The sequence below is a fragment of the Sphingobium sp. WTD-1 genome (assembly GCF_030128825.1).
Lineage (GTDB): Bacteria > Pseudomonadota > Alphaproteobacteria > Sphingomonadales > Sphingomonadaceae > Sphingobium.
The window spans coordinates 449,188-560,950 of the sequence record NZ_CP119127.1; the positions used below are offsets into that span (position 1 = coordinate 449,188).

At 61.5% G+C, this 111,763-nt stretch carries 111 protein-coding genes and 7 pseudogenes (2 of these 118 running past the window's edge); 57 read left to right on the plus strand and 61 right to left on the minus strand.

The annotated features are described in order from the left end of the window. The 5 genes from N6H05_RS02360 to N6H05_RS02380 form a co-directional block, all read right to left on the minus strand. On the minus strand, window positions 1–673 hold the start of the coding sequence (locus N6H05_RS02360; protein ID WP_284112556.1) for a VRR-NUC domain-containing protein. It extends 986 nt beyond the left edge of the window; only the first 673 of its 1,659 coding nucleotides appear in the window; the start codon lies at window positions 671–673; its stop codon lies beyond the left edge, outside the window. 151 nt (window positions 674–824) lie between these two features. Beyond that, complete coding sequence (locus N6H05_RS02365; protein WP_284112557.1) at window positions 825–1,295, minus strand: hypothetical protein; 471 nt, start codon at window positions 1,293–1,295, stop codon at window positions 825–827. Window positions 1,296–1,338: 43 nt separating this feature from the next. Then, window positions 1,339–2,265: a CBASS cGAMP-activated phospholipase gene (locus N6H05_RS02370; RefSeq protein ID WP_284112558.1), complete on the minus strand. Its 927-nt coding sequence runs from the start codon at window positions 2,263–2,265 to the stop codon at window positions 1,339–1,341. A gap of 94 nt (window positions 2,266–2,359) precedes the next feature. Next, window positions 2,360–2,848, minus strand: a complete 489-nt coding sequence (locus N6H05_RS02375) for a type II CBASS E2 protein (RefSeq protein ID WP_284112559.1) — start codon at window positions 2,846–2,848, stop codon at window positions 2,360–2,362. Then, window positions 2,845–4,098: a nucleotidyltransferase domain-containing protein gene (locus tag N6H05_RS02380; RefSeq protein WP_284112561.1), complete on the minus strand. Its 1,254-nt coding sequence runs from the start codon at window positions 4,096–4,098 to the stop codon at window positions 2,845–2,847. Before N6H05_RS02380 ends, N6H05_RS02375 begins: the two co-directional genes overlap by 4 nt. Window positions 4,099–4,265: 167 nt before the next feature. Here N6H05_RS02380 and N6H05_RS02385 point away from each other — a divergent pair, with 167 nt between their 5' ends. The 10 genes from N6H05_RS02385 (at window position 4,266) to N6H05_RS02430 (ending at window position 14,819) form a co-directional block, all read left to right on the plus strand. Beyond that, complete coding sequence (locus tag N6H05_RS02385) at window positions 4,266–4,589, plus strand: helix-turn-helix domain-containing protein (RefSeq protein WP_284112562.1); 324 nt, start codon at window positions 4,266–4,268, stop codon at window positions 4,587–4,589. Window positions 4,590–4,606: 17 nt separating this feature from the next. Further along, window positions 4,607–5,491, plus strand: a complete 885-nt coding sequence (locus tag N6H05_RS02390; protein ID WP_284112563.1) for an ImmA/IrrE family metallo-endopeptidase — start codon at window positions 4,607–4,609, stop codon at window positions 5,489–5,491. 290 nt (window positions 5,492–5,781) lie between these two features. Further along, entirely contained in the window at window positions 5,782–6,537 is a 756-nt protein-coding gene (locus tag N6H05_RS02395; RefSeq protein ID WP_284112564.1) for a hypothetical protein, read from the plus strand. Between the two features lie 26 nt (window positions 6,538–6,563). Next, window positions 6,564–7,739, plus strand: coding sequence for a M48 family metallopeptidase (locus tag N6H05_RS02400; RefSeq protein WP_284112565.1), 1,176 nt, complete (start codon window positions 6,564–6,566; stop codon window positions 7,737–7,739). Then, window positions 7,736–8,335: a hypothetical protein gene (locus N6H05_RS02405; protein ID WP_284112566.1), complete on the plus strand. Its 600-nt coding sequence runs from the start codon at window positions 7,736–7,738 to the stop codon at window positions 8,333–8,335. The genes N6H05_RS02400 and N6H05_RS02405 overlap by 4 nt, the downstream gene beginning before the upstream one ends. 214 nt (window positions 8,336–8,549) lie before the next feature. After that, window positions 8,550–9,398, plus strand: coding sequence for a peptide chain release factor H (prfH, locus tag N6H05_RS02410; protein WP_284112567.1), 849 nt, complete (start codon window positions 8,550–8,552; stop codon window positions 9,396–9,398). Window positions 9,399–9,554: 156 nt separating this feature from the next. Then, window positions 9,555–10,187 carry a tyrosine-type recombinase/integrase gene (locus N6H05_RS02415; RefSeq protein WP_037516637.1) on the plus strand — a complete coding sequence of 211 codons (633 nt, stop codon included), beginning with the start codon at window positions 9,555–9,557 and terminating at the stop codon, window positions 10,185–10,187. Between the two features lie 303 nt (window positions 10,188–10,490). Then, on the plus strand, window positions 10,491–12,110 hold the full coding sequence (locus tag N6H05_RS02420; RefSeq protein WP_048938936.1) for a glycoside hydrolase family 43 protein: 1,620 nt from the start codon (window positions 10,491–10,493) through the stop codon (window positions 12,108–12,110). Window positions 12,111–12,132: 22 nt separating this feature from the next. Continuing rightward, window positions 12,133–13,701 (plus strand): MGH1-like glycoside hydrolase domain-containing protein, encoded by a 1,569-nt coding sequence (locus N6H05_RS02425; RefSeq protein WP_048938937.1) that lies wholly within the window; start codon window positions 12,133–12,135, stop codon window positions 13,699–13,701. After that, complete coding sequence (locus tag N6H05_RS02430) at window positions 13,698–14,819, plus strand: endo-1,4-beta-xylanase (protein WP_284112569.1); 1,122 nt, start codon at window positions 13,698–13,700, stop codon at window positions 14,817–14,819. Before N6H05_RS02425 ends, N6H05_RS02430 begins: the two co-directional genes overlap by 4 nt. On the opposite strand, the gene N6H05_RS02435 is transcribed toward N6H05_RS02430, so the two are convergent. Both N6H05_RS02435 and N6H05_RS02440 read right to left on the minus strand, forming a co-directional pair. After that, a complete protein-coding gene (locus tag N6H05_RS02435; RefSeq protein WP_048938971.1) occupies window positions 14,816–16,405 on the minus strand; it encodes a rhamnogalacturonidase in 1,590 nt (529 codons plus the stop codon). The genes N6H05_RS02430 and N6H05_RS02435 overlap by 4 nt on opposite strands. A gap of 65 nt (window positions 16,406–16,470) precedes the next feature. Continuing rightward, window positions 16,471–19,569 (minus strand): TonB-dependent receptor domain-containing protein, encoded by a 3,099-nt coding sequence (locus N6H05_RS02440; RefSeq protein WP_284112570.1) that lies wholly within the window; start codon window positions 19,567–19,569, stop codon window positions 16,471–16,473. A 193-nt stretch (window positions 19,570–19,762) separates the two neighbouring features. On the opposite strand from N6H05_RS02440, the gene N6H05_RS02445 reads away from it, so the two are divergent. Continuing rightward, window positions 19,763–20,827 (plus strand): LacI family DNA-binding transcriptional regulator, encoded by a 1,065-nt coding sequence (locus N6H05_RS02445; RefSeq protein ID WP_048938940.1) that lies wholly within the window; start codon window positions 19,763–19,765, stop codon window positions 20,825–20,827. Further along, window positions 20,758–21,084 (plus strand): SEC-C metal-binding domain-containing protein, encoded by a 327-nt coding sequence (locus N6H05_RS28230; protein ID WP_502958970.1) that lies wholly within the window; start codon window positions 20,758–20,760, stop codon window positions 21,082–21,084. Before N6H05_RS02445 ends, N6H05_RS28230 begins: the two co-directional genes overlap by 70 nt. Here N6H05_RS28230 and N6H05_RS02450 read toward each other — a convergent pair. From N6H05_RS02450 to N6H05_RS02465, 4 genes are all read right to left on the minus strand, one after another. Further along, window positions 20,982–21,341, minus strand: coding sequence for a hypothetical protein (locus N6H05_RS02450; RefSeq protein WP_048938934.1), 360 nt, complete (start codon window positions 21,339–21,341; stop codon window positions 20,982–20,984). The genes N6H05_RS28230 and N6H05_RS02450 overlap by 103 nt on opposite strands. Beyond that, entirely contained in the window at window positions 21,338–21,895 is a 558-nt protein-coding gene (locus N6H05_RS02455) for a hypothetical protein (protein WP_048938935.1), read from the minus strand. Before N6H05_RS02455 ends, N6H05_RS02450 begins: the two co-directional genes overlap by 4 nt. 362 nt (window positions 21,896–22,257) lie before the next feature. Then, window positions 22,258–24,144 (minus strand): molecular chaperone HtpG, encoded by a 1,887-nt coding sequence (htpG, locus tag N6H05_RS02460; RefSeq protein ID WP_284112571.1) that lies wholly within the window; start codon window positions 24,142–24,144, stop codon window positions 22,258–22,260. Window positions 24,145–24,584: 440 nt separating this feature from the next. Next, complete coding sequence (locus N6H05_RS02465; RefSeq protein WP_284112572.1) at window positions 24,585–25,553, minus strand: sensor histidine kinase; 969 nt, start codon at window positions 25,551–25,553, stop codon at window positions 24,585–24,587. Between the two features lie 287 nt (window positions 25,554–25,840). On the opposite strand from N6H05_RS02465, the gene N6H05_RS02470 reads away from it, so the two are divergent. Beyond that, complete coding sequence (locus tag N6H05_RS02470) at window positions 25,841–26,314, plus strand: class I SAM-dependent methyltransferase (protein ID WP_284112573.1); 474 nt, start codon at window positions 25,841–25,843, stop codon at window positions 26,312–26,314. Between the two features lie 34 nt (window positions 26,315–26,348). Here N6H05_RS02470 and N6H05_RS02475 read toward each other — a convergent pair whose 3' ends face one another. The 8 genes from N6H05_RS02475 to N6H05_RS02510 all read right to left on the minus strand — a co-directional run bounded on the left by N6H05_RS02475 (window position 26,349) and on the right by N6H05_RS02510 (window position 33,240). Further along, complete coding sequence (locus tag N6H05_RS02475; RefSeq protein WP_284112574.1) at window positions 26,349–26,546, minus strand: hypothetical protein; 198 nt, start codon at window positions 26,544–26,546, stop codon at window positions 26,349–26,351. Next, entirely contained in the window at window positions 26,546–26,989 is a 444-nt protein-coding gene (locus N6H05_RS02480) for a pyridoxamine 5'-phosphate oxidase family protein (protein WP_284112575.1), read from the minus strand. The genes N6H05_RS02475 and N6H05_RS02480 overlap by 1 nt, the downstream gene beginning before the upstream one ends. 62 nt (window positions 26,990–27,051) lie before the next feature. Further along, window positions 27,052–27,849, minus strand: coding sequence for an alpha/beta hydrolase family protein (locus N6H05_RS02485; protein ID WP_284112577.1), 798 nt, complete (start codon window positions 27,847–27,849; stop codon window positions 27,052–27,054). Next, a complete protein-coding gene (locus N6H05_RS02490; RefSeq protein ID WP_284112578.1) occupies window positions 27,846–28,964 on the minus strand; it encodes a DUF3182 family protein in 1,119 nt (372 codons plus the stop codon). Before N6H05_RS02490 ends, N6H05_RS02485 begins: the two co-directional genes overlap by 4 nt. 272 nt (window positions 28,965–29,236) lie before the next feature. Continuing rightward, window positions 29,237–30,217 carry a TIGR03557 family F420-dependent LLM class oxidoreductase gene (locus N6H05_RS02495; protein ID WP_284112579.1) on the minus strand — a complete coding sequence of 327 codons (981 nt, stop codon included), beginning with the start codon at window positions 30,215–30,217 and terminating at the stop codon, window positions 29,237–29,239. A gap of 106 nt (window positions 30,218–30,323) precedes the next feature. Beyond that, window positions 30,324–30,836, minus strand: coding sequence for a hemerythrin domain-containing protein (locus tag N6H05_RS02500; RefSeq protein ID WP_284112580.1), 513 nt, complete (start codon window positions 30,834–30,836; stop codon window positions 30,324–30,326). Between the two features lie 723 nt (window positions 30,837–31,559). After that, window positions 31,560–31,712, minus strand: coding sequence for a hypothetical protein (locus N6H05_RS02505; RefSeq protein ID WP_284112581.1), 153 nt, complete (start codon window positions 31,710–31,712; stop codon window positions 31,560–31,562). Window positions 31,713–32,361: 649 nt separating this feature from the next. After that, window positions 32,362–33,240, minus strand: a complete 879-nt coding sequence (locus N6H05_RS02510; RefSeq protein WP_031297874.1) for a LysR family transcriptional regulator — start codon at window positions 33,238–33,240, stop codon at window positions 32,362–32,364. Window positions 33,241–33,449: 209 nt separating this feature from the next. Between N6H05_RS02510 and N6H05_RS02515 the strand changes: the two genes are divergently transcribed. The 9 genes from N6H05_RS02515 (at window position 33,450) to N6H05_RS02555 (ending at window position 40,667) form a co-directional block, all read left to right on the plus strand. Then, window positions 33,450–34,145 carry a type 1 glutamine amidotransferase domain-containing protein gene (locus N6H05_RS02515; RefSeq protein WP_009823877.1) on the plus strand — a complete coding sequence of 232 codons (696 nt, stop codon included), beginning with the start codon at window positions 33,450–33,452 and terminating at the stop codon, window positions 34,143–34,145. Further along, on the plus strand, window positions 34,145–34,603 hold the full coding sequence (locus N6H05_RS02520) for a VOC family protein (protein ID WP_037543870.1): 459 nt from the start codon (window positions 34,145–34,147) through the stop codon (window positions 34,601–34,603). The genes N6H05_RS02515 and N6H05_RS02520 overlap by 1 nt, the downstream gene beginning before the upstream one ends. After that, window positions 34,603–35,709: an NADH:flavin oxidoreductase/NADH oxidase gene (locus N6H05_RS02525; RefSeq protein WP_152528027.1), complete on the plus strand. Its 1,107-nt coding sequence runs from the start codon at window positions 34,603–34,605 to the stop codon at window positions 35,707–35,709. The genes N6H05_RS02520 and N6H05_RS02525 overlap by 1 nt, the downstream gene beginning before the upstream one ends. After that, complete coding sequence (locus N6H05_RS02530) at window positions 35,706–36,857, plus strand: L-dopachrome tautomerase-related protein (RefSeq protein WP_284112582.1); 1,152 nt, start codon at window positions 35,706–35,708, stop codon at window positions 36,855–36,857. The genes N6H05_RS02525 and N6H05_RS02530 overlap by 4 nt, the downstream gene beginning before the upstream one ends. Before the next feature lie 76 nt (window positions 36,858–36,933). Further along, window positions 36,934–37,674: an SDR family oxidoreductase gene (locus N6H05_RS02535; RefSeq protein WP_009823881.1), complete on the plus strand. Its 741-nt coding sequence runs from the start codon at window positions 36,934–36,936 to the stop codon at window positions 37,672–37,674. Between the two features lie 111 nt (window positions 37,675–37,785). Further along, window positions 37,786–38,079 carry a putative quinol monooxygenase gene (locus tag N6H05_RS02540; protein WP_009823882.1) on the plus strand — a complete coding sequence of 98 codons (294 nt, stop codon included), beginning with the start codon at window positions 37,786–37,788 and terminating at the stop codon, window positions 38,077–38,079. A gap of 107 nt (window positions 38,080–38,186) precedes the next feature. Next, window positions 38,187–38,606: a GlcG/HbpS family heme-binding protein gene (locus N6H05_RS02545; protein ID WP_284112583.1), complete on the plus strand. Its 420-nt coding sequence runs from the start codon at window positions 38,187–38,189 to the stop codon at window positions 38,604–38,606. Window positions 38,607–38,926: 320 nt separating this feature from the next. After that, window positions 38,927–40,066 (plus strand): glutathione-independent formaldehyde dehydrogenase, encoded by a 1,140-nt coding sequence (locus N6H05_RS02550; RefSeq protein ID WP_284112584.1) that lies wholly within the window; start codon window positions 38,927–38,929, stop codon window positions 40,064–40,066. 31 nt (window positions 40,067–40,097) lie between these two features. After that, a complete protein-coding gene (locus N6H05_RS02555; protein ID WP_136187714.1) occupies window positions 40,098–40,667 on the plus strand; it encodes a type 1 glutamine amidotransferase domain-containing protein in 570 nt (189 codons plus the stop codon). A gap of 255 nt (window positions 40,668–40,922) precedes the next feature. Here N6H05_RS02555 and N6H05_RS02560 read toward each other — a convergent pair whose 3' ends face one another. The 3 genes from N6H05_RS02560 to N6H05_RS02570 form a co-directional block, all read right to left on the minus strand. After that, window positions 40,923–43,316 (minus strand): excinuclease ABC subunit UvrA, encoded by a 2,394-nt coding sequence (locus tag N6H05_RS02560; RefSeq protein WP_284112585.1) that lies wholly within the window; start codon window positions 43,314–43,316, stop codon window positions 40,923–40,925. Between the two features lie 659 nt (window positions 43,317–43,975). Further along, window positions 43,976–45,085 (minus strand): S-(hydroxymethyl)glutathione dehydrogenase/class III alcohol dehydrogenase, encoded by a 1,110-nt coding sequence (locus tag N6H05_RS02565; RefSeq protein ID WP_284112586.1) that lies wholly within the window; start codon window positions 45,083–45,085, stop codon window positions 43,976–43,978. Between the two features lie 100 nt (window positions 45,086–45,185). Continuing rightward, on the minus strand, window positions 45,186–46,175 hold the full coding sequence (locus N6H05_RS02570) for a zinc-dependent alcohol dehydrogenase family protein (RefSeq protein WP_009823890.1): 990 nt from the start codon (window positions 46,173–46,175) through the stop codon (window positions 45,186–45,188). A gap of 138 nt (window positions 46,176–46,313) precedes the next feature. Between N6H05_RS02570 and N6H05_RS02575 the strand changes: the two genes are divergently transcribed. Continuing rightward, window positions 46,314–46,892 carry a TetR/AcrR family transcriptional regulator gene (locus tag N6H05_RS02575; RefSeq protein ID WP_198382195.1) on the plus strand — a complete coding sequence of 193 codons (579 nt, stop codon included), beginning with the start codon at window positions 46,314–46,316 and terminating at the stop codon, window positions 46,890–46,892. 73 nt (window positions 46,893–46,965) lie between these two features. Then, window positions 46,966–47,796, plus strand: coding sequence for an aldo/keto reductase (locus N6H05_RS02580; RefSeq protein ID WP_031297415.1), 831 nt, complete (start codon window positions 46,966–46,968; stop codon window positions 47,794–47,796). 705 nt (window positions 47,797–48,501) lie between these two features. On the opposite strand, the gene N6H05_RS02585 is transcribed toward N6H05_RS02580, so the two are convergent. Beyond that, window positions 48,502–48,822, minus strand: a complete 321-nt coding sequence (locus tag N6H05_RS02585) for a hypothetical protein (protein ID WP_284112587.1) — start codon at window positions 48,820–48,822, stop codon at window positions 48,502–48,504. Between N6H05_RS02585 and N6H05_RS02590 the strand changes: the two genes are divergently transcribed. Further along, window positions 48,805–48,972: a DUF6771 family protein gene (locus N6H05_RS02590; RefSeq protein WP_284112588.1), complete on the plus strand. Its 168-nt coding sequence runs from the start codon at window positions 48,805–48,807 to the stop codon at window positions 48,970–48,972. The two genes, N6H05_RS02585 and N6H05_RS02590, sit on opposite strands and share 18 nt — an antisense overlap. Here N6H05_RS02590 and N6H05_RS02595 read toward each other — a convergent pair whose 3' ends face one another. The 9 genes from N6H05_RS02595 to N6H05_RS02635 form a co-directional block, all read right to left on the minus strand. Beyond that, on the minus strand, window positions 48,973–49,902 hold the full coding sequence (locus tag N6H05_RS02595) for a nucleotidyltransferase and HEPN domain-containing protein (protein WP_284112589.1): 930 nt from the start codon (window positions 49,900–49,902) through the stop codon (window positions 48,973–48,975). Between the two features lie 54 nt (window positions 49,903–49,956). Further along, entirely contained in the window at window positions 49,957–50,442 is a 486-nt protein-coding gene (locus N6H05_RS02600; RefSeq protein WP_284112590.1) for a winged helix DNA-binding protein, read from the minus strand. 136 nt (window positions 50,443–50,578) lie between these two features. Next, window positions 50,579–51,037 (minus strand): hypothetical protein, encoded by a 459-nt coding sequence (locus N6H05_RS02605; protein WP_284112591.1) that lies wholly within the window; start codon window positions 51,035–51,037, stop codon window positions 50,579–50,581. 49 nt (window positions 51,038–51,086) lie between these two features. Beyond that, complete coding sequence (locus N6H05_RS02610) at window positions 51,087–51,449, minus strand: hypothetical protein (RefSeq protein WP_284112592.1); 363 nt, start codon at window positions 51,447–51,449, stop codon at window positions 51,087–51,089. 60 nt (window positions 51,450–51,509) lie between these two features. Beyond that, window positions 51,510–52,091: a helix-turn-helix domain-containing protein gene (locus tag N6H05_RS02615; RefSeq protein ID WP_284112593.1), complete on the minus strand. Its 582-nt coding sequence runs from the start codon at window positions 52,089–52,091 to the stop codon at window positions 51,510–51,512. A 167-nt stretch (window positions 52,092–52,258) separates the two neighbouring features. Then, window positions 52,259–52,858, minus strand: a complete 600-nt coding sequence (locus N6H05_RS02620; protein ID WP_284112594.1) for a GntR family transcriptional regulator — start codon at window positions 52,856–52,858, stop codon at window positions 52,259–52,261. After that, complete coding sequence (locus N6H05_RS02625) at window positions 52,855–53,727, minus strand: phytanoyl-CoA dioxygenase family protein (protein ID WP_284112595.1); 873 nt, start codon at window positions 53,725–53,727, stop codon at window positions 52,855–52,857. The genes N6H05_RS02620 and N6H05_RS02625 overlap by 4 nt, the downstream gene beginning before the upstream one ends. After that, window positions 53,724–54,350 carry an acyl-homoserine-lactone synthase gene (locus N6H05_RS02630; protein WP_284112596.1) on the minus strand — a complete coding sequence of 209 codons (627 nt, stop codon included), beginning with the start codon at window positions 54,348–54,350 and terminating at the stop codon, window positions 53,724–53,726. Before N6H05_RS02630 ends, N6H05_RS02625 begins: the two co-directional genes overlap by 4 nt. A 113-nt stretch (window positions 54,351–54,463) precedes the next feature. Further along, window positions 54,464–55,216, minus strand: a complete 753-nt coding sequence (locus tag N6H05_RS02635) for a helix-turn-helix transcriptional regulator (RefSeq protein ID WP_284112597.1) — start codon at window positions 55,214–55,216, stop codon at window positions 54,464–54,466. A 588-nt stretch (window positions 55,217–55,804) separates the two neighbouring features. Between N6H05_RS02635 and N6H05_RS02640 the strand changes: the two are divergent. The 7 genes and pseudogenes from N6H05_RS02640 to N6H05_RS02670 form a co-directional block, all read left to right on the plus strand. Then, window positions 55,805–56,464 (plus strand): annotated as a pseudogene (locus tag N6H05_RS02640) (ArdC family protein); the annotation flags it as partial. 116 nt (window positions 56,465–56,580) lie between these two features. Beyond that, window positions 56,581–57,792, plus strand: a complete 1,212-nt coding sequence (locus N6H05_RS02645) for a tyrosine-type recombinase/integrase (RefSeq protein ID WP_284112598.1) — start codon at window positions 56,581–56,583, stop codon at window positions 57,790–57,792. Beyond that, on the plus strand, window positions 57,789–58,730 hold the full coding sequence (locus tag N6H05_RS02650) for a tyrosine-type recombinase/integrase (RefSeq protein WP_007711087.1): 942 nt from the start codon (window positions 57,789–57,791) through the stop codon (window positions 58,728–58,730). The genes N6H05_RS02645 and N6H05_RS02650 overlap by 4 nt, the downstream gene beginning before the upstream one ends. After that, on the plus strand, window positions 58,727–59,719 hold the full coding sequence (locus tag N6H05_RS02655; protein WP_284112599.1) for a tyrosine-type recombinase/integrase: 993 nt from the start codon (window positions 58,727–58,729) through the stop codon (window positions 59,717–59,719). Before N6H05_RS02650 ends, N6H05_RS02655 begins: the two co-directional genes overlap by 4 nt. Before the next feature lie 110 nt (window positions 59,720–59,829). After that, window positions 59,830–60,141: pseudogene (locus N6H05_RS02660) on the plus strand (zincin-like metallopeptidase domain-containing protein); the annotation flags it as partial. Continuing rightward, a complete protein-coding gene (locus tag N6H05_RS02665) occupies window positions 60,138–60,518 on the plus strand; it encodes a DUF2958 domain-containing protein (RefSeq protein ID WP_284112600.1) in 381 nt (126 codons plus the stop codon). The pseudogene N6H05_RS02660 and the gene N6H05_RS02665, both read left to right, overlap by 4 nt. A gap of 137 nt (window positions 60,519–60,655) precedes the next feature. Next, window positions 60,656–62,446 carry a ParB/RepB/Spo0J family partition protein gene (locus N6H05_RS02670; protein ID WP_284112602.1) on the plus strand — a complete coding sequence of 597 codons (1,791 nt, stop codon included), beginning with the start codon at window positions 60,656–60,658 and terminating at the stop codon, window positions 62,444–62,446. Between the two features lie 116 nt (window positions 62,447–62,562). Here the strand turns inward: N6H05_RS02670 and N6H05_RS02675 are convergent, their stop codons facing one another. From N6H05_RS02675 to N6H05_RS02690, 4 genes are all read right to left on the minus strand, one after another. Beyond that, window positions 62,563–62,700: a hypothetical protein gene (locus N6H05_RS02675; protein WP_284112603.1), complete on the minus strand. Its 138-nt coding sequence runs from the start codon at window positions 62,698–62,700 to the stop codon at window positions 62,563–62,565. 419 nt (window positions 62,701–63,119) lie between these two features. Next, a complete protein-coding gene (locus N6H05_RS02680) occupies window positions 63,120–63,395 on the minus strand; it encodes an HU family DNA-binding protein (RefSeq protein ID WP_037509638.1) in 276 nt (91 codons plus the stop codon). A gap of 100 nt (window positions 63,396–63,495) precedes the next feature. After that, window positions 63,496–63,693, minus strand: a complete 198-nt coding sequence (locus tag N6H05_RS02685) for a hypothetical protein (RefSeq protein ID WP_230588572.1) — start codon at window positions 63,691–63,693, stop codon at window positions 63,496–63,498. Between the two features lie 255 nt (window positions 63,694–63,948). Further along, window positions 63,949–64,383, minus strand: a complete 435-nt coding sequence (locus N6H05_RS02690; RefSeq protein ID WP_284112604.1) for a DUF488 domain-containing protein — start codon at window positions 64,381–64,383, stop codon at window positions 63,949–63,951. A gap of 430 nt (window positions 64,384–64,813) precedes the next feature. On the opposite strand from N6H05_RS02690, the gene N6H05_RS02695 reads away from it, so the two are divergent. Beyond that, on the plus strand, window positions 64,814–65,422 hold the full coding sequence (locus N6H05_RS02695) for a DUF4142 domain-containing protein (RefSeq protein WP_284112605.1): 609 nt from the start codon (window positions 64,814–64,816) through the stop codon (window positions 65,420–65,422). Window positions 65,423–65,592: 170 nt separating this feature from the next. On the opposite strand, the gene trxC is transcribed toward N6H05_RS02695, so the two are convergent. Continuing rightward, window positions 65,593–66,048, minus strand: coding sequence for a thioredoxin TrxC (gene trxC, locus N6H05_RS02700; RefSeq protein ID WP_284112606.1), 456 nt, complete (start codon window positions 66,046–66,048; stop codon window positions 65,593–65,595). 2 nt (window positions 66,049–66,050) lie between these two features. Beyond that, the gene (locus N6H05_RS02705; protein WP_284114149.1) at window positions 66,051–66,233 is read right to left on the minus strand and encodes a DUF3008 family protein; all 183 of its coding nucleotides are present in this window, start codon (window positions 66,231–66,233) and stop codon (window positions 66,051–66,053) included. Window positions 66,234–66,590: 357 nt separating this feature from the next. Here N6H05_RS02705 and N6H05_RS02710 point away from each other — a divergent pair, with 357 nt between their 5' ends. The 14 genes from N6H05_RS02710 to mobF all read left to right on the plus strand — a co-directional run bounded on the left by N6H05_RS02710 (window position 66,591) and on the right by mobF (window position 77,964). Continuing rightward, complete coding sequence (locus N6H05_RS02710; RefSeq protein WP_037509555.1) at window positions 66,591–66,911, plus strand: DUF736 domain-containing protein; 321 nt, start codon at window positions 66,591–66,593, stop codon at window positions 66,909–66,911. Window positions 66,912–67,074: 163 nt separating this feature from the next. After that, complete coding sequence (locus tag N6H05_RS02715) at window positions 67,075–67,467, plus strand: hypothetical protein (protein ID WP_284112607.1); 393 nt, start codon at window positions 67,075–67,077, stop codon at window positions 67,465–67,467. 397 nt (window positions 67,468–67,864) lie between these two features. Further along, a complete protein-coding gene (locus N6H05_RS02720; protein ID WP_185706341.1) occupies window positions 67,865–68,182 on the plus strand; it encodes a DUF736 domain-containing protein in 318 nt (105 codons plus the stop codon). 111 nt (window positions 68,183–68,293) lie between these two features. Further along, window positions 68,294–68,494: a transcriptional regulator domain-containing protein gene (locus N6H05_RS02725; protein ID WP_185706343.1), complete on the plus strand. Its 201-nt coding sequence runs from the start codon at window positions 68,294–68,296 to the stop codon at window positions 68,492–68,494. 49 nt (window positions 68,495–68,543) lie between these two features. Continuing rightward, window positions 68,544–69,080, plus strand: a complete 537-nt coding sequence (locus N6H05_RS02730) for a DUF2285 domain-containing protein (RefSeq protein ID WP_279606689.1) — start codon at window positions 68,544–68,546, stop codon at window positions 69,078–69,080. 136 nt (window positions 69,081–69,216) lie between these two features. Continuing rightward, window positions 69,217–69,480, plus strand: coding sequence for a helix-turn-helix transcriptional regulator (locus N6H05_RS02735; protein WP_284112608.1), 264 nt, complete (start codon window positions 69,217–69,219; stop codon window positions 69,478–69,480). Between the two features lie 4 nt (window positions 69,481–69,484). After that, window positions 69,485–70,357: a replication initiator protein A gene (locus N6H05_RS02740; protein ID WP_284112609.1), complete on the plus strand. Its 873-nt coding sequence runs from the start codon at window positions 69,485–69,487 to the stop codon at window positions 70,355–70,357. A 220-nt stretch (window positions 70,358–70,577) separates the two neighbouring features. Then, window positions 70,578–71,090 (plus strand): DUF2840 domain-containing protein, encoded by a 513-nt coding sequence (locus N6H05_RS02745; protein WP_284112610.1) that lies wholly within the window; start codon window positions 70,578–70,580, stop codon window positions 71,088–71,090. Continuing rightward, complete coding sequence (locus tag N6H05_RS02750; RefSeq protein ID WP_284112611.1) at window positions 71,087–71,677, plus strand: S26 family signal peptidase; 591 nt, start codon at window positions 71,087–71,089, stop codon at window positions 71,675–71,677. Before N6H05_RS02745 ends, N6H05_RS02750 begins: the two co-directional genes overlap by 4 nt. Then, window positions 71,664–71,999: a DUF736 domain-containing protein gene (locus tag N6H05_RS02755; protein ID WP_185706350.1), complete on the plus strand. Its 336-nt coding sequence runs from the start codon at window positions 71,664–71,666 to the stop codon at window positions 71,997–71,999. The genes N6H05_RS02750 and N6H05_RS02755 overlap by 14 nt, the downstream gene beginning before the upstream one ends. 2 nt (window positions 72,000–72,001) lie before the next feature. Beyond that, window positions 72,002–72,685 carry a lytic transglycosylase domain-containing protein gene (locus tag N6H05_RS02760; protein WP_063141859.1) on the plus strand — a complete coding sequence of 228 codons (684 nt, stop codon included), beginning with the start codon at window positions 72,002–72,004 and terminating at the stop codon, window positions 72,683–72,685. 286 nt (window positions 72,686–72,971) lie between these two features. Next, entirely contained in the window at window positions 72,972–73,343 is a 372-nt protein-coding gene (locus N6H05_RS02765) for a hypothetical protein (protein WP_284112612.1), read from the plus strand. Further along, on the plus strand, window positions 73,340–75,202 hold the full coding sequence (locus N6H05_RS02770; RefSeq protein ID WP_284112613.1) for a type IV secretion system DNA-binding domain-containing protein: 1,863 nt from the start codon (window positions 73,340–73,342) through the stop codon (window positions 75,200–75,202). The genes N6H05_RS02765 and N6H05_RS02770 overlap by 4 nt, the downstream gene beginning before the upstream one ends. Continuing rightward, window positions 75,202–77,964, plus strand: a complete 2,763-nt coding sequence (gene mobF / locus N6H05_RS02775) for a MobF family relaxase (protein WP_284112614.1) — start codon at window positions 75,202–75,204, stop codon at window positions 77,962–77,964. Before N6H05_RS02770 ends, mobF begins: the two co-directional genes overlap by 1 nt. A gap of 699 nt (window positions 77,965–78,663) precedes the next feature. On the opposite strand, the gene N6H05_RS02780 is transcribed toward mobF, so the two are convergent. Next, on the minus strand, window positions 78,664–79,557 hold the full coding sequence (locus tag N6H05_RS02780; protein ID WP_284114151.1) for an SDR family oxidoreductase: 894 nt from the start codon (window positions 79,555–79,557) through the stop codon (window positions 78,664–78,666). 391 nt (window positions 79,558–79,948) lie between these two features. Here N6H05_RS02780 and N6H05_RS02785 point away from each other — a divergent pair, with 391 nt between their 5' ends. Then, entirely contained in the window at window positions 79,949–81,640 is a 1,692-nt protein-coding gene (locus tag N6H05_RS02785) for an FAD/NAD(P)-binding protein (protein ID WP_284112616.1), read from the plus strand. Then, a complete protein-coding gene (locus N6H05_RS02790; protein ID WP_284112617.1) occupies window positions 81,571–82,137 on the plus strand; it encodes a DUF1543 domain-containing protein in 567 nt (188 codons plus the stop codon). The genes N6H05_RS02785 and N6H05_RS02790 overlap by 70 nt, the downstream gene beginning before the upstream one ends. A 60-nt stretch (window positions 82,138–82,197) precedes the next feature. On the opposite strand, the gene N6H05_RS02795 is transcribed toward N6H05_RS02790, so the two are convergent. The 3 genes from N6H05_RS02795 to N6H05_RS02805 form a co-directional block, all read right to left on the minus strand. Continuing rightward, window positions 82,198–82,374 carry a hypothetical protein gene (locus N6H05_RS02795; protein WP_284112618.1) on the minus strand — a complete coding sequence of 59 codons (177 nt, stop codon included), beginning with the start codon at window positions 82,372–82,374 and terminating at the stop codon, window positions 82,198–82,200. A 169-nt stretch (window positions 82,375–82,543) separates the two neighbouring features. Continuing rightward, entirely contained in the window at window positions 82,544–83,740 is a 1,197-nt protein-coding gene (locus N6H05_RS02800) for a DUF2252 family protein (RefSeq protein WP_284114152.1), read from the minus strand. A 205-nt stretch (window positions 83,741–83,945) separates the two neighbouring features. Further along, window positions 83,946–84,200, minus strand: coding sequence for a hypothetical protein (locus tag N6H05_RS02805; RefSeq protein ID WP_284112619.1), 255 nt, complete (start codon window positions 84,198–84,200; stop codon window positions 83,946–83,948). Between the two features lie 200 nt (window positions 84,201–84,400). Here N6H05_RS02805 and N6H05_RS02810 point away from each other — a divergent pair, with 200 nt between their 5' ends. The 3 genes and pseudogenes from N6H05_RS02810 to N6H05_RS02820 all read left to right on the plus strand — a co-directional run. Continuing rightward, window positions 84,401–84,676, plus strand: a complete 276-nt coding sequence (locus tag N6H05_RS02810; protein WP_199909682.1) for a PadR family transcriptional regulator — start codon at window positions 84,401–84,403, stop codon at window positions 84,674–84,676. A gap of 20 nt (window positions 84,677–84,696) precedes the next feature. Then, complete coding sequence (locus tag N6H05_RS02815; RefSeq protein WP_284112620.1) at window positions 84,697–85,851, plus strand: hypothetical protein; 1,155 nt, start codon at window positions 84,697–84,699, stop codon at window positions 85,849–85,851. A 177-nt stretch (window positions 85,852–86,028) separates the two neighbouring features. Beyond that, a pseudogene (locus tag N6H05_RS02820) lies at window positions 86,029–87,045 on the plus strand (thiamine pyrophosphate-binding protein); the annotation flags it as partial. A 152-nt stretch (window positions 87,046–87,197) separates the two neighbouring features. Here N6H05_RS02820 and N6H05_RS02825 read toward each other — a convergent pair. After that, a complete protein-coding gene (locus N6H05_RS02825; RefSeq protein ID WP_502958942.1) occupies window positions 87,198–88,547 on the minus strand; it encodes an IS1380 family transposase in 1,350 nt (449 codons plus the stop codon). 128 nt (window positions 88,548–88,675) lie between these two features. On the opposite strand from N6H05_RS02825, the pseudogene N6H05_RS02830 reads away from it, so the two are divergent. Then, window positions 88,676–89,389, plus strand: a pseudogene (locus N6H05_RS02830) (thiamine pyrophosphate-dependent enzyme); the annotation flags it as partial. Further along, window positions 89,386–91,026: an FMN-binding glutamate synthase family protein gene (locus tag N6H05_RS02835; protein ID WP_284112621.1), complete on the plus strand. Its 1,641-nt coding sequence runs from the start codon at window positions 89,386–89,388 to the stop codon at window positions 91,024–91,026. The pseudogene N6H05_RS02830 and the gene N6H05_RS02835, both read left to right, overlap by 4 nt. Window positions 91,027–91,896: 870 nt before the next feature. Here the strand turns inward: N6H05_RS02835 and N6H05_RS02840 are convergent. The 11 genes and pseudogenes from N6H05_RS02840 to N6H05_RS02895 all read right to left on the minus strand — a co-directional run bounded on the left by N6H05_RS02840 (window position 91,897) and on the right by N6H05_RS02895 (window position 101,283). After that, window positions 91,897–92,049, minus strand: coding sequence for a lmo0937 family membrane protein (locus tag N6H05_RS02840; RefSeq protein WP_284112622.1), 153 nt, complete (start codon window positions 92,047–92,049; stop codon window positions 91,897–91,899). Beyond that, window positions 92,022–92,812: pseudogene (locus tag N6H05_RS28235) on the minus strand (IS5 family transposase). Before N6H05_RS28235 ends, N6H05_RS02840 begins: the two are co-directional and overlap by 28 nt. A 481-nt stretch (window positions 92,813–93,293) precedes the next feature. Then, the gene (locus N6H05_RS02855; RefSeq protein WP_284112623.1) at window positions 93,294–93,779 is read right to left on the minus strand and encodes a cupin; all 486 of its coding nucleotides are present in this window, start codon (window positions 93,777–93,779) and stop codon (window positions 93,294–93,296) included. 274 nt (window positions 93,780–94,053) lie between these two features. Beyond that, window positions 94,054–94,242: a hypothetical protein gene (locus tag N6H05_RS02860; protein ID WP_284112624.1), complete on the minus strand. Its 189-nt coding sequence runs from the start codon at window positions 94,240–94,242 to the stop codon at window positions 94,054–94,056. A gap of 114 nt (window positions 94,243–94,356) precedes the next feature. After that, window positions 94,357–95,421, minus strand: a complete 1,065-nt coding sequence (locus tag N6H05_RS02865; protein ID WP_284112626.1) for an AI-2E family transporter — start codon at window positions 95,419–95,421, stop codon at window positions 94,357–94,359. A gap of 115 nt (window positions 95,422–95,536) precedes the next feature. Beyond that, window positions 95,537–97,756, minus strand: coding sequence for an amylo-alpha-1,6-glucosidase (locus tag N6H05_RS02870; RefSeq protein WP_284112627.1), 2,220 nt, complete (start codon window positions 97,754–97,756; stop codon window positions 95,537–95,539). A gap of 8 nt (window positions 97,757–97,764) precedes the next feature. After that, a complete protein-coding gene (locus N6H05_RS02875; RefSeq protein WP_284112628.1) occupies window positions 97,765–98,859 on the minus strand; it encodes a glycosyltransferase family 4 protein in 1,095 nt (364 codons plus the stop codon). A gap of 161 nt (window positions 98,860–99,020) precedes the next feature. Continuing rightward, the gene (locus tag N6H05_RS02880) at window positions 99,021–99,221 is read right to left on the minus strand and encodes a hypothetical protein (RefSeq protein ID WP_284112629.1); all 201 of its coding nucleotides are present in this window, start codon (window positions 99,219–99,221) and stop codon (window positions 99,021–99,023) included. 57 nt (window positions 99,222–99,278) lie between these two features. Next, the gene (locus N6H05_RS02885; RefSeq protein ID WP_284114153.1) at window positions 99,279–99,995 is read right to left on the minus strand and encodes a Crp/Fnr family transcriptional regulator; all 717 of its coding nucleotides are present in this window, start codon (window positions 99,993–99,995) and stop codon (window positions 99,279–99,281) included. 387 nt (window positions 99,996–100,382) lie between these two features. Then, a complete protein-coding gene (locus N6H05_RS02890) occupies window positions 100,383–100,673 on the minus strand; it encodes a hypothetical protein (RefSeq protein WP_284112630.1) in 291 nt (96 codons plus the stop codon). A 58-nt stretch (window positions 100,674–100,731) separates the two neighbouring features. Then, window positions 100,732–101,283, minus strand: coding sequence for a type 1 glutamine amidotransferase domain-containing protein (locus tag N6H05_RS02895; protein WP_284112631.1), 552 nt, complete (start codon window positions 101,281–101,283; stop codon window positions 100,732–100,734). Window positions 101,284–101,515: 232 nt separating this feature from the next. Here N6H05_RS02895 and N6H05_RS02900 point away from each other — a divergent pair. Beyond that, a pseudogene (locus N6H05_RS02900) lies at window positions 101,516–101,737 on the plus strand (sigma factor); the annotation flags it as partial. Between the two features lie 14 nt (window positions 101,738–101,751). Here N6H05_RS02900 and tnpC read toward each other — a convergent pair. The 3 genes from tnpC to tnpA are packed head-to-tail and all read right to left on the minus strand — an operon-like array spanning window position 101,752 to window position 104,110. After that, on the minus strand, window positions 101,752–103,275 hold the full coding sequence (gene tnpC / locus N6H05_RS02905) for an IS66 family transposase (RefSeq protein ID WP_004209593.1): 1,524 nt from the start codon (window positions 103,273–103,275) through the stop codon (window positions 101,752–101,754). Window positions 103,276–103,307: 32 nt separating this feature from the next. After that, window positions 103,308–103,634 (minus strand): IS66 family insertion sequence element accessory protein TnpB, encoded by a 327-nt coding sequence (gene tnpB / locus N6H05_RS02910; protein ID WP_206434212.1) that lies wholly within the window; start codon window positions 103,632–103,634, stop codon window positions 103,308–103,310. Between the two features lie 26 nt (window positions 103,635–103,660). Further along, on the minus strand, window positions 103,661–104,110 hold the full coding sequence (gene tnpA / locus N6H05_RS02915) for an IS66-like element accessory protein TnpA (RefSeq protein ID WP_284110925.1): 450 nt from the start codon (window positions 104,108–104,110) through the stop codon (window positions 103,661–103,663). Between the two features lie 90 nt (window positions 104,111–104,200). On the opposite strand from tnpA, the pseudogene N6H05_RS02920 reads away from it, so the two are divergent. Beyond that, window positions 104,201–104,632: pseudogene (locus tag N6H05_RS02920) on the plus strand (sigma factor-like helix-turn-helix DNA-binding protein); the annotation flags it as partial. Window positions 104,633–105,049: 417 nt separating this feature from the next. Here the strand turns inward: N6H05_RS02920 and N6H05_RS02925 are convergent. Next, window positions 105,050–106,399 carry an IS1380 family transposase gene (locus tag N6H05_RS02925; protein ID WP_502958942.1) on the minus strand — a complete coding sequence of 450 codons (1,350 nt, stop codon included), beginning with the start codon at window positions 106,397–106,399 and terminating at the stop codon, window positions 105,050–105,052. 100 nt (window positions 106,400–106,499) lie between these two features. Continuing rightward, the gene (gene amyA / locus N6H05_RS02930) at window positions 106,500–107,966 is read right to left on the minus strand and encodes an alpha-amylase (protein ID WP_284112632.1); all 1,467 of its coding nucleotides are present in this window, start codon (window positions 107,964–107,966) and stop codon (window positions 106,500–106,502) included. Between the two features lie 242 nt (window positions 107,967–108,208). Between amyA and N6H05_RS02935 the strand changes: the two genes are divergently transcribed. Beyond that, window positions 108,209–108,478 (plus strand): hypothetical protein, encoded by a 270-nt coding sequence (locus tag N6H05_RS02935; protein ID WP_284112633.1) that lies wholly within the window; start codon window positions 108,209–108,211, stop codon window positions 108,476–108,478. 94 nt (window positions 108,479–108,572) lie between these two features. On the opposite strand, the gene N6H05_RS02940 is transcribed toward N6H05_RS02935, so the two are convergent. Both N6H05_RS02940 and N6H05_RS02945 read right to left on the minus strand, forming a co-directional pair. Next, complete coding sequence (locus N6H05_RS02940) at window positions 108,573–108,926, minus strand: response regulator (RefSeq protein WP_284112634.1); 354 nt, start codon at window positions 108,924–108,926, stop codon at window positions 108,573–108,575. Next, window positions 108,919–111,763, minus strand: partial view of a chemotaxis protein CheB gene (locus N6H05_RS02945; RefSeq protein WP_284112635.1) — the 3' portion only. It continues 581 nt past the right edge of the window; 2,845 of the gene's 3,426 nt are visible here — the last part of the coding sequence; its start codon lies off the right edge, out of view — the gene reads right to left on this strand; the stop codon is at window positions 108,919–108,921. Before N6H05_RS02945 ends, N6H05_RS02940 begins: the two co-directional genes overlap by 8 nt.

Here is a 111,763-nt window from a genome sequence, read left to right on the forward strand (position 1 = left end):
CCCGATCAATCATGGTACCGTCGAAGCGATAACCGATTCGCTCGGCATAGCGTCGGATCAGAAACAGCTGCCGCGCGGCCGTGTCGAACTCATAGCCATCGGCCCAGCCGGTCTCCGGCTCCCACCGGGCGATTTCGGCCGCGGTCGTTAGGTCGAACAGCATGTAGAGGCAGCTATCCGGGCTGCCGGGTGCGTTCGCAGTTTGGCAGATGGCGAACGTGCCGTCGTTCGATAGGCCGTTGCTGATCAGGTTGGCGGCGATGTTGAGCGCCATGATCGCGGTACCGTCGCGGCGGAAGGCGACGAACCGCCCCTTGAGCCCTTCGCCAAACATCCAGTCGTTGAGGATGAGGGTGCCGTCGTTGGCGACCTTTCCGCCCTGCGGACGCTCAAGCCGGCCTTCGCAGATGAGGCGGTCCTGTTCGAGCAGAGCCCAGCGTCCATGGCCCTCCGCGCGATTGCCACCGATAGTTCCTTCCGGATTGCAATCCGACCAGATCAGCCGAAACTGGCCGTTCGGTGACTTGGCGAACTGCCCGACGAAGTCGAGCGCATCGATCGTGATCAGCCGTTCGGAGAATTCGCGAACTTGAAGTTGCGCTGACGGCTCCACGGCCGATAAGGCAACTTCAGCCTTGTTCGTGCCGAACAGCCGATCGAGAAGGCCCTTCATGAATCAACTCCACCGCTTCAATTCCGATACTCTAGCACAGCGCCATACGGCAGCATCGCACTGATCTTATCGGCGGGCGCCCCCTTACCGCTATGCAGCCACAATGCTGGTGATCGAAGCGCCAGTTTCTCAGCACCGAACGAACACTCCATCAACGTTTCGTTCGGCGCTGCACGATGGTCTGCGCGAGGATACGGCGATTGATCTTGCGCTTCCAATCTAGTTGCGCCTGCGAGAGGACGCGCTTCCGGGCAGTCTGCAACAAGAAGCGATACTCTTTTTCGCTATAAAGATAGCCCATGCGATAGGCATGCTCGATCAGATCATGATTGGCATTGGCCGTATCATCTTGGGCAATGCGCTTCAGGCCGTCGAACAGATTCCCAGTGCTGATCTGTATGAAGCGGTTGATGCAGATATTACCAACATAAGTGCTTATGCCATTATGGCGATTGCGTATGTAGCAATGCTCCTTAATGTCCTGACCACAAGGGCAATTATCCCATTCGTCGCTAATTTCTACCGCGACGAGATCCCACTCCTGACGCGCTTCTTCAAAGCTTGATGCGACTGAAAGAGGAAGAATATGCGCCTTGAGTTGCTCGAGATTTTGAGATGCCATCGTTGCGTTGTCCTCCTCAAACAAGCGGATTATCGATCATCCATCACAGCCACGCGCGCGGGCCATGATAGGCGCGGTAAGGATCAGCAAGCCGGCCGAGAAACAGTTGGGCGACCTGAGCGTCATAACGGTCTGCGAGCGTTCGCGCCAAGGGCGGCAATTCGGCGATCGACCGGCTCACATCATCCAGTTGGATGGGCTTATCGAGTGTCGGCGCATCGATCCTGACCAAATTCTCGCGTCCGATAAGCAGGCCGGCCTGACCCAAAGCATTCTGACTGGCCAGATGCATCGCCGAAGAGATGATCGCACGCCAGTGAAGCATGCCTCCGAAACGGATCTGCGCGTTGGAAATCCTCATCTCCTGCTCGCCACAGCCAAGCGAGAGAATATCGACGAACGCCGCGTCTACGTCGTTGCAGGTGAGCGCATCTACCAGACCCAGCATGATAGGATTATTCGCCCACACGCCGCCATCCGCGAATTGCCGGTTCCCGTTCCGATAGACAGAAAAGAAGGTCGGAGCGGCAGATGTGGCCAGGGCGACCGTCTTGATTTCTTCTTTCCAGTCGAGCCGGAAATCCGGGTGGTGAGGGGTCTTGAAAATCGTGACTTCGTTGAAACCGTCAAATGCGGGGATGCACAGCCTTACGTTCGCCTGCCCGAACAGTCGCCCATCGAAAATTTTGTGGAGCTGCGCTTCAAGCGGAGCGCGATCATAGCGGTAGAGGTGGAGAGATCGAACGAAATCCCAAGCTTTACCCAGACCGAGCAGTTTATGTCGTTGCGGAAAAATCGCCGCTCCATGGCGCATGTAGATCTCGAGCACTTCGGACGCGCGCATGCCGTTCGCAAGAGCCAGGGCAATGATGCCGCCGGTAGAGGTCCCAGCAATCAAGTCAAAATGTGCGCCGATGCTTTGACCGCCGAGATGACGCTGCTCGAACTCAGCAAGGATCGCAGCTGGCAATATGCCTCGTATCCCGCCACCATCGATCGATAGAATGCGAAAGCGTTGCGCCGCCGGCCACGGGAGACGCTCCCGCCTGCGCTGGAGTGTCCCTTCAGACCGCCGCGATGGATTTGCTGCTGCCGTCAAGCAGACGTTCCTCCCGGGTTGCGTGTCGTCCGCCGCCTTTCCATTTCTTGGTGAGGAGCCAGCCCTCGTAGAAGTAGAGGTAGCGAGCTGTCCAGGGCACGGTTGTGTCGGCGAGCAAATCCTCTGGCGTCCATTCCTTGTTGTAGGGGTCGAAGAGACAGAGATTTGGGAGATGAGGGTCGTCTTTGTTCACGTAGACATGCGGTATCGGCCCCTCCTCATAACTTGGGTGTCTCTCGAGAACAGGGTCCAAGATCTGCACGCGGGGCTGCACGGAGATAACGCGGAACGCTTCAGGTGCGCGCGGCACGCGGTAGATTATACGTACCGTATACCAGGTCTTTTGAGGCTGAAGGGAACCAACCCAGACTGCGCCGCGATCGGACCGTTCCTGAACCCGAAAGTCCGGCCAACGCATCGCCATGGTCGCGATCTGGGTGTCGATATCGATCAATCCGGGATGCATCCGCCCCCCATCTGCGTACTGGCACGAGCAGGCGTGCTGATCGCCGAAACCACCGTGGGCGCGGCCGCGGTAACGATCCGCCCGGTTGATCCGAACCGGAGAGCACCCTTTTCGGCTTCGGCCTGGCTCCGCGTGAGCAACTCATCGAGCGCGAAGCTTGCGGCGGTCTCTCCGAACAGGTCGTCTAGGATCAGCTTCATTTCCGTGAGGGAGATGTCCGCCTCCTGCAAGCGACGAAGCTGGCGTGAGAGATGGGCCAGATCCTGAACGTAAAGACTCTGCTCGTCGATCTTAGCCGGCCAACGGTCGGTAAAGACATCCGGGACATAAGATGGGTTGGTCACCGTGAGCAGGCGGCCCGATCGGCCCTCATCGCGCAACCGAGTCGAGATGTAAGACGCGATTGAGATCACCTCGTCCGCAAGCCCGCCCCCGGTCGGAGCCACTTCGAGCGCCAGCGCCGCGAGGACGACGGACGGAGGTTTACGCCCCTGCCGATGCCGATACCGCACGTCGCGGTTCCGCTTGATGAGTTGGAGCGCGACGACCCGCGCGGACTTCTCCGAGAGCGGAACTTGCTCGGGCAAGGGCTCCGTATCGGCTTTAGCAAAAGCCCCATCCATCGTGAGGCCACGCGCGTCGAACATGGCCGCGAAGACGGGATCAAATGCCGTCTCGCGATTGAACAAATCTGCAAAGCCCCAGGGATTAACCGGCTTATGATAGGATTCGGCATTCTCCTCACGCCAGTGGAACAAGTGGCCGGCGCGTTCAGGGTGACCAGTCAACCGGGCGATCGGCATGAGATCAACGCGAACGCCATCGTCATAGGTGACCGTCACGCAGCGGCTGTTGCGCGTCACCATCCCACGGTAGCGCGTTCCCTCTTCACCATTAATGGCCTTGAAGAGCTGGTCGAGAATTGTCGCGGGATCGCTGGATGGCGAGATATCCAGCTCGATCGTCACATCAACATCGTGCTGATCCTTTTTCACCCGCGAAGCGATCGCAGTGCCTGTCGCAAAGCTACCGCCAGGGTAGCAGGTGACCACCTTGCCCTCGAGCGGGCTGCCCGACCGGTCGACCCAATTGCAAAGCGCATGATAGTGCTTTTCTGCCTCCCCATGCTTGGTGGGGGAGAGCTGTACGCGCCGCGCGACATCCATCAGCAGCGCGTCCGCCGGTGCAGGCAACGGAAGCCGGTGCAACCATCGACCGGGGCGTTGTTCGTAGGTCATCTCGATTTCTCCATTGCCCCGGCAGCGGGACTGGCGAACATGACTGTAAGGATATATCAGACGGACGTTTGATGCAACTGGTCAGACGAAAATGTTCGATTGACCTTTACGGAACGGATTTATAAGCGGCCGTCGACATGTTAGATTGAGACTGAGGAGACCAAGCTTTGTCGATCGCGATGAGATTGCAGAAGCTGCGGACGGCCAAGCGCGAGTCGCTTCAGGACGTGGCCGATGCAATCGGCGCTTCGAAAGGCCATGTGTGGGAGCTGGAAAAGGGCACCGCCAAAAACCCTTCGGTAGATTTGCTGCGCAAGCTGGCCGAACATTTCGGTGTGACGATCGCCACTTTGATCGGCGAGAACCCGAGCGATGAGCACGATGAACAGTTGCTCGTTATGTTTCGCGACCTGCAATCACTGTCGGATGCCGACCGTGCTGTCCTCGACGACATCATCAAAGGTATGAAAAGGCGGCATAGCGAGAGCTGAGTATGCAGATTGATCGGATGGACCTCGACGCATGCAGGACGCCAGCAACGATCGTTGCTGAAATTCTCCGTCAAGTACCCGACCTGCCGGTCCCCGTCCCAATCGAGGAATTGGCCGCCGCCGTGGACATTACCGACATTCGTCGATTGGAAACTCCGAACTTCGAGGGAGGTCTCATAACGCAACCTGAGCGTCGTGATGGTATGATCCTCGTCAATTCGACCGGCTCGGCCCAGCGGCAGAGATATACGATCGGGCACGAGCTCGGACATTACCTCATGGTGTCGCATCAACCCGCCACTGCGGGCGGCGCGTTTATGTGCTCGAGTTCTGACATGACGGTTCGAAAAGCTGATCGGGATAACAGAGCTGCTCGCATGGAGGCCGAAGCAAACCGGTTCAGTGCCAATATGCTCATGCCGCTGGCGCGCTTTCGTCCCGATATGGAAGCGTTGGGCTCGCCAGACCTCGACAGCATCTTCGCCCTTGCGATCCGCTACGACATGAGCCGGGAAGCGACCTCCATTCACTACACCAGTCATCACGACGAGGCATGCGCGATTGTACTGTCTAAAGATGGCATTGTTCGTCGAATCTACCGGCCGTCGCGCTTCCCGTTCATAGACGCGCCGATCAACAGACCCTTGCCGACACCATCCTGTGCGGCACGGTTCAACCCCTCGAAATCGGGTTGGGGTGAACTCGATGGCGGCGTCTGGCTTGGAAGACAGCTCGGTGCTGCGATAGGCCTTAGAGAGCAGGTTCATCGCGCGAGCGGAGGTTGGACTTACTCGCTTCTGGTACTCGAGGAGGCGAGCCACGATAGCTCCGAAGATGCGGAGGAGAGCGACCTGGAAGACGTGTTTGATCGCTTTTCCAGGCGGGGCGGTAGCGACCGCTGAACGAACGGCAATTTATCTATTTTGCTTGCCCAGAGCGGACAGTTGGGAACGTCCAACTTTCCTGACTGTAGGTGATCCGAGCGCCTGCAACAAAGTACGTCCGCTTTCGGGAAGCGAGAAATCGGCTCTGAGCGTCCGCTAAGGGTCGTGAAACGAATAGAGACAGCTAATCCCGAGCTTAAAAAAACAACCGTAATGAACTAAAATGCGGCTAATTCGGTATCTTGCCAGAGCTTGTTGTCAACATTAGCACTACCCCTCTGCTTCGGGGAATCAGCAGGGGGGGCTATATGAATTTTTTAAGTCGCGCAGCCGCGGCTTTGCTGGTCGCAGCGTGTATAGTTGCGCCTGCATCAGGCCAGGAACGTACCGCGATCAAAGGCGGTTTCAGTCTCGCACCACAAAGCGGCAAGACCATCCTGGTGTTTCGTCCAACGGTGCGCGTGGGCGCCCAATCCACAGGCGGCATGTTCGAGCCCAACGCTGACTGGACGGACCAGGCACGTAAAAATATCGATGACGCTTTGGCAAAACGTCAGCAGACCTTGGGCAACAAGGTGATTGCTGCACCGGTTTCCTATGGTGGGGATGCCCAACTGGTCGAGGAATATTCGGCCTTGTTTGCGGCGGTTTCACAATCGGTGATCCAGTATCAGTTTTTCGTGGGCAATCGCCTTCCCACGAAAAAGCGCGACAATAAGGCTGACATATTCGAATGGTCGCTCGGCAGTGGCGTAGGCGCGCTGCCCGGCGCCAAGGACGCCGACTATGCCTTGTTCATCTATAACAAAGATGCCTATGGCTCTACCGGCCGGAAGATGTTGCAATTTGCAGCAGCGCTAGGGGGCGTAGGCGTTAAATCGGGTGAACATGCCGGCTATGCAGGCCTTGTTGATCTCAAGACCGGCAATCTTTTATGGCTTAATGCCGACGGTGCGATGGGCGGGGATGTCCGGGAAGTAGACGGCGCCGAAAAGCGGGTTGGTCAGTTGTTGGAGGAGTTTCCAGGAAGCGCACAGCCTAAGCTGGCGACTGCGCAACAATGATGCAAAGGGCGTCCGGGTTGGTTGCGATGGCTGTGGCGTTCATGGCGCCTGCGGCGATCGGGCAGAGCAAGATTGCGCCACCCCCTCCCCCTTATACTGGCGCCTATCAGCCGCAGGGGGTAGATGAGATCGGGCTCTGGCGCGAAGGAGATGAGGACGAACGCATCCTCGCAAATTCTCCGATCGTGCTTCGGGACGAAGCGCTCAACGCCTATGTCAAGGGCGTCCTATGCGCGACCGTTGGGGACGATCGATGCCGATCCGTCCGTCTCTATATATTGCGGGTTCCGCTGTTCAACGCGTCGATGGCGCCGAATGGCACGATGCGGGTGTATAGCGGCCTACTGCTTCGCGTCCGCAACGAGGCCGAGCTCGCCACTGTGTTAGGCCATGAGTTTGGTCACTTCGAACAACGGCACACATTGGCCGATTGGAAAGCAAGAAGATCCAGCAGCGATTTGCTGAGCTGGGCGGCCGTCCTGGCGCTGCTGGGCAACACATATCAGTCATATTCCAATTTCGATAGTTTGCAGCTGTCGGTTTATGGCCGCCTTTCTCATTTCAACCGCGATCAGGAGCGTGAGGCTGATGCTTTGGGGCTGGGTTATCTCAATCACAGCGCCTTGCGTCCTCAGTCTGCATCTGTGGTCTGGCAAAATCTGATGGCAGAACAGGAAGCCTCGGCGCTGGTACGGGGCGTCAGGAAGCCTGACTTCAATAAAGTTGCCTTCTTTGCATCCCATCCTCCTAGTGGCGAACGCGCCGCTACCCTGGCAGCGTTTGCCGATCCGGCGGGCGCTGAACGGGACGATGGAATTGCACGCTACGCAGCAGCTTTGGCGCCCTGGCTACCCACCTTTCTGGACGATCAGATCAAGCTGAATGATTTTGGCGCAAGCGACTATATCATATCGTCGCTTGCGCAAAATGGTTGGACCGCACCGCTCCTGGTGGCTCGCGGCGATCTTTACCGGGCGCGCGGCAACCCGCGTGATCTGGCGCAAGCTGCAGAATTTTACGGCAAAGCGGTCGAGATGGATGCCGGATTGCCCGAAGCGCAGCGCGGACTAGGCTTATCTCTCTTCAAGACTGGCCGTCGCACGGAAGGGCAGACCGCCTTACGCCGCTATCTCGAACTCAAACCAAATGCATCGGATGCCGCCATGATCAACATGCTGGCACCCGCCGCCGGGGGGCAATGATGAAAAAAACTATGTGGACACGTGCGGCTATCGTTGGCGTCGCCGGCATGCTGTCAGTGTCTATGGCCTGCGCCAACGGCTATCGCGAGAAGAATATGCAGGTCGAAGTCGCGAAATCGGCCATGAAGGTCACGCCCGTTCGTGATTGGAACAGTCTGTCGATCCGTCCGGGCAAAAAGGCCGAGACCTGGACGCTGGACGGAGAACAGCTCAACGACGTCACCTTTTACGGTGGTATAGCGCCGGGCGAACCGTTGATCCGCGAAACGAGCAAGAAGCATAAGCCCTTGCCCAAATTCAGCAGCGAAACGTTGCTGGTTGAGATCCCTGAACTGCTTGAAGGCACCTACCGGACGGAAAAGGGGATCGGATCATTTTCCGTTACAAACTCGAAACCGGACCGGTTTTTGGGACAGGATGGCATCCGCTTTACATATGAATATGTCGATGCGGACAATCTTCCAAGGAAGGGAGAGGCACGGGCTGCCTTGATCAAGGGGCAACTTTACATGGCAACCTTCGATGCACCTCGGCTGCATTATTTCGAAGCAACGCTGGATGATTTCCATGCCCTCACAGACAGCGCAGCGTTGTGACCGAAGGTATGGAACCCGATGCGACTGGAAGGACTGAAGAGCGGTCACGAACCACCGCCGGCAATCGAATCCCGAGCGACAATGGGGCACAATGCGATCAAGTGACGAGCGTCGAAGCGTTCAATACTCTCCTGGCCTCCGTCGCCACTTATAACGGCGTCGAGCATGCAAGAATGGCGGCTCACCGGCAGGCGATATGGGATCTGCTGCTCCAATGATCCGCTTCCCACTCCGCGCTCGCGCACGGTCGTCGCAATGTCTGACGTTCGTCGGAGACGGGGGGCATTTCTTTTCGGCGCCGCCAGCATTTCTTGAACGCTTGCAGAGCGATACGCTTACCGACGTTGACATGCGATTTTTGGCTCAGGAAGGCCATGCCACCTCTGATCGGGGCGATCTGGGATGGATGACACATGCCTATGGGATAGCGCAGCGCTTGAGCGAAATCATCCTGCATCTGACTTCCGGCAGTGGGCCGGAGGAGTGCCGCTGGGTCGTTGCCCAGTTGGCCATGGCTTTCGCGCGGGAAGCGAAAGAGGCTGGCGTTGCCTGCGAACTGGTCGAAAGCCATGAAGGCCTGCCGTCTTCGCTCCTGCTTCAAATATCGGGTGAGGGCGCGGCGACCTTTGTATCCGGGCGTGTGGGCACGATCTTGTGGAAGGGCGAAAGCCGATTCCGGCCTCATCACAAGCGTCGCAACTGGTTCGTCGGCGTAAGCATCGCACCAGAAGCCGATGCGATTACCGATTTGCGAGAAGAGGATATCGACTATCAAGCAATGCGGGCCAGTGGCCCGGGCGGTCAGCATGTGAACAAGACCGACAGCGCTGTGCGTGCAACACATCGCCCCTCGGGCCTCGTCGCCACCGCCCAGGAACAACGATCCCAGCACGCCAACCGGAAACTGGCGAAGCTGAAGCTGGCGATGTTGATCGAGGATCAGCGGGCCCATGTGCAAGCCAAAGGGCGACAGGCAGAATGGGCTGTTCACAAACAATTGGAGCGCGGTAATCCCGTGCGGATCTATTCTGGTCCGCACTTCATCTTCAAACGCACATCATAGGCGATCGGAGAGGCTGGTGTCGCAGGAGCGACATCAGTCTTCTTCCGATTCTAAAATCAGATTTCGAGGGAAAACGTTGACCCCATACAGGGTACGAAGGGTTGGCCGATTTTGAAGCGTTATCCCTGCGGCCATCATGGCCCTAGGAGACGTGTCATGGGATTATCAGAATTTGATCCCGCCGCCCGGGAGCGGGTATCTTGGAACGCCGGACGCAAGGTTGGCGCAAAGCGGGCGCTGAAACCCCGCCAGATTTGGGCAATCCGCTTCTTTCTCGACCAGCATGGACGCATTCGCGATCGAGCCCTCTTCGATCTAGCCATCGACAGCAAATTGCGCGGCTGCGATCTGGTGAAAATCAGGATCAGCGATATCGTTTGCGATCGGAAAATTCGAACGCGTGCGACAGTCGTTCAGCAAAAGACCGGAAGGCCAGTCCAGTTTGAGCTGATGGACGATGCTCGCGCAAGCCTGCTGAAATGGCTCGAGTTGCGCTGTGGGTCCTTGGAGGACTTTGCATTCCCCAGCCGCACCGATCACGCAACCCACATCAGCACAAGGCAATATGCGCGTCTGGTCGATGAATGGGTCACTGGAATTGGCTTGCCCAGCGAGGATTATGGGACCCACTCTCTGCGTCGGACCAAGGCATCGATCATCTATAAGGCGACCGGGAATCTCCGTGCGGTCCAGATTTTACTTGGGCACACGAAAATCGAAAGCACGGTCCGATACCTCGGAGTTGATGTGGAGGACGCTTTAACTCTCGCAGAGGGCACAGAAATCTAAGCTCGCCTGGCTCCTTGCCACTGCGAGGAGCCAGGACCGGGGCTGTGGTGGTCACGCACCAATCATGAAAATCGCAAAAGCGGAAGGTCTGCTGCCGGGGATGAAAATTTGGCTACTAAATGGCCGATTTGGGTCGAAACTGGCAGCATATCTAGATCGAACAAATGGTCGTTGTGAAAACGCACCTAGACAATGGTAGCGCTATCTAAAATTTGTTGCATTACAGCACTCTTCCACGCACAATCAGTCGATCAACGAGCAAAGCGCGCCTTTATAAAGCTTTGCCGATAGGAGGGATATGTGATGCCGCTTCAAAGCGGAATGCTGACAAGCCTGTTGTGTGCTGCCTCTCTGATCTGCGGGTCTGGCGCCGCGGCGAAGACGATTTCGTCCGCATCGACTTACGCCAACCCCATTCTCTACGCCGATTATTCCGACCCCGACGTCATCCGCGTCGGACAAGATTATTATATGGTGGCGTCGAGCTTTCATTTCTCGCCCGGCATCCCGATCCTCCATTCCCGCGACCTGGTCCACTGGTCGATCCTTCGCCATGTCTTGCCGCGCCTGCCGTTCGCGCCCGAATATGACATGCCCGGCCCCCACAGCCTGACCGACGCGATTTCCAAGCCGATCGGCGGCACCCGCTATGCCGGCGGCGTCTGGGCGCCTTCGATCCGCCATCATGCCGGCCTGTTCTACGTCTATTGGGCGACGCCGGACGAGGGCATCTTCATGGCCACCGCCAGCAAGGCGGAAGGCCCCTGGAGCGCGCCGGTCAAGGTGATCGACCAGCCGATGCTGGAAGACCCCTGCCCCTTCTGGGACGATGATGGCCAGGCCTGGCTGGTCCATTCCCGCCATGGCGCCGGGCCATTGATCCTCCATCGTATGAGCGCGGACGGCAAGAGCGTGCTCGATGGGGGAACGGTGATCGTCGAGGACAAGCAGAAGCTGCCGATCCTCGAAGGCCCCAAATTCTACAAACGCAACGGCTATTATTATATCTTCGCGCCCTATGGCGGCGTGGAGAAGGGCGCGCAGGTCGCCCTGCGCGCGCGCGATATTCGTGGCCCCTATGAAGCGAAAACCGTGCTGGCGCAGGGCAGCAGCGCGCTGCAGGGGCCGCATCAGGGCGGCTGGGTCGAAACGCCGTCGGGCCAGGGCTGGTTCATCCACTTCAACAGCAGCGGCGCCTTTGGCCGCATCACCTATCTGGAACCGCTCAAATGGGTCGATGACTGGCCGGTGATCGGCGACCTGCGCCCTGGCAGTGATGTCGGCCAGCCGGTCGAGCACCATGCCATGCCGGACACGGGATCGCCCGCACGCACGGATCGGCTCCAGGACACGGACGCATTCGGCAGCGCGCAACTGGGGCCACAATGGGAATGGAACCATAACCCGGACGACCGTGCCTGGAGCCTCACGGCACGCCCCGGTTTCCTCCGTCTCCACGCCCTGCCCGCCGACCATCTGGTAACCGCCCGCAACACGCTGACCCAGATATTGCAGGGGCCGAGCAGCCGGATCACGACCCGGATCGAGATCGGCCGGATGACCGATGGCCAGCGGGCGGGGCTTACTCTGTTCGGCGTGAAGCCTAGCTGGATCGGCATCGTCCGGCAGAGTGGAAGGATGCACCTGACCCTGGCGTCGGCCGGGGAGGAAACCACCGGCCCTGCCCTCACCGGCTCCTCCGTCGAATTGCGGGCGGAGGTCGGCGCAGACCAGACGGTCCGCTACAGTTACAGTCTCGACGGCCGCGCCTTCCTGCCGTTCGGCGATGCCATTGGCCTTGCCCGTTTCTCCTGGTGGAAAGGCTCACGACCGGGCCTGTTCACCTTCAACCGCAGCGGCGCGGATGGATCGATCGACGTGGACTGGGTCCGGGTCGATCATCCCGCGCCGGTCGCGCCTTAAAGCCAGCTCTCAGGGGATATAAATGGATCGACGTTCCTTCCTGCTCACCGCCGCGAGCGGCCTTGCCAGCGCTGGCGCAAGTCGAATGGCCTATGCCGAACCGGCTGCCGATGCGCCGCGCTTCAACACCGCCAACCGGCTTTGGCAGGCGGCCTATGACAAGGCGCTGGCGGTATTGGCCGCCAATGTTCAGGTCATGCCCTATGTCAGCAAGCCGGTGCTGATCGAAGGCGCCGTCTATCAGGGCATCTGGCAGGAATGCGGGCCGCACGAGGCGTTGGTCTATCGCAAATTCCGGCCGGACGTGGCCCGTAACAGCCATATGACCTTTTTCGAATTGCAGCGGGCGGACGGCCAGTTGCCCGCCAACAACAAGATCGTCGAAACCGGCTTTGGCCAGATCCAGATGGTGGTGCCGATCGCTGCCACCGCCTGGGAACTGGCGCGAGCGACCGGCGACAGCGCGCTGCTGGAGGCCAGCTACCGCGCCTGTACGGCCTGGGATGGCTGGCTGATGCGCTATCGCAATACGCGCGGCACCGGACTGGTCGAAGGATTTTGCACCTATGATACCGGCCATGACAACAGCCCGCGCTGGGCCGGCATGCCCAACCAGTGTCCGAACAAGGACGCCCGCACCCATCACCCCATCGCTACCCTGCCCCGCCTGTGCCCGGACCTGTCCGCAACCGTTTATGGCGGGCGCAGGGCCTTGGTCGAAATGGCATCGGCTCTTGGCAAGACCAGCGAGGCCGACCGCTGGGCCGCGCAGGCCGATCATATTCGCGGCCTGATCCTCTCCAAACTCTATGTGCCGGAAGATGCGGCCTTCTACGATCTCGACGCGAAGGGCGATTTCGTGCGCGTTCGTTCCGATATTCTTTCGCGCGTCTGCGGCGAACATGTGCCCGATCAGGCGCTGTTCGACACGCTCTGGACCCGGCAACTGCATAATCCGGCCGCCTTCTGGGCGCCCTATCCGCTGACGTCGGTGGCGATGGATGACCCTGCCTTTGTCGGATCGATACCGGCCAATAGCTGGGGCGGCGCCACCCAGGCGCTGACGGCGCTGCGCGCAGGCCGCTGGTTCGACCATTATGGCCGCACCGCCGAGTTCAGCCAGATGATGACACCCTGGTGCGCAGCGCTGATCCGCGACATGACCTTCCGCCAGCAGATGGACCCGCGCACCGGTGCCTTCACCCATGCCGAGGCCGCCGGCTATTCCCCCGCCGCGCTGGTGATGGTCGATTATAGCTGGCGGCTCGTCGGCGTCTGCGAGGAAGCTGATGACCTGCACTGGAATGTCCGCCCTGGCCATGAGGCTGCGCAGGCCACCCATCTGTCGATGCCGACCGATGCGGGACGCAGCGCCACCATGGTCTATCTCGCCGGGGGCGCCGACCTCAGCCTTGCGGGCGCACCAATCGGCCGGATCGAGGGTGGGGCCGCGCGCCTCGTCACCGACAAGCAGGGCAAGCCACGCCATCTGATCGGTATCGAGCCGCAGGCCCAGACGGTCCGCCTGCGCCTGACGGGACAGCCCGTCCGCCAACTGACCCTGCACGCCAATGAACGGGTGACGCTGTGAACCGGGTGATCGACCGCCGCAGCCTGATCGCGGGCGCCGCGACCCTGGCCCTGCCGGTTCCTGCCTGGGCAAGATCAGTAAACTCCCTCGCCACGCTGGGCTCCGCCAAGGGCATCCGCTTCGGCAGCACGGTCGGCAAGGATAATTTCGCCGATCCCCGCTATCGCGCGCTCAATGCCGCACAATGCGCACTGGTCGTGCCGGAAAATGAAATGAAATGGTCGATCACGCGTCCCGATCCGCAGCACTTCGACTTTCGCGCGGCCGACCGGATCGTGGATTGGGCAGGAGCCAACGGCCTTGGCGTGCGCGGTCACACCTTGTTGTGGCACAGCGAGCGATGGATGCCGCAATGGGTGGCGGAGCATGATTATGGGCCCAATCCCAGGGCGGAGGCGGAACGGCTGCTGACCGATCATGTCGCCACGGTCGCCGGCCGCTATGCCGACCGGATCGACAGTTTCGATGTCGTCAACGAAGCGATCGATTCCGAAACCGGGGCGCTGCGCGACACCGCTTTGTCCCGGCATATCGGGGCGTTCGAGACAATCGACATCGCCTTTCGCACCGCGCGCGCGGCAGCGCCAAAGGCCCAGTTGGTCTATAATGACTATATGGGCTGGCGCGCCGACGAGGGCGTGCATCGGGATGCGGTGCTGCGCCTGCTGGAACAGATGCGCAAGCGTGGCACGCCCATCGATGCCCTTGGCATACAGAGTCACCTCGGCAGCAAGTTCAGCGATACGCCGACAGGGCTGGGATCGTTGGATGAACCCGCCTTCCGCCGCTTCCTGGATCAGGTCACCGGCATGGGCCTTGACCTGCTGGTCACGGAAATGGACGTGCATGACAATCCGCTACCCGGCGCCATCGGTCCGCGCGACGCGCAGGTCGCCGCCCATGCCAAGGCCTATCTCGACCTGATGCTATCCTATCCCCAAACGAAGACGGTGATGTGCTGGGGCCTGTCCGACCGCTATAGCTGGCTCAGCGGCATGCGGCTGCGGCCTGACGGCATGGCCAAGCGGCCCTGCCCCTTCGATGCCGATTTTCGCCCCAAACCCTTTCGCGATGCGATCGCGGCGGCCTTCGCCGCCGCACCAGACCGCAGGGGCTAAAAGTCACCGGACAGCGGGCCGTCGCTCCGGCGGTCCGCGATCCAGCGCGCCCCACTGCTGCGAAAGCCGGTGACCCGGTCAAGCGACCAGGTCGTGCCGCGTGGCGCGCGCAGGCCGACAAAGTCGGCGTCCTGCACATCCTCCAGCCGGAAGGCTGCACGCGGATCGGGCGCGGCCACCGCCACCTCGACATTGCTGAAGCGGATATTGCGCGCGTGGCGGACGAAGAAACCGGTGGCGGGCAGATCGCCAAACATCGTCGCCTCGGGATAAGCCAGTTCGGCCTCGGGCGGACGCACCTTGGCCATCGCCGTCGGCGCACCACCGACATGCTGGAAATGACAGTCGGCAATGGAGACATCCTCGATCGGATGATCGACCAGCCCCGCAATCACCGATGGCAGCATATTGGCGCCCGAACTCACCACATTCTGGATCAGGATGCGCTTCATCGTGCCGATCGGTACGCCCGCAGGCCCGCGCATCCGCTTGCCCAGCCGCAGGAACAGCGGCGCGTCGATAATGCCCCGCATGGTGATATTGCTGACCGTCACATCCTCGACCACTGCGCCATCGACCGTCTCGAACGCCAGCCCCCGGCTATCCTCGAAGATGCAGTTGCTGATGGTGATGTTGCGGAAGCCACCATTGGATTCGGTGCCGAACTTGATGCGTCCGTGGATCTTGGGCGCAAAGGACGGCGGCATCTTGCGCCAGCTACCATCCAGCACCGACCCGACTTCATAATTGCCGGTGACGAAACAGTCGGAAATAGTGAGATTTTCGGTGATGCGAGGATGGCCCAGCGCATAGCTGCTCTTGGGGCAGATGCCGTCGTCCCAGGGCGAATTGACGGTGCAATTGCTGATCCGCACATTGCGGCAGCAGTCAATGTCGAAGCCGTCGCGGTTGGTGTCCACCAGCACATTGTCGATGGTAAGATTATCGACCCCGGTGGCGAGCAGTGCGAACCAGCCGCCCTCCAATATCCTGATGTCGCGCAACAGGACGTTGCGGCAATTTTTGAGCGCGATCGCCTTGTTGCCGGTGCCGGGACCGGTCGGATCCTTGAGCCAATTATCCTTGCCGTCGCCCCGGCCCAGCCCCTTGCCCCAGATCAGCCCCGGACCAAGGATGGCGATGTCGTTCAGCCCCTCGCCCCAGATCAGGCTGTTGCGCCAATGGCTATGCCCGAAATCTTGATAAGCACCCCACTCCCCGATCGGTTCGGCATGGTCATAGCCATGCGCGCCGGTTGGCGCGGCGGCCAGCAGGACAGCGCCATCCGCCAGGAACAGCGTGACCCGGCTCTTCATCCGGATCGTGTAGCTGGCATAGGAACCGGCCGGGAAATAGACGGTGCCGCCGCCCAGCCCGGCGACATGATCGATCGCCTTGTTGATCGCGCCGCTATCGATCGCCGTGCCGTCGCCCTTGGCGCCGAACCGGCGGACATCGACGATCCCGCCAACGGCCCCGGCAGCCGATCCCAGGCTCGCACCGGAGGCCGCAAAAGCCGGTTGCGCGATCCCGGCCATGCCTGCCCATGCACCGCCTTGCAGGAAGCTTCGCCGGTCAAAACCCATCATCCATCCCCTTGTCATGATGAAGGCGGGAACAGCCTAGCTGCCCCCGCCCTCCTGTCTCGTCCTCAGAATTTCAGCGATGCGCCGATGAAGAACTCGGTCCCCAGCACGTCATAGGTCGCCGAGAAGGTGTTGGCATTCGGCCCCTGGGTGGTGACCGGTGGCTTGTTGTTGAACATGTTGTTCGCACCGCCGAAAATCTCCATCCCCTCGCGCAGCTTGTAGTTGAACGACAGGTCGAAATAATTCTGATCGTTCAGCACCGGATAGGCGAAGCTGTCGAGGCTGGGCGCGTTCGCCGCCCCCTGACGATGCGGCACGACATAGCGGTCGGTCGTGACCTTGCCGATATAGCGATGACGCAGGCTGAGGCTCAGATCCTCGACATTCCAGGTGATGCGCGACGTCGCCCGCCAGCGCGGCAGCGGCTGGCCGCAGGTCGGGCCATAGGCTCCGGCACATTCATTCTTGATGTCGGGCAACGCCGCGACCGGCGTGGACGTGAATTCGTCCAGATAGGTCAGGTTGCTGCTGATATCGAACGAGCTGGTGCTGCCCAGCCCTGGGAAGCCGAAACCGACGTCGAAGGAATAGCGCATCGCAAAGTCGATGCCCGAGGTCTTGAGCTTGCCGGTATTGGCGTTGCGGATCTGCGCCACATAGGGATCGTTGATCTCACCCGTATTGGGATTGCGCACGATCGCCCGGCAGAACTCGCTATTGGCGTCCTGAATGACGGTATAGCAGAGATTGAGCGTGTTCTGCAGGCCACCGCCCAGCGACGAGATCGCGCCGTCCAGCGAGATGTTGAAATAATCGACGCTGAAATAGAGCTTGGGCGCGAAGCTGGGCGTGAACACGGCGCCGACGGTGAACGTGTCGGACTTTTCCGCACCCAGATTGACGTTGCCGCCAAAGTCCGCCGGCATGATGTTGTTGGGCTGGACCGCATCGGTGAAGACCGCGCCGGCTGGAACGCCCGTCGCGATGCAGACCGCGCGGACGGCATCGGTCCGCTGCGCCGCCGAAGCGCGCGAGGAGCAAGGATCGGTCGCGACACCGACGACACGGGTCACACCGCCGTAAAGCTCGTTCACATTGGGTGCGCGAATCGCCCGCTGATACTGTCCACGGAAGGCAAGATCGCGGTTCACCCGCCAGTCGAGCCCGCCCAGATAGGTCCACTGGCCGCCAATGCCGGACAGGCTATAGTCGGAATAGCGGAAGCCGCCATTGGCAACCAGGCTCTCCATGAACGGTGTGTCGTGGATCAACGGCACGCGCAATTCGCCGAAAATCTCGTTGACCGAAACGTCGCCCTTGGTCGGCAGGCCGGGATTGAAACCGGCGACGTCGCCCGAGGCCAGGAAGGAGTCCGGCGTGAAGGTTGCGCTGGTCTTGCGCCACTCATAGCCGCTGGAGAAACCCACCGGACCGGCAGGCAGCTGGAACAGGGTGCCGGTGACGCTCGCCTGTGCGACCTGCTGGGTGGCGATGGTCGAGTTGGTGGCGTTGATGCGGATCGCGCTGGCGCAGGCTTCGGAGATATTCTGGCCAAAGATGTTGCAGACCGGTGCCGCGCCATTGACCGACAACAAGGCCGCCTGCAGCCGGCTACGCGAAATCGCGTTCTGCAGCAGCAACGTGTCTTCACTGCGGGCATAGGTGTAATAGGCGTCGAACTTGAGATCGGTCAGGACATTGTCCGACACGCTGCCCAGATTGCCTTTGAAGCCCCAGGCGCCACGGAAGACATTACGCCGTTCGCTGGCCAATCGCGGCCCCACTTCCCGATAGCGGCGTCCCGCGGTCAGAACCGCCAGCCCGTCCCCTGCGGTCGTCGTCCGCGTCGCGGTACCGCTGGTGACGGTGGTCGTCCCGGTTTCGGCCAGATCAAGCTGGCGGAGCACTTCCTGCAACTGCGGCGTCAGATAGGGATTATTGACATCGAACAAGGTGGGCGACCCGACATTGGTCGGCGCCAGTCGGGCATTCACCACATTGCTGCTATAGTGAAGCTCCATATAGCCGGTGATGTCATCGGTGAAATCATAATGGCCAAAGCTGTTGATCATCCAGCGCTTCTGCGGCTGGATCAGATAATTGTCGGGGCCCAGATTAAAATCATCCTGCGGCGTGATCTGTGGCCGGGCAACCGTGCCTTCATCGTTGAAGGTGAAGCCGCGCGACGTCATCGCCGACAGGCCGGCATTGGCATAGGCGGCATTGAGCGCCGCGTTGGAGCCGCCCGCCGCCGGAATACCGGAAAAGCGTCCATTGGGAATGTCACCGCTGCCACCGGCAACGAAGCCAAGCTCACCGCCACCCGCGACGCAGCCCAGGCCAGAGGCCGGCGTGAAGGGCGTGCCGGCCCGGTCATGGCCGCCGCTGCCCGGCACGATGCATCCGTCGTTGAGCGAGTCATAGGCAAAGCTGCCGCGCTGCCCGCGCGTGATCGAGTTGCGCTTGAGATAATTGCCCGACACGACCAGATTGCCACGACCGTCGGCAAAATTACCGCCCATCGTCAGGTCGACGGTATAGACGGGCGTCCCGGTGGGACGATCCATATTGAGCTGGGCGCGCGCTTCCACGCCTTCGAAATCGTCGCGCATGATGAAGTTGACGACGCCGGTGATGGCATCGGACCCGTAGACGGCCGACGAACCACCCGTCACGATTTCCGTGCGCGCAATCAGGCTCGACGGAATCGTGTTGAGATCGGTAACCTGCTCCGGACCATAAATGGCATAGCGCCGCCCATTGACCAGCACCAGGTTGCGGGTCGAACCAAAGCCGCGCAGGTTGACGTCGGCAAAGCCGCCGGGAACAGTATTCGAGGTCGCGCTACCCAATTGTGAACCGACCACCTGCGGCAGCTGCGCCAGCGTCTTTTCGACGTTCACATTGCCCGAGAGCTTGATGTCCTCGGAGCCGACCACGCTGACCGGGGTCGAGGCGTCGAAGCCATTGCGCGCGATGCGCGATCCGGTGACGACGATGTCTGCGGTTGCGCTATCCGAGCCGCCCTGCGCCTGCTCGGCAGCAGTGACAGCTGGCGTTTCGGTGGAAGTTTGGGCCTGTGCCAGCGCTGGCACGACCGGACAAAAAATAAGCGCGGCTCCCGTCAGGAAATGCACGCGCAACGATTGCATCTGCTTCATTCGATCCTCCCCTTCTTTCTTGCAATGACCAGTTGGAGCCTTGACCTGCTCCGCCGTAAATTGCTCGACACGCCTTAGTTAGCGCTATCATTGATGGCCGTGAATTATGCTTCTCCAACCCGCGCGTCAAGTCAAATAGATAGGCATGATGGTAGCGCGTGACAGAAGCGATCTGGCAGCATAGCGTCCGACCATGAATAGCAATGCTTCGTTCAACAATGGCCATGAGCCGACCATTTCTGACGTGGCGGATCGCGCCGGCGTTTCGATCCGCACGGTTTCGCGCGTCCTCAACAATTCGCCGCGCGTCAGCGACGACACCCGCGAGCGCATCGAGCAGGCTATTTCCGCCTTGAATTTCAGGCCAAGCCTGCGCGCAAGGGCGTTGGCCAAGGGTCGATCCTTCCTGATCGGCATCGTCCATAATGATCGCAACGCTCTGGTTCTCGACACCGTGCAACGGGGCGTTGGACGAGAAGCGACACGGCGCGGCTATGAGGTCATCTGCCATTCGACGCCACTGGAAGAAGAAGGCGCGATCGAGGATGTGCTTGCCTTTGCCCGCAGGTCTCGCATCGATGGCCTGATCGTGCTGCCCCCCGTGTCCGGGATCATCGGCTTGCCTCAGGCCCTGCAAGCCGAACAGGTTGCCGCCGTGGCGCTCTCGGCCGTGCCGATCGATGGCTATGGCAGCGTCATATTGTCCCGCGAAGCCGATGCGGCCGGTGCGGTCGCGGATTATCTGGTTGCACTCGGCCACCAGCGAATCGCGATGGTCACCGGCCCCCAGTCGATGATATCCGCCATCGAACGACGTCGTGGTTTTATCGAAGCGCTCGACCGGAACAGAGTTGCCTTGCTTCATGAAATCGAGGGGAATTACAGCCTCGCCTCCGGCGTCGCAGCCGCCGAGCAGCTTCTATCCCTTTCGCCGCTGCCCACAGCCATTTTTGCCGCCAACGACATCATGGCAGCGGGCGTGCTGAAGGTCGCTTCGGAACTTCGCATCGCCGTACCAAGCCCGCTTTCCGTCGTCGGGTTTGACGGCAGTCTGGTTGCCGAATTGCTAACCCCCGCGCTGACCACCGTAGCGCGACCATTTGGCGAAATGGCCGAGATCGCAACCCACCAACTGATCGATCTTGTCGAAGGTCTACCTTTGCCGCAGGTAGCACCGCCCCCACTCCGATTAGTGATCGCTCAGTCAACTACTGCCGCTCTAATAGGAGACCGTCAGCAGTTCGGAATGACAAATTAGAAGCAGAGCGTCCACAAAGGGTCGACAACGGAGGAAGGGCCCCATGCGGATCAGGCCGGAAGTACAAGCGCTGCTGCGTCGACTCAGCGATTACCGTCAAGGCCAGGTTCCGTCGAGGCTTACGTTGTTACGTCGAATGCCGGGGTTTGGGGCGCTACCCCGCCAAAGTCATTCCGCCGCCGCCCCGGCCCTTAGAAACCTCGGGCGGACTGAACTCGACCCGCACATTTAGACCATCACGGCCACGAAACTCGTAGACGCGGCTCTCTAGGATCTCTTGATCGTCGAACGATAAAGGCGCGCTTAATGATCGCCACTCATCCTTGACGACGCCAAGCAGCCAGTTCTTGGCCTCGAGCGTGAGCTGTCCGTTTCGCCAGAGGGTCACCCCCGGGTCGGGGCTGTGACAGGATGCAGTAATCTCTCCGCCCTTGATACGGATGACGGCGGACTGACCGTCCTCACATACGAGCTTTCCACCGGGTGGCTTCGGGAAATTCTTTTCGACGGTCACGGCGCCCTCCTGATTTCGATCGTCGTCTCGTGCTCAATCACATGATAGTCCGGAAACGGAACCTGCCCGACGACGAGTCCCCCAAGCGCGCCGGCAGCAATCAGGCTGCTGCGTGCCTCAAGTTCTTGCTTGCGCACCAACCGCGCTAATTCTTCAGGCGAGAAGTCCGGGAAGGATACCACTTTCTTTTCATGGGCCAACACGGTCCGCATGGCCATCTCGAACGTCTGTCCGTCGGCAATCCAGATACCGAAATGGTCCTCCAAGATCGGCGGGTCGTCTTGCTTCACGAATAGCCAAATGCCGAGCCCGATCAGAACTACGCCCAACAAGGGGGCGGCGATGGCTAGCGCAGTCGCTATTGCTTCTGGCGGCCGAGGAAATGCCACATCCGTAAACAGCGTCGCCAAGGCCAGCACGAGCGGTGGACCCGCTGCGAGAGTCGTGCCGCTGCGAACTAACAGTGATGCGAAACGAAGCTTGGGATTCCCGCGGAGAAGCTTCCAAAACGCTTCGAACAATCGATAGCCGGTCGGCAAAGGCGGGTCAGTCATCGGATTGCACCAATTCAGTAGAGCTTGCCCGACCATAAGCCAGTGTACCCCGTGTCGTAAGCGCAAACACTAAGTCGATTGGAATTAAACAAGCGGCAGGTTTCGGTCAGTCTCGGCATCTAGAATGGGAAAGCTGCCGGTCCGCACCTGGGAGCGTGAAATTGGATGCTGAGCGACTGATATGGGTCGTCACAGGAAGGCATCTTCAAGGGCCGGGCCTGGCATTTGACGCGACCATGACTGACAGCGCCGACCGTTCCTTTCACGGGCCAAACGATCGGCACCCTTATTCCCGCTGGCGGCCTAGCTTTTCAGGGCCTGGCCTTGGACAAGTGCGAACTTCGCTGTCGGGGCATGATGGGTCAGTTCAGCGATTTCGCCATCAACCGCTCCAGCCGTTCCGCAAAAGCGCGAGGATCGGCGGGTGGCTGACCTTCGGCTATGCGGGCTTTGTCGAGGAGCAGGAAAGCGAGGTCGCTCCGCTCTTCGTCGCTGGCCCCGGTCTGGCCGAGCTTCGCGATCAGCCTATGGCCGGCATTGACTTCCAGCACCGGCTTCGGCCGCTCGGGCGCCTGCCCGGCTGCGGCCAGCATCCGTTCGAGCTGCAGGTCCATCGCGCTTTCCGACGCGACGATGCAGACCGCGCTGGTCGTCAACCGGTCGGAAACGCGGACATCGGACACATGTTCGGCCAGGGCGTCCTTAGCAAAGCTGATGAAGCTGCCCACCTCCTCGCTCGGCGCGTCCGTCGCAGCGCTGCCTTCAGCCAGCGGGATCAGGCTGAGGTCGGTCGCGCCCTGGGTCACCGACTTGAAAGGCTTGCCGTCATAATCCGCGCCAACGGTCGTCCAGAAGCTGTCGACCTGGTCGGGGAGTAACAGAACCTCGATCCCGCGCGCCTTGAAGCCTTCGAGCTGGGGAGATTGGGCGATGCGATCGAGATCGGTCCCGGTCGCATAATAGATCGCGGTCTGGTTTTCCTTGAGGGAGGCCGCATATTCCTTGAGCGAGCGCCACTCGCCGTTCGAGGTGCTGGTCTTGAACCGGGCCAGGTCCAGCAACTGCGCTCGCCGCTCGAAATCCTCATAAAGGCCCTCCTTGAGCACAGCCCCGAAATTCTCCCAGATCGCACCATAGCGGTCGGCATCGCTGCTTGCGATCTTGTCCAGTTCCGACAGGATGCGGTTGCTCACCCCCTTTTGAATCGCGGACAACACCGGGCTGTCCTGGATCATTTCGCGCGACATGTTGAGCGGCAGGTCGGCGGAGTCCACAAGGCCCCGCACGAAGCGCAGGTAGCGAGGCAGGATTTCCGCCTCATCCGTGATGAAGACGCGGCGGACATAGAGCTTGATCCGACCCTTGCGGTCGGGATCGAACAGGTCGAATGGCTTGGTTTCGGGAATGAAAGTCAGCACAGAATATTCGTGCCGCCCCTCCGCGCGATAGTGGAGCGTAAGCGCGGGGTTATCGAACTGGCCCGCGACGCTGCGGTAGAAGTCGGCATAATCCTCTTCGCTGATATCCGACTTCGCCTTGGTCCAAAGTGCCGCCCCGTCAGCGACCTGTCGCTCTTCCTCCTCGCTTCCCAGCTCCTTGATGAAGATGGGCACGGGGACATGGCCCGACTGCGCCTTTACGATCCGCTCGACCGTGTAACGCTCGGCAAAGGTCTTGGCATCATCCAGCAGATGCAGTGTCACCCGCGTACCGCGCGCTGGCGCCTCCGCCTTGTCGACTGGCGCAATCGTGTATGTTCCGAGGCCGTCCGACGACCAACTGGCGGCCTCATCCGTTCCTGCACGCCGCGACACGACATCAACATTCCCCGCCACCATGAAAGCGGAATAGAAGCCGACGCCGAACTGGCCGATCAACTGCTGGCCTTCACCATTCTTGTCAGCGGTCAGCTTGTCCATAAAGGCCTTGGTCCCCGAGCGCGCGATCGTGCCCAAAGTCTCCCCCATGTCAGCGGCGCTCATGCCGATACCGTTGTCCTCGACTACGATTGTCCCGGCTTCCTTATCGAGCGCCAGCGTGATGCGCGGCTGCGGATCATCGCCGAACAGGGCGGGATCGGAAATTGCCTCATAGCGCAGCTTCTCGCACGCGTCGGCGGCGTTGGAGATCAACTCGCGCAGGAATACGTCCTTGTCGGAATAGACCGAGTGCACCATCATGTGCAGCAACTTGGAAACATCCGCCTCGAAGGCATGCGTTTCAGGGGCGCTCATGGTGTCGGTCGTCATGGGTCTTCGCTCTCTCACATCTCAGATGGTGCGACGGTCAGATGGATCGAATGCAATTTCCATTCAAGAGGTGAGCTTGAAAGCACGGCCCTTCCGGGCCCGGCCTGTTAGAAGGGGAGGCCTGCGAGCATTTTCTTGCCACCTTTGGTTCACAGCAACTCTGCGCAGTGATTTTTCAATCTCACTTCCACAGCAGGCATCGCCATTTTCCAGGCCATGCCTATTTTGCAATCGAGGCGACAGCCAGAAATATCTCGATCTCGTTTGTTCCAGTCTCGTCCGGGGGTTTATGCACCACCCCTTCACGCCATTACCGACGCCGTGAAGAATGTAGCGAGGCAGCACTTTCAACTCGTACAAGTGACGAAGTGGATTGAGTGGAATCGGGAACGAGAAATCAGGTCATGAATGTCTCACAAGGGCCGCCCACCGTTCGTTAGTCAGTGAGCGAGCTGCTCGCGCGCGAGGCAGATCGTCACGACCCGTTCCCCGGAGCGCCACGCCTGTTCGATCGTACCGCCGAGCCCACGCAGGGCCGCGCGCATCAGTTCTGTTCCGAACCCGTGATCGCCATTGTCCTCGCTTCCACCTCGTTCGCGCCATGCGATGGTGATCGCCGCGTCCGCTGCGGCGATATCGACCATGAGTCGGCCGTCAGGATTGGAGAGCGCGCCATATTTTACGGCGTTCGTGGCGAGCTCGTGCAGAAGCAGCGCGAGTGACGTCGAAGCGCGCGCGCCCACCGGTGCGTCGCATTGCGCAATGTTGACCTGACCGTCGTCGCGATAGGGCTCCAGCACCGCGCCGATAACCTCGCTCAGCATCGCACCGCGCTGCTCTTCGCCCGGAAGCGCGAGGACGAGTTGCTGCGCGGCGCCAAGCGCCGTGATCCGGCTGCTCAGGTCGTCGGCGAAGTCATCGACATCGTCGGCCCGTCGCCGGCCGACGCTGACGAGGCCCTGCACGATCGACAGCAGGTTCTTAATGCGGTGATGCATCTCGCGGACCAGCAGCCGCTGGTCCCCGGCATGCCGCAGCCGCTCGCCTATATCGCGCGCGATCTTCGACGCACCGATGATCTCGCCCGCGGCGTTGCGCACCGGCGAGATGGTGACTTCGATATGGACGGGTTCGCCATTGCTGCGCCGGCGCACCGTCTCGAACCGATCGATGCGTTCGCCGGCACGAAGCTTACCTATGATATCGGCTTCCTCGTGGAGACGGTCCTCAGGGATGATGAGCGTGATGGGCTGGCCGATCGCCTCGGCTGCGGTAAAACCGAACAGCTTCTCCGCCCCGGCGTTCCAGCTGGTGATAACGCCGTCGAGAGTCTTGCTGAGGATGGCATCGCCGGAATTATCGACCACCGATGACAACCACACACCGGCGTCGAACTCGGCATCGTACATTGTCGAACGGCTCATTTTCCCTCGTTACCGGAATGCCCGGCAGCCATGTGAAAGACAGGTGGTGACGGTCGGTGAGCAGAGTCGCCGCAGCAGACGTCGCACGGAGATTAGAAAGATCGAAGAATGACAGCAACGCCTTGGCGGGCTGCCAGTGTCATGAACGGTCAACCGCGCTCCTTACGGAGCCGACGCTAGAGCTTGTCGGCGATTCTAATTGTGCGCTGAACCGCATAGCGGGAAACGACTTGGCTATAAGGTCGTTGGTTCGGGATGGACCTCCCATCGTAGTGCCGGAACCCTATATCCTTGTCTTGAGCGGAGCCGGGCTGCTTGTCGCGCTTGTCGCATGGCTCCCGCTGGCGCTTCGCCAGTTGCCACTCTCCCTGCCGATCGTCTGCATCCTGATCGGAGCCGGGCTCTTTTCGCTGCCCGTCATCCCGGATCAACGATTGCATGTCGTCACGGGATCGGCGGCAGATGTGCAGCATATCATGGCCAGTCACGGCCTTTCTCAGGCCGATTGCATCATTTCCGGGCTGTCCTTTTCGACCCTCGAGCCAGAAGCCGCAACGCAGATCATTGATCGCAGCGCTCAACTCCTGTGCCCAGATGGACTCTTCATGGCTTATCAGATGCGGACTGCCGTGCGCCCGCTGCTCGAAGACCGATTTGGGTCGGTGCGGGCCGGATATGAATGGCGCAATATACCACCCTGCCACCTGTGCTGGGCATCGGAGCCCAATCAGCCCATGGCGCAGTGAGCGGCCGGCGCGGTGCTCGGCTGCCCGGCTCGCCTCAGGGCCGCTGATTATAGGATGGACCGGTATGCTCGGTGGCGACATTATTGCCGACCGCCTGATCCTGCTCCAGCTCGTCGCCATGCCACAGGTTTCTGCCGACAAATATGACGATGAAAGTGGCGATGATGATGCCGACGACGAAGGCGCCGGCTTTACCCAGCCGGCGCGCGGACGGCTTTTCGTCAAGGGCCATCAACGGGTGCCCTCAAGCAGGATTTCGCCTTCCTCCTCACCATCCCAATAATGGGCGCGCTTGCCGATGACCTGGATGAGGACAAGTCCGGGGGTCTGGGTACCCTGCGGCCACCAGCGTTCCAGCCCCTTCGTCCAATGCGCGTCGAATTGAGCCTGGTCTCTGATCAAGACGCCCCGCCCCTCGACCGCAACGAAGAAAGGCCGATGGCCGAGCAAGCCAGACTTGCCCTGATAGCTCAGATTGACAGCGGGATTGGTCTCGATTTCCGAAACCATCAGTGCAGTTTCGTCAGTGAAGAACCACGCAGTGCCATCATAATCGACTTCGCGGTTGTTGCTCATCGGACGCGATCCGATCGCGCCGTCTGCGGCGTGGGTAGCAAGCATCGCGAAATCGATTTCCTTCATCTTTCGCGACAGATCTTCAAGCGACAATGACATGGCTCTCTCCTTTGCACCCTCAACGCATGACAGGGCACATCGGACCAAGGCGTCTGAAGATGTTATCGGTCCGCCAGCTTATAGGCCTGGGCAGGAAGCTCTCCGGCGTCCTGCTGACTGCTTGTCGAGGGCCGGCGACCGCCACGGACCATTTCCTCGATCCACGTCAGCAGCAACTGGTTGTATGCGCGCCGACACCCTTCGTCCCGCAAAGAGTGATCAGCGCCTTTGAGGATGCGGTAGCTCAAGGAATTACTGTTGTGGAACGCGGACATGTAGGAACTGATTGTCGCGTGCGGCACATAGTCGTCTTGCTCTGACTCGACGATCAGCACATCGCCGGCAAATTGCTCGCAAGCCGCCAGAGCCTTGTCCTCGCGGCCCGTGCGGAAGCGCGCCCGATAGGCATTGATAAGTTCGCGGTCGAGCATTGCCTTGGGGACATCCCAATGCTCGTCAGGATAAAGAGCAGGCACGCGCAAGGCGAGCCAGTTGACCGAGCGGACGGCAGTAAGAAGCGCTGCGAGATAGCCGCCATAGCTTGTGCCGACGACCGCAATGGCAGATGGATCGACCTGGTCCTGACCGACAAGATAATCATAGGCAGCCACGACATCGGCAAGACCATGGGATCGCGTCACCCGATAGCGCTCTTCGGCGTGCCGGGCATGGCCGCGCAGATCGAAGGTGAAGCAGATACAGCCCAGCTGCGCGATCTCTTCGGCCCGAACCATGTCCTGATCGCGCGAACCGCCCCACCCGTGGATGAAGAGAATGCCAGGAACGAGCTTGTCCGGTGACAGGATGGTCGCGTCCAGACTTTCCCCCTCGACTTCAAAACATATCTGGCTGCCCGTCATTCCAGCTCCATTGCATATTTTGTGATCGGTCCCGCGACTGCATCGATACCGCTATAATAGAGGATGCTTCCCTCCGGCGCGGCGTCAAGATGACCATAAATTTCCATCGTGGCGCATGTCACCGCTGACAACTCGCGATCGCGTGCAAAGGCTTCCAAGGCCGCTATCTCGGCGCCGCTTGCACCGCCCGCCCGCCAACTTTGCTCAAGAACACCGATGCGCGTTTCCCCGGAAGAATTCATGCCTGCGGCGACGTCATAATTGCGACGAGAGGCCATCAGATCCGGGTAGAATTTCGAGACGGTCGCATCATATGCGATCGCCTTTTCGATCCCTTGCTGCAGATCGTCGGCCAGGCTCAGGCCCGCCAGCTTCTCAAAGCCGCCCCGCACCACATGCAGGGTCGAGCCTCCATAGACGGTGGCGCCTTCGTTGTTGGTGGCAAGGCGCTGGGTGCCCCAGTAAGAGATGATCTCTCCAAAAAGACATGTCACGCCCACGCTGTAAGTGATGACATTGTCGAGATTCTCTTCGATCACGACGCCGTCACGCGCGATAGCCTCCGCATCGAGCTGCGCGATCGCTTCTTCCAGCTCCCGTGGCGAAGTGACGACAAATTGTCCGAGTCCCGCCGTCGCCTCGACCTCCTTCAGACGGATCGAACCATTGCGAAGCATGTCGAGGCTCGCTTCGCGCACAGCATCAACGCTGAACGCGGACCAGCCAGTAAGAACATAAGCCGCAAGAGCGGCGCCCAGTTCGGGCCGCCATCCCTCAGGGACTTCGTTGCTGCCTGGAAAAACCGGATGCGTGATGACCTTGCTTCCGACGAAGCCATGCGGAACCACGCCGCCGTAAATCTGGCTTTCGTTGCGGATGCCCAGTTGGCGCGCCATTTCCAGGTCAATCGTGCCGGTCGGGATGAAGAGCGTGTCCCGCGCATCATTATCCGGCTCGGAGACTGGCGCAGGGTCGTTATCGACGAATGTCGCCTGACCAAGCCGGGCTATCCTTCGCGCAAGCTCGGCTCTTGCGACCCTGTCATGTTCGTTGTTCATGGCCCCGGACCGGGTGGGATAGATCTTCACAAGGCGGGTCTGTTGCGAACTGGCCATTGAACCTCTCAGATCCTGGAGCAGCTGCCGTCAGGCAGATATTTCATCAACCCTGCGTCGCAGGTTTATATCCACGTGCCTTACGCACCGAATGCGCGCCGTGGGCCTAGTGTCGCTCCACCGCCGGCAAAGGCCCTTTGCCTCGCGACAGACGGCGTCGACCGGTGGCGAGAACGGAGGATGGTGGGCGCACATTCTATCGAGACAGGCATCACCTTCTCATTGCCTTCCAACATCGAGCGCCCCTTCGATCTCCCGATCCTGGGGCGACGTCATCTGGACGGTCCCTTTTCCAGGCGCGACAGGGCCGGCTTCAGCTCCTGTTCGAAGAAATCGATGAATCCTGCCTGGTCGTCGCCCGGACAGGTCAACACAATATGGTCGAAGCCAGCATCAACATATTGCGAGATCAACTGGACGTGGGCCTCGACGTCCGGGCCAGCCGAAACCTTCGAGGCCAGGTCCTCAGGCCGGACATATTGGCTTGCGGCTTCGAAGCCCTGGACTGAAGGAACCTCGCTGTTGACCGACCAGTCGAAGGCAGAAAAGCGAAACCTGTCATGAGCGATGTCCAGCCCATGCTCGGCGCTCGGGGCATAGGCGATGACTGCCTCGGCATATCGGGGGCCTGGGTTGCCGGCCTTCGCTTCATAACTCTTCACGAGATCGCCATCTGGTGCGGTCGTCATGATGCCATCGCCCTTTTCCGCGGCGAGTGTGACGGAGGATGGACCACTCACGCCCAGGACGACCGGGATAGGCTCGGTCGGAAGATCATAAAGCTGGGCGTGGTCGACAACAAAATGCGTCCCATTCCAGCTGTGAACGCCGCCCTTCCAGAGAAGGCGAAAAATGTCGATCGCCTCACCCAGCATTTCGTGCCGCTCGGGCACCGACGGCCACCGGGCGCCTGTAACATGTTCATTCAGGCGTTCACCCGCGCCGACCGCCAGGGTGAAACGATTGTCACTCATGACCGCGATAGTGGCCGCCGCCTGCGCGACGATGACAGGATGATAGCGCAGGATCGGGCAGGTAAGGCCAGTCGCGATGCCAATGCGATCCGTAGCATGGGCGATGGCGCCAAGGACGCTCCAGGCAAAGGGAGCATGGCCCTGTGACTCGAGCCAGGGATGGAAATGGTCCGAAATGGAGACGAAATCGAACCCCGCTTTCTCTGCGCGGATGGCATTTTCCACGAGCACTTTTGGCCCGTGCTCCTCCGTCATCAGCTTATATCCGAACTTAGGCATGGGCTGTTCCTCATGGCGCTCGAGATGTTGCCGCCGACCTTGTGCGAGCCCCGGTACCGGTCGGCGCCGTTGCTCGACGTCGGCTGCTCGTCAACCCGAACCCTGCTCAGGCAGGGATCAGGTTGACGGCGGTTGGCTTGGCGGCGGGCAGGCCTTCGGCTTTCGCCTGGGCGGTCAATGCTTCTTTGCGTGCAAGCATCAGATCCCGAAGCGCCACCAGGTCGACATCGGTCTCGCGACACTGCGCAAACATGCCTTCGCCGCGCATTTCTTCCTCATGGACGTGGTGCTTGATCTCTTCGGACAGCACCTTGACCTTGGCGTCGAAGAATCTGTCCTGCGTCGAGCCAGCCTCGATGTCATTGATCAGCACCTTGGCACCATCATGCTCGACATAGGCCTCTTCAAGCGTGTCTGCCTCGATCTTGCCTTCAAACGCGGGATAGAAAATCTCTTCCTCGATCAGTGTATGGATCTTGAGCTCGGTGCAAATCTGGTGAGCGATATCGCCCTTCTTCTTTGCTGAAGCCGCTTTCTCATATTGTTCGAAAAGCTCTTCGACCGTGCGATGATCGGCCTTCAGAAGGGCAATGGCATCACTATATTCGGCCTTGGCCATGACAGGTCTCCTCAGTGGTTTTATCCGCTAAGGAAGCCGCAAACAGACGATCGGTTCCGGCAGCTATTTAACCTGATCCATCTCAATAATCTGCATCAGGGACGAACGCTTTAGCCTGCGCTTCGTGGGGAAAATCTCGATGAATGCGGGCGGATCGTCACGCAATTGCCTTGGTGCCCCAAGACAGATTTGTGCGCCGATCGGCGCAACAGCGTTACAGAAGGCTGTAAAGGCCAGCGGCCGACGATCCGATCATCATGGCTGCCAGAAGCACGGCTTCAATCTTGAGGATAAGGTTCGATCCATCACGGTCATTTTGTGCGTCAGGTTTCAAATATCTGCCTTAAAAAATACCCCACCGACGCCGGCGGGGTAGTGTCGTCCTGAATATCAGAGGAACGAGAAGAACGAGTCCCTCCACGCATTTGTTCCGGACCTTATCGCATCAAGCCCACGAGGGCGGCGAACAGCGCCCCGCACAAGATGCCCAGCGCCAAGACACCATCTACCTCGAAAAAGGATGTCGCGCGGGCGGTGGGGTCGGTTTCTGGGCGGCGCAACGTTCGTCTCTCCAATGGGCGTTTTGGAATGAAACGACCATTATCGTCGATAGTTGCGCGGGTCAGTCGATCAGGCTGACGATCCCGGCAGCGGCGCCGACGATCATCATCGCAGCCAGCAAAATGGCCTCGATGGTCAGGATCATGTCGGGACCGCTGCGCATCAGATATCGATCTCGCGGCGCTCCATCTCGTCCTGGATTGCCGTTTCCTGGGTGGTCAACTCGTCCCGATCCTCGATTTTGTTCCAGACCGTGATCAATTCCATGTCGGTCATTGCAGCGGCGGCAGCCGCGGCTTTGAGGTGATCATCCATGATGACTCCTTTCAGCAAGCAACCTAGCACTGATCGAGTTGGCGGTCGCGTGCAAATGGAGAGGCGTGGGAACGGCACCGGCGCGACACGGCACCGGCGCGCAAAGAAAAGACCCTGCCGTTTCTGGCAGGGTCAGTGAACGATCGATCGCGAAGACAATCGTCGGGTCGCTCGAGGGAGATAGCAGCTTGATCAACGGGCGAAATCACCCGAACGGGGTATCATCGCGGGCAGCTATCATAATCTGCTGCTAACCGCTCACATCAGCTCATTGGCCGTTAGCGTCACTCGGCCGCGACCCGCGCAAACGGCGGAAAAGGGTGGCTAGCGGTCATTCATTTGAGTTCTATGCGATGTCGGCCATTGGCCGGTAGGCGAATGACCGCTTCGAATGTGGAATGGAGGGATAGCTGACGTTCACAGCGCGGCAGTTTGCGACCAAGATGCGTCGTTCGCCGGTCGCGCTTTCAACGACAGCTTCTGCCAAAACCTGCCGCTCGGTCGCCGTGAAACCGTCTAGCAGCAATGCGCCCTAAATTCGGACGTTCGGCCTTGTAGCCGACGATCCCGAAAGCCGCCATTCGTTTCGCCAGCGCTCAACTGGTTCAGACCCGACATTGCGCTCACGGCCCAACAGGCGTGGCCACCATTATTTTCGGAGTGCAGCAATCAGGGCGTCCCGAGCCATGGCCACGCGCGGGTGTCGCAGCGATGAGCGTGCCCAGACGAGGTAGTAAGCGTTGCGCGGCACCGTGACCGGGGCAGGTATCTCGATCAGCGTGCAGGCAGCGCGTTCGCTGCGGGTGAGATAGCCAGGCATCACCGTCCAGCCGAGACCCGCGCACAATCCCGACCGTAGCACCCTCAGATCGGGCGCGGTCAACGCGGGCTGGCTCGTCAGCTCGATCTGGTTTGCATGGAGCCAGGTACGCAGCAGCGGTCGGTCGAGGTCGTACGCGAGGTGGGCCGTCCGGTTGAGCCCGTCGGCAAGCGGCAATTCGGCAATCCGCATGGCAACGGCGGGCGAGGCTACGGCGCGCAGGTGCTCTTCGCCCAGCGGATGAAAGGCCAACCGCGGATCTTCGGGCTGCGAGGCGGTGACGGCTAGGTGCACCTTGTCTTCGAGCAGCAAGGCATAGAGCGCCTCGCGCCCGCCGATATGCAGGCGCAGGTCTAGCCCCGCATCCAGCAGCGGCGCCAGTCGGGGCGCGATCATCTCTCCCAGTAGGTCCGACGGCGCGGCGATGTGGACCGTGCCCGAGATGCGCGACGATCGGGCCCGCGCGCTGGCCAGTGCCGATTCCGCCGTGTCGAGGCTGCTTCCGATCGAAGCCGCGAGATCGTCGGCAATCGCTGTTGGTCGAACACCCCGCGAATGGCGATCGAACAAGGGACGGCCCAATTGCGCCTCGAGCGATGCGATGTGCTGCGACGCAGCCGGTTGGGTGATGCCGATTGCCCGGGCCGCCTCGCTCAGTGAACGACGGCGGTAGACTTCGACGAAGGTGCGCAACTGCAGGAGGGACATTCCGGTTCCATAACCGGATTTATGGCCGTCCGCCATTCCCGCTGGATTTCATGATGCCGTTCCCTGCGTATCTAAGCCGCCGAAAGGAACGATCGAAGCAAAATCGCCGCCAATTGCTCCAAGCCCTTACCGCTGTCCTGGTGGCGGGCGCGGCGCCGGCGGGTGCGTTTGCTCGTGTTTCCGACATCACTAGAAAAGGACAACTGACGATGACCCGCATTCTCATGGTGGCCACCTCCGCCGACCGCATGACTCCCGGCACCGAACCGACGGGCGTCTGGCTCGAGGAACTTACCACCCCGTACTACGCGTTCCGCGATGCGGGCGCCGAGGTTACGCTGGCCTCGATCAAGGGTGGCGCCATCCCCGTCGACCAGCGTAGCGTCAACGCCGACGGCGAGAACGACGCTTCGGTCGAGCGCTATCTGAAGGACGAGGCCCTGAAGGGCGAGGTTGCCAGCACCCTTGTATTCACAAGCATCGATCCCGCCGGCTACGACGCGCTGTTCCTGCCGGGCGGCCACGGCACCATGTTCGATTACCCCGTCAGTGACGAACTGGCCCGCCTGGTCGAACGCTTCGACCGCGAAGGCAAGATCGTCGCCGCCGTCTGCCATGGACCGGCAGGGCTGGTCTCGGCGAAGAAGGCCGATGGCACGCCCTTCGTCGCCGGCCGCCGTGTCGCGGGCTTCACGGACAGCGAGGAACGCGCGGTCGGTCTCGATCAGGCGGTGCCGTTCCTCCTCGAAACGCGTCTCAAGGAACTCGGCGGCAAGCACGAGGGCGGCCCCGATTTTGCCCCCTTCGCCCTGCGCGACGGCAATCTGGTGACCGGCCAGAACCCCGCCAGCGCTACCCTCACCGCAGAGCTCGTGATGGAAGCCCTCAAGGACAAGGTCGCCTGATCATGCGCTATCTCCACACCATGCTGCGCGTCGCCGATCCCGAGGCAGCGATCCGGTTCTTCACGCTGCTGGGTCTCAAGGAGACCCGGCGCATGGAGAACCAGGCCGGGCGTTACACGCTGATCTACCTTGCCGCCGACGAGGATTTCCGCGGCGACGGCGAGCAGGGCGATGCCGAGGTCGAACTGACGTACAACTGGCCGCCCGAGGACGGCAGCGCTGCCGAGACTTACACGGGGGGCAGAAACTTCGGCCATCTCGCCTACGGGGTCGACGACATCTACGAGACGTGCGCGCGGCTGCAAGCGGGCGGCGTGACGATCAATCGCCCCCCGCGCGACGGATACATGGCGTTCGTCCGCTCGCCGGACGGGATCTCGATCGAACTGCTCCAAAAAGGCGAACACATGGCCCCGGCCGAACCCTGGGCCTCCATGCCCAACACGGGCGCATGGTGATGGCGCGCCTGTTCGAACCGCTCGAGGTCGCGGGGCTGCGGCTTGCCAACCGCATCGTTATCGCGCCGATGTGCCAGTATTCTGCCGAGGACGGCGCGATGACCGATTGGCACCGGATGCATCTCGGCCAGTTGGCGCTGTCGGGCGCGGGCGCGCTGACGATAGAGGCGACCGCTGTCAGCCCCGAAGGTCGCATCACCTACGGTGACGTCGGCCTGTACGATGACCGTACCGAAGCGGCGATGCGAAGCGTGCTAGAAAGCGTCCGTCAGTGGTCGGACATGCCGCTCGTCATCCAGCTGGCCCATGCCGGCCGCAAGGCGAGCAGCGCCAAGCCGTGGCACGGCGGAGCGCAGCTTCCCCCCGATACGGAGAATGGCTGGCAGACCGTGGCACCCAGCGCCATTCCCTTCGCTCCGGACGACCATCCCCCTGTCGAACTGGACAAGTCAGGGCTTGCCCGCATCCGGGAGGCGTTCGCGGATGCCGCCCGGCGCGCCGGCAGGCTCGGCATCGAAGCCGTCCAGATCCACGCCGCGCATGGCTATCTGCTTCACGAGTTTCTTTCGCCGATCTCCAACCGGCGCGGCGACGAATACGGCGGCAGCCTCGACAACCGGATGCGGTTCCCGCTGGAAGTGTTCGATGCCGTGCGCGAATCGTTTCCGGCCGACCGCCCGGTGACCGTTCGCGTTTCCGGGACTGACTGGGTTGAAGGCGGCTGGACAGCGGAAGAAACCGCAAGGTTTGCGCAGGAACTGAAGCGGCGCGGTTGCGCGGCGATCCACGTCTCCGGCGGCGGGCTCGACCCGCGCCAGCAGATCCCGGTCGGCCCCGGCTATCAGGTACCGCTGGCCCGCACGGTCAAGGACGCGGTCGCTATGCCTGTAATCGCTGTCGGCTTGATCACCGATCCGCACCAGGCGGAGCGCATCCTAGAAGACGGGCATGCCGACGCCATAGCGATTGCCCGCGCTGCGCTGTGGGATCCGCGTTGGCCCTGGCACGCCGCCGCCGCGCTTGGTGCATCGGTCAAGGCGCCCCCGCAATATTTCCGGTCCGAGCCTCACGAAGTGGGCCGCATTCTCAAGGAAATGACGCCATGAAAATCTCCGTCAAACTGCTTCTGGCCGCTGGCGCTGCCCTCTCGCTTGCCGCCTGCGCGACGACCCGGGAGGGTGCATCCGCGCCCCGGATCGAACAGGTCGCGACCTTCGATGGCGCGATGCCGACTGGCGTGACCGTCGCCCCCAACGGGCGCATCTTCGTCAACTTCCCGCAATGGGGCGACAACGCGCCGTTCACGGTTGCCGAGCTGGTCGACGGCAAGGCGGTGCCTTATCCCGACGCCGCGACCAACCGGCCCGATCCGGCCGACCCGGCGGGGCATTTCATCTCGGTGCAGAGCGTGGTGGCAGACGGCGCCGATCGCCTGTGGGTGCTCGACACGGCGGCGCCCAAATTCTCTCAACCACGGGCCGGCGGTGCAAAGCTGGTGGCGATCGATCTTGCGACCAACCGGGTGGTGAAGACGATCGTCCTGCCGCCCAGCGTGGTGCTGCCCACGACCTACCTCAACGATGTGCGCTTCGATCTGCGTCAGGGCGCCGAGGGCGTCGCCTACATCACCGACAGCAGCAACGACGGCGTCGGCGGCATCATCGTCGTCGATATCGCCAGCGGGCGTGCGATCCGGCGCCTGTCGAACCATGCGACGACCAACCCCGAGCCCGACTTCACCCCGGTCGTCGACGGCGCGGTGCTCATGAACCTCCCGGCCGACGGCCCCGCGACGCCGGTCACGATCGCAAGCGACGCGATTGCGCTCAGCGCCGACGGCAGCCTGCTGTATTACGGGCCACTGTCGGGCCGCACGCTGCACGCGGTGCCCACGGCGATGCTGCGCGATCCCGCGGTGTCCGAGGAGGCGTTAGGCCGCGCGGTCCGCAGCCTGGGGCGCAAAGGCGCCTCGGACGGGATAGCCGAGGACGACAAGGACCGCGTGTTCGCCGGCGATTACGAGAACAACGCGATCCGCGTGCTCGACCAGGGCCGCTGGACGACGGTGGTCAGCGACCCGCGCATCAGCTGGCCCGACACGCTATCGATCGGCACCGACGGCTACCTCTACTTTACCGCCAACCAGCTCCACCGCCAGCCCGGCTTCCACGGCGGGCGGGACCTGCGCCGCAAGCCCTACGAGCTGCTCCGCATCAAGGTCGGCGCCGCTCCCGTCCTGTTGCGCTCGCGGTGAACCCATCAGGCCGGGCGGGCTCGCGCGGGACCGCGATCCGGCGAAAAATCAACAATTGACTTGAAGGAATACAATCATGACAAACGGAATCGAAGGCAAGATCGTTCTCATTACCGGCGGCAGCACCGGCATCGGCGCGGAAACCGCGCGTCTTCTCGCGGAACGGGGCGCCAAGGTGGCCATCGCCGCGCGGCGCAAGGACAGGCTCGACGAGGTCGTCGCGGACATCGCCGCAACTGGCGGCACGGCACGTAGCTACGCGCTGGACGTGACCGACAAATCGGCGGTCCAGTCCGTCGTCGCAGCAATCATTGCCGACTTCGGCCGCCTTGACGTGCTGATCAACAACGCCGGGCTGATGCCGATCCGTCCGATGGCCGAGGTCAACACCGACGAGTGGGACCAGATGATCGACGTCAATCTGAAGGGTACGCTCTACGGCATCGCGGCGGCCCTTCCCGGTTTTCTCGAGCAGGGCAGCGGTCACATCATCAACTTAAGCTCGGTTGCGGGCATCAAGGTCTTTGCACCGGGAGGCACGGTCTACTCCGGCACCAAGTTCGCCGTCAGCGCGATCAGCGAGGGCTTGCGCCACGAGGTGGGGGAAAAGGTCCGGGTCACGTCAATCGAGCCTGGAGCTGTCGAAAGCGATTTGAAGTTCACGACCTCTGGCGCGGCCGCCGAGACGGTGCTGGACTTCTACAAGCAGGCCATCCCGGCGGCATCGGTGGCGCGTGCTATCGCGTTCGCTGTCGAACAACCTGATGACGTCGATGTCAACGCGATCGTCATCAGGCCGACTGCACAGGAGTTCTGATTTCGACGAGGAGGCGGGGCCGCGTGTGCTCCGCCTCGTGGGGAACGTACCGGCCCGCTCGTCCGTTACTTTGCCGAAGAATAGCTGAGCGTTCAACTTGAGGAGTGATTTATGCCCAAACTTGCCCTGTATGTACCACTGAAGGCCAAGCCCGGAAAAGAGCGCGATGTCGCCGATTTCCTGACCTCGGCATTGCCGCTCGTTCAAGCTGAGCCGGGCACTCTGACCTGGTATGCGATCGAGGAAGGTCCCGGTGCGTACGCGATCTTCGATACGTTCGACACGGAGGAGGATCGGCAGGCCCATCTTGACGGCAAGGTTGCCGCCGCACTGATGGACAAGGCAGAAGAACTGTTTTCTGAACCGCCGCAGATTCACAAGTTCACCCTGCTGGCCGCGAAATAGCCGAGCGGTCGGCACCCTAGCGCGTCGCTCTCATCGCCCGCGTGGGGGGCCCGGGCGCGGCGGCGTGCGTTGAGCGGCTTTCCCCGAACCGGCCACGGAGATACTCCATGCGCACCACCCAGACGCTCGACCTGAACGACGCGCGGACGATCATCGATTTGGGGATCGCGGAGGCCGAGCGGATAGGCAACCCGATGAACATCGCGGTGGTGGACGCGGGCGGCTGCCTCCTAGCGTTCGCGCGGATGGACGATGCGTGGCGCGGCAGCGTCGACATCGCGATCGGCAAGGCGTGGACGGCGCGCGCGTTCGACGTCGAGACCAAGGCGCTGGCGAACCTCGACCAGCCGGGCGCCGACTTCTACGGCATCCATGCCTCCAACGACGGCAAGGTGATGATCTTCGCCGGGGGCGTGCCGATAAAGGAGGGCGAGACGGTGATCGGCGCGGTACGCGTGTCGGGCGGCACCGGCAAGCAAGACCAGGGCGTGGCCGAGGCGGCGGCGCAGGCGTTCGCGCGCGGCTGAGCCTTGGAGCGCGGTGCCGGGCGCGGCGGTGCCCGCTTAGTCGAAGGCGGTTCAGTCGACGGCGGCGGGCGCGCCTCCCGCGCGGCGCGGGTCGCCTCCGTTTAGAGCGTTATTCGGCCATTCTGGCCCAGTTATTCAGAAAACCGCCGTGAATCGATCCCAGGATAGCCCACGGGAAGGAACCTCTCAGGTAGCACAAGGTTCAGGAAACTGAGATCACTTGGAAGGGTGCGATGTCCTCCGCCGCTGCGATGGACCGGATCATCAGCAAGGTCTCGATTTGATGACGCGTTGAGAAGAGCTGCGAAAGGAAAGGATCCGTGAAAGCTGTCGTGTACAACGGGCCCAAAGATGTTTCTGTCAGTACCATCGATGATCCCAAGATTGAAAAGCAGACCGATGTTATCATCCGGCTGACCACGACCAATATCTGCGGGTCGGACCTTCACATGTATGAGGGCCGTACCAGCTTCGAAAAGGGCCGGGTCTTCGGTCACGAAAACCTTGGCGAGGTCATCGAAGTTGGCGCTGCCGTAGATCGTATCAAGAAGGGCGATCGCGTGTGCATGCCGTTCAACGTCGGTTGCGGTTTCTGCGAAAATTGCGAACGCGGTTTGACGGGATTCTGCCTCACGACCAACCCTGGAACCGCCGGCGCAGCGTACGGCTTTGCCGAGATGGGTCCGTGGCAAGGTGGTCAAGCCGAGTTGATGCGCGTTCCTTATGCGGACTTCAATTGTCTGAAGCTGCCTGAGGACGCTGAGGAGAAGGAGGATGGCTATGTCATGCTCTCCGACATCTTCCCCACCGGTTGGCATGGCGTCGAACTGTCGGGTTTCCTGCCTGGCGAAAGCATTGCGATCTACGGCGCCGGTCCGGTCGGTTTAATGGCCGCGCACTCGGCCGAAATCCGCGGCGCCTCTCAGATCTTTGTCGTCGATTCTCACGATGACCGTCTGAAACTGGCCGAGGCGATGGGCGCTATTCCGATCGATATGCGCAAGGGCGATCCCGCCCAGCAGATCCTTGACGCGACTGGCGGCCTCGGGACCGACCGGGGGGTCGAGGCGGTCGGGTATCAGTGTTGCGATCGCCACGGCAAGGAGCGCAGCAATTACACGATGAACTGCCTCGTCAATAGCACGAAGGCCACCGGCGGAATCGGCGTCGTCGGCGTGTTCATTCCGGAAGACCCGAACGCGCCCGACGATCTCCAGAAGGAAGGCAAGATGGCGTTCGACTTCGGCAACTTCTGGTTCAAGGGCCAGAAGATCGGCACCGGCCAGTGCAATGTAAAGCACTACAACCGGCGACTGATGAAGCTTATCGAGCAAGGCCGGGCCAATCCTGCCCAAATCATCTCGCACCGACTGCCGCTCGATCAGGCACCAGACGCCTACAAGCATTTCGACGAGCGCGATGCAGGCTGGACGAAGGTCGTGCTCAAGCCGGGCACCTGACCTTAGTCTTCGACGGAATAGGAAATAAATTATGACTTTGGAAGGCAAATCGGTTGCCATTCTGATCGCACCCCGAGGGACGGAAGAACCAGAATTCTCGAAGCCCAAGCAAGCTGTCGAGGACGCTGGTGGCAAAGTGACCGTGATCAGTTTTGAACCGGGCAAGGCTCGCACAGTCAATAGCGATCTTGACGAGGGCGCCAGCTATACTATCGACAAGACGTTTTCCGAGGTGAAAGCCGACGATTTCGACGGACTTGTTGTGCCCGGAGGGACTGTCGGTGCCGACAAGCTGCGCGGCAGCGTCGAGGCAATTGCTTTCATCCGGGCTTTCTTCGATCAGAAAAAACCTGTTGCCGCTATATGCCATGCACCCTGGACATTGATTGAGGCGGGCGTGCTTGAGGGTCGCACCTTGACGTCCTACCCGACGCTGAAGGTCGATATCGAGAACGCCGGCGGTGCATGGACCAATGAGGAAGTCGTGGTCGACAACGGTCTTGTTACCAGCCGCGATCCCAATGATTTGCCCGCTTTCTGTGCCAAACTCGTTGAGGAAATCGCAGAAGGCGTGGACGCAGCGCTCGCAGCAGGGAATTAAGGCGGGGCGTTTCGACGAACCATGTAAGGGCCTCTCACTTGAAAAGGTCCGCACAAAGCAAATGTGGCGGATGGCCAGCGATTGGCCGTCCGCCACGCCGCGTATCACACGAACGCGGCGCACCTGGCGGGCACACAAACCCTAAGCCGCGTCAACCGCGGTCACACATCGCCGGTTCCCGCTTCCAGATTCGACCCATTCCAACTTGTGGTTGAGTTGCACATGATCGAACGTGCGTTCGGCCAGATTTACGACCTACAGCGCCGCCTTGAGATAGCGGGCGGTGAGACTGCCTTCCGCTTCCGCAACGACGCCAGGGACGCCGCTGGCAACGATACGGCCTCCATCTTCCCCGGCCCCCGGTCCCAGGTCGATGATCCAGTCGACCTGTGTGATGGCGCGCATGTCATGTTCGACGACTACGACGGTATTGCCGGCGTCTACGAGGCCCTGCAGGTGTTGCATCAGCCGATCGCCATCGGAGGGGTGAAGCCCCGAAGTTGGCTCGTCGAGGATGTAGATCGTGTTGCCGCGTTGAGCGCGTTGCAGTTCAGTCGCCAGCTTGATGCGCTGCGCCTCCCCGCCAGACAACTCGGTCGCCGGCTGACCGAGCCTCAGATAGCCAAGACCGATCTCCCGCAACACGTCGAGGGAGCGCATCACAGATGCCTCGCCAGCGAAGAAATCGCACGCATCGTCGACAGTCAATTCGAGCACCTGGGCGATATTGCGCCCGTTCCATTCGACTTCGAGCGTTTGCGGGTTGTAGCGAGAGCCATGACAGGTCGAGCACGGGGCAAAAACGCTCGGCAGGAACAGCAGCTCCACCATGACGTATCCCTCGCCCTCGCACACAGGACACCGGCCTTGCGCGACGTTGAACGAGAACCTTCCCGGGCTGTAATGCCGCCGGCGGGCGAGCGGCGTATCAGCGAAGATCCGTCGCACATGGTCGAACATGCCGCTGTAGGTGGATAGGTTCGAGCGCGGCGTGCGGCCGATCGGTTTCTGATCGACCCGCACCAGCCTGCGAACATGCTCCATGCCTGCGACAATGCGTCCTTCAGTGTCGTTCTGCGCAACATCGAGCAGCGGATCGATATCCTCCTCCTCGGCCGCGGGGGAGCCGCCGAGGTGTTCCGTGACGAGCTCGGGCAGCGCCTGACTGACAAGACTGGATTTGCCCGATCCCGAAACGCCGGTGACAGCGGTGAAGCAGCCGATGGGAAACTCGACGTCGAGACCATGGAGATTGTTCCGCCTGATCCCTTCCAGGCGTAGCCATGCCTTGGGATCGCGCGGTGTGCGCTCACTGCGGAGCGGCTCTGCGAACAGGTAGCGGCGGGTGATCGAAGTCTCGACGTCGGCAAGTCCCTCTATCGGCCCGCTGTAGAGGACTTCACCGCCCTTTTCCCCGGCTCCTGGCCCGACATCGACGAGCCATTCCGCGCGGCGGATCACGTCGAGATCATGTTCGACGACGAACAGGGAGTTGCCCGCCGCCTTGAGACGCTCGAGGATGGTGAGCAAGGCTTCGCCATCTGCCGGGTGCAACCCTGCCGAAGGCTCGTCAAGCACATAGACCACGCCGAAAAGCTGTGACGACAATTGCGTGGCAAGCCGCAAGCGCTGCAGCTCTCCGGAGGAGAGCGTCGGCGTGCTGCGGTCGAGCGAAATGTAGCCAAGGCCAAGATCGATCAGCGGCTCTAGCCGCTCGATCAATTCGCAGGCAAGGCGTTGGGCGGCGATCCGCTTCTCGTCGGAGAGATTGGGCGTGCGGCGTACGTCGGGCGCGCTCTTGTGCGCAGAGCCGCCCGCCGCAACCCGTTGTTCGACCGCTGCATCGCGGGCCGCTTTTTCCAGAACATGGCCCTTTGAGGGGGCGGAGACCGCCCCATACGCGCCATGCGCGACGGGCATCAGCAAGTCCTTCAGCTTGAGCACCGTCAGGTCGCCGAACTCGGCAATGTCGAGGCCGGCGAATTTGACCGACAGGGCTTCGCGCTTCAGGCGCTTGCCGTCGCAGGTCGGGCACTCGCGGCCGATGATATATTGCGAGACGCGCTTCTTCATCAGCGCGCTTTTAGTGTTGGCGAAGGTTTCCAGCACATAGCGGCGCGCGCCGGTGAAGGTGCCCTGGTAGCTCGGCTCCATGCGGCGCTTGAGCGCCGTCCGGGTCTGTTCGGGCGTCAGGCCCGCATAGACCGGCACCGTCGGCGCCTCTTCAGTGAAGAGGATCCAGTCGCGATCTTTTTTCGGCAGGTCGCGCCACGGCGTATCGACGTCATAGCCGAGCGAAACGAGGATATCGCGCAGGTTCTGGCCATGCCAGGCGGCCGGCCAGGCGGCGATCGCTCGATCGCGAATGGTGAGGCTGTCGTCAGGAACCATCGTCTCTTCGGTCGCGTCATATACGCGGCCGATGCCGTGGCAGGTCGCGCAGGCTCCCGCGACCGTGTTGGGCGAGAAATCCTCCGCATAGAGCATGGGTTGATGGCGCGGATATTCGCCGACGCGCGAATAGAGCATCCGCACCAGGCTGGAGAGCGTCGTCACGCTGCCGACCGAGGATCGCGCGTTGGCCGAGCCGCGCTGCTGCTGCAGCGCGACCGCAGGCGGCAAACCGTCGATCGCGTCGACCTCCGGCACGCCGGCCTGGTCGATCAGGCGACGGGCATAGGGCGCAACCGATTCCAGATAACGCCGCTGCGCTTCGGCATAAAGGGTGCCGAACGCGAGCGATGACTTGCCCGAGCCCGATATGCCGGTGAACACCACGAAGGCGTCGCGCGGTACATCGACGTCGACATTTTTGAGGTTATTCTGGCGCGCGCCGCGAACCTGCACGCAAGCGGGCGGCCCCGTATGCCCATGATCGGTGGCCGGCGTCGTCGCGTGAATATCCTTGCTCTTCAATTCAGTCTTCCTGCCCTATCCGCCCGTGCAGCCCGTGGTTCATTACAGTCGGGTAACAGATGAATGCTTTTCCGGCTCAATACATCCAAAGGTCAGGCTGGCCCGATATTCGGCACCTTTGAAATATTTTCCAGCATTGGACAAAGGTTACGACAAAACCATTTTCCCCGTTGGATCGCGCGACGAGGCCACACACACTCCGCTGGTAAGCGCCTGGGCCAGGCGGCCCTGGTCCGTGCCGCTATCGGCATGTAACGACCGCACTTCGGCGCTTGTTACCGCATCGCGACGCGTTGCCCATTTGCCAGAGCGCGCTTCATCATGCCGGGGTCGGGCCATGATGACGGCCGAGTTGTCGATCCGAGCGCCTCGCGCCGCTTCGGATCGGCGGGTCAGTAGTGAATGACCGTGCGGATCGACTTGCCCTCGTGCATCAGTTCGAAGGCCTCGTTGATCTCCTCCAAACCCATCGTATGGGTTACGAATGGGGCCAGATCGATATCGCCTCTCATCGCGTCCTCGACCATGCCGGGGAGCTGTGTCCGTCCCTTGACGCCACCGAAAGCGGACCCCTTCCATACGCGGCCCGTGACGAGCTGGAATGGGCGGGTGGAGATTTCCTCGCCCGCGCCGGCAACGCCAATCACGATCGACTGACCCCAGCCACGGTGCGCTGATTCAAGCGCGGCGCGCATGACTTGGACGTTGCCGATGCACTCGAAGGTATGATCGATGCCCCAGCCCGTCATCTCGATCAGCACTTGCTGGATGGGCTTGTCATGGTCCTTGGGGTTGATGCACTCGGTCGCACCGAACTGGCGTGCCAGCTCGAACTTGGACGGATTGGTGTCGATGGCAATGATGCGACCCGCCTTCGCCTGGCGCGCACCCTGAATCGCCGCGAGGCCGATGCCGCCGAGGCCGAACACGGCGACCGAGTCTCCGGGCTGGACCTTGGCGGTATTGTGGACTGCGCCGATGCCGGTCGTGACGCCGCAGCCGAGCAGGCAGACATGTTCGGGGTTTGCCTCGGGATTGATCTTGGCGAGCGAGACTTCGGCGACGACAGTATATTCACTAAAGGTTGAACAGCCCATGTAATGATAGAGGGGCTGACCATTGTACGAAAAGCGGGTGGTCCCATCGGGCATCAAGCCCTTGCCCTGCGTTTCGCGGACAGCGACGCACAGGTTGGTTTTGCCCGACAGGCAGAAGTCGCACTTGCCGCATTCGGCGGTGTAGAGCGGAATCACGTGATCGCCCGGCACGACGCTGGTGACGCCTTCACCGACCTCGACAACGATGCCCGCGCCCTCGTGGCCCAGAACCACCGGGAAAACACCCTCCGGATCACTCCCCGCCAGAGTGTACGCGTCGGTGTGGCACACACCGGTGTGCGTCACCCGTATGAGGACTTCGCCTTTCCGGGGTGGGGCGACATCGATCTCGACGATTTCGAGTGGCTTGCCCGCCTCGAAGGCTACAGCGGCGCGAGATTTCATGTTGGGATACCCTCGTTGAGTTAAACTGATTGCTGGTGCGAGGCCGTTGCGTCAGCGCAAATTCGTGGGGGAGCGATCGCTCACTCCCCCGGTATGCCGGTCAGACCGTAACGACGACCTTGCCGATCTGGTCGTTCGATTCGAGGAAGCGGTGAGCGTCCTGGATGGCGTCGAGCGGGAAAGTGCGCGCGATCCGCGGCTTGAGCGCGCCCGATTCCAGACCCGCCACGATGAACGCCTTGGCGCGATCGAGGGCGGCATCGTCCGAGACGATCTCGCTGTAGAGATACCCCTTGAGCGTGAGGCTCTTGCCCAGCACGGAGAACAACGGGAACGGCGTCGGTTCGCCGCTGAGCGCGCCATATTCGAGCAGGATGCCGCCGCGTGCCATGCTCTCGGTCAGCGGCTCGAACGACGGGCCTCCGACCGGATCGAGCACCACGCGCGCACCCTGACCATCGGTTATCTCCATCACCCTCGCTACCAGGTCCTCTTCCCCGGTCGCGACGACATGATGCGCACCGGCATCGATCAGGGCCTGGCGCTTGGCGCCGGTACGCGTCGTCGCGATTACCGTCGCGCCGACCATCCGCGCAATCTGGAAGGCCGCAAGGCCGACGCTGCTGGAGGCAGCTGTGACGATGACGAAATCGCCCTCGCCGAGTTTCGCCTGCTCCACCAGTGCACCCCAGGCGGTGACATACTGCATCCACACGGCCGCCGCTTCCTCGAACGACAGCGCCGCCGGATGCTTGACGACGAGGCGGGCGGGCACGTTGGCGACCTCGCCATAGGTGCCCCAACGCGCGATATCGAGCGGGGGGATGACGCTGACGGCTTCGCCTTCCGCAAACCCGGTAACGTCGGCGCCGACCGTAACGACAGTGCCGGCAGCCTCATAGCCAAGGCGGCTCGGGAACTCGGCTTCCTGAAGGTAGGCATGGTTGCGGAACATCACCTCGGCGCGGTTTATGCCTATCGCCTTCACCGCGATCTGCACTTCGTCGGCCGCAGGCGCGGGGACTGCCACATCTTCAATCCTGAGGACGCTGGCGTCGCCATATTCGTGGATACGGACGATGCGGCTCATTGGAGACTCCTTGATTATTTAATGATCGTTCTGTAAGGGAGCGGACCACCCGTTTCAAGATATTATTTATCGATCGTTCCATATCGTGCATCAGAGATGACAGAGACGAAAGCCCGTCGCCGCGCAGGTCGCCCTCGTGTGTTCGACACTGACGCTGCGCTCGACAAGGCGGTGCGGCTGTTCTGGCAGCGCGGCTACGAGGCGACATCGATGGCCGATCTGGTGGCGGAGACTGGCGTCGCCGCCGCCAGTCTCTATGCAGCGTTTGACAACAAGGCGGGGCTGTTTGCGGCGGTGATCGAACGTTACGCCGCGACGTTCAGCGTCCACCTCTATGCACCCATCAACGATCCGGCGTTGTCCACCTACGAAGCCGTCAAAGGCCTGCTGGAACGAGCGGCGTCATCATTCTCGGAACCTGGAACGCCGGCCGGCTGCTTCATGTATTCGGCAGCGGCAGCCGTTTCGCCGGCGTCCGCCGCCATCGAATGCCTGCTGCGCGACAAGCGTATCGCGGCGGAGGCCCTCCTAATCGAGCGTCTGCAACGCGGCGCCGCGCAGGGCGAGCTTGCGGCCAACACCGATCCGGCCGTGCTAGGCAAATTCATCAATACGGTCATGGAAGGCATGTCCGTTCAAGCGCGCGACGGCGCTACGATCAACGAACTGCTCTCCATCGCCAAAATGGCGCTCGATCGATGGCCGGCCGCGATATGATCGTTTCATGGTGGTCATCTGCCAATCTGCCCCCCGACCGAACAGTCGAACTCATCTCATAGGACGAAAGCACATGAAACACGTGACATTGCCCGGCGGGGAAGTGGTTCCTTCACTGGGTCAAGGCACCTGGAAGATGGGCGAACGTGCCGAGCGCCGATCCGATGAGATCGCCACGCTACGCGCCGGTGTCGAACTGGGCATGACGCTCATCGATACCGCCGAAATGTACGGCGATGGTGCGGCGGAAACGCTGATATCCGAGGCGCTGGGCAGCGTTCGCGACCAGTTGTTCCTCGTCAGCAAGGCATATCCGCAGAACGCATCGCGCTCCCGCCTTGCCGATGCATGCGAGGCGAGCCTGAAGCGGCTCGGCACCGACCGGCTGGACCTCTACCTGCTCCATTGGCGGGGATCGGTGCCGCTCGCTGAGACTGTGGAGGCATTGGAGGCGCTCAAATCAGCGGGGAAAATCAGGCATTGGGGTGTCAGCAATCTCGATACCGACGATATGGACGAGCTTATCGCTGCCGGCGGGGATGGCTGCGTGACCGATCAGATCCTCTACAATCTCGTCCGTCGAGGCCCTGAGTTGGACCTGTTGCCGTGGCTCGCCCAGCACAAAGTGCCAGTGATGGCGTATAGTCCCGTCGAGCAGGGACGCCTCTCAAGCCATCCCGCCCTCGACAAAGTAGCGGCCCAGGTTGGCGCAACCCCTGCGCAGGTCGCACTTGCCTGGACGTTGCGCCACGATGGCCTTATCGCCATCCCGAAAGCGAGTTCGATTGCACATGTGCGGGAGAACCGCGCGGCCGCAGATATCGTGCTCTCCGACGCCGACATTGCGACACTCGATGCGGAATTTCCCAGACCACGCGACCGCCGTCCACTCGAGATGCTTTAGCGTCAGATGACGATATTATCGCTCGAAGGAACAGAACGCAAACCGGATCGGCGGTAGGCGCTCAGCGGTGCGGTGATCGGACCAGTGTCGACACCGCTATCGAGCGGGTGCTGCGCGACTGACGGTTCGAGCACCAGGCCTATCGCGCCCCTGGCCCCAATCTGCTCTTAGCCTCCACGAATAACCGTCTGACCGTTCTTACCGTCTATGGGGCGTATCCGAGCTGGCAGGGCATCCAGCCAAGGGCGTAATTCTTGTCCATCGGGCGCTCGGGCGGCCTAGCTGTCAGCACGACACCGCGCTGCCTGAGTTTCCGAGCTGCCATCCCAGCGTGCGCCGCTGGCGGGAAGGTGAGCCGATTACTCGCTCAAGCTCAGTTCGACAGAGCGCAGGCCATGAACCGTTCACTGCACTGCAGCGCCGAATTAGCGCTCTGCTACCTAGAGAGCTGCTTAGCAAAAAAAATGCTCTCAATAGCCCGATCTCGCAAGCTCAGTATCTGATTTACGAAAAAGGGAAATGTGGTGGACGCACTAGGGCTCGAACCTAGGACCCGCTGATTAAGAGTCAGCTGCTTGACGGCAGCTTTAGCCGATTTCTCCCCAAAAGAGGACGGTCAACAATCGGCCCACTTTCTGCCGATCTGTGATGCCAGTCAGGCAAACGATGTATGTCGGCTCCAGACAGGAGCTGCCATCCGATCTATCAATTTGGAACGGCAGCACTGTCCCAGGCCCAGTCATAATCGGGCGGTCCGCTTTCAAGCATCGTAATATTGCGGTCGAACGGCTTGAGTGGGCGCAAAGCAGTCATTTCAAGTGTGTAGCTCAGATGTCCGCCTTTGGTCGCTTTCCAGACCCACCGGTTTCCGCCAGCGCCTGGCCGATTCATTCCCTGAGCCAATCTCCAGCAATGTTGTAACACTTCAAGATAACTGATTTTCGATGCTGAGCAGATGTTCGCGACCAAACATTGCATCGACAGCGATGACCCCGCATAGGCGATCGCATGCGTGAACCGATGCAAGCCGCCATCCTCGCCGTGATAGAACGCGCGCCGATCTGGATCAGGCAGGATCTGACATCGAAGGATCCGGCGGCCCGCACGCGCGCGGAGGAGTCGCTGGCGATGATCATCGCCGACGCCGTCCAAAGGCAATCCGCGCAAGCCGATTGATCAGGCGGCAACGCCAGCGGTGCGCCTGAGTTCAGCGATCCGCTCGGCACAGACTTCATGCACGACGCGGCCCAACTCCTCGATCTGCTTGCCAAGCCAGCCGAGTTCCGCCTCGCTTATCTTGTAATGCTTCGAATAGCGGGCCTTCACATAGGCCTCCTTGAGCTTCTCCCAACGCGCCTGGTCGATGCGGCGCTCACGCGGCCAGACGTCGACCAGGCGGCGATCGAGGCGCTCGGCCTGGGTACGGAGAAAGCCGATATTATGGACATGGGGCGTGTAGAAGGTCGTGACCAGAAGGACGCAGTGGTAGAGGCTCTCAGTCGCCTGATGTAACTCGAAAGCAGCGTGCTTGTTGAGACTTTCGCCGATCGCAAATCTCGCGAGCTTCATTCGGCCTTCCGCTGCAGGCAACCACTCTTCTAAATATTCCTGCGCCATGGCGAGCGCCTGATCCGGCGTCTTGGGCTTGGGGACGTGGAGCTCTGTGTCCTCGACCTGGTAGAGGGCAATGCCGTCTTCGCGCACGTCCATGAAGAAGTAGCGGCCATGGGCGAGGCCATCATTCACCTCCTGAAGAGTGTGGACGATGAAATTGACCGGCGTGCGAATGGCATGGGTGATCGCAAGCTCGCGATTGAACCGGTCCTCGAGCTTCAGCCAATAATCGACGCGTTCGGTCAGGCGCTTGTCGTTGACGATGATGAGGATGTCATAGTCGGACTGATAGCCCTTGGCCGTGTGCGGTTCATCGACCCAGCCGCCCCTGGCATAGCTGCCATAAAGGATGATCTTTTCGATCCGGCCGCGCTTCTTCCAGCCATGATTGGCGAGCGCCAGCGCATCCTCGAATTCCTCGAAGATGATCCGCACGACCCGCTCGAGTTCGCGCTGCTTGTCGCCGGGCAAATGATCCAGATCGGTCCGCATCACCCTATCCTAGCTTAGACCGCATGGCGGCCGCAATGATGGGCCGGCCGATCATCAGTGCCTGTCTTCATTCTGTGCCGCATGCTGCATCGCGGCGCGCGCTTCGGCATGCCACAGGCGCATGGCCGTCAGCGCGGCAGGCGTGAGCCTGACCAATATGCGGCGACGATCGCGGGGATCGGCCACGCGTCTGACCACGTCCAGCGCCGCCAGCTTCTTGATCCATCGCTGTGTCGTTGCCGGCGCCAGGCCGGCGGCAATGCCGACCGCCGTGATCGGGAGATCGACCTCCTCGACCATGCAGGCATAGATATCGAGCATCACATCCCATGCCGGCTCAACGGACTGGACCAGCTCGGGAAGATCGGCGCGGCGGCGGCGCATCCGGATGATGGAGCGGATGAACGCCGCGTCATTATCGACCTGCGAGCCTTGGGCATGATCCTCGTAAATGTTCTGGGGTTCCGCGCTGTCGGGCCGCGGGCTGCTTGCCGGCAGGATCATGGCAGGCCTGAGTCGCCTGCGCGGTTGCTCGGTCATGGCGCCCTGCTCCCGCAGTGGGTGTAGAAAAGCCTGTGGATAAGTCTGTGGATAAATCCGGCCTGCGCGGCGCCTTGCTGCTCTTCCCCTGCTCCTGGATGAAAATGTGTGGCGCGGTCTTTCGGCCTGCGCGCGTTCAACCACCATAGCCACGGGCTGGCGGCGACCAGGCCGGATCCGAGCCATGGCGCCTGACCCGATTGCGATGGCGGATGGTGGCGACAGCCAGAAACAGCATCTGCGGCACCGCCCAGAACACATTGCTGATCCAGTAGAGGACCGGTACGATCTGCGGATCGAGCAGCCGGATGACATGGCCCATGACCGCCAGCAGCTGGCATGCCGTGATCGCCATCGGCCAGTAGCGGCGCGCGAACAGCATGATCGCGCCCAGCGCGAGCAGCATGGCGAGATCGACCGCGAAGATCGCCGACTGGAAGCCGTCTGGCGGGGGCGGCGCATGGATGGAAATCATGATCGAGGCGAAGATGCCGGCCAGGAAAATCGTGGCGGTGAGCCGTTCGGGGCTGCCGCCCCGCACCAGGGCATAGAAGCAGCAGATCGCCGAAAGGATCAGGAAGGCCAGAAGGATCATGGTTGCTTGTCCACATTAGAGCTGGCCTTCCCCCTTTTTGCAATCGGGCTCAGGCCGCCGCCACGAGCGTGGCGACGGGTGCCGGCTGCGTCTTCGCCTGCTGACAGGGCCAGGTGGGACCGAAGCTTTCGGGCGTCGCCCCGAAGCGCCGTGCGATCCGGCCATATTCTGCATGAGCTTCGACGATCGCGGTGCGGCTTTCCATATGCGCGTCGATCGCCCGCCGCAGCTTTGCGAGCGCCGGCTCGGCAATGCCCGGCGGCAGGCCATGATCTTCCTGCACCCTGATCGTCGCGATGATGAGCTCTGCCGTCGAGACGATGCCGCTATCGGCAGACTTCTCGGCGAGCTGGACTGCGGCGGCGACGGTCATGATGCCGCCATGGAGCGGATGGTCGGTCGGCTTGGACATGCGCATTCTCCCTGCGCCACACCTGATGGCGCAACTGCTGTGATGCCGGCGCGGGAGATTTCAGTGGGAGAGGCTACGGAGAAAATCGGCAATGCTGAAGAGCATGCCCAGGCCAGCGCTGATCGCGAAGAAGCAGAAGCCGATCGCGATTGCGACCGCCAGCGTCAGCAGCGACCGCGTGGCCAGCGTCATTCCATCCGGTCTCGTTCCATCGAAAATTTCCTGCACGAGCAGGCCAAGGCTGACCTGCCCGCGAGGCGGGGTGACGGACCGCCTCTCACCCTGATGTCCATCGTCCGGTTCGGACGGCTCGATGGCGTTCAGGGCGTGGGGCAGAGGTGCGGCAGGGTCGATGGTTTCGGCTAGACCTAGCAAATCGCCCCCTATTTTCTCGGGGGTGTCGGCAATGACATGACCTGGGGCTTGCGGCACGACCTGGGCCAGATGATCGGCATAGAGAAGGGCCGCATGGCGGCGATCGCGCGCGCCGATCTTGGTGACCGCGTCGCGAATATAGGTATTGACGGTGCCCGGTCGGATATCGAGTGCGCGGGCGATATCCTCCGAACTTTTGAGGTCGCGTACCATCAGCAGGCATTCGCACTCTCGAGGCGTCAGGCGGTCAAATGGCGTCTCGGTCATGCGCGGGTCTGGAACCTCTTGGCCTTTTGCGAACAATGTTCTTTTAGGCAATATTGGGTTGCAAATCTCAACGCATTATGACCGCCGATGACAGTGCGATCTTCAGCCTGCGAGCCCCGGCCTTGCGCTGCGCGCCGTCAGCGCACGCCGGAAGCGTGTCTGCGCCTTCAGTTCTCGCGGACCGCATGGGCCAGTTGCGGGGCGATAGCGCGGCGTCGTGCATGATATTGCTGCAGCAGACGGGTAAGCGCTTCCCAGCTCCCGGCGCGTGCGGTCTGGTCGATCTCGTCGATTTCGGCGGCGGCGCCGGCCAGCAAGTCGGCCTCCATACGACGATAAGGACCCAGGCGCGCCGCTGCATTGGCAATCGCCCGATCAAGTTCGCCATTGCCCGCCGCCATGCCGATCGAACCGAACAGGATCGCACACTGATCGGCGATGCCATTATGGCCTTGGGGAATGTCGAGTTGCGCTTCCCCGGTTTCGAGCCGCCGCAGCCCGACACTGAGCAACATCTCGTGCCAGTCGAGCAGCTGGCTGATATCTGCTGCATCGAGCCGGGGCACATGGAAGCCGATCCCTGCCGTGGCCTGGACCAGGCGCTCACCACTGAGCCGATTGAGGCTGTCGCGCACCGGCGTGATGCTGACCCCGAGGTCCAGCGCCAGCTTGGTGGCCTCGAGGCGGAAGCCCGATGGCCAGGTTCCGGCAATCAGCCGCCGGCGGAGCGCGTCATAGGTGGGCTCGAGCACATGGGCCGGGCTCATCGCCCTTCTCCGGCGCGCTCGAGATAATCGGCGAGCATCGCCTCCTGGTCGGGCCGCAGCGCATCGATCGCGCCGACATGGTCCGGAATGCCGTCGCGGAGCAGGATCGACGGGCACTGGCCTTCATAATTGCCCAGATTGGGGCGATGCTGGGCATAGCCGACCAGGGCGGCAAGTTCGGGACTGAAATTCCTGGCAATATCGGGTGGATAGGCGAGCCATTGATTCTCATAGGGTTTGAGCCAGCCCAGGCAGTAGCCGACCACGATCCCGCGCCGGCTGTCATGGCTGCTATTGGCGCCTGCGCCATGGGCCGTGGAGCCCAGAAAGACGATAGCACCGCCCGGCGGGCACTGCGCCACAATGGGTGCGCCCGGATCCGACCTGGCCATGCCGGTCTCGCCATGGCTGCCCGGGTAGATCAGCGTCGCACCATTTTCGCGGGTGAAGGGATCGAGCGGCCATATCACATTGACCAAATATTCATGGGCGCCCTTGGCGCCCTGCCACATGTCATGGTCACGATGCGGCAGCTGTTGCGCCTCGCCCGGCAATATCTCGACCGCCTGCATGACATTGAGCTGGATCCGGTCGCAGGCCGGCCTCAGCACCGTTTCGACCAGGTCCATTATGAGGGCATTGAAGACGAGGGCTTGCGCATGGCGCGAGCGCTTGAGCAGTCCGCCAAAGCGCCTGGTCTTCTCGCCATAGAAGCGCCCCTGGCAGAGCGGCGTGGCGGCAAAGCTCGGTTCAAGATCTTTGTTGAGCGCCTGGATGATCTCCAGCGGGAGCGCATTTTCGATGATGCAGTAGCCATCCCGCAGCAGAGTCTCGGTCGCGCTCTTGTTGCTGGGCTGGTCGGCAGTCATGCGCGCCTCCCATGGCGCGGGGCGCTCAGCCGAAATTGCAGCGGCATGTGGATGCCAGCGCGTTGGAGCCCAATTGGCGTCTTCGCGTCTATGTGGATGTGGAGGGCGACAAGCTCCTGACTGCCGTACCGGAGCGGTTGCCCCAGCGCCTCGCATTGCCAGCCGAAGGTCCGGATCTTCTCGAACCATTGGCGTTCGGCAACGCCGGTATAGGAGCGGATGTCGTTCGCCAGGGCATGATCGACGAGCGCGGTCACCAACTGGTTGCGCGCTGCGCGCCGTTCGTCTGCCTTGAGGTCGCGATCGAGACAGAAGCGGGTGATCTCCCGGACATGGTCGCCCGTCGGCACCGGTCCAGCACACAGATGCGGGAACAGATCGGCGAGAATATGAGGGCGATCGGTCGGCAGCAGCCGTGTCGAGGCGCGATGACGAACTTCCGTGTCCGTCAGCACCAGATACTGGGCGTCTGGATTATCGAAATGATCGATCTCGTAGCGATCGGCGAGGACCGGAAGATCCCATTTGAGCAGGTCGATGAAGACCCGCTTGCGCGCTTCGAACATGGCGCGCAGCACCGCGTCCTCGTCGATGTCCGGGCTCTGAATGATCGGGGCTGGCATGCGCTGTTCCTGTCATGATTAAACATGCACGCATGACATCATCGCAGCGCTACCCCGCCTATACCCAGAAAGGGGGATAGCGCCGCCGCGCGCTTGTGCGGCGGCGCATTTGTTCAGGCCCGCTCGCGCCAGCGGAAAATGTCGGAGAAGCTGATCAGGCCATCGAACAGCGCGAAGAGGATGAGCGAGGCACGGTTGCTCGTGTCGTAGCGGTCGCGCGCTTCTTTGAGATGCTGGATCACCGTTTCCTTGCTGATGCCAAGGATCCTGGCGATCTCCCAATTGGTCTTGCCGCGCGCTGCCCAGAGCACGCAGTCGCGTTGCCGGTCGGTGAGGCGCGGTTTCTTTGCCGGGCGGCGCCATCCCGATAGCCGGCTCGCTTGGGCGATCGCGATCGCGCCCAATATGTCGGCGATGATGAGCATGCGCTCGGGAAGTGGCCGGTCGGTGCCGGTCACGAAGGTGCAGCTGCCCGTGATCGTGCCGGGCAGATGGCGCGGGACCGTGAACCCGTCGAGCATGCCATGTTTGCGGCCGGTCTCGAAGGTGACGCGCTCGATCGGCGTCATCGGGATGAGATCCTCGATATCGCGCCATCGAAAGCCCGAGAGGCTGCTTTCACCGGCCCTTCGGACCGGATCGGTCTGAGCAAGATTGAAGCCGATATAGATATCCGCCCAGCTGGACGGATAGCTGTGGAGGAGCATCGATGTGCCCGAATGTCCGCCAAGGCCGACCTCGACGCTGAGGGCGAAGCGATCGAACCCCAATGCTGTGGCGACCCTGTCCATCGCCTCGTGAAGGGCATCTGCGGACAGGGCACGAATGATGGTCTGACTGAGCGACTCTATCTGTTCCTGGTGCATTCCTCTGGATCTGCGTCCATGGCGACAGGCCCAACCCGTTCGGCCATGAAGGCGCCCTTTCCCTGGCTCGGGCCTTTGGCGACGTCCCTCACGCCGCGCCGCGAGCGTTCATGTCTGCCTTTGGCTGCAACCCTGTCCCGGCTTTTGCTTGCGGACTCTTCTGGTCCGCGACCCAATCTGCCCGAATGACCTGGGGTTTCAAGACACTTTTGTGACAGTGGCGGATTGTGGGAATGGGGCGCGGCCCGGACATGCCCGGCCGGGCTCTATCCCGATCTTCCGATCGGGATAGAGCCGCCTTGGTCTGGGCCTGTCGGTCACGATCCCTGCCACAGGATAAGAGTGTCTGCGGTCGCCGCGCGGGCGCGGCGGCGTCGGTCTGGCCGCTTCCTCTCAAAATCGGGAGTGGCCGGCGCTCTCTGCTAGGCGCGTCACGGCCGGCGGCAAGCTGCTGCGCAGCTGCTCCATTGCATTGCGCCCTGCCGGTGCCCCCGACCGCTCGAGCGCGCCTCTCCGCTCGCACGCTGCCGCCCACCCCCGCTTTTGCGCGGAAGCGGCTGGTGTGAGGTTCAAGAGCAGGAGGATATCATGCGTGGCAAGACCAGCGCTCGGGCGCGCAGCGCAAGCGACATGTCGGATCGGACCAGCCTCTATGATGAGGTGACCAGCCGGATCATCGGGGAACTGGAAGAGGGGCGTTTGCCATGGGTCCAGCCTTGGGGGAGCGGGGCGGACCTTGCCCCCGGCCTGCCGCGCAATGCGCTCACCGGCCGCGCCTATTCGGGCGTCAATATCCTCATTCTCTGGTCCACCGTGATCGAGCGCGAATATCCCTCGCAGGGCTGGCTGACCTTCAGGCAGGCGCTCAGCGCTGGCGGTCAGGTGAGGAAGGGCGAGAAGGGCACGACCGTGGTCTATGCCGATCGCTTCATCCCGCAGGCCGAGCGGGACAAGGCACGGGGCGGCGAGGAGGCGAAGGCTATTCCCTTCCTCAAGCGCTTTACCGTTTTCAATGTCGCGCAATGCGAAGGCTTGGCGCCGGGGCTTCTCCCCGATGACCTGCCTGTGCCCGAACGCGAGGCCATCCCCCTTGCCGAGGCAGTCATTGCCGCCAGTGGCGTCGATTTCCGGGTCGGCGGCGATCAGGCCTATTATGTTCCGTCACAGGATTTTGTCGCGGTGCCGCCGCAACAGGCCTTCTTCGAGCAGATCAACTATTACCGGACCTGTCTGCATGAACTGACCCATAATGCCGTGATCCGGATTATGCCGCATCTGATCGGCAGCGCGCGGTTGGCAGTATGATCGCGCCAATCCCATTCGGCATAATCTTCGTCGCTCCAACGACATGGAGCACGACGATCATGCCTCAATATTTGCAGACCAGCATCGAGCCTTATCTGGACTCGTTCGCCGAGAGTTTTGCGGCGGAGAACTACACACCCGCCACGATCAATGCCTATCGATTGATCCTGCGGAAAGTGGGCCACGTGATGGATGCTGAGGGGATCGACCCTCCGGCGTTGACCCTCGACATGGCCGAGCAGGTGGGCCGCAAAGTGCCGCGCAAGCATGCGGGCACGGCATGGCCGTATAAGTTGGCCCGTCGCTTCGCGCAGCATCTGCTCGATATCGGCGTGACGCAGCCGGTGCCATTGACCGAGGTGCAGCAGGCGCGCGCGACACTGCTGGCGGACTTCGAGACCTATCTCGTCAAACAGCGCGGCCTCAGTCCGCGGAGCATCCCCCATACGATAGGCTTCGCGCGCCGCTTCCTCGACTATCGCTTCGGCGAGACGATAATCGATCCGGGCAGCCTGCGTCCCGCCGACGTGATCGGCTTCATGGAACATGTGCTGACCACCGCCCGTCGCGACAAGACGGTTGCCACCCATGTCCGTATCTTCCTTCAATATCTGTTCGGCTGCGGGGCCACGGCGACCAATCTGGCGCTGAGCGTGCCGAAGACGGCGAAGGTCTGGGGAGCGCGATTGCCGCGCCACCTGTCGCCGGAAGGCGTCGAGGCAGTGCTGGCTTGCGTGCGCGACAATCCCCGTCACGGCGCGCGGGACTATGCGATGCTGTTGCTCATGGCCCGGCTTGGCCTGCGCGCGGCCGAGGTCATTGCGATCCAGCTCGACGACATCGACTGGCGCTCGGGCGAGCTTACGGTGCGCGGCAAGGGCAAGCTGCACGACCGCCTGCCGATCACGGTGGAGGTCGGCGACGCGCTGAGCCGCTATCTTCGCGAGGAGCGAGGACCGGCGGCTTGCCGCACGATGTTCGTCGCCCATCGCGCGCCGCATCGCCCGTTCAAGGATGGGCAGATCGTCAACGCCATCCTCAAGGATGCCCTCAAGGCGACCGGCCAGAAGCCGGCGACGCCCTATGTGGGATCGCACCTTCTGCGTCATAGCCTTGCCACCCAGCTCGTGAATACGGGCGCGTCGCTCGACGAAGTGGGCGACGTGCTGCGGCACCGCTCCCGATCATCGACAATGATATATGCCCGGCTCGACATCGACGGACTGCGGTCGGTCGCGCAGCCCTGGCCGGTGGCGGGAGGCGCGCAATGAGCCTCGCCTCCCAGCTCGACCGCTATCTGAGCGTTCGCCGCAGCCTCGGTTACGACCTTGGCACCAGCGAGCGCATCTTGCGTCGCTTCACCCGGTTCGCCGACCGCGAAGGTGCCGTTCATATCGATACGGCGCTGTTCCTGCGCTGGCACGCCACACTGGCCGAAGCCTGCCCATCGACGCGAGCGGCGAGGCTCAGCGTCGTGCGGCTGTTCGCGCAGTGGCTGAGCAGCTTCGATCCGGGGCATGAACCGCCGCCGCGCGGCCTCTTGCCGGGAGGCTTCCAGCGGTCGCGCCCGCATATCTACACTGATGCCGAGATCGGGTCGATCATCGCAGCGGCCGAAACGCTGCCATCGATCTACGGCCTGCGCGGGCTGACCTGCTCGACGTTGTTCGGGCTGATAGCGGTCACGGGCCTGAGGATCAACGAGGCGCTCGGGCTCGATCGTGATGACCTCGATACCGATCATGGCGTGCTGCGCGTCCGGCAGGGCAAGCTCGGCAAAGAGCGGTTGTTGCCGCTCGATCCGAGCGTCGTCGCGACGTTGATCGACTATCTTGCCGAACGCGACCGGCTGCTCGGCCATCTGGCCAAGCCGCTGTTCGTCACAGACAAGGGGACGAGGCTCACCGACTGCGCGGCCCGCTACAACTTCGCGCGGGCTTGCCAGCAGATCGGGCTTCGGGCTCATCAGCCATACTGCAAGCATGGTCGCGGGCCGCGCATCCACGACCTTCGCCACACCTTCGCGGTGAAGACGATGATCGGTTGGTATCGCACGGGCAAAGACCCGGCTCGCGAGATGATCCGGCTGACGACCTATCTGGGCCATAGCGATCCCTCCAACACATACTGGTATCTGGAAGCGGTCCCGGAACTGCTCGATCTGGCGATGGCGCGAGCAACAGCCGATGGCCGGGAGGCAGTCCAATGAGCGCGGTTGCCTTGCCCGCGCTGATCCAGCGCTTCTTCACCGACCGGCTGCGCGTCCAGATGGAGGCGAGCCGTCATACGGTCGCAGGCTATCGCGACACGTTCCGGCTGTTGCTCCGATATGCGAGCGCTCGCCACGGCAAGCCGCCGGTCAGGCTCACGGTCGAGGATATCGACGCCGATCTGGTCGCCGACTTCCTCGTCCATACCGAGACGACGCGTGGCAACAGCGCGCGCAGCCGCAACACCCGGCTCGCCGCGATCCGCTCGTTCTTCCGCTACGTGGCGATGAGCGATCCGACCTGGCTGCTGCACTGCCAGCGCATCCTCGCCATGCCGAACAAGCGCTATGTGAAGCGCACGGTGACGTTCCTCGACGCCGACGAAATGGCGGCATTGCTGGCAGCGCCGGACCGCACGACATGGGCGGGGCGGCGCGATCATGCGCTGCTGCTGCTCGCGGTTCAGACCGGCCTCCGGGCATCCGAACTGGTCGGCCTCACGCGCGGCGATGTCGTGCTCGGAAACGGCGCGCACATCCGCTGCATGGGCAAGGGGCGGAAGGAGCGCGCCACCCCTCTTCGCCGCGAGACGGGCAAGATGCTGGCGGCGTGGATCGGCAACGACAAGGATGAGAGCAGACCGCTGTTCCCGTCGATCCGGGGCGAACGGCTGAGCCGCGATGCGCTCGAACATCTGGTGCGTAAGCACTGCCTCACGGCATCGCGCGCGTGTCCGAGCATCGGCACGAAGCGGGTCACGCCGCATACGCTGCGCCACAGCACGGCGATGGACCTGCTTCACCACGGCGTCGATCCAGCGGTGATCGCGCTCTGGCTTGGTCACGAGAACGTCGAGACCACCCAGATCTACATCCACGCCGACATGCGGATGAAGGAGAAAGCGCTCGCTCGCGTCGCGGCTCCGCCCACTCCGTCAGGCCGGTTCCGGCCCGACGATCAACTCCTCGCGTTCTTGGAAGGGCTCTGATTATGCCGAATAGCCGCATGGCCGATGCCCGGAAAACCGGCTTCCAGCGGAAGCCATGCGGCATAATCCGGATCACGGCATTATGCCCATTATGCCGATATCGGCATAAGGGGCATGCGACCGGCCACCCCTCACGGCTGGGGCGCAATCTGGTCACCCAGTTCGGCAGCAAGGACTATGCGCGGGAGGAACTGATCGCCGAAATGGGGTCAGCCTTCCTCTGCGCCGCGCTGGGCATCGTGCCGACCGTCCGCCATGCCGACTATATCGGCTCATGGCTCGAGGTATTGCGCGAGGATAATCGGGCCATCTTCCGCGCCGCCAGCGCCGCGAGCAAGGCGGCCGACTGGCTTCTCGCCCGGCATCAGGAAGCGGGCGCCGACGCGGTCGATGTCATGGCGCAGGGGAGGATCGCGGCATGAGCCTGCTGCCCGACCCGCTGCGCGAGGCCCTGCGCGCCAATGCCATAACCGCTCATGCGGCCGAGCAGGAGGCGCGGGTGATCGACCATCTTCCGCTCGTCAAATTCTTCAATCCGATGGGCGCGGCGACATGGATCGCGAGCGAGCTCTATCCCGATGGCGACACCCTGTTCGGCCTTGCTGATCTGGGCTTTGGCTGTCCCGAGGTCGGCTGCTTCTCGCTTCGCGAGATCGGCGCGATCCATCTGCCCTTCGGGCTGCGGATCGAGCGCGACCTTTGTTTCGTGACCCGGCACCCGCTTTCCCGCTGGGCACAGGCCGCGCGGCAATGCGGCTCCATCATTCAAGCCGAGCAGCTTTTGCGCGCGGCACACTAGGCCGGGCGTCCCCTCATTCCCGCCCTGCCGGTGGCCGGGCGGGATCACGCGCGGCGCGTTTCGCCGCATCTGAAAGCCGGGCCGCCTGCCTCTCGTCAAAGATCGACGGCCCGGCACTCCAGCAAAGGAGCAATGCCATGAAACTCGAATTCATCCCCCTCGACAAGCTTGCCGTGAGCAAGGCCAATATGCGCTATGCGAAAAAGGCCCCCGACGTGTCCGATATCCTGCCGACCGTCCGCGCGCGCGGGGTCATCCAGTCGCTGGTTGTCCGCCCGGCCGCCCAGCCCGACCATTATGAAATCCTCGCCGGTGCGCGGCGCTATCATGCCGCGCTGATCGTATCCGCCGAGGCCTCAAGCGGCGCGGAAGGCGTCGGGGAAGAGACAGGGGACACCATGCTGCTGCCCTGCGCCATTCTCGACGCGGGCGATGATGCCGCAGCGGTCGAGGCCTCGCTCATCGAAAATCTCGCCCGGCTCGATCCCGACGAGGTGAACCAATGGGTCAATTTCGTGCGGCTGGTGAAGGAAGGCCGGGGCGTTGTCGATATTGCGGCAACCTTCGGCCTCCCCGAACTTACCGTGCAGCGCGTGCTGGCGCTCGGCAATCTGATGCCGCGCATCCGCAATCTCTATGGTGCGCAGGAGATTGATCGGGTGACGGTGCGCCACCTCACCCTTGCGAGCATGAGCCAGCAGCGCGACTGGCTGGCCCTATATGATGATCCCGACGCCCGCGCACCGACCGGCCATCAGTTGAAGGCCTGGCTTCTTGGCGGCCAGTCTATCGCCACCCGCCATGCCCTGTTCGACCTTGCCGGCTTCGAAGGCGCCATCGTCTCCGACCTGTTCGGCGAGGACAGCTATTTTGCCGCACCCGAAATATTCTGGGCGGCGCAGCAGGCCGAGGTCGATGCCCGCAAGGCCGCCTATCTGGAGGCTGGCTGGCAGGAGGTGGTGATAGTGCCCGTCTCCCAATATTTCCATGCCTGGGAGCATGAGAAGGTCGCCAAGCGCAAGGGCGGGCGCGTCTATATCGAGTTGCGCGCGAGCGGCGAGGTCTGTTTCCACGAAGGCTATATGAGCCGCAAGGAAGCCGCGCGGATCGATCGGGCGGAGGCAACGGGCACGAAACCCGCCCGGCCCGAAATCACCGCCAAGATGCAGGCCTATGTCGATCTTCATCGCCATGCCGCGGTGCGCGCGGCGCTGGTCGGTCACCCGCAGATCGCCCTGCGGCTGATGGTCGCCCATGCCATTTGCGGCTCGGCGCTTTGGCGCGTCACCCCCGATCCCCGCACGTCGCGCGACGAGCTTGTCGCCGAGAGCGTCGAAAATGCCATCGGGGAGGCGGATTTCGATCACGCACGGCGCCGGGTGCTGGACCTTCTGGGCTTCTCGTCCGAGGAACCGCATGTGACCGGGGGCAATGCGTCGGATCATGGCGTGGCCGGCCTCTTCCTGCGGCTCCTCCATCTTCCCGACGAAGCCATGTTCGATATCGTCGCCATCGTCATGGGCGAGACGCTTGCAAGCGGCAGCGCCGCGATCGAGGCGGTCGGCAACCATATCGGGGTCGATATGGCCGATTATTGGGAAGCCGATGATGCCTTTTTTGAGCAGTTGCGCGACCGGGAGATACTGAGCGCGCTGGTCGCCGAGGTGGTCGACCCGCAGACCGCCGCCGCCAATGCCGGTGCCAAGGGGAAAATCCTCAAGGAAATCATCCGCGATGGCCTCAATGGCACGAACGGCCGGGAGAAAAAGGATCGCTGGGTGCCGCGCTGGATGGCCTTCCCGCCATCGGCCTATGGCGAGAGGGGCGGTGTCGGTTCGCTCGAGGCCTGGCGCAGGGTGGAAGCGGCAAAGCAGATGCTGGAAAATGCGACGCCGGCAGCGGCAGAGCCGGGACGGCTCGCCGCCTGATCGGATGGCCATGGGCAGCAGGATCGCTGCCCATGGATTGTTGGCCACCCGTAAAAATCGCGGCCGCCGCACGCGGCGGCCATTCGTGTGGAAAGGACAAGCCGATATTCGGGGTCTCAGCCAAACTGCTCTGGCGTGATGACGATTTTGCGGCGCATCCCGCCCTTCCACGACGCTGGCAAGCAAAGGTCGTAACGCAAAATGCGAAAAAATTTCGATTGCGTCATTATTTCGCGGAAATAATGATCGATCAATCGGTTATCCCCCCTGCAAGTCTCCATGGCTTGCGCGACCCGACTGGCCCTGCATCATCCGGTGCAGGGTTTTTCGACCCTCTCGGTTGACCTTGGCCTGCCTGCAGTGGGTGGCCGGCTGAGGTCGACTCGATGGCGTCCAAGCCATCGCCGAGTGGATTCACATTTCGCTGGTAACAGCCAAACTCATCCAACGGGGCGGCAAGGACTGCGCCAATCTGCTGGATGCCCCGCCTGCCTTTTCAGAGTGACAGCGACCCGCCTGAGGGCAGGCGGGGCAAGACCTGTCTTCTCCAGCCGGGCGGGAACCTGATCTGCTCCTCGCGAGGTTCACCCTTGCCGCGGCGCGCCAGGCGCAGCCTCGCAGCCAATGCCGGCCCATTGCCATAAGCCTCTGCGGATAGGCCCGCGCGCTGCGATCAGCTGTTGACCTTGTCCTTGAGCGCCTTGGCTGGCTGGAACCCGACCTTGCGCGACGCCGGAATCGTCATCGGCTCGCCCGTCCGGGGATTCTTGCCCTCTCGGGCAGCGCTCTGCTTCACCTTGAATTTGCCGAAGCCCGCGATCGAAACCTCTTCGCCCCGGGCTGCAGCGTCGGCGATAGCGGCCAGTGCCGCGTCGATGATCTTCTTCACATCCGACTTGGTGGCCGCTTGCTGGGTAGCGACGGCTTCGATCAGTTCATTTCCGGTCATGGCACCCTCATCTGCTTTGGAAGCACGCTGTTTGCCAAACATGCCGGCGGCGGTCGAGCGAGGAATATGCTGATTGCGAAACAATCCTGCGCCTCTCTCCCTATTTGCCGGGCCGCGCCAATCGCCGCCGATTCCTGCGGACTGCCTTGCGATAATGGGTGACTGACGCGGTCATCATGGCAGGCGGCGAGCTGCCAAGGCTTCCGGTCATGAACTTCCATTGCAGCAGCGCTGCTGCCTCCACTTTCTCCCTGACCATCAATTGCGCTTCAGCCATGGCCGCCGCATTGCCGGCCATGAGCCGAGGGAGCCGCATGCCAATGACGGAGCAAGCCTCAAGCCCGAGGCTCCAGCAATCGAATGTCAGGGACAGGGATGATGGGGTGCGCATGCCGCTATAAGGCCGCCCGGCCGCTTGGGTTCCCGACATCGGACAAGATCATGGTGAAGGGGAAAGCAGCCCGCCCGCCATCCTCCCTTGCCGCCGACAGGTCTGAACTCTCCCACCGACGAGAATCCGGCTCCCGCACCGATTCGTTGCCAAATGCCGCCATCAGCCTGGATAGAGATCAACCCGATCAGCGTCTGGCAGGACGGCATCAAGCAGCAGGGATCGATGGCAGCCCGCAGGATTGCGCTCGAAGCAGAGCAGCGCGGTGGGGCGCGCCGCAGCCAGTTCGACCAGTTGCGCTGACTGAACAATCGCCTCGGGCAGGTCGAGCTGACCCGCATAGATTTCCGCCAGGCGCGCATGCTGCCCCTTGCGCGCCGCTTCGCGACCTGTCGGCGGGGTGCCAAGCGCCTTGAAGCCGACATAGTCGATCCCCGCCTCGCGCAGTCCGGCTGCAAGGATATTCTTCGAAAATCCCGGGCGGCGCGAGAGTGGAACCGCCCGCACATCGGCCAGGACTTCAACGCCCGCTGCGCTGAGCGCCTCGATCAGCTGTCCCTGGGTTGCCCCCTCATAGCCGATGGTGAAAATCTTCATGAGCGGGACGCCTTCGCCATTGCCTCTATCAGCGCATCAATCGATCCCGGACAGGCGAGTTCCTGATGGGTCGCCGATCCAAAGCGGCCTCACCACAGGTGAGCATGAAAGATCATAATTCCCTGACGGCAATCGGACGACCTTGTCCGATCCATACAAGGCGACTCACATGCAAGCCTGTATCTGCTGATCAGCGACCCGAGGCTTCCAGCCTGCTACTGCCCGCCCGGCGCATGCCGGGCGGGCTTTCATCTCATGACGCCCTGATGAGTGGCATGGTCGCCTTTCCACTTCCGCTTCTGTCCTCTTCGCTGGAGCGATGACCCGATCCATTTTCCGGCATTTTCAAGCACGGCTTTTTCATTGCCGCGCTCAGAGGAACGGCGGTCGCTCGTCGGGCGTTCGGGCAACACCCAAAGAGGAGGATGTCATGAGAAATCATCTGTGGATGAGTGTCGCGCCGATAGCGGCCCTTGCGCTTGGCGCTTGCAGTCCGAAAGCCGAACAAAAGGCCGATAACGCCTTGAACGATACCGGTGCGGCCGTTTCGAACGCTCTCAATTCCACCGGCAACGCAATCGACAATGCGCAGCAGGCTCTCACGACGACGCCAACCGGCCAGGAATTTGCGGACGCGGCCGCCAAAAGCGATGCCTTCGAGATAGAAGCCGGCAAACTGGCGACGACGAATGCCCAGTCTCCCCAGGTGAAGGAATTTGCCGGGATGATGGTCGCAGCCCACACGGAATCGACCGCGAAGATCAAGGCCGCGGCCAAGGCGGCCAGTCCCGCGATTACGCCAAATGCGACACTGACCAAGGACCAGGCGGAAGATCTGGCGGAGCTGAAGGCGCTCAAGGGCGCTGCGTTCGACAAGGAATATATCGACGGCCAGGTCGATGCCCATGAAGATGCCCTCGACCTGATGCGCAAATATGCAGCGGACGGGACCGTCGCCTCCCTCAAGCAGGCAGCGGGCGAGATAGCGCCGGTCGTCGAGAAGCATCTTTCAAGCGCCAAGGCGCTCGACAAGGACTGATGGAACGCTGCCTTCGCACGGGGCGTATATCCTGTCTACGAATGAGGCCATGACATAGCGACATCGCCTTCATTGCGTAGGCTACCAGGGGCCCCCGCCAGCATGTCTGGCGGGGGCTTTTTCATGGCCGGAGCGGCCCTTAGCTCCTGCTTCCCGACCGACCGCGCTTGTCAGCCTGATCGCAGCGCCTGCCGTGCCCATTGGACAATTGCCTGCACCGGCATCGCACCGGATTGTCGGGCAATCTCCTTGCCCTTCTTCAAGATCAACATCGTCGGGATCGTCCGGATAGCATAGCGCGCCGCGATCGCCTGATCGGCCTGCGTATCGAGCTTGCCCAGCCGCAGCCAGGGCTCGAGTTGCGGGGCGGCCGCAGCAAAGGCAGGCGCCATCTGCCTGCAGGGTCCGCACCAGTCCGCCCAGAAATCCACCAGCATCGGAATGTCGGCCCGCAAGGCGTGCGCATCGAAATTCCTGGCGTCGAGTTCCACCGGTGCGGCCGCAAACAGATCGCTACCGCACTTGCCGCATTTTCCTCCCGCACCCAATTTTGACGATGGCACGCGGTTGAGAACCGCGCACATCGGACAGGCTATGATCAGCGCCTGGCTGTCGGTACCGGCCAATGTCAGCTTTTCCTCGCGGGCAATTTCTTGCGTTTGGTGCTCGCAAATTCCTCGAGCTGCTTCTCGGTCATCGAATCTTCCATTTGCTTCGAAGCGCCGCGCAACTTCGATTTGGGTTGGTCGCCGCGCTTGGCGGCAAGAGCGGCACCGGCAGCCTTTTGCTGCGCCTTGGAGGTTGCAGGCATATCCTCGTCTCCCAACATCAGATAGCCCGCAAACGCATCTTGCCGCCATTGGTGCCGATAAGCCGATCCTTCTGTCCCGATCGGCGAACCAGGCGCTCTCAGCTGTTCCGATGGGCTATGAGGATTGTGCCGGAGGGGCGTCGATCCTGACCCGGCGCATGACGACGTCAGGCCTGAAGCCATCTGTCTGCCCGGCCTCATTCTTCCTCATCCTCGCCTTGGAGCGGCGTGACTGCCTCATGCCGTCAACCCCGCAAGGGGGTTCCCGGATGCCATCGCCATCCGTGACGTCGGCAATCAGCCACTCCCTGGGCTGGGACGTCGGGAATGATCCCGGACAGACAAGGAGATTTCATCATGGCTACCATCGTCGCGAACCTCATCGTCAAGGGCGACAACCTCGAAGGCACGCTCGCCACCCTGACCATCAGCGCCCCCATCCTCGTCGTACCCAATCTCCGCAAATCGAAGGAGACGGAGCCCGATTACCGCATCATCAGCCGCAAGAACGGCTTCGAGCTCGGTGCTGGCTGGAAGAAGTTCGCTCAGTCGACCGGCGCCGAATATGTCTCGGTCGTGCTCTCGGCTCCGGAATTCGGGACCATCTATGGCAATATCGCCAATGCGCCGGGCGACGATCCGATGCGCAAGGTCATCATCTGGAATGCACCGGCCTGACCGGCCGATCCCGGTCCGCCCCAAGCGGACCGGGATCACTGACCGGCGATCGGCGGCGGATTGTGATTCACCTGACCTGCCCGATGGCCTATATTTGCCCGGCAGATTTGCGCTGTGGTGGTGGTGGAAAGCGCGTCCCTCATTCCGTCAAGGATGGACGCTGATGACCATTTTGCTGCTTGTCCTCGCTTTCGTCGCCTGCCTCCAGGCCTGTCGCCTGCTTCTGGCCCTCTCGATCAACGCCTTGCCGGTCGGCATCGCGGTCGTCACCGCCTTTTGGCTGAACGACTTTGGCCACGGCCTCCTCTTCTCGACCCTGCTCGCACTATCGGTCGGCATCGCGCTCGCGCGCACCGCGCCCTGGCTATGCGCGCACTGCCACGCGCCCGCCGTCCGGCGGACCGTCATCTTCCTCTTCGTCCTTCCAGCCGGGATCGCAGGCTATCAGGGGACCATGGCCATCTGCCTGTTATTGATGCCCGAGGGCGCCGCCGTCATGGCGAGCATGTTTGCCGGGACCCTCATCGGGATATCTGCGGCCCGGCACTTGGGTTGAGGGCCGGCACCGGCGGCAAAGCGACATCAGGACCGGCGTTCGCCTGATCGAGCGACGGCGCGCATCGTCCATAGCTTCGGGCCTTGCGTCCCCGATCCGCGCCCCTCGGTTATTGCCGATCGTCGCGCATGTCCGTGCCCTGGTCATGCCGCACCATGGGCCTCTTTCCTGGCGCATCTGCAGCAACATCGCCTGCGGCTGGCGGGCTTACCGCAACGGTGCCGCTCGCAGTTTCTTCCCCGCGGCGCTGCGCGCCGCTCCTCGCGCGCCAAGAAACGGCTGCGACACCCTCCTCCGCTTGCGCTGCGGGCCTGCGGCTGCAGCGCCTGCCTGTTGCTGCCCCTCATGCGCATCGAGGCCGCAATGGCGCGGCACGAGTAACAGGAAGGAATGCATCATGTCGAAGATCGGCAGCTTCAAGAAGGTGGCGGGCGAATATCGGGGCCAGATCATCACCCTCGCGCTGCAGGCCAGGTCGGTCCGCATCGTCGAGCAGGCGGCAACCAGCGAGCATGCGCCCACCCACCGCGTCTATGCCGGCGAGGCCGAGGTCGGCGCTGGCTGGGTCAAGACCCGCAACGAGGATCGCCCCTATATCTCCATCAAGCTCGATGATCCCAGCTTCACCGCTCCGATCTTCGCGCAGCTCTTCGAGGGCGAGAATGGCGACCATGACCTGGTCTGGAACCGCCCGACCCGCCGCGGCAAGGATTGAATGGAGGCCGGTTCGCTCCCCAAAAAGGGGGCGAACCGTCCCCATTTGCGGGGATAGCGGCCCCCTGTTGTTGGAATGGCTGGCCGTTCGCCGCCACGCCAGTCTTCTGCCATGGCAGAGGCAGCAGGCATCGATGGCACACAGGCGGCAGCGCGCCAGCTGCTCGATCTGCCCGGCTTCGCGCAGGAATTTCTCCGCCGCAATCCGCGTTACCGCGCCGAACATCGAGCGCTGGCCATCCTGCCAGCTGGGCACGCGCCGCCGGCGCGGGAGGTGATGGCCCGGCGGTGGGGCCTGAGCTTTCCCCTGTGACCCCGACATCTTCGCCGGCACGCAGCCCGCGCTCTGGCATCCCGAGGAGGTGCCTGCCGTCCTCATCCTCGACACCGCCCCGTTCGTCGGCACGGGTCTTGCTCTGCCCGATTTCGCGGATTGGCCGGGCATTCTCGTCGATCGAGTGCTCGAAGACGGGCGCCACATGGTCCTGGCGGACGGCAGCGGTCTGCATCGCCTGTGGCTGCGCCCCGGCCCGGCCGACAGATCGCTCGCCTATCTGGTCATCCGGGACGACGCGCTCGTGCTTCGTCAGGCCATGGTGCGCCGCTTCGAACAGCGCATGACGGGTGCTCGCGCCGGCCGAGCGCCGCCTGGCCTTTGCCCGACGCCATTTCAGCGCCAGCGCCTCTCCATGCTGCTCGATATCCTGGACGCTGCCGGCACCCGCAACGGCGCCGCGCTGACCACATATGAAATCGCGCGCCGCCATGTCTATGCGCGCCTGCAGGTGGGGCAGGGCAGCGAATGGAAATCCTCCTCCCAGCGTCGCCGCACCCAGCGCCTCATCGACGAGGCCCGGGCATTGATGGAAGGCGGCTATCGCAGGCTCCTGCGTCCCTGAACGCCGGGGCTGCGCGGTGCGACAAAAGTCCAGCGCCCCAAATAGCCGCTCCACCATGCCGGATGCACTTCGCCACTCTCCGCCGGACGGACCGCTGATCTTCGATCCCTGTCCCACCCTTCGATGGAGAATGATCATGAGCGCCAATCGCGCCTTGTCCTCGCTGCAATATCTCAGGACACCCGACGCTGCCCTGCATCTGGGTCTCAGCCCGCGAACCCTCGAAAAGCATCGCTGCTATGGCACCGGCCCGGCTTTTCACAAGCTGGGCGGGCGCGTCGTCTATACGATTGACGCGCTCGACAGCTGGGCCGCGCTCGGCCTGCGGCGCTCGACCTCCGACCCTGGTTCGGGTGTCTGCCTGCCCGCCCGCAGGTTCGACGGTCCGGTCCGGCGCTGAGCCGATGGCCCGCAACCGCTCCCTCACGCTCCGGGACGAGCCCGATCGGGCCCAGCTCGAACTGTTCCGGTCCATCCCCGGCAACATCGCGCCGCGCGACGCCCAGGATCTGATGGCCTGGCCCTTTTTCAGCCTCGCCAAGTCGCCGCGTACCGTGCCGATCGCCTTTGAAATGGGCCAGACCTGGATATCGGTAGAGGCCGTCCATGAACATGGCATGGCGACCATCTGGGACGCCGACATACTGATCTGGGCCGCGAGCCAGCTGGTCGAGGCCCGCGACGCCGGCCGCCCGACCTCCCGGCTCATGGCGACCACGCCGTTCGAGATACTGACCTATATCGGACGCGGGACCGGCCGCGACAATTATGATCGGTTGAAAGCCGCGCTCGATCGATTGCAGGCGACCAGCGTCGCCACCTCGATCCGGCAGCAGCATGAACGCCGCCGACATCGCTTCTCCTGGATCAACGAGTGGCAGGAGCGGCTCGATGGCAAGGGCCGGCCACTCGGCATCGAACTGATCCTGCCCGACTGGTTCTATGCCGGCGTGCTCGATCGCGCGCTCATCCTCACCATCGATCCGGCCTATTTCCGCCTGACCGGCGGCCTGGAACGCTGGCTCTACCGGATCGTGCGCAAACATGGCGGGCGGCAGGCAGGTGGCTGGAGTTTCGACCTCGCCCATCTGCACAGAAAGTCGGGCGTCCTCTCGCCCTACAAGCGCTTCGCCTTTGAATTGCGGGACATCGTCCGCCGTCAGCCACTGCCCGGCTATAGCCTTCTCATCGATCGGGACAGGCTGAGTTTCGCGCCGGTCGCGCTCAGCAGCTATGAACGTGCGCTGCGCCGGAGCCGCCCGAGGCCGTTGCGATGAGCGCGGTCCGGCTCGTCCTATCGGGAACCGGCAGGCTCGTCCTATCAGGAACCCGATCCTCGTCCTATCGGGAACCGAGACCGGCGGTAAACCCCTGTCATCGCGGCCGAAATCCCGCTTCCTCTAACCATGCTAATAGAAAGGAATCTTTCAGATTCCTGCTAACGCCGCGCGCCGCGTGCGCGCCGATCGCATCCCCCGGCCGTAAGGGAGGCGCAAGATGACACCAGCACGGGACCGCGCCGGGTCAGGCACAGCCATGGCTGCCAGGACGCACGACACCGACATTGAACTTATCTGGATCGAGAAGCGCCTCGAACACTGGATCCGCTTCGGCAAGGCAGTGGACGAGACGATCCTGTCGCGCCGCACGCGCATCTTGCGCTTCCCTCCCGGCAGCCCAGTCGCCTTCGTTCGCTGGTCTGCGAGCGACTATGGCACGATCCGATCGCGCATCGACATCATGCGCACCATGATGCCGGGCGAGGCCTGTTCGACGCTACCGTTCGTGCGACCGGGCGCGCAAATCTGGCTCAGCATCGAAGGGTGGCCCAAGGTCCGTTGGGTGCTCGAGACGATCGACGCCATCGAAGCGGCCGGCATCGATCCCTGTACGGTCGCGCCCGAACATTGGAGCCATGTCGCCAACCGGATTGCCGCGGGCGAGCCGCCACGCGCATACACGGTCGAGCGCCATGCCGCCTGGCGCAAGCGACAGGCGCTCGGGCTATGAACCGCGCTTTCTATCGGCGCGCGACGCTGAGCGCGGCTGCGGGGTTCGCCATCGCCTTTGCCGCGATTGCTGCCATCAATCCGCGTGCGCGCCTGCTCTGGAACAGCAGTGCGAGCGCGCCCGTCGGGCTTTATCGTGTCCATGTCGGCGCACGCCCGCGGCGCGGTATCTTCGTCGCCGTCATGCCGCCGCCAGGGCTCTGCGCCTTCATGGTCCGGCGTCGCTATCTAGGCGAAAACACGCCGCTGATCAAACGGGTCGCCGCCACGACCGGCGCCCGTGTCTGCCGCGCAGGCGCCATCATCAGTATCAATGGGGTCGCGCGCGCGGTCGCTCTTGCGCAGGATCGGGAAGGGCGCGCGCTGCCGGGCTGGAGCGGCTGCCGCACGCTCGAGCGGGGCGAACTGTTCCTCCTCAATGCGCCAGCCGACAGTTTCGACAGCCGCTATTTCGGGCCGCTTTCCGATCAGACGATGATCGGGACCGTGACGCCCATCCTCACGCGCGTTGCGCCGGATGCGCCCTGGCGCTGGCACGACAATGCGACAGTCCATGCCGACAAGGAGGCGATCCATGCATATCGGTAAATTTCGCAAGGTGATCGGCGGATATGCCGGCCGGCTCCAGACATTGGGGCTCGATCTCGATATCCGGATCCTGCCCGCCGAGCAGAAGATACGCGCGACAGCACCGGACTGGCATGTCGTCCTTGCGCGCGGGGATGCGCGGATCGACGTAGGCTGCGGCTGGACGCGCACCAGCGACAAGGCCGGGCCTTTCATCGCCCTTCTGCTCGATTGCCCGTCCTTTGCGCGTCCGTTGCGGGCAAATCTGATGCGATCGGATCGCAATCCCGCTGACCATGCCTTGCTCTGGTCGCGCAGTCTGCCGCGCCCAAGGGAGGCGTAGCCATGACTGCCAGATCCGCAATCATGCGCCGTCGCCTGCCCTGTTTTCTGCTGGCCGGCCTCCTAGGCTGTGTCATCGCAGCGCCGTCACGCGCCCAGGAGCATGGCCTGATCATCGCCGAAGCCGCGTATCGCTTCGCGCTTCCCGAGGACCTGATCCGCAGCGTCATGGCGGCAGAGAGTGCAGGCGATCTGCGCGCGATATCGCATGCCGGCGCCATGGGATTGATGCAGATCATGCCTGCAACCTGGTCTTATCTGAGCAGACGCCACCATCTGGGTAGCTCTCCCTATGAGCCCAGGGCCAACATATTGGCAGGGGCTGCCTATCTGCGCGAAATGATCGACCGCTATGGGGATCTTCGCCTTGCTCTGGCGGCCTATAATGCCGGGCCGGGGCGCGTCGACGCCTACCGCAAATATGCCCGTGCCCTGCCCGCCGAGACCATCACCTATGTCGCTCGTGTCACCGGAAGGCGCGAGGCTGATGCCCGCAATATGGTTGTCCCTATGCCGACCGACTGGCGCGCATCCCGCCTCTTCTGTGGCAGGATCGCCGCGATGAAGCCGCCGGGCAATGGCGCTGCTGCTGGTTCCGCGCTCACCGCTCATTCGCCTGGTGAGGGTGGCTTTGTGGATGCGCTGCCGACGATCTTCGTACGGCACTCTACTGGCTCGGCGCGATGAACCATCGTCCTACCGCCCATGTCGCACTTGCCGGTCGGAGCGCCGCATGGTCGAAGCCGGTCATACTGGCGAGCGTTGATTGGGGCGCCCATCGGGCAAGGTTGCAGGGCTGCGATGCTCCGCATCGAGCCAGTAATTTTGATACACACCTCACGCACGGGTGCATCGCGCATTTCTGCGGGGTTGACGGGATGCCGATAGCATCTCGCCAAAGGCAACGGCGCGGACATGGCGCAATTGCGCCTTTCCTTGCGATGGCGAATAGCATCTCGTCACAGGTAGTGCGATGAGCGCTCGGGCCCAAACCGTTCGGCTCTCTCCAGCCCAGCATCGCATCCTTGCCGGGTTCGCCCGGCAGCGCGGCTTGAGCGAATATGCCATGCTCGCCCGGGTCGTGGACCAGGGGCTGACCGCCCTCGTCCAGGGAACAGGCAGCGCGATCGACACCCGCGAGATCGTGACCGAACTTGCAGCGGTCGGCACGCATATCGTCGACGTCGAGCATATGCTGAACCGCACGCTGTTCACCGCCTGCGCAGCCTATTGCTACGCCCGCAGCGCGGCGAGCGGCGCAGGCAAGAGCGACGAAGTCCTCACCCAGGAGATCCATGCCGCCTATGATCGGCAGCGGCGGCTCGCGCAGGAACATCGTTCATGACCCGGCGAGACGATCGCCGCGACCATGCAGATGCCCTGCGCAAGCATCATCTCGGTATCGAGGGCGCGCGCCTCAAGCGGCAGGCCTTGGTGATGCTGGCCTCTATAGCCATCGGCGGACTGTCCTTGCCCAGCATCTTGCTGAACAAGGACAGCATGCTGGCCACGGGCACCTATTATTGGGCCAGGACCAAACTCTTGGCCGTGTCGGCCTGGGAGGCGGACACGGGAATCGATGTCCATTATGCCGACCATATCGAGGAAGGACGATCAGCCCGCCAGATCATCGCCCACCCCTATTTCCGTCACCAAGTGGATCTTCTCTGGTCCTGCATCAAAGGCGGCAGCATGCTGGGCTTTGCTGGCTGGCTCGTTGCGCTGATCGCCTTGCGTCATGCGATGGCGCGGCGACGCGAGCGCCTGCTGGCCGATCGCTGGACCGGCGGAACGAAGGTGGCGGACGAGAAGAAACTCGCCAGGATGACCGGCAGGCAGGCCGATGCCCGCACCCTCTCGATCGGAAAGGTACCGATTCCCACCCGCCTCGAAACCCGTCACATGGCCATGATCGGCACAACCGGGAGCGGCAAGACCACGGCCTTGCGGCAATTGCTCGACGGTATTGAGGCGCGTGGCGAAGCTGCGCTGGTCTATGACACAAGCGGCGAGTTCATCGCACATTATTACGACCCGGCGCGCGGCGATATCATCCTCAATCCGTTCGATGCGCGCTGCGCCTTCTGGTCGCCGTTCGCCGAGATCGCCCATCCCGCCGATGCCGACCGTATCGCCCACCAGTTGATCACCGAAACCGGGAAACATGAGAGCGACGTGTGGCTCGACACCAGCCGCATCCTTGTCGCCAACATGATCAGGGCTTTGTGGCGAGAGAAGAATGGCACTCTGACCGACCTGCTTCATGCCCTGAAAAACCGGACCAAGGATGATCTCAAGCAATGGCTCGCCACCAGTTCATCGGCCCGTACCTTTGCCGACGATGCCGACCGGGCAACGGGCAGCGTCCTGTTCATGCTCGCCAAGGCGGCGGACCTTGTCCAGTTCCTGCGCGCCGAGGACGCCAAGGACAGCCCCTTTGCCTTTCGCACCTTCTTCAATGGGCTCGATCGGCATTCCGGCGCGCGGCCCTGGATATTCGTGCCGAGAAAGGAGGACTATTTCGAAGCGTCCAAACCCTTGCTCGCCTGTTGGCTGGAATGTGCGGCAAGCGCCGTGCTGGGCCTGCCCCCTTCCGATACGCGGCGCATCTGGTTCGTGCTGGATGAACTGGCCGACCTGCCCCGCGTCGACAATCTGGCGCGGCTGCTGCCCGAGGGCCGCAAATTTGGTGCGGCGGTGATATTGACCTTCCAGGCGCTGGGGCAGATGCAGAACCGCTACGGCCCGCACATCGCCGAGGCCATGCTGGGCTGCTGTAACAGCAAGCTGTTCCTGCAAAGCATCGACAGCGAAACGAGGAAATGGGCCAGCCAGACCATCGGCGAATGCGAGATGGAAATGCGGACCAAGGCCGACATTCTGGGAGACGGTGATGAGGGCCACCAAATCAGCCTGGGCAAGCGGCGAGAAGTCCGTCCGGCCGTCTTCGAGAGCGAACTGCGCCTTGCGCGGCATGATGGCTATTTGCTGCTGCCCGACGGATTGCCAGTAGCCAAAATCCGGCTGACCGCCGATCATGTCGCGCGGCGCGGCCCCCCACGCCAGCCGCGGCTTATTGAAGCCGATCCGGCGACCATGCTCTGGGGCAAGGCTGCGCCAGCGTCCCCGATATCTCCGGCACCGCCGTCTCCAGCAGCGTCGTCACCGCTTTCCACCCAGCCCGAGAGCGAAGGGCCAGTGTGATGGTGGCATCGGTATCGGCATTGACCAGCTCGGCGCAGGCGAGCAGCTATTATGAGGCCGATGACTATTATGCCGAGGGCGGTTTGTCGCCCTCCCATTGGCAGGGCCAGGGCGCCGAAGCGCTGGGTCTGTGCGGGGAGGTGGACCGCGACCAGTTCCGTGCCTTGCTGGACGGCAGGATCGGCGATCTGCAGCTCGGCGCCTTTCGGGATGGCGCGCTTCACCACCGTCCCGGCTGGGACGTGACCTTGAGCGCCCCCAAGTCGGTGTCGATCATGGCCCAGGTGGCAGGCGACCGGCGCTTGATTGACGCTCATGGTTATGCCGTGAAAATCGCGATGGCGCATGTCGAACGGCATATGGCCGCGACCCGTGTACGCGATGGCGGGACCGTTGCGCGCGAGGCGACCGGCAATCTGGTCATTGCCAGCTTCCAGCATGGCACCAGCCGTGCCCACGACCCGCAGCTTCATACCCACAATGTCATCATGAACGCCACGCAGGGTGAAGATGGTGGCTGGCGCAGCCTTGAACCGCGCGCGCTCTACCAGCTGCAAAAGCAGATTGGAGCCATCTATCGACAGGAACTGGCCTTGAAGGCGCGAGAGCTCGGCTATGAGATCGATGCCGGCAAGGAGTCCATGTTCGAGATCAGGGATGTGCCAGCCGGTGTCATTGACGCGTTCAGCACCCGAAGTGCCGAGATCGAGGCAGCGCTTGTCGAAAGGGGAACATCGCGTGATGCCGCCAGCGCTCTGGAGAAGCAGATTGCCGCGCTCGACACGCGCGAGGCCAAGGTCGTCGCTGACCAGGCGGGACTTGTTGCGCAATGGCGGGAGAGGGCCGCCAAGACCGGCTTTGGGGCAGAAGTGAGGTCTATGATGGTGAGAGAGGCTCAGGCCAGAATGGCCGATCCTTCTCATCGCGCGAGGATGGCGTTTGAGGGCGAGAATGGCGCAGCCCGCGCTGTCGTCCATGCTGCCGCCAGTCTGGGAGAGCGGCAGTCGCTATTTTCCGAGGCCGCCTTGAGGCAGGAGGCTGGACGGATCGGGCTGGGCCGGATCGGCTACGAGCAGATCGGGGCCGCAATCGATTTGGCCACGAAGACGGGGGATTTGCTGGAGCGTGTCTATATCGACCGGCGCGGCGCCGAATTTTCCGGGTTCACCACCCGGCAGAATGTCGAGACCGAAGCCAGGATGCTGCGGATCGAGGCGGACGGGCGTGGGGGACTTGCCCCGATCGCATCCCCACTTGCGGCCGCAAAGGCGGTTGCCAACGCTGCAGCGCAGGCCGAGCGCGCAGGTTTCGGCTGGAACCCCGATCAGCGCTCTGCCACCCAGCAGCTCCTGAACAGTTGCAACCGGATCACGGCTCTGCAGGGCTATGCCGGCACGGCCAAGACCACGACTGTACTGGCGACCTTTGCCTGTGCGGCTGCGGCGCGAGGCGTGTCGATCACCGCACTTGCGCCCACCGCATCAGCGGCGATGGTGCTTGGGCAGGCGCTGGGCACAAATGGCGATACCGTGGCCCGACACCTGTTATCACCGCAGCGTAGCGATATTGGTCGACCTGCCGCGTGGATCGTTGACGAGGCATCCCTGTTGTCGGCTCACGACATGGCGCGACTGTTCGAGCTTGCAGCCAAGCATGATGCCCGCATCCTGCTTGTCGGGGATGTAAAGCAGTTGGGTTCAGTCGAGGCGGGCGCGGCCTTTGCCCAATTGCAGGACGCTGGCATGGAGACCGCCAGGCTGGCCGAGATTGTGCGACAGACCAATGGTGCCACCAAGGAAGCGGTGCTGGCGTCGATCGATGGGGATGCCAGAAAAGCCATGGCAGCGCTGGATCGAGGTGGCGGGCAGGTCATAGAAAACGCGGATCGGAATGAGCGCTTTGCTGCCATCGCCCAGCGATATGCCGCGCTCGACAAGACAGGACGTGCCCGCACCCTCATCATCGAGCCGTCGCGCGAAGGGCGCGATGCGCTGACCGCAGACATTCGCGCCGCCCTCGCTCGATCGGAGATATTGACCGGTCCCGCAGTTGCCGTGGAAAGCCTCGCCAACAAGGGGCTCACCCGAGCCGATGCACGCGCTCCGCTGAGTTACGACAAGGGCGACGTCGTCAGCTTCACTCGTGACTATGCCGATAAGGGGGTGGCGCGTGGAGAAGCCTATCGCGTCGAAAGCATCGATCCGCTCAAGGCTGCTATCACACTCAGGGCCGAGGATGGGCGCGCAGTGGACTGGCGCCTGCGGCAATGGGGGGCAGGTCATGCTCAGGCTTTCTTGGCCCAACCGATCGACCTCAAGGCCGGCGATACGATCCGGTTCACCCGCAATGACCGCGAGACGGGTCGGGTGAATGGCGCCCGTGCGCAAGTCCTTGCGGTTGATCAAGAGACGCGCACCGCCACGGTCCAGACCGGACGAGGGAAGATCGAAACGCTCCATCTCGATTCCGCCCGCGACCGGCATATTGCCCATGCCTATGTCGATACCGCCTTTGCGGCGCAGGGCAGGACCGCCGACCATGTCATCATCCATGCCGACAGCAGAGCGACCAACCTGGTCGATCAGAAGTCCTTCTATGTAGGGATCTCCCGAGCAAAGCTGTCCGCCACCATCTACACTAATGATCGCGACAGGCTCGTGGCTGCGATCAGTGAGCGGACCGGCCAGGTGCAGACGGCCATATTTGAGGCCAGGGCCCCGGCACTCGCAGCTGCCGCTAGGAAAGGCGCTGGTCTGGGATGAGGCCCGGCCTTCATCCTGGCAGGGTAAAAAGCGGCGGCATCGAACGGTCCGATTGGTTCGCGCCGGGCAGCGTTCCCGCCTAGATGTGGACCGACCGCTGTCCGGGGCCGCCGCCGGGCGCCCCGGCAAACAGCGATCGAGGGTCGGGAGCGGACGGTCGGAGATCAGTGTCGCCTCGATCGTGAAACCAATTGCGCGCGCGCTTTGTTTGCTTCGACGATGACGCGAAAAAGGATATCGATGATGCCCACGACACCTAAAACTACCGACGGCCCAGAGGACACCGGCGCTGGCGAGCGCACCAACCGGAAGGCCGCCCAGAAGGTCTCGCCGGGAGATGGTAGCGCAACGATCGCTGGGGAAGGGCTGGGAAGCCCTGCCATACGGACCACAGACATCGAAGAACCCGACGCCCCGGATCCGACCAGTGATCGTCCGGACAGAGGTCCGAGCGGTGCCGCGACAGCGGGCGAATTCCCAGATAAGTTGCCCAAAAAGTCTCGCAGCTAAACCCGAGCGTGATTGCAGCGAGGGGTGGCTCCCATTTTCCTCCCGCTCGCGGAAGCGGGGACATGACTGCTTCTGGTCGGTTGCCGACCGCCCCGGTTTGGCCAGCACTCAGGGCAATTCGGTCCCTCGGACCACCCCCGACATCGACAGTGACAACGGCCCCACAGTGCCGCGGGGCCGTTATTTGCATCACGCGATACCGGCGCCTCCCGTCACACCATAGACTTCGCCGGTGATATAACTGCCCTCCTGCGAGGCAAGCAGCACATAAACGGGCGCAATCTCGACTGGCTGGCCAGGACGACCGAACTGGCTCTGCTCGCCGAACTTTCTGACCTTTTCCTGCGGCTGCCCCCCGCTGGGCTGCAGCACGGTCCAGAATGGACCGGGCGCCACCACATTGGCGCGGATGCCCTTCTCGATCAGCTGCTTTGCGAGCGCCTTGGTATAGGCGACGATGCCGGCTTTGGTCGTGGCATAGTCCAGAAGAATGGCCGACGGCTCATAGGCCTGCACCGAGGCGGTGGTGATCACGGATGCGCCGGCAGGTAGATGAGGAACCGCCGCCTGCGTGATCCAATGCATGGCATAGAGATTGGTCTTGAGCGTACGGTCGAAATCTTCCGAGCTCACGGCTGTCACATCATCGCGATATTGCTGATGACCAGCATTGATGACGAGGATGTCGAGGCCGCCGAGGCCAGAGAGCGTTTCATCGACAAGTTTGCGGCACCAGCTCTCATCGGTGATGTCGCCCGGTAGCGCCACGGCCGTGCGCCCTTCGGCCTCGATCAGGGCGACCACTGCCTTTGCGTCAGCTTCTTCACTTGGAAGATAGGAGATGGCGACATCGGCGCCTTCTCGCGCAAAGGCAATGGCCGCAGCCCGGCCGATGCCGCTATCGCCTCCGGTAACGAGCGCCCTGCGGCCCTTGAGCTTTCCTGAACCGACATAGCTGTCCTCGCCATGATCCGGCTTTGGATCCATGCTTGCTGCGATGCCGGGCGCCGGTTGCGGCTGCTCTGGAAATGGCGGCCTGGGATATTGCGCGCGCGGGTCCTGCATGGTGAGACGCTCTGCCATGTTCGCTCCTTGCTGAATGAAATGATGGACATTGTCCGGATTGCCTCCTGAGGCGACAGGGCAATTTACGAGCCGCCTAGGGATCTGGTTCCAGTGAATAAGCTGCGCAGACCAATCGGCGGGAGCAGTTGCGACGGCGGCGCGCGCCCTTAAACGATGGTACAGTTCATATCGGCCCAAGACGCGCATGCTAGCTGCATCATCCGTGGTGAAAACGGCGTTCAGCTGGGGCGATCTGTCGTGGCCGAGGGCGGGAGGCCGGGCTTTGAGGTCCTGTTCTGCAAGCTGATACGGTGCCGATACCGCGTGGCGCCAATAGGAAAAGAGCTTAATTCGCATCAACTATGGCAGTTACCATGGCACTCAATGGCGCCACGGGAATTGCACTGACATGGCTACCGCAATCGCTTTCGTCGGCGCAGGTCCGACCACCATCTATACGTTGAACGCGCTGATTGAAGCCCTAGGCAATTTACCAGGCCGGCCTGACGCTAATATCACCATATTTGAGCTGCAGTCTCAGCCAGGTCTGGGCACCCCATATCGGCCAGGCTGGAATGATCCTGCGATGCTGTCCAACATTGCGAGCGTCGAAATTCCGCCTCTGGCCGAAACGTTGATCGATTGGCTCAGCCGGCAGGATGGGGATCGGCTTCGCGCACTCGGCATTGATCCATCAGGCGTCGACGAACGGACTTTCTACCCGCGGGTAGCGCTCGGCCGGTTCTTTCTCGACCAGTTCACCCAACTGGTCGAGCGCGCCCGGCTGAAGGGGATCGACGTTCAAGTCCGCGCGCGAACTAAGGTGGTCGACATTGAAGTTGAAGGAGACAGCCTGAAGCTGATGGTCGCCCCTGCCCGCCTACCCCAGTCAATCGAGTGGTTTGATTATGTCGTCCTGGCGACCGGGCATCAGTGGCCCGAAGAGCCCGAAGTGCGACCCGGCTATTATCTGAGCCCATGGCCGGCAAGCGCGCTTCAGCGGATTCCCGCCACAAAGGTTGGGCTGCGCGGAAGCTCACTGACGGCCATTGATGCTGTGGTGGCTCTGGCTGTCGCCCACGGTCAGTTCGAATGCCGGAACGGCGGAGCTCTGACATATCGATCAAAGCCCGGCCATGAAAAGCTTCAGATAACGATGATGTCGCGCAAGGGCCTGCTTCCGGAAGCTGATTTCTACCATACCATCCCCTACATACCGCTTTCGATCTGCACGGAAGCAGCGATCACAAGCCTGATCGAGGATGGAGAAGGCGATATTCTCGGTCGAGCCTACGCGCTTTTCCGGCAGGAGCTGCAGGAGGCTGACCCGGATTATGCGAAACGCATAATGCTTGGAGACCTCGCGCCCGAACAGTTTTCGAATCGCTATTTTGGAGAGCGCGCCGACGTCGATCCATTTGAGTGGGCAGCGACCAACCTGGCAGAAGCCAAGCGCAACTTCGCCAAGGAAGTCACCGTTCCATGGCGCTATGCCATCTTGCGGATGCATGAGGTGATCGCACTGATCGTTCCGCATCTTGATGAAGATGAACTCGAGCGGTTTGATCGCTTTCTAAAGCCGATCTTCATCGACGACTATGCAACAGTGCCGCACCTTTCCATCGAACGCCTGATAGCGCTGCACCAGGCAAAAAAATTGGATGTGAAGGCATTGGGTGAGACTTACAGGATCGATAGTCATGGAGCCGACCCCGGTGCGCATGTGTTGATCGATGGCGAAGATCACCATTATCCTGTGTTCATCGAAGCAACCGGACAGCGTCCACTCGATGTTGACGCATTCCCCTTCCCAACACTGATCGAACAGGAAATCGTCCAAGATGCCGCAGACACGCAAGGCTGCAGCGTCAAAGGTGTCGCAATTGACGAGCGCTATCATCCTGTCTCTGGCGATCCGGCGGCGCGACGCATATTCTGTCTGAGCCTGCCTTTCATTCTTGGTCGCCATCCCTTCGTCCAGGGCATCACCAGCTCCCATGAAATGGGCCTGGTAGTCGGCGCCGAACTGGCTTGCGCTATCGCGAAACGCCCATCGCGATCGCCTGTACGACCCGAGCAACAGCCCGGAGTGTCATTGTGAAGCTTTTTGCAATATATGTGGGTGGCGAACATCCCAGAGCCCATATCGAAATCCACGATATGCGGTTCGTCGTCGCTGATACGATCACGGACACCCATGCAGCATTGCGCGAACAATGGTGGGGCACCCCAGGCACCCTGCACATAGACTGCTGGGCCGTGATAGATCATGCCGATGGCTACAATGTCACTTTGCGCCCCGAGCGATGGATGGGCGCCGAGAGGCTATATTATGTCAATCTGGGAGGATATGATCCGACGGATTTCGCGGAGCAGCATCGCAACATGTTCGTCGTGGCAACCAGCCTGTCGCGGGCGAAGGCAAAGGCGATCGAGGCCGTAGCTGGCTGGAAGGACGCTCATCGCGACGACATATATGAGGCGGAGCAGGCTTTCGCGCTCGACACGATGGTCGGGGAACAGCTCCACATCCATTTGACGCCAAGCCTGCCAGCCCGACCGCTGAAATTCAGATGCAGCTACAAACCGCTAAAATAGAGGCGCTCCAATGAAAATCGCCGCCCCGGCACGGGGCGGCGATTTTCGCGCGGAGGACCGTCAGTCGCCGGTGCCGGGCTTGTCGGTCTTGGGTAGCTTGCCATCTTCCACCCGGCCTTCGTTGCGAAGGTCGCGGCCTTCCTGGGCCTTCTTCTGGCTTTCAAGCGATTTGCCATGCTCGAAAGCTTCTTCCTTAATGTAACCGGCGGCTTCCTTGGCCTTGCCTTCAATGCTCATGATACTCTCCAATCTGCTCGAGACAATTATTGTCCCGCCAGAAGGACAATCCCTAGCCAAGAGGGGCGTTCCCGGTCGCCGCTGTCGCTTTAATCTCGATCAGTGTGATTTTACCGAGCGCAGTCGGCACGTCCGCACGGCTGAGCATCCTTCCCAGGCGAACGATGTCTCAGCGCGCCAGCGCATAAATGCGACAATGGTCGAGATAGCCTGCTTCATGTCGCGCCGCCAAGGCGACTACGGCCCGCCATAGCCAGGATGGGGCATCCATGCCGTTCGATCGGCCGTTGCGCAAGGTCGTGAGCCATGCGCGGCGTGTCGCTTTGTCCATTTGTCGAGCATGGGCTTTTCCCACAACGAAGGCGAGATATCGCGCGGCTTTTAGGGCCTCGCCCCGAGAAAATTGTTCTGCCTCGATCTTGAGGTCTTGCGGCATCAGTTCGCGAACGAAGATCGAATGTCCAAGCATCCTTGCTGCGGCCATGCGCTCGCCCAAATGCGGAGATAGGGCGCGTGCTGCTGCCAGCACGCGTTCAGCAGGATCATCCGGCATGCAGGCTCCGGACGCGATCGGCGCGACAGGTTGAACAGCTTCCTTGAGGTCGACCAGCGCATGATCGGTGCGCTTCTTTCCTTTCAAGGTGACGACCGCGGCGAACCGCAGAAGGCCAAGCGAACTGCAACCCTTCATCCAATAGGCAGCGTCCGCCATGACAGGTGTGCGTTCTTTCCCGCGATGATCGAGAGACAGGATCATCGCGCTGACAGGTGGATGGATCACGACATCGCGCAGGGCCGCATATTCCTTTTCATCGAGCGGCCAAAATCGCTTGCCAAGAGGAATACAGGGTTCAATCGCCTCCAGCCGCTCTTTGGCCAGATGACGCCATTTGCGGTTGAGAGCACGGCGGCGAACCGTGCGCACCGCTTCAGGTTCCTGCTGGGCCTGCCGCTCGTCCTGGTCCGGGTCGGAAAAGGCTTCGGCGTAGCCCGCAATCATCTCTTCCAGCATGCGAGCGGTGATGACGCCTGGAAGATCGGAACCGCGCGCCGCGGTCGCAAGTGACAGGCCAAGGCGGATAAGATCGCGTGCGGGATTGCCAATGACCGCCTGATCTAGATCGCGTATCTGGATTGCGACATTGCCGTCGCTATCCGCTAACGGACCAAGATTGCCAAGATGGCAGTCCCCGCAGATCCAGATCGCGGGCCCTTCCGGGACGATCCGGGCAAGCCTGCTGTCTTCCAGCCATTCGTAGAAACGTGCCGTGTTGCCCCGCACATAAGCATGGGCCGACCGTGCCATTTTGAGGTCGCGACGGGCATGGAGATAGGGAACACGTTCTGCAGGCGCGAATGGCTTCATGGAGACATGAACGAGCAACAATTTGTGCCGTTCCGTTAGCTTTCGCCATGGGCTTTTCAAGCTGGGCCAGTAACTGGCCTAGGGGCTGCGGCATGCAAGGCTTTAACATGCCGTGCTGCACAAAATGATGGATCGGATGGAGCTTTGGCCACGCTCTCCGAAAGCGTGGTCAGCAGCAGCGGCAGATCTTTTGCGAGGCCTGCGATCAGCAGCCCGACTTGCGCGCGAAGGCGAGGAGCGTCTCTGCGACAATCATGCGCGCGTCACCTTCTATTGCCAGGCTTTTCGGGTCGAGGCTGTGATCCAGTTCACAATTGAGGTGCGCTTGGGCAGCGCCTTCCAGATCGAGGGACAATCCCTGCAGTCGCGCGATGTTGATAGCGAATTCAAGCGTGGTCTGGGCCAGCTTGGTGGTGGCGACGGATTGCAGTCTGAGCGCGTAAGCTTCTTCTTCCGTCATGCCTTTTCCTGCTCAGGTTGTGTGAAAAGCCTGTCATCAAATCCGTGTGCGGAACTTAGTGGGACGATCGGCAATCGGTCAATCTCGAGCAACATTTTGGCGCGCTTCCATGCTCATTCCGACTGAAGCTTGACAATAAATCGATATAGGTAGATTTATCGATCATGTCTCGAACACGTTCCTTGTCCTCTCGCGCCCGGATGGTGCTTGCCATCCTGCTCGATGCCGATGGCCAATGGTCGCACGGATATGAATTGGCGCGCCGCGCTGATGTGAAATCCGGCACACTCTATCCGCTCCTCATCCGCCTGGAAGCTCAGGGACATCTGGAAGCAGAATGGCAGCAGCCAGTTGAAGCTGGCCGCCCGCCACGGCACGCTTATCGGTTGACGGCGAGCGGTGTGCAGCTTGCCCGCGCCAATCCTCCCGGTCATCCGGTCACAACTGCCGTGCGCAGCCGGCAGGCAACCATATGAGCATAGGGCTTCGTCGCCGCTTGATCGATCTGGCCTGTCGTGCGCTGCAAGCTACGCTGCCCACGCCTTTGCAGCGATGGGGATGGGCGATCCGTTGCGAAGCCGCTGCCATCCCGGATGACAGCAAGGCTCTCTTATTCACGCTCGGCAGCCTATGTGGGCTCATGCCGCGTGCGGTCGCATCCCGCCTGCTGACCATCTTCGCCTCGCCTGTTGGTGACCATGTTTCCCGTCCGGAAGGATCGACCATCATGCATATCGTCAACGCCGCTACACGTCGTCCCCGTGCGCTGGGCATCGTCTGTCTGACCAGCGCTGTCCTGCTCGGCACTGCCTATATGGCGATCGCCGGCGCGCCGATGCGCTATCTTGGGGTGAACCTGGGCGCCTTGATCATCGGCTTGACTCTGCTGCTGCTGCTGGAACGCGCGGCCCGATCGGGGCAAGGTTGGACGGACGGGGCAAACCTCATGATGGCAGGCGCATTGTTGGCAACAGCTCTTTTCGGCTCCCAAGCCGATGGAATAGCGCGCTGGGTTTATTGGGGCGGATTGGCGATGCAGCCAAGTCTGATCCTCTTGCCGACAATGCTCGTCGCATTTTCGCGTTTTCGAAACGTCCCCGCGACTGTCAGCATCGTCGCGGCTGCGGTCGCAATGGCGCTTCAGCCCGATCGCGCGATGGCGGCGATGCTCGTGATCTGCCTAACCGCGCTTGCGGTCACGCGCCCCGATCGACATGTGTGCACCGCACTTGCTGCCAGCGCCGCGAGCTTTGCGGCAACGCTGATCCGTGCCGACAGACTGCCCGCAGTACCCTATGTCGATCAGATTCTCTATTCATCGTTCGACCTTCATGCCGTTGCGGGACTGGCGGTATTGGGCGGCTTGATGCTGCTCGTCGTCCCTTCAGTCATTGGTTGGCGCCGGGCTGCCCAGAGCCGCGCAATCTATGTCGCTTTCGGCGCCGTCTGGTCCGCCGCGATCCTGGCGGCTGCCCTGGGCAATTATCCGACGCCGGTTGTGGGCTATGGCGGTAGCGCCATCATCGGCTATGCGCTAAGCCTGCTGGCGCTGCCGAAATTCTCCAGTGCCAATGCCCTGGCTACCGCCCCCAAGTGCGGCGCTATCGATGATATGCCCACGGATGGCCCGTTGAGCGTCGCGCTTGCCTGATGGCGTGTGGCGCTTCTATCGGCTCGCAGCTGACGAGGGGCAGCCCGTTGTAACGGAAAGAGGTGCCAGGCAGCCACCAGACGACCGAGCGCCGTCCAACATAACTCATTTGTAACGGAACATGGGTGCCGCTCGCCGCTTACCCCTGCATCTCAAGATGCTATCGGGGAACAGTTCATGACCACAGTGGCGCAGGTAATCGTGGAAACGCTCGCGGCAGCCGGGGCTAGGCGCTGCTACGGCGTCCCGGGCGACACCCTCAACCATGTGACTGACGCCATCCGCAAAAGCGACATTCGCTGGGTTCATGTGCGCCACGAGGAGGCGGGCGGATTTGCAGCGGGGGCAGACTCGATGCTGACCGGCGAATTGGCCCTGTGTGCGGGCTCCTGCGGCCCCGGCAGTCTCCACTTCATCAATGGCCTGTTCGAATCCCACCGCAATCGCGCGCCCGTGGTCCTGATTGCCAGCCAGATCGTTCGCGATGAGCTGGGATTCGACTTCCCACAGGAGGTCGACTTCCGGTCAATCTACCAGAGCTGCAGCGTATTCTGTGAAGAGATCAGGACGCCCGCACAGGCACGGCGCAAGACCGCGATGGCAGCCCAGGCCGCTCTGGCGAAGAAAGGGGTGGCGGTACTGATCGTGCCTGCGGATGTCTCGAGCGCCAAGGCCCCCGACGAGCCACCCTTTGCGGTTCATCCCGCCCGTCCGCTCATACGCCCGACCGATGCGGATATCGACCGCATCGCCGCTGAGATCGCCAAGGGCAAGAAGATCGCCATCTACGGTGGATCGGGTTGCGAGGGCGCCCATGATCAGATCATTGCCTTGGCGCACGCGCTCCAGGCACCGGTCGCCCATACCTCGCGCGCCAAGGATTTCCTGGAGCATGACAATGCATTCAATGTCGGGATGACCGGCATATTCGGCGGTGAGGCGGGCTATCATGCGCTGATGGCCTGCGACACGCTGCTGCTGCTGGGCTGCGATTTTGCCTGGCGGCAATTTTATCCCGAAAAGGCAACTATCATCCAGGTCGACATAGATGGTAGCCATCTGGGACGACGCCATCCTGTCGACCTTGGCGTCGTGGGCGATGTTGCTGCAACGATCGAAGCGCTGCTGCCACGCATAGCATCGCGTAGCGAACGCGCGTTTCTCAACGAATGCCTAGCCCGGCTTATTCATGAGCCCGCTGCACTGGGGTATTTCGGGTTTGGTGGGTCGGTTGCCGCGTGATCTGGGCGAGCGCCAGCGCCGGCGTTTTTCACCGCAGCAGGAGCAAAGGGCTTTTCGAGGTTGATGGACGAGGGCTCGGGCTTTCGGCGGCACTGCCGCACTGGCTATGTCGGTGCTGGCCGGAGACTGGTGGCGATTGCTTTGAACACGTCGGCCTCCGGGCAGGCTGACGCGAAGGCGAGACGGATACGCGAGGAGGTTTCGATGACGCGGGCAGCCACCTTGAGCAGCCGCAAGCGTAGCGTTGCGAACTCGGCCGTGGCCAGCGCGGTGGTCTTGGGGATCGCCTGCTGGACGCGCCACAACAGCCAGTAGGCGGCGGTGTGTAGGATGAGGCGCATTTGATTGGCATTGGCTGAGCGGCACGAGGTGCGATCGCTGGCGAGTTGAGCCTTGTGGCGCTTGATCAGGTTTTCGGCTTGGCCGCGCGCGCAGTAAAGCGTGTCGTAGATATGCTCGGCCGAGCCTTCGGTCAGCGAGGTGACGACGTAGCGGATATCCATGCCCAGCGTGCTGGCCTCGATCCGGGCGACGACGCGGCGCTGGCAGTTCCAGCTCTTTGCGCCGTAGTGCGTCTCGGCATAGTTGCGCAGGACCGGATACTGGGCCGTGGCCCGCTTGACCGCGCAGGCGTCTGCGATGGCAACGATGACCGGATCAGCACGTAGCGCGGCATTGGTCGGCAAGCCGAACACGTAATCGACGCGGTGGGCCTCGCAGAAGGCCATGACTTCGGGGCGGCCATAATGCCCGTCGCCGCGGAAGGTGATGTGCGTTTCTGGCCAGTACCGGCGGATATGACGCACCAGGCGCCGGATGTGGCCGGCAGCTTCGGCGCCTGACGGCGTCTTACCGGTGCGCAGCAGCATCGCGACCGGACGACCGGTCGCGGTGTCGTACACATGGATCGGCAGGAAGCAGCGCTCACCGTGATGCCCGTTCCAGAAGGACAACTGCTGATAGCCGTGCACGACATCGCAGGTGTCATCGATGTCCAGCGTCACCGCCACTGGTGGAGCCGGATAGCTGGCGCAGTAGACGCCGATCATCTCGGCCATCATCCTGGCCAGCTCACGCGTGGTCGGAGCATTCTCCCAGCGGCTCATCGTCGGTTGGCTGGCAAGCCCCGCGCCCGATCCCGGCAACTTGCCCAGCGCCAGGCGGAAGCCCGGATCGTCGCGCAGGGCGTCGAGATCATCGGCATCTTCATAGCCGCACGCGATCGCGAACACCCGGGCACGTAGGATGTCATCGAGGCGATGGATCACCCGCGTCGGGTCACGCGGATCGGCAATGCAACCCGCAAGCCGCCGGCAGAGCCCCATCGCGCGCTCGGCCTGCGCAAGCAGCAGAACGCCGCCGTCCGAGGTCAGTCGGCCACCGTCAAACGCGGCTGTGATCTTCTTCCCGCCGACCGCTGGGAATCGGAATGAAGTTGCGATATCGTCTTTCATGGCGGGTGTGGCCTGTGGCATTTTCTGCCCTGCAGCAGGGCCGGCGTAGACACCCAGTTCCTAATTCAGATCAGAGGCTTATGCCACTCCCGCCAACCCTTCAGGCCCCCGTCGGTGAATAAGACGGGCTAGCTCATCGTGCCCGAACGGTTGAGGATGAGGCCAAGCATGCGACCATCGGCAAAGGTGGGGCAATTCATCCCCAATATCTCACCGAGATGATTTCACGGCATGCGCCCGCCGATAGCATCTACACCGCCGATGGTGGATCGCCGATGGTATGGTGCCTGCGCCATGTCGCGGCCACCGGGCACAATCGCACCGTCATCAGCCTGAGCCATGGCACCATGGCCAATGCGATGCCTCAGGCCCTGGGCGCCAAGGCGGCGTTCCCCGACCGGACCGTGATATCCTTGTCGGGCGATGGCGGCATCGCCATGCTGTTGGGCGACCTGCTGACCGCAGTGCAGGAGAAGCTGCCGATCAAGGTCGCGGTGTTCAATAATGGCGCACTCGATTTCGTCGAAATCGAGCAGAAGGTGGAAGGCCTGCTGGAGGCCTATACCGACCTCGTCAATCCTGATTTCGCGCGCGTGGCCGAGGCGATGGGTCTATGGGGCCGGCGCGTTGAACAAGCCGACCAGCTTGAAGGGGCCGTAAAGGACTGGCTCGCCGCGCCCGGACCGGCTCTGCTTGATGTGGTCACGGATCGGTTCGAACTGGTCATGCCGCCCAAGGTCGAAGTGGGGCAAGTTGCGGGCATGGCGCTCTATTCGGCCAAGGCGGTGCTGAACGGACGCGGCCGCGATGTGGTCGGACTGATCCGAAATCTTCTGTCGTGAGCGAAAGACCCAATCTGGTTGCGGCATTGACCCGCGACCGTCCGCTGTCCCGAAACCTGCTGCTGCTGATCGGGCTCGTCGGCACGATTGGAGCGCTGGCCACTGGCTGGTATCATCCCCATGACCTATGGCTGTCGCTTCTGTTTGCGCCGATCATGGTTCTGGCGTTGACCGATCTGTTCCAGTCGCACCATAGCCTGCGTCGAAACTATCCCGCCTCCGCACGCTTCCGCTGGTTCTTTGAATGGTTGCGCCCCTTTGCCAGGTCCTATTTCGTCGAAAGCGATCTGGATGGGCGACCCTATAGCCATGATGAACGGGCGCTCGTCTACGCTCGCGCCAAAGGCGAGGTGGATGCCCATCCATTCGGTACAGAACTCGACGTCTATTCCGACGAATATGAATGGCTCGCTCATTCGATCGCACCGTCGCGTGACGCCCCCAGAGAGACGCGGGTCCATGTCGGCACGGATCAATGCAGTCGGCCTTATCAGGCGTCGCGCCTCAATATTTCGGCCATGAGTTTCGGCGCACTCGGCAGCAATGCTATCGAGGCGCTCAACCTCGGCGCAAAGATCGGTGCCTTCTATCACGACACCGGAGAAGGCGGCCTGTCGCCCTATCATCTCAAACATGGCGGCGACATCGTGTGGGAAATAGGGTCGGGCTATTTCGGCTGCCGCAACCGTCAAGGCCAGTTTGATCCGGGCCATTTTGCTGATCGGGCCGCCCATGACGCGGTGAAGATGACGGAGATCAAGCTGAGCCAGGGCGCCAAGCCCGGTCATGGCGGACTATTGCCAGCGGCCAAGGTAACGCGCGAAATCGCCGAAACCCGCGACGTGCCCATGGGCGAGGACTGCCTGTCGCCCGCTGGGCACAGCGCCTTTTCCACGCCGATCCAGCTTGTCGAATTTGCTGGAAGGATGCGCGAACTTTCGGGCGGCAAACCGGTCGGGATCAAACTGTGCGTGGGCTACCCCCATGAACTTTTCGCCGTCGTGAAGGCGATGATCGAGACCGGCATCCTGATCGACTTCATCGTGATTGACGGCGCCGAGGGCGGTACCGGAGCTGCTCCCACCGAATTGTCTGACCGGGTCGGCATGCCGCTGCGGGAGGGGCTGATGCTTGCGCGCAACGCACTTGTCGGCACAAATCTCAAGGGGAAGATCAGACTGGCGGCGTCGGGCAAGGTCAGTTCGGGTGCGGGGATCGCGATGAATGCGGCTTTGGGCGCAGACTGGTGCAATGCGGCGCGAGCCTTCATGTTCTCGCTCGGCTGCGTTCAGTCCATGCGCTGCCATACCGACACCTGTCCGACCGGCGTGGCGACGCAGTCACCGGCCCGTCAGAGAGGCCTGGTGATTCCCGAGAAGGCGCAGCGTGTCGCCCGGTTCCAGCAATCCACCCTGTCGGCCCTGCATGACATCGTCGTTGCATGCGGCCTCAATTCCCCTGACGAGTTTACGCCGGACGGATTGCGCCAGCGGATCAGTGCAGTTGAGATGCGTTCCTTCGATGAACTCTATCCCTTCGTTGAGCCTGGGGAACTGCTCGATGGCGCTCGCGATCCGCGTCTTGCGCGCTGGTGGGCACAGGCTGATGCAACCTCGTTCAAGAGGCAAATAGCCTGATCGACGGTAAGCAAGCCCGGCTCGGTCTGACCTTGGATCGCGCTCACCCGAAAGCATTCGCCCGCGGCTGTACGAGCCACTATTTCCGGTGTCTCGTGCTGATCGCCGACGGATTAAGATATCCGCGAACGCCGAGAAAGAAGTGAAGTCTGGCAAAAGCCAGCCTATCCAACCGGGAGGGCTTTCCAAAAGCTGGGTGGACTGAGCGAGACGTCGGCGCACATATGTCGGTTTAGAGAGCGCGGAAGAGGACCTAGCAGCCTATCGATCGCCATCTTTTTCAAACTGAGTAATCGACTCATGGCTTGCTGAGGGTTCCATTGAAAATCGGAGTAGATTCTTTGTCTTGCAACCGCATGAACACTGGATTGTTATGAATAAAATATCTGGAAAAAGAAGGTAGGCATGCCACACAAGGATGTTCAAGTGAGGAAAGCTGATAACGGATTGGCGAATATTGCGAAATCCGATCTTGCGCGAGACCTTGATCGTGCCACTGAGAAATCATGCACTACTTCCAAGCCCGCGCGTCGAATTCTGACACTTCCGTTCGCGACGAATTAGCAACGGAGCGGCCTGTCCAAGTGCTGCACGCAGACATGATCTGGCATGATCCGGCCATCGAAATGCCGGCAGCACTCTGACGGGACAGCTACTATCTCTCGAGGTGATAGGCATTTCTGTAAAACTGACGATGCAGAGAAATGGTAGCTCGGCGTAACTATGGCTTAAACTTTCCGAGCGACTAGAGAATATTGGTGATCAGAAATCCCGCCTTTGATGAACATTGAGGGGCATGGGTTGCTCGCGCCTAGCCCCCCAACATTCCGCTGGTTCACATCGCTAATTTTGGGCGCCCGGTTTTTCCTATCAGGCTCGTCTTCCGGTCACGAACTGATAGACCAGAACGATTACGGCCAGAACCAGGAGTAGATGGATCAGGCCACCGCCGACCGGAATGACGAACGCGCCCAGAACCCAGAGAATGAGAAGGACTAGGTTTCGTGGACAAAGGGTATCCATTGCAGGGCTGAGACGAGATTGACGAAGCCGAGGTAGGACTCTTTGGTTTTGTCGTATCGAGTTGCGATACGCCGCCAGTTCTTGAGTTTGTTGAAGAGGCGTTCGACAAGATTGCGCCAACGGTATTTTTCGCGATCGTGTGGGATTGGATCGCGCCGATTGCTTTTGGCGGGAATGACAGCCTCAACGTCAGCATTGGCCAATTCCTCGCGGATGGCATCTGCATCGTAGCCCTTGTCCGCCAACAATGCCTCGATCTTATGAGCAATCAAACGGAACAGCGGGCCAAAGCCTTGGATATCGTGGCTCTGGCCCGGCGTCAGGACAAAGCCGAGCGGTCGGCCTTTGGCATCGCAGCGGGCGTGGAGCTTTGTGCTGAATCCGCCTCGCGATCGGCCAAGCGCCTCGGTTTCCTGAGTCCCTTTTTTATGCCGACGGCACAATGATGTGCTCGGACCACGGTGCTGTCGATCATGTCCGCAGTGGCATCACGAGCCACCATTTCGCCCAGTGTCTCGAGCATCGCCTCGAACACCCCGGTCGTAACCCAGCGCCGGTAGCGGCGGAAAACGCTGTTCCACTTGCCATATTCATCCGGCAAGTGGCGCCATTGCGAACCTGTGCGGGCGATCCACATCATGCCTTCGAAATACAGCCGGTTGTCCTGTGCTGGACGACAGCCACGACCACGCTCAGATGGCAGTAATGTGCCGATGATCCCCCACTCGTCCTCCGTCAGCCCAATACGCTCGCCCAACGCCACCTCCAAAAGGCAGCCTTGAATCAACGCCCGATCCTGCTGTCAACCTTTGTCCACGAAACCTAGGAGAATTGTCCACAACATAGAGGCGTTCCTTTTTCATCGAGTAGAAGCTGTCCAAATATAAATCATCTCAGCCCACGCGCGAACAGGAGAGCCGTTAACAGAATGGCGCCACCCATGGCGACATGTTGGCCGGTTAAAGATCGGGACGAAATATTGTCGTCGGACCGCTGCAGTTCTTCGGCGTCCGCAAAAATGGCCAGGTGTGGCAATGGAGAGGGTGGCGCCTCAACGAAGTGCATTAAGGGGTAAGATTGCATCAGGCCGGTCTCCATGACGCAGTGAACGCTTAAAGATTTGAAATGGTCCATTCCGTTCGCGAACTTCGTGACGGTGAAGGATGTCAGGCTACGTACAGATTATGTGCCGATTTGCGCTGGTCTCGTTGCATTGCCTGCATGCTGCCGTGAGGAGCCGCCTCTTACGGCGGAAAAGTTTTGCTGCCGGTGACCGGATCATATTCGGGCAGCGGCAGGTTGCTGATTCGATCCAGCATGCTCTGGCTCGGCGCAACGCAACAAATATCCCAGATCTGCCCGACAGGATAAGCGCCTACTGCCAGAAAATCCCGACTCTGCTTGACTGCGCGGTGGCCGGTGCCAGCCGGCAGCATCAGCGCATCGCCAGCTGCCACCGCAATTTCAAATCCGGCTGATCCCCCAAGTGCGAGAGTGGCATGACCCGAGGCCATTCCCAGCACTTCATGCGCAGTGGAGTGATAATGATCATAATCATAGATCTTGTCACGCCACTCAGGCAGCCAGCCATGGCTCGCAAATCGTGCCTCGAAGGCCTTGGCCAGATCCATCCTCTCACTTGGCTCCACGCCGAGGTACAGCCCGACCGGGATGGCGGAATTATTGGGCACCCAACCATCCCGCGAGAAAAGGATCGACTTAAAGATCATGCCTTTTCCTTGACGTTTTCAAGCTGTGATGAACGAGTTTGATCGACACTGGCTCATATCGCAGCCCCCTCCCTAGCTGCGGCGACGGGTCGCACAGTCGCGCTGCGAGGGGACTGCATCCAATGGCATTGTAAGCCGTGATATTCATCTCATGGGCGATCGATATGGCCGCAGATTTCGGTTCGAGTTTTTCCGCGACTCGCGTCTGCGGGGACAGCATCGCGAACGACCGGTGCATGCGGGAGAGCGAGATCGTGGCAGGCTTCCAGTCGCCTCAAAGGGCCATCTCGACAATATCCAGGCGATTGTCCTGCGCGTAGATCATCGCAGCCTGCAGGGCGTCCATGCGCGAGGTATAGCCTCTGTTGTCGAGATTGAGGACTGGGTCGCCCGGTCGGCCGCTCTCGGCGCTGATATGCCAGCGGCCCTTTTCCTGCCTGATCGCAACATATCTGAACATCATCGAAGATCCTGCAAGACGCGCCACTGGTTCGACGACAATGCGGCAATCGCCGGTTCGTTCCCGCGGGTCGATCTTGTGTTCATGGGGGCTGTACGGAATCCAACAATTCCCTGCTCAGTCTCGCGTGGAAGCGGCTTTCTGCTCTGCCAATATATCCCATCCCGTCAGGAAGAAGGCCGCAGCAATCGGCCCCACCACGATGCCGCTGAGCCCAAGCGTTTCGATACCGCCGAGGGTTGTCACCAATATGAGCCAGTCCGGCAGACCGGTATCTCGACCTACGAGCATGGGCCGCAGGAGATTGTCGACAAGACCGATCACAAAAACGCCGGAAGCTACCACGATGACGGCCTGCCAAAAATCGCCCGTAGCAAGCAGATAGGTCGCTACCGGCAGCCATATTATCGCAGGTCCGATCGCTGGTAGCAGGGCGGCAATCGCCATCAGCACCCCCCATAGAAGGGCGGCAGGCATGCCTACTATCCAGAAAGTTGCTGCGCCCAGCATGCCTTGCGCCAGGGCGACAATTCCCGATCCCTTTATGGTCGCTCGCACGACGATCACGAAGCGGGTTGCAATCCGATCGGCTATGGTCGGTTCAAGCGGCAGTCTTGTGATGATCTGCGACGCTAACGCCTCCCCATCGCGCAGGAGAAAGAAACTCACATAGAGACCCACCCCAAAGGAAAGCACGAAAGCTGCTGCGTCCGCGCCTATGGTCAATGCGCGCTGCGTCAATATGCTCGCGCTGTTGCTCAATGCCTGAGAGATCTTGGCTTGTGCCCGCTCAAACGTGCCAAAACCGGCATTCTCGACCCAATGCTGTAAGCGCATGGGCAAAGCAGCATGCACCTGACCGAAATAGGTCGCAAAGTCGATCTGGCCACTTCTGATCTTTGCGTAGACGCCGCTTGCCTGCTCGATCACGAGGCTCCCGATTATCAGGGCCGGCATGATGACAGCTATGATAATGATGAGCAGCGTCAAAGCCGCCGCCATGTTGCGTCGCCCGCGACAGTCGAACAGGATACGTCTGTAAAGCGGCTGAAAGAGCAAGGCCGCCAGAGCAGCCCACAATAATGCCGAGATGAAACCGGAAACAATCAGACCCAGCCCGAGCGTCGAGATGGCGATGAAGAGGATCAATCCTCCATTGTCGATACGCTCGCGCGGAATCATCCAAATTCCGATCGTTCATTGCTGATGTGCTGAACGGGACCAGCGCCCTGTGCGTGGGTGCAATAGTCGGCCGCTGCTATCCGGCTCAGCTGTACGCGCTCCCAGGACTGGCTCATCACGCTATACTGACGATCCTCACCTGACTGTCCCGATGCTGCGGTTTGACGACCACCGTATCTCCCAGCCGCTCAAGCATGATATCCGCCTCAGCCAGGCCCAATGGCAACGCCTTTATGAAAAGGCGGTCGAGAAATGTCGGCAAGGTGGGTTGGCGGAAAATGATTTCGCTGGACGAGACGTCGAACGACAGTCCAAGACTGGCCTGGATCAGCGACAGCGGGGCCGCCGCCGACCATGCCTGGGGGCTGCAAGCGACCGGATAAAAGGTCGGGCCCTGGGAGCGTCGTCGCGGGAAACCGCAGAACAGTTCAGGCAGCCGCATGAGATCAACATAGGTTGCAGCGGCAAAGAGTCCCTCGAATATCTGCGCCGCTTGACGCTGAAAGCCATATCGCGAAAAGCCTGCGGCAATTAGCGCATTGTCGTGCGGCCAGATTGAGCCATTATGATAGCTCATGGGATTGTAGCGTTTTTCGGTCGACGCGATCGTCCTAACGCCCCAGCCGGAAAATGAGGCGGGCGCCATCAAGGTTGCCACCACCATGGGCGCGCGCTCTGGTCGAGCCAGGCCCGTGTAAAGGACATGGCCTGCGTTGGAGGAACGAACCCGGCAGGGCTGCTTTTGCCCATCGAGCGCGAGCACATATGTCCCTAGGTCCGCGTCGAAGAAAGACGCGTCGAAACGCTGCTGCAGATCGACAGCCCGGGCGAGATAGGTTTCCGAGCGATCCAGATCGCCCATCGCACGATAGATGATTCTTGCCGCCTGCCACGCGCCATAAACATAGGCTTGAACTTCAGCCAAAGCGATCGGGCCTCGGGCGATACTGCCATCGGCATGGAAGATGGAATCATGGCTGTCCTTCCAGCCTTGGTTCTGCAGGCCCTGATCCGTCAGGCGTCCATATTCAACGAAGCCGTCGCCATCGCGATCGCCATGGGTGTCGATCCATCGCAATCCAGCCTCGATATTGGGTAACAAGCCAGCGAGATATTCAAGGTCCCCGGTGCGCTCCAGATAGGCGCCGGCCAGCATGACGAAAAGCGGCGTGGAATCGATGCTGCCATAGTAATGACGGAAAGGAACCTCCCCCAACTCGGCCATTTCGCCGTGCCGTACTTCGTGCAGAATTTTACCTGGCTCGGCATCAGCTGTCGGGTCGAAATCCGTCGCCTGATGCGCAGCGAGATATCCCAGCACGCCTCGGCTAATGTCTGGGTCCATCCAGATCGTCTGAAGGGCGGTGATCAGGGCATCCCTGCCGAAAACGGTGCTGAACCAAGGGATGCCCGCATAGGGATAAGGCCCAAATTCTGTATCGGTGGAGAGCATCGAGATGTCGGAAACCGAACGCCGCGAAACGGCATTGAACAAGTCATTGGACGATTGCATCGAAGCACCGCGGCGTCGCGCATGCTGAAGCGCACGCATGGCCTCGCGCAGGGATTTTAGAAATAGCTTGGGCAGGGGTTGATCGACCTCATTCCTATGTTCGCAGGAGATACGTGCGAACAATGTGGATCGACTGCCGGGGCCAACAGTGACTTCAAAAAGCGCCTGCTCCGCCGTCAGTTGCGCGGGTGCGGGATCAAAATGGAGATGTGTCGAGCGTTCAAGGTCATCGCGTCCTCGATAGCCCAGCAGGACATCGGCGTCTCCGACCTGTGGCTCGTGCATGGTGCCGCGGCGCAATCTGGTCATGCCACGTATCTCGAACAGATCCGCGAAATCGGAAGCGAAGGACAGGCCTACCGACACCCAACGCTCTGCAGTGTCGAAATTGCGCACAATGATGCGTTCATAGATCGCGCCGTCCCATAGAAAACGGCTGCGACGCAGGTGGATCAGATCATGCTCAACCTCTACGCGCCCGTCCTCACCAAGGAAGTCCGGGTTGGCCAGATCACAGGTCAACATCGCATTGTCGTCCCGCAGCGCCGAACTCAGCAGGATCGGGCGCATGCCATTGACCGTGAGGTACAGGTGCGAAAGATGGCGCGTATCGCGATGGTAGAAACCCTCGTGACTACCAGGCCCGGATATGGCGTCGCCGCTGTGATCAAAGACAGCAAAGCTGTCTCCATGCTTGAGTGTGCGTGGGCGACGTTCATGCAACGAGGCGGTCGCAGGAATGAAGAACTGGGTTTGCGTCTGCGACAGCGCCTGTCCCCCTGCAATGCCCGACACCCCTGGCTGCGATTGGGTCTGCGACATGGCGACTCCTATGCGACGATCTGCAATTCCGATTCTTCGCCGCGCCGGCGACGCAGCCAGGCTGCGTCGGTGCGCGCACCGGGCAGTCGATGATATAATGCGGCATAATCGGCAGCCATCCTGTCAGCCGTGAACCGTGCGTCGAATACGCCGCGCACCATTTTGCGCTCGAGGTGACGAATTTGTTTCACCGCTTCGACAGCTTCGTCTTCGCTGTCGACGATGAAACCGGAGCGCCCATCTTCAATGACCTCCGGAACCGATCCGCAGCGGAAGGCGATGACCGGAGTTGCGCAAGCCATTGCTTCGATCATAACCAGTCCGAAAGGCTCAGGCCAGTCGATCGGAAACAGCAAGGCGCTCGCACCACCGAGGAAATCGGCTTTCTGTCGCTCGTTGATCTCGCCGATGAAGCGAATATTGGGATATAGTTTGACAAGAGGCGCGATTTCTTCCTCCCAATAGGCGCGGTCGACCGCATCGATTTTTGCGGCAATTCGCAGTTCCATGCCGGCTCGGGCTGCGATGCGAATAGCGCGGTCCGGTCTCTTCTCGGGCGAGATACGCCCGAGAAAGGCGAGATAACCTTCATTTTCGCCAAGGCTGGGGGCCAGAAGGTCGGCCGGGAGACCGTGGTAGATGGTCGCGCCCCAATTGACCGGGGGCATGGGTTGCCGTTGATGATCAGAGATCGAAACCAGGCAGTGATCGCCAAAGCAGCGATAGAATGGCGGCAGATCAGGCAGGTCCAGCCGACCATGTAATGTCGTCACGGTGCGTCCGATAAAATCCTGGATCATCGGCAGATGCAGAAGATCTATATGGAAATGGAGCGCGTCAAACTCGTCCGCCCGTTTCCGCACCGCATCAAGCATCATCATATGATAGGGGATCGTGTCGACGATGCCCGGGGTCAGTCGCAGCGCCGCCGGCGTGATCGGAACAAGCTCGGCCGAAGTCTGCGAATCGCCGCTGGCGAACAGGGTCACCTCGTGCCCCTGATCCACCAAAGCTTCGGTGAGATAGGAGACGATCCGTTCGGTACCCCCGTAAAGCTTGGGCGGTACACTTTCAGCCAGGGGAGCGATTTGAGCGATCTTCATGCGGCTATCCTCTAACGGAGATAGGCCTCGTTCCTCCCCCAGCGCACGAGCCGCAAAGTAAAGCCGCATGAATGGCTAAAGTTGCATTGCGGAAACAATAAAAATAAAGAGCAAACCCGAAATGATCTAAATGATTGATATAAATCAATACGATCTTATCGTCATTCTTCCGCAAAATCTTCGGTTTGTCCTTTTTCCAGCTGTTCGCGCGCCAGTTCTGCGGCACGCAACAGAGAAAGACCCGTCCCCTCCGCTGCACTGGCTGTCAGTGTTATTGCGATGCCGTTGGGACCATCCAGCATGATCAATCCGGCATGGGCTGAGGCAATGCCAGCTTCTTCATGGATACCCGGGGTTGGCATATCTTCTTCGCTCCTTCTCCACGCCCCGACAACGACAGGCTGGCAAGGGCGGTTCCGTCAATTCTGCGCTTCGAGGAAAAGGTAAGCGGGATCAAATTCGCCCAACCGCGCCAGGCCTTTTCGATCACGAATTTGAACATCATGGCGATGCATCGCCAGAAGGTTGCGGTCTTTGAGATCCCGCAGCATCCGGTTCATATGAACGGACGTAATTCCGCACGCCTCTCCCAGATCGGCTTGTGTCATCGGAAGGATGAAATGCGATCCATCGCTTCGACCGATCGCGCGCAATCTCGCTTCCGTCTCGCAGAAGAAATGGCTGACCCTCGCGATCGCATCGAGACGGCCGAGGCGAAATATCCATTCGCGATGCATCGCAGCATCAAGGAGCGTGCTGAACCAAAGCAATTTCGTGAGCGCCGGACGCGTCGCAACAAGATGATCGAGCGCAACATGGGGCACCAACGCTACCCGACAGGCGGTCAAAGTCGCGAGGTCATGATCAAGATGACCAAGCGGGTAGCCATGAAGGTCGACGAAATCGCCGGCCACATGCACCGCAACAAGCTGTCGTTCCCCCTGCCGATCATCCATGTATCGGCACATCACGCCTTCGATGAGATAGGTGCTTGTGGTGATATTTTGATCGCGAGAGATGAAGGTCTTGCGCGGAGGCAGATTTCGCACGTCAGCTACCGCAGCTTCAAGCGCTTCGAGATCCTGGGCACTCAGGAGGTCACGCCTTCGACCTCGCAGAAAGTCGGCAAACACCATCATCATGTCCAGCATTGCAAAATGGATGATCAACGCATTCGCACATCACCCGACAAGGGTCGAGTGCAAAGGATCACTCACGCTACGCACAAGCGATCCTGCCGAGATTCGCGCGAACCGGATCGCGGTCGCCACGGTCAGAAGGTCACCGGTGCATCACGCGGGAGCCGCAACGAAAGCCAAACACTAAAAACCCTGCATCTTTCGATGCAGGGCTAGGGGGGCCGCAAGTCAATGACTTACCCGACGATAACTTCTCAATGTCCGCTTTGTATCCGAAGAATTGCGCTCACTCGAAATTTTCTGGTCAAGCCGCACGCAGGCAGTCGCATCCTTGCCTAAAGATCGCTCTGCCTTGGTCATTCGCAAGCTCCAGCGTGTCTCTCTTCAGGAGGCGTCGGGACTAACGATATCAGCCAGCTTTCGCGTATGTTTGTAGCTCACCGCAGGGCTATTCGTTGCCATGGATGGTTTTGTCCTGCAGGCAGATTGCGCATTTTGCGCCACCGTTTTTTCGAAGGTCCGCTTGAGCAGCCAACCCACCGCGAAGGTGACTGTCGCAGTGACAGCGGCACGCGCTGCGGTTTCTGCAATTCCGATCTTCACCGCGTCCTGCATCGCCTCATCACGAGACTGGCCAAATGCCCGCCCCTGTACGGCCTTTTTACGAAAAATCATCGATCCTCACCCTATTGAAAATTGGCGGCCACTGTTCGCCGCCCGTTCCAGAAAACGTTCAAAGCGATGACGCGTTTGCAAATGCGTCGACGAGCGCAGCACAAAATGCCGGCAGATCATCAGGACTGCGACTGGTGATACACTGACCGTCGATCACGACTTCCTCATCCACCCAATGACCGCCGGCATTTTCGATGTCCGTCCTGATGGAAGGATAAGAAGTAAGCGAATGACCGGGGGCTATCTTGGCTTCGATCAGAAGCCAGGGCGCATGACAAATAGCTCCGATCGGCTTACCCGCATCGAAGATTGCCTCGACAAAGGATATCGCTTCGGGGCTGGCACGCAATTTGTCAGCACCCACACTGCCACCGGGAATGACCAGGCCATCAAATGATGCAGGATCAGCGTCAGAGAAGGTCATGTCGACGGCATATTCGCCACCGGGATCAAGATCATGAACATTGGTGCGTGCCTGGCCAGATTGAAGGCCGATCACTTGAACGCGCGCGCCCGCCCTCTTCAAGGCGTTCATCGGCTCCAGAAATTCGACTTCTTCCGTACCGCGCGGAGCGATGAGAAGGGCGATCGTGCGGTCGCTGAGCGACATGGCGACTCCTTTGGAAATAGTTTTTCTGACTGGGTCAGATGAAGGGGTAACGGCCAGAGGCCCTGCAGGATCCGATCGCCCCGCAAGCATGCGCCTCGCACCGGCTTTGCCATGGCCGACAGGCGGCTGGCGCAGAGGCGGACAGGTCTTCGCCCTGCCGACCCAAGTGGAACAGATCGTCAACCACCCCGTTATCAGACACAGCGCTACATCATCGTCACGAAGGGCCCTTATGACGGCAACGCAAATCGCCGAGACTCCGCACAAGCTGACTGACGCAGCTTTCAAGCGGGAACTCACGCTGGTCCTGCCGCAACTCAGAGCTTTTGCCCGCAGTCTGTGTGGCGATCGCGATCTTGCCGACGACCTGGTTCAGGAAACGATGCTGAAATCCTGGAGCGCTCGGGGGCGGTTCATACCCGGCACCAATTTTCGTGCCTGGACGTTCACTATCCGTAAGCGGTGTTCTCAGCCCACGGTGGTCCAAGGCATGAGTTCGGCGACGCCGTTCGCAGGATGACCGTTGGCCAGGCTGTTCAGCGTATCGGTCAGCCAGATGTGCGGGTTGATGCCGGAGAGCTTGCAGTTTTCGATGAGCGTGGCGATCACCGCCCAGTTGTCGCCGCCTTCGTCGGAACCGGCGAACAGGGCATTCTTGCGGTTCAGCGCGAGGGGCCGGATAGAGCGTTCGACGGTGTTGCTGTCGAGGTCGATGCGGCCATCCTCGAGGAAGCGTGACAGCCCATCCCAGCGGGTGAGCGCGTAGCGGATCGCTTCGCCGAGCTTGCTCTTGGCGCTGACCTGGCGGATGCGGGCCTCGAGATACTGGCGAAGATCATCGACGATGATGCGGCTGCGGTCATGGCGAACAGCCCGGCGTTGCTCCGCCGATAATCCTCGCGCCTCATCTTCGATGGCATAGAGCAAGGCGACGCGACGCAGCACTTCCGTTGCCACCGGCGAGTTGTCGGCCAGCTCGTAGAACTTGCGCCGGACGTGTGCCCAGCAAAAAGCGAGGCTGATCTGCTGGCGGCGCCTGGCGAGCGCGGCATAGCCGCCATAGCCATCGACCTGCAGGATACCTGCAAAATCACCGAGATGCGCTTCTGCCCGTTCGCCCTTGCGATCGGCTGCATAGACATAGGCGACCATCGGCGGATCATCGCCGCCCCAAGGTCGGTCATCGCGGGCATAGGCCCATAGCTGGCCGGTCTTGGTTCGCCCACGCCCCGGATCGAGCACCGGCGCCGTAGTCTCGTCCGCAAATAGTCGTTCTGATCGTCGCAATCGCTCAAGGATGTGATCGCGCAAGGGGCGCAGATACCAAGCTGCCCGTCCGACCCAGTCTGCCAGGGTGGATCGATCAAGCTGGATGCCTTGCCGGGCGTAGATCTGCGCCTGGCGGTACAGCGGTAGATGATCGGCGTACTTGGCGACCAGCACCTGGGCGATCAGCGCTTCGGTGGGAATGCCGCCCTCGACGATCCGCGCCGGTGCCGGGGCCTGCACAATGGCGCTCTCGCACGAGCGGCAACCGTAGCGCGGGCGGCGGGTGACGAGGACACGGAAGGTCGTGGGCACGACGTCGAGGCGTTCGGCTACATCCTCGCCGATCTGGTGGAGCGCGCCGCCGCAGCACGGACAGGCCTTGTCCTCGACATCGACGACCTGCTCGATCCGTTCGAGATGGGCAGGGAGCGAACCGCGGTTGCTCTTGCGGGGGCGCTCGGCGGGAGTCCGGCTTGCCTTGTCCCTGGCATGCTCGGCTTCAGCCAACGCCGTCTCGACTTCTTCCAGCGCAAGCTCGAACTGATCAGGATCGAACTGCTCTGACCGGCGTCCAAAACGGTGGCGCTGCAGAGCCTCGATGATCGCCTTCAGGCGTTCCACATCAGCCTGGAAAACCTTGAGCGTGTCGAGCTCGCGGGCCTGTTCGAGGACGAGCGCACGCAGCGCTTCAACGTCGTCGGGGAGGTCCGCTTCCATGAGCATGGCAGGCAGTGAATCAGTAGGCGAAGGCCCCGTCAACCGGCAATCTGCGGGACAATGGGACGGCGTCCACCGTGCACTCTGCGCCAGTCCAGACCCTCCAGAAGGGCACCGAGTTGCGCCGAGGTCAGGCGCATCACGCCGTCCTGGATGCCCGGCCACTTGAAGCCACCGGTCTCGAGCTTCTTGGCCATCAGACACAGGCCCGTGCCGTCCCACCAGACCAGCTTGATCCGGTCCGAACGCTTCGCCCGGAACACGTAGATCACGCCCGAATAGGGATCGCCGCCGTACTCGGCTCCGACCAGCGCGGCCAGGGCGTCAGGTCCCTTGCGAAAATCCACCGGGCGCGTCGCGACCATCACGCGCGCGCCAGCCCCAGGTCCTATCATCGCGTCGCCTTGAGCGCTTCGATCACCGCGGCAATCACACCGACGTCGGCACTGCGGCCGATCTTCACTGCCACACCGTCGATCTCCAGCTCGACAGCTGCAGCTGCTGCGCAACGTCGACGGCGGGGACGCGTGGGAGCAGGACCGGACACCGCGCTGGGCTCGATTACGGCAGGCACGAACGCGACCGCTTCCGGCTCTTCCGAAGGCAGGATCCCCCCCTTGGCCTCGAGCTGCTTGCGCAAATCCCGCCGCCACGCGTAAACCTGAGAGGGATCGAGCCCATGCCGGCGAGCCACGGCACTGACCCCGTCCCGGCCCGAATAGCACTCTGCAACAATCGAGGCCTTCACTTCGGGCGGCCACTCTCGCCGCTTGCCCGCGCCCGTAAACACCTCGAACCGCTGCGCGCCCTTGCTCACAGGATCATCACCCGAGATTATCATAGTAGCAGCGCACTCCAGCCCAATCAGGGCGCGGAAACTCGGCGCTACGCTTCAAACGCGCAAGGTGGGGGCAGAACAGCGCTTACCACTATCCTGCGCAATCACTATTTCAGCCTCAGCCGGCGCAGCAAATTTGTCGGGGCGTGGGACGATCTTGTCGCAGACAGACTACTTGCCGCGCCCGCGGAACAGTTGAAGATTGTCGAGCTATCCGATGTCGTGCGCGCTCTTGCGCAGATTCCCGTTCCTCAACGTGAGGCACTCATATTGGTCGGGGCGGGTGGCTTTTCCTACGAGGAAGCCGCGACCATCATGGGCACTGCGATCGGTACTGTCAAAAGCCGCGTTGCTCGTGCTCGCACGGCGCTCGAAGCTTTGATCAACGATGGCCAATTGGCCCAGTCCCGATCGGAATTCGAAGCCGATGAGAATGTGATAAACCTGTTTTCTGTCATCGATGCCATTGAAGATCGACAGTCGGCTGGAGAGCCGCTTGAGGCTATGACCCGTCTCGTTGCCTGAAGGGCTGCATTCACTTGGCCGGGCGATGCAGAACGCGCTTTTTCGTCTACGACGACTCGCCAGAGTTAAGCTGACCGCCGTCGCGCCAATCCTGAACCGGCGCCGCCAGCCTCTCGGTTCGTTCAAGATGCACCTTGTCCTGAATTGAGAGAAATAGGCTGCCACAAGAGCCGAAGGCCGTGGAGGCAAATTCCGCAAATTGCGTTATGTGCGAACCCAAAGACTGATCGAGCCGCCGGGCACCTTAACCCGGCTTATTCATGAGCCCGCTGCACTGGGGTATTTCGGGTTTGGTGGGTCGGTTGCCGCGTGATCTGGGCGAGCGCCAGCGCCGGCGTTTTTCACCGCAGCAGGAGCAAAGGGCTTTTCGAGGTTGATGGACGAGGGCTCGGGCTTTCGGCGGCACTGCCGCACTGGCTATGTCGGTGCTGGCCGGAGACTGGTGGCGATTGCTTTGAACACGTCGGCCTCCGGGCAGGCTGACGCGAAGGCGAGACGGATACGCGAGGAGGTTTCGATGACGCGGGCAGCCACCTTGAGCAGCCGCAAGCGTAGCGTTGCGAACTCGGCCGTGGCCAGCGCGGTGGTCTTGGGGATCGCCTGCTGGACGCGCCACAACAGCCAGTAGGCGGCGGTGTGTAGGATGAGGCGCATTTGATTGGCATTGGCTGAGCGGCACGAGGTGCGATCGCTGGCGAGTTGAGCCTTGTGGCGCTTGATCAGGTTTTCGGCTTGGCCGCGCGCGCAGTAAAGCGTGTCGTAGATATGCTCGGCCGAGCCTTCGGTCAGCGAGGTGACGACGTAGCGGATATCCATGCCCAGCGTGCTGGCCTCGATCCGGGCGACGACGCGGCGCTGGCAGTTCCAGCTCTTTGCGCCGTAGTGCGTCTCGGCATAGTTGCGCAGGACCGGATACTGGGCCGTGGCCCGCTTGACCGCGCAGGCGTCTGCGATGGCAACGATGACCGGATCAGCACGTAGCGCGGCATTGGTCGGCAAGCCGAACACGTAATCGACGCGGTGGGCCTCGCAGAAGGCCATGACTTCGGGGCGGCCATAATGCCCGTCGCCGCGGAAGGTGATGTGCGTTTCTGGCCAGTACCGGCGGATATGACGCACCAGGCGCCGGATGTGGCCGGCAGCTTCGGCGCCTGACGGCGTCTTACCGGTGCGCAGCAGCATCGCGACCGGACGACCGGTCGCGGTGTCGTACACATGGATCGGCAGGAAGCAGCGCTCACCGTGATGCCCGTTCCAGAAGGACAACTGCTGATAGCCGTGCACGACATCGCAGGTGTCATCGATGTCCAGCGTCACCGCCACTGGTGGAGCCGGATAGCTGGCGCAGTAGACGCCGATCATCTCGGCCATCATCCTGGCCAGCTCACGCGTGGTCGGAGCATTCTCCCAGCGGCTCATCGTCGGTTGGCTGGCAAGCCCCGCGCCCGATCCCGGCAACTTGCCCAGCGCCAGGCGGAAGCCCGGATCGTCGCGCAGGGCGTCGAGATCATCGGCATCTTCATAGCCGCACGCGATCGCGAACACCCGGGCACGTAGGATGTCATCGAGGCGATGGATCACCCGCGTCGGGTCACGCGGATCGGCAATGCAACCCGCAAGCCGCCGGCAGAGCCCCATCGCGCGCTCGGCCTGCGCAAGCAGCAGAACGCCGCCGTCCGAGGTCAGTCGGCCACCGTCAAACGCGGCTGTGATCTTCTTCCCGCCGACCGCTGGGAATCGGAATGAAGTTGCGATATCGTCTTTCATGGCGGGTGTGGCCTGTGGCATTTTCTGCCCTGCAGCAGGGCCGGCGTAGACACCCAGTTCCTAATTCAGATCAGAGGCTTATGCCACTCCCGCCAACCCTTCAGGCCCCCGTCGGTGAATAAGACGGGTTAAGGATGATGCTTCCGTTTTCATCAGCGATTATCTCTTCATCATGATGGCCCAGAAAATCATGGAAAGATGCGCCTGCATGCTCCGGTCCGAGCTGGACCGATTTGCTCGCCTCTTCGGCATTTGACACAAGCAGGACACATCCTGGCTGATCCTGGGTGCCATGGCGTATGACACCGACACAATGTGGATCATCAAACAGATCACTTTGCGGACCATGGGCATAGAGTTGCCGTGCTCTGAGCAACTGGGGCAGACATGCCACCGGCTCGATGACGATCTCATGCGCCTGACCATCGCCGCCTTGATCGGCATATCGTGCGCCCAAGAGATCGGGATAGAAGATGCACGGGGTGCCCTGTTCGCGGATCAGGATCAAGGCATAGGCCAGGGGTTTGAACCAATCCTCCACGGGTGCTTCAAGAGCCTGGAGCGGTTGGGTGTCGTGATTGCCGACGATCGTTACCGCATGATCCGGGGCGGCATGCAGCAGCGAACCATCGAAGATCGTTCGCAGGTCAAAATCGCCGCCGGCTCGGGCCGCATCGTGAAAACGATGGAGAAGGCCGACATCGAAAAGCATGAGTTGGCGATCGACCATGTCCAGATATGCTTGCAGGACCGTCATGTCGGGATGCCAATATTCGGCGACAACAAACAGCGCGTCGCCGACGCTTTCGCGCATGTGCCCTACCCAGTCGCGGAAAAACCATGCAGGGATATGCTTGGCTGCATCGAGACGGAATCCGTCGCAAGGCAGTTGCTCAGACAGCCATCTGCCCCAATATTTGAGCTCTTCATAGACCGCCCGGTTCCGAAACTCGACGTCTGATCCCATCAGATAGTCAAAATTGCCCTTTTCGTCATCGACCTCGATATTCCATTCCCCATCACCATATTCATTGACGAGCCGGAACACGCCATCTTCGTCCGGTTCTTCGATATGGTCGACGCCGGTGAAGCATCTGGCGTCCCAGACAAACTCTGAATAGCGTCCCTGGCGTCCAGGAAAGACGTAGCGGGTCCAGGCGCGAGCCTGGAATGCTTCGTCTTCCACTTCGTCCCGATTATCGGGATTGGCCCTGCGAACATGGACCGTTTCCATCTCGTCCGCGCCCATTTTATGATTGAAGACAACGTCATGAATGACGCCAAGGCCAGCGTCGTGCAGTGCATGCGTCGCCCGTTCCAGCGCAGTTCGATCACCATATTTGGTGGCGATGGATCCTTTTTGATCGAATTCGCCCAGATCAAAAAGATCATAGCTGTCATAGCCTACGGAATAGCCGCCTGCAGCCCCTTTATAGGCCGGGGGTAGCCAGACGTCCGTCACACCCAACTCCTTGAGATCCTCCGCTTTTTGAGCGACCTCGCCCCAGAGCTGGCCTCCATCCGGATAGTACCAGTGGAAAAACTGAAGCAGCGTGCGTCCGGCCATGAAAGCTCCCGTTCCAACATGAATTGCTGCCGCTAAACGAGCGCATGGGGCAGTGGTTGCAGAGGCCGATTTGCTTGCCGATTTCGCGCGGGGCGCTTCGCGACGGCTGCACAAATTCGAGCCATAGAAAGCGCGCGCCGCTTCCTCATGATCCCCGTTTGGGGGCTGCAAGACTAGAAAATCCGGAACCACAGCGCTCCACCGGAGATTAGAGCGACTATGGAGAAGTGAGAGGAAGCATCATGTGGATATTCGTCCTGGCTATCGCGGCATCCGCGCAGCCGCAGGCCACGACTATGCAAGGCAATGGTCACCACGCGAATGATGAGCGGCGCACGCAGGAGCAGCAGCCCAAAGACCATCCGATCCACGGCCAGAAAGAGCAGGAGGGGCAGCCCGCCGACCGCGCCCAGGTCGAGCGCACGGGACCTCAGGAGGATCGGAATGCTGACGGAGCCTTGATGCCCGGCGCACCAGGAACGAATAATCCGACCATCCCCGACGACGCCTGAAAATCTCCGCCTTCATGGACATCTTGCGAAGGCCTGAGGCGCGCGGTCAGGTGCTGCGCGGAAATAGTGTCGGAGCGCTACGCAAAGATTGGGCTCATTCGGCGAGCAGCTCGAGTATCGTATCTCTCAGGGCTGCAGGCGAACAGGGCTTCTCGCACACCGCAGCCTTGGAATAGCGCCGTTTGAGATCCGATGCGTCGGCATGCCCGGAATGGAATATGATCGGAACGCCCGCCTTTTCGAGCAAATCAGCCGCAGGCAAAACCTCCCCATCCTGCAAACGCACGTCGAGCACAGCGCAGGACGGCAGTTGGGCAGTCACAGCCGCGACAGCGTCCTTGACAGAGATGTAGGGGCCGTCGACCGAAAAGCCCTGAGCTTCAATGATGTCCTGTACATCGAAGGCAACCAGGAGCTCGTCTTCAACCAGCATGATTGTCTTAGGCATCGGCCAGAACCTTGTCCGGCAGGGTAAGGCTTATCGTGAACATGTCGTCGCGAATTTCTCTTTCCACATGGCCGCCCAATTGTCGGGATGATGTCTGGACCAGCAGAGTGCCAAATCCGCTCCCAACATCGCCATCCTCGCTCAGTCCGTCCCTGCGTGTTTCGCCCCACGTCAACTGGAGGTCATGGTCAAGTTTCCAAACGATGTTCAATCTCCCATCGGAGGCGCCCAGAGCCCCATATTTGACCGAATTGGTCGCCCATTCATGCAGCATCAACGCCAGGGACGAGAGGCAGGAACGCGCGATGAGGATTTCAGGTCCACTGATCGAGATTGCTGCATGATCCCGATAGGGTTCGATGGTTGTCCGAACCAACTCTTCCAGATTGATGGCCTGGACTTCGCCAGTTGGCGAAGCAAGGGAATGCGCACGTCCCAGGGCTGCAATACGCTCCCTCAGATCGGCGGCGTAAGCGCGCACATCATCATGAATCCGCGCGCCAGCGGAAACCATTCCCCCCACGATCGCGAAAAGATTCTTCACGCGATGATTCATTTCGCGCAGCATCAGTTCACGCGTCTCAGCGAGCATATATTCCGACGTTACATCGATAGAGACGCCGACCAGATGGCGGACTGAGCCATCGCTCACGATCCTGCCGAAACTCTTGATGCGACGCGTTTGGCCGTTCTCGACGACGCGATAGCTCGCTTCGAAATCGCCCCCTTGCGCGATAACTTCCGCCAACGCTGCATCGAAAGCTTCACGGTCGTCGGGATGCAGTCGCGCCAGGCGCCGGTCACCATCGGTTGAAGCGATGTCGGGCGATATTCCCAGGATGGAACGCCCATGGTCGTCGATGATCGCCTCGCCCGTGTCGACATTATATTCCCATGTTGCAACGCCGCCGGCCCGAATGGCCATACCAAGGCGCTCACGTTCGGCCGCAAGATCGCGCTCGAGAGACAATGCGTCAGTAATGTCCGTAAGGACGAGCGTCGCGCCGTCCGTCGATCCGCTCTGGGTTCTGTAAGGCAATGTTCGAAGCGAAAGGGTTCTCGCGCCATCGCGGGTCGTGACACGCCGCTGGATCACAGGATGCCCCTCTGACACGGACCGTGCATCATCAAGATAGAGCGTCCCTGCAAGGCGTGACGTGACATCCTCCAATGGTCGTCCGCGGTCGCTGGGCTGAAGCGGAAAAAGGGCCGTCGCAGCTTCGGTGTAGCTCCTGATCTGAAGTTTTCCATCGAGCACAATCACTGCCAGATCGGTCGACTCGAAAAAATTTCGAAGGTCGGAATTTGCAACAGTCAGCTGGTCAACTTTTGATTTCAGCTCATCATTTACGGTCGTGAGCTCCTCGTTGGTGGACTGAAGCTCCTCATTCATCGACATCATTTCTTCGTTGGAGCTTTTCAGTTCCTCATTCGCCGTCTCCAATTCTTCGACAGCGGTACGCAGGCGGTGCCGCGTGACACGAAGCTCGTCCTCCAATGCGTCGAGATGATCATCGCTTGCGTCCAGTTCGCCGACATCCTGATCAAGCGCTGGGCGGAAAGGCGCCGTGTCGCGGAAAACGAAAAGCAGCGTGCCATCAGTCAGTGGATCGCAGATGACATCGATCTGCTGCAGGCCATATTCGGACATGACCTGCACATCACGCGCAACGACCCGCTTTCGACTGTCGCGCGCCTCGCGCAGTAGCGGCCCAAGAACGTTGCGAAGCCCAGCGCGGGCGAGACCAATCGCGCTCGAGCCTCCCGTCCGTGTGACCGGAAAATCAAAATAGCGGCCGAGCCGACCATAGGCAGAGATTATGGCGCCATCCTGATCTAGCACGAGACTAGCGGGCGTATAACGCTCGACGAGGCGACGGACCGCCATGGTCTCATCGCTTGCCGACCGACCCGACGGCCTGTTGCCGGAACCTGTTGCGGGTTGATCGCGAAGCCTGCCGCCACCCGGCAGATCGATCGGATAATTGGGTGGCCCAGGCGCGCGTTGGAAAAGGCGCGCCTGTTGATCGATCGCGGGGAAGAGATGCTCGAATCTCCCGACACTTTCGGACGGTCCAAGAAACAGATATCCATTTGGCCGAACAGCATAATGCAGGATCGGCATGACCGTCTGCTGCAGCCGATCATCGAAATAGATGAGAAGATTGCGACAGGAGACCAGATCGATGCGCGAGAAGGGCGGATCCTTGACCAGGCTATGACTAGAGAAGCGGATCATGTCCCGCAATTGGGGAACGATCGTGAATCTTTCTGCGTGAGGGATCGCATATTGCTCGCGCAGCGTCAGCGGAATATCTGCAAGCGCAGACGCAGGATATACTCCTTCGCGCGCAATCTGCAGCATCTGCTCATCAATATCCGTAGCGAAAATCTGCACGGATGCCGGCAGAATATTTCGCTTCCGCGCAGCTTCGGCGAAGAGCATCGCAATGCTGTAGGCTTCCTCGCCAGAGGAGCAGCCTGGCACCCATACCCTGATTTCCTCGCCATCGGCCTGATCGACCAGCGGCTCGATGACCGTGATCCTCAGACGCTCGAACAGATCTGCGTCCCGGAAGAATCGGGTGACGTTGATCAGGAGATCACGGAACAGCGCCTCGCATTCGTCCCTGTCGCTTTTTATCCGCGAAAGATAGCTGTGGCCTGACGTGATCCCCAGCACATGCATGCGCCGTTCGACCCTCCTGATAAAGGTCGTGCGCTTGTAACCCGAAAAATCATGGCCCACGGCAGTCCGCAGGGTCTTGCACAGATCATCGACATGATCGGCGACCAGAGCAGCTTCCCGCTCGGGTGTTTCGGCCGTGGCGCGGTGC

What these genes read in the sequence shown, in the direction of transcription:
- N6H05_RS02600 (WP_284112590.1), bottom strand. Translation starts at nt 50,442, where the DNA reads ATGACCGAGCAACCGCGCAGGCGACTCAGGCCTGCCATGATCCTGCCG.
- N6H05_RS02420 (WP_048938936.1), top strand. Translation starts at nt 10,491, where the DNA reads ATGCCGCTTCAAAGCGGAATGCTGACAAGCCTGTTGTGTGCTGCCTCT.
- N6H05_RS02745 (WP_284112610.1), top strand. Translation starts at nt 70,578, where the DNA reads ATGACACCAGCACGGGACCGCGCCGGGTCAGGCACAGCCATGGCTGCC.
- N6H05_RS02445 (WP_048938940.1), top strand. Translation starts at nt 19,763, where the DNA reads ATGAATAGCAATGCTTCGTTCAACAATGGCCATGAGCCGACCATTTCT.
- N6H05_RS02555 (WP_136187714.1), top strand. Translation starts at nt 40,098, where the DNA reads ATGACTTTGGAAGGCAAATCGGTTGCCATTCTGATCGCACCCCGAGGG.
- N6H05_RS02465 (WP_284112572.1), bottom strand. Translation starts at nt 25,553, where the DNA reads ATGTACGATGCCGAGTTCGACGCCGGTGTGTGGTTGTCATCGGTGGTC.
- N6H05_RS02840 (WP_284112622.1), bottom strand. Translation starts at nt 92,049, where the DNA reads ATGGATACCCTTTGTCCACGAAACCTAGTCCTTCTCATTCTCTGGGTT.
- N6H05_RS02540 (WP_009823882.1), top strand. Translation starts at nt 37,786, where the DNA reads ATGCCCAAACTTGCCCTGTATGTACCACTGAAGGCCAAGCCCGGAAAA.
- prfH (WP_284112567.1), top strand. Translation starts at nt 8,550, where the DNA reads ATGATCCGCTTCCCACTCCGCGCTCGCGCACGGTCGTCGCAATGTCTG.
- N6H05_RS02860 (WP_284112624.1), bottom strand. Translation starts at nt 94,242, where the DNA reads ATGATGTTCAGATATGTTGCGATCAGGCAGGAAAAGGGCCGCTGGCAT.
- N6H05_RS02705 (WP_284114149.1), bottom strand. Translation starts at nt 66,233, where the DNA reads ATGCCTGCAACCTCCAAGGCGCAGCAAAAGGCTGCCGGTGCCGCTCTT.
- N6H05_RS02645 (WP_284112598.1), top strand. Translation starts at nt 56,581, where the DNA reads ATGCCTCAATATTTGCAGACCAGCATCGAGCCTTATCTGGACTCGTTC.
- N6H05_RS02480 (WP_284112575.1), bottom strand. Translation starts at nt 26,989, where the DNA reads ATGTCATTGTCGCTTGAAGATCTGTCGCGAAAGATGAAGGAAATCGAT.
- N6H05_RS02365 (WP_284112557.1), bottom strand. Translation starts at nt 1,295, where the DNA reads ATGGCATCTCAAAATCTCGAGCAACTCAAGGCGCATATTCTTCCTCTT.
- N6H05_RS02655 (WP_284112599.1), top strand. Translation starts at nt 58,727, where the DNA reads ATGAGCGCGGTTGCCTTGCCCGCGCTGATCCAGCGCTTCTTCACCGAC.
- N6H05_RS02380 (WP_284112561.1), bottom strand. Translation starts at nt 4,098, where the DNA reads ATGACCTACGAACAACGCCCCGGTCGATGGTTGCACCGGCTTCCGTTG.
- N6H05_RS02895 (WP_284112631.1), bottom strand. Translation starts at nt 101,283, where the DNA reads ATGTCGCTCAGCGACCGCACGATCGCCCTTCTCATCGCTCCGCGCGGT.
- amyA (WP_284112632.1), bottom strand. Translation starts at nt 107,966, where the DNA reads ATGGCCGGACGCACGCTGCTTCAGTTTTTCCACTGGTACTATCCGGAT.
- N6H05_RS02615 (WP_284112593.1), bottom strand. Translation starts at nt 52,091, where the DNA reads ATGACCGAGACGCCATTTGACCGCCTGACGCCTCGAGAGTGCGAATGC.
- N6H05_RS02935 (WP_284112633.1), top strand. Translation starts at nt 108,209, where the DNA reads ATGTGGATATTCGTCCTGGCTATCGCGGCATCCGCGCAGCCGCAGGCC.
- N6H05_RS02605 (WP_284112591.1), bottom strand. Translation starts at nt 51,037, where the DNA reads ATGATCCTTCTGGCCTTCCTGATCCTTTCGGCGATCTGCTGCTTCTAT.
- N6H05_RS02620 (WP_284112594.1), bottom strand. Translation starts at nt 52,858, where the DNA reads ATGAGCCCGGCCCATGTGCTCGAGCCCACCTATGACGCGCTCCGCCGG.
- N6H05_RS02525 (WP_152528027.1), top strand. Translation starts at nt 34,603, where the DNA reads ATGGCGCGCCTGTTCGAACCGCTCGAGGTCGCGGGGCTGCGGCTTGCC.
- N6H05_RS02495 (WP_284112579.1), bottom strand. Translation starts at nt 30,217, where the DNA reads ATGCCTAAGTTCGGATATAAGCTGATGACGGAGGAGCACGGGCCAAAA.
- N6H05_RS02535 (WP_009823881.1), top strand. Translation starts at nt 36,934, where the DNA reads ATGACAAACGGAATCGAAGGCAAGATCGTTCTCATTACCGGCGGCAGC.
- N6H05_RS02695 (WP_284112605.1), top strand. Translation starts at nt 64,814, where the DNA reads ATGAGAAATCATCTGTGGATGAGTGTCGCGCCGATAGCGGCCCTTGCG.
- N6H05_RS02670 (WP_284112602.1), top strand. Translation starts at nt 60,656, where the DNA reads ATGAAACTCGAATTCATCCCCCTCGACAAGCTTGCCGTGAGCAAGGCC.
- N6H05_RS02440 (WP_284112570.1), bottom strand. Translation starts at nt 19,569, where the DNA reads ATGAAGCAGATGCAATCGTTGCGCGTGCATTTCCTGACGGGAGCCGCG.
- N6H05_RS02690 (WP_284112604.1), bottom strand. Translation starts at nt 64,383, where the DNA reads ATGAAGATTTTCACCATCGGCTATGAGGGGGCAACCCAGGGACAGCTG.
- N6H05_RS02610 (WP_284112592.1), bottom strand. Translation starts at nt 51,449, where the DNA reads ATGTCCAAGCCGACCGACCATCCGCTCCATGGCGGCATCATGACCGTC.
- N6H05_RS02875 (WP_284112628.1), bottom strand. Translation starts at nt 98,859, where the DNA reads ATGAAGATCGCTCAAATCGCTCCCCTGGCTGAAAGTGTACCGCCCAAG.
- N6H05_RS02580 (WP_031297415.1), top strand. Translation starts at nt 46,966, where the DNA reads ATGAAACACGTGACATTGCCCGGCGGGGAAGTGGTTCCTTCACTGGGT.
- tnpC (WP_004209593.1), bottom strand. Translation starts at nt 103,275, where the DNA reads ATGCTCATGGAAGCGGACCTCCCCGACGACGTTGAAGCGCTGCGTGCG.
- N6H05_RS02405 (WP_284112566.1), top strand. Translation starts at nt 7,736, where the DNA reads ATGATGAAAAAAACTATGTGGACACGTGCGGCTATCGTTGGCGTCGCC.
- N6H05_RS02710 (WP_037509555.1), top strand. Translation starts at nt 66,591, where the DNA reads ATGGCTACCATCGTCGCGAACCTCATCGTCAAGGGCGACAACCTCGAA.
- N6H05_RS02390 (WP_284112563.1), top strand. Translation starts at nt 4,607, where the DNA reads ATGGACCTCGACGCATGCAGGACGCCAGCAACGATCGTTGCTGAAATT.
- N6H05_RS02570 (WP_009823890.1), bottom strand. Translation starts at nt 46,175, where the DNA reads ATGAGCCGCATCGTCCGTATCCACGAATATGGCGACGCCAGCGTCCTC.
- N6H05_RS02435 (WP_048938971.1), bottom strand. Translation starts at nt 16,405, where the DNA reads ATGGGTTTTGACCGGCGAAGCTTCCTGCAAGGCGGTGCATGGGCAGGC.
- N6H05_RS02530 (WP_284112582.1), top strand. Translation starts at nt 35,706, where the DNA reads ATGAAAATCTCCGTCAAACTGCTTCTGGCCGCTGGCGCTGCCCTCTCG.
- mobF (WP_284112614.1), top strand. Translation starts at nt 75,202, where the DNA reads ATGGTGGCATCGGTATCGGCATTGACCAGCTCGGCGCAGGCGAGCAGC.
- N6H05_RS02630 (WP_284112596.1), bottom strand. Translation starts at nt 54,350, where the DNA reads ATGCCAGCCCCGATCATTCAGAGCCCGGACATCGACGAGGACGCGGTG.
- N6H05_RS02880 (WP_284112629.1), bottom strand. Translation starts at nt 99,221, where the DNA reads ATGCCAACCCCGGGTATCCATGAAGAAGCTGGCATTGCCTCAGCCCAT.
- N6H05_RS02885 (WP_284114153.1), bottom strand. Translation starts at nt 99,995, where the DNA reads ATGGTGTTTGCCGACTTTCTGCGAGGTCGAAGGCGTGACCTCCTGAGT.
- N6H05_RS02500 (WP_284112580.1), bottom strand. Translation starts at nt 30,836, where the DNA reads ATGGCCAAGGCCGAATATAGTGATGCCATTGCCCTTCTGAAGGCCGAT.
- N6H05_RS02425 (WP_048938937.1), top strand. Translation starts at nt 12,133, where the DNA reads ATGGATCGACGTTCCTTCCTGCTCACCGCCGCGAGCGGCCTTGCCAGC.
- N6H05_RS02590 (WP_284112588.1), top strand. Translation starts at nt 48,805, where the DNA reads ATGCGTGAACCGATGCAAGCCGCCATCCTCGCCGTGATAGAACGCGCG.
- N6H05_RS02680 (WP_037509638.1), bottom strand. Translation starts at nt 63,395, where the DNA reads ATGACCGGAAATGAACTGATCGAAGCCGTCGCTACCCAGCAAGCGGCC.
- N6H05_RS02780 (WP_284114151.1), bottom strand. Translation starts at nt 79,557, where the DNA reads ATGGCAGAGCGTCTCACCATGCAGGACCCGCGCGCGCAATATCCCAGG.
- N6H05_RS02805 (WP_284112619.1), bottom strand. Translation starts at nt 84,200, where the DNA reads ATGACGGAAGAAGAAGCTTACGCGCTCAGACTGCAATCCGTCGCCACC.
- N6H05_RS02635 (WP_284112597.1), bottom strand. Translation starts at nt 55,216, where the DNA reads ATGCACCAGGAACAGATAGAGTCGCTCAGTCAGACCATCATTCGTGCC.
- N6H05_RS02825 (WP_502958942.1), bottom strand. Translation starts at nt 88,547, where the DNA reads ATGAAAGACGATATCGCAACTTCATTCCGATTCCCAGCGGTCGGCGGG.
- N6H05_RS02800 (WP_284114152.1), bottom strand. Translation starts at nt 83,740, where the DNA reads ATGAAGCCATTCGCGCCTGCAGAACGTGTTCCCTATCTCCATGCCCGT.
- N6H05_RS02795 (WP_284112618.1), bottom strand. Translation starts at nt 82,374, where the DNA reads ATGAGCATTGAAGGCAAGGCCAAGGAAGCCGCCGGTTACATTAAGGAA.
- htpG (WP_284112571.1), bottom strand. Translation starts at nt 24,144, where the DNA reads ATGACGACCGACACCATGAGCGCCCCTGAAACGCATGCCTTCGAGGCG.
- N6H05_RS02735 (WP_284112608.1), top strand. Translation starts at nt 69,217, where the DNA reads ATGAGCGCCAATCGCGCCTTGTCCTCGCTGCAATATCTCAGGACACCC.
- N6H05_RS02665 (WP_284112600.1), top strand. Translation starts at nt 60,138, where the DNA reads ATGAGCCTGCTGCCCGACCCGCTGCGCGAGGCCCTGCGCGCCAATGCC.
- N6H05_RS02890 (WP_284112630.1), bottom strand. Translation starts at nt 100,673, where the DNA reads ATGATTTTTCGTAAAAAGGCCGTACAGGGGCGGGCATTTGGCCAGTCT.
- N6H05_RS02475 (WP_284112574.1), bottom strand. Translation starts at nt 26,546, where the DNA reads ATGGCCCTTGACGAAAAGCCGTCCGCGCGCCGGCTGGGTAAAGCCGGC.
- N6H05_RS02505 (WP_284112581.1), bottom strand. Translation starts at nt 31,712, where the DNA reads ATGGATGATCACCTCAAAGCCGCGGCTGCCGCCGCTGCAATGACCGAC.
- N6H05_RS02940 (WP_284112634.1), bottom strand. Translation starts at nt 108,926, where the DNA reads ATGCCTAAGACAATCATGCTGGTTGAAGACGAGCTCCTGGTTGCCTTC.
- N6H05_RS02865 (WP_284112626.1), bottom strand. Translation starts at nt 95,421, where the DNA reads ATGATTCCGCGCGAGCGTATCGACAATGGAGGATTGATCCTCTTCATC.
- N6H05_RS02510 (WP_031297874.1), bottom strand. Translation starts at nt 33,240, where the DNA reads ATGTCCCTCCTGCAGTTGCGCACCTTCGTCGAAGTCTACCGCCGTCGT.
- N6H05_RS02725 (WP_185706343.1), top strand. Translation starts at nt 68,294, where the DNA reads ATGGCAGAGGCAGCAGGCATCGATGGCACACAGGCGGCAGCGCGCCAG.
- tnpA (WP_284110925.1), bottom strand. Translation starts at nt 104,110, where the DNA reads ATGATAATCTCGGGTGATGATCCTGTGAGCAAGGGCGCGCAGCGGTTC.
- N6H05_RS02770 (WP_284112613.1), top strand. Translation starts at nt 73,340, where the DNA reads ATGACCCGGCGAGACGATCGCCGCGACCATGCAGATGCCCTGCGCAAG.
- N6H05_RS02870 (WP_284112627.1), bottom strand. Translation starts at nt 97,756, where the DNA reads ATGTCGCAGACCCAATCGCAGCCAGGGGTGTCGGGCATTGCAGGGGGA.
- N6H05_RS02395 (WP_284112564.1), top strand. Translation starts at nt 5,782, where the DNA reads ATGAATTTTTTAAGTCGCGCAGCCGCGGCTTTGCTGGTCGCAGCGTGT.
- N6H05_RS02925 (WP_502958942.1), bottom strand. Translation starts at nt 106,399, where the DNA reads ATGAAAGACGATATCGCAACTTCATTCCGATTCCCAGCGGTCGGCGGG.
- N6H05_RS02765 (WP_284112612.1), top strand. Translation starts at nt 72,972, where the DNA reads ATGAGCGCTCGGGCCCAAACCGTTCGGCTCTCTCCAGCCCAGCATCGC.
- N6H05_RS02650 (WP_007711087.1), top strand. Translation starts at nt 57,789, where the DNA reads ATGAGCCTCGCCTCCCAGCTCGACCGCTATCTGAGCGTTCGCCGCAGC.
- tnpB (WP_206434212.1), bottom strand. Translation starts at nt 103,634, where the DNA reads ATGGTCGCGACGCGCCCGGTGGATTTTCGCAAGGGACCTGACGCCCTG.
- N6H05_RS02415 (WP_037516637.1), top strand. Translation starts at nt 9,555, where the DNA reads ATGGGATTATCAGAATTTGATCCCGCCGCCCGGGAGCGGGTATCTTGG.
- N6H05_RS02595 (WP_284112589.1), bottom strand. Translation starts at nt 49,902, where the DNA reads ATGCGGACCGATCTGGATCATTTGCCCGGCGACAAGCAGCGCGAACTC.
- N6H05_RS02485 (WP_284112577.1), bottom strand. Translation starts at nt 27,849, where the DNA reads ATGACGGGCAGCCAGATATGTTTTGAAGTCGAGGGGGAAAGTCTGGAC.
- N6H05_RS02455 (WP_048938935.1), bottom strand. Translation starts at nt 21,895, where the DNA reads ATGACTGACCCGCCTTTGCCGACCGGCTATCGATTGTTCGAAGCGTTT.
- N6H05_RS02685 (WP_230588572.1), bottom strand. Translation starts at nt 63,693, where the DNA reads ATGGCCGGCAATGCGGCGGCCATGGCTGAAGCGCAATTGATGGTCAGG.
- N6H05_RS02545 (WP_284112583.1), top strand. Translation starts at nt 38,187, where the DNA reads ATGCGCACCACCCAGACGCTCGACCTGAACGACGCGCGGACGATCATC.
- N6H05_RS02515 (WP_009823877.1), top strand. Translation starts at nt 33,450, where the DNA reads ATGACCCGCATTCTCATGGTGGCCACCTCCGCCGACCGCATGACTCCC.
- N6H05_RS02740 (WP_284112609.1), top strand. Translation starts at nt 69,485, where the DNA reads ATGGCCCGCAACCGCTCCCTCACGCTCCGGGACGAGCCCGATCGGGCC.
- N6H05_RS02760 (WP_063141859.1), top strand. Translation starts at nt 72,002, where the DNA reads ATGACTGCCAGATCCGCAATCATGCGCCGTCGCCTGCCCTGTTTTCTG.
- N6H05_RS02565 (WP_284112586.1), bottom strand. Translation starts at nt 45,085, where the DNA reads ATGAAATCTCGCGCCGCTGTAGCCTTCGAGGCGGGCAAGCCACTCGAA.
- N6H05_RS02400 (WP_284112565.1), top strand. Translation starts at nt 6,564, where the DNA reads ATGGCTGTGGCGTTCATGGCGCCTGCGGCGATCGGGCAGAGCAAGATT.
- N6H05_RS02625 (WP_284112595.1), bottom strand. Translation starts at nt 53,727, where the DNA reads ATGACTGCCGACCAGCCCAGCAACAAGAGCGCGACCGAGACTCTGCTG.
- N6H05_RS02715 (WP_284112607.1), top strand. Translation starts at nt 67,075, where the DNA reads ATGACCATTTTGCTGCTTGTCCTCGCTTTCGTCGCCTGCCTCCAGGCC.
- N6H05_RS02750 (WP_284112611.1), top strand. Translation starts at nt 71,087, where the DNA reads ATGAACCGCGCTTTCTATCGGCGCGCGACGCTGAGCGCGGCTGCGGGG.
- N6H05_RS02490 (WP_284112578.1), bottom strand. Translation starts at nt 28,964, where the DNA reads ATGGCCAGTTCGCAACAGACCCGCCTTGTGAAGATCTATCCCACCCGG.
- N6H05_RS02810 (WP_199909682.1), top strand. Translation starts at nt 84,401, where the DNA reads ATGGTGCTTGCCATCCTGCTCGATGCCGATGGCCAATGGTCGCACGGA.
- N6H05_RS02855 (WP_284112623.1), bottom strand. Translation starts at nt 93,779, where the DNA reads ATGATCTTTAAGTCGATCCTTTTCTCGCGGGATGGTTGGGTGCCCAAT.
- N6H05_RS02720 (WP_185706341.1), top strand. Translation starts at nt 67,865, where the DNA reads ATGTCGAAGATCGGCAGCTTCAAGAAGGTGGCGGGCGAATATCGGGGC.
- N6H05_RS02755 (WP_185706350.1), top strand. Translation starts at nt 71,664, where the DNA reads ATGCATATCGGTAAATTTCGCAAGGTGATCGGCGGATATGCCGGCCGG.
- N6H05_RS02785 (WP_284112616.1), top strand. Translation starts at nt 79,949, where the DNA reads ATGGCTACCGCAATCGCTTTCGTCGGCGCAGGTCCGACCACCATCTAT.